Origin of the sequence: Exiguobacterium sp. s189, assembly GCF_018617615.1 — a bacterium.
Taxonomy (GTDB): domain Bacteria; phylum Bacillota; class Bacilli; order Exiguobacteriales; family Exiguobacteriaceae; genus Exiguobacterium; species Exiguobacterium aestuarii_A.
The window spans coordinates 1-115,343 of the sequence record NZ_JACSKM010000002.1; the positions used below are offsets into that span (position 1 = coordinate 1).

General features: G+C 46.1%; 115 protein-coding genes, 1 tRNA gene, 1 pseudogene and 1 other annotated feature (1 of these 118 running past the window's edge). Of the genes and pseudogenes, 32 read left to right on the forward strand and 85 right to left on the reverse strand.

All coding sequences use genetic code 11. The features are described from left to right. Positions 1-858 (forward strand): transposase (locus tag KNO99_RS02780; RefSeq protein ID WP_214745096.1); only part of this gene is annotated, 858 nt, incomplete at its 5' end. On the opposite strand, the gene KNO99_RS02785 is transcribed toward KNO99_RS02780, so the two are convergent. Next, on the reverse strand, positions 840-1,820 hold the full coding sequence (locus KNO99_RS02785; RefSeq protein ID WP_214745098.1) for a Gfo/Idh/MocA family protein: 981 nt from the start codon (positions 1,818-1,820) through the stop codon (positions 840-842). The two genes, KNO99_RS02780 and KNO99_RS02785, sit on opposite strands and share 19 nt — an antisense overlap. Before the next feature lie 172 nt (positions 1,821-1,992). Here KNO99_RS02785 and KNO99_RS02790 point away from each other — a divergent pair, with 172 nt between their 5' ends. After that, positions 1,993-2,712 (forward strand): DUF5694 domain-containing protein, encoded by a 720-nt coding sequence (locus KNO99_RS02790; RefSeq protein WP_214745099.1) that lies wholly within the window; start codon positions 1,993-1,995, stop codon positions 2,710-2,712. Positions 2,713-2,834: 122 nt separating this feature from the next. Here KNO99_RS02790 and KNO99_RS02795 read toward each other — a convergent pair whose 3' ends face one another. The 3 genes from KNO99_RS02795 to KNO99_RS02805 all read right to left on the reverse strand — a co-directional run bounded on the left by KNO99_RS02795 (position 2,835) and on the right by KNO99_RS02805 (position 4,654). Next, entirely contained in the window at positions 2,835-3,494 is a 660-nt protein-coding gene (locus KNO99_RS02795; protein WP_214745101.1) for a hypothetical protein, read from the reverse strand. Positions 3,495-3,500: 6 nt separating this feature from the next. Next, positions 3,501-4,184, reverse strand: coding sequence for a hypothetical protein (locus tag KNO99_RS02800; protein WP_214745103.1), 684 nt, complete (start codon positions 4,182-4,184; stop codon positions 3,501-3,503). A 101-nt stretch (positions 4,185-4,285) separates the two neighbouring features. Continuing rightward, positions 4,286-4,654 carry a PH domain-containing protein gene (locus KNO99_RS02805; protein ID WP_031423744.1) on the reverse strand — a complete coding sequence of 123 codons (369 nt, stop codon included), beginning with the start codon at positions 4,652-4,654 and terminating at the stop codon, positions 4,286-4,288. Between the two features lie 119 nt (positions 4,655-4,773). On the opposite strand from KNO99_RS02805, the gene KNO99_RS02810 reads away from it, so the two are divergent. The 5 genes from KNO99_RS02810 to KNO99_RS02830 all read left to right on the forward strand — a co-directional run bounded on the left by KNO99_RS02810 (position 4,774) and on the right by KNO99_RS02830 (position 7,573). Beyond that, positions 4,774-5,979 (forward strand): cation:proton antiporter, encoded by a 1,206-nt coding sequence (locus KNO99_RS02810; protein ID WP_214745105.1) that lies wholly within the window; start codon positions 4,774-4,776, stop codon positions 5,977-5,979. A gap of 99 nt (positions 5,980-6,078) precedes the next feature. Then, the gene (locus KNO99_RS02815; protein ID WP_214745107.1) at positions 6,079-6,375 is read left to right on the forward strand and encodes a hypothetical protein; all 297 of its coding nucleotides are present in this window, start codon (positions 6,079-6,081) and stop codon (positions 6,373-6,375) included. 27 nt (positions 6,376-6,402) lie between these two features. Beyond that, the gene (locus tag KNO99_RS02820; RefSeq protein ID WP_214745109.1) at positions 6,403-6,882 is read left to right on the forward strand and encodes a helix-turn-helix transcriptional regulator; all 480 of its coding nucleotides are present in this window, start codon (positions 6,403-6,405) and stop codon (positions 6,880-6,882) included. Further along, positions 6,866-7,150: a hypothetical protein gene (locus KNO99_RS02825; RefSeq protein ID WP_214745110.1), complete on the forward strand. Its 285-nt coding sequence runs from the start codon at positions 6,866-6,868 to the stop codon at positions 7,148-7,150. Before KNO99_RS02820 ends, KNO99_RS02825 begins: the two co-directional genes overlap by 17 nt. 18 nt (positions 7,151-7,168) lie before the next feature. Further along, positions 7,169-7,573: a nucleoside 2-deoxyribosyltransferase gene (locus KNO99_RS02830; protein ID WP_214745111.1), complete on the forward strand. Its 405-nt coding sequence runs from the start codon at positions 7,169-7,171 to the stop codon at positions 7,571-7,573. Between the two features lie 97 nt (positions 7,574-7,670). Here KNO99_RS02830 and KNO99_RS02835 read toward each other — a convergent pair whose 3' ends face one another. Further along, positions 7,671-9,323: a M3 family metallopeptidase gene (locus KNO99_RS02835; protein ID WP_214745113.1), complete on the reverse strand. Its 1,653-nt coding sequence runs from the start codon at positions 9,321-9,323 to the stop codon at positions 7,671-7,673. A gap of 101 nt (positions 9,324-9,424) precedes the next feature. Further along, positions 9,425-9,678: a binding site (T-box leader), on the forward strand. Between the two features lie 58 nt (positions 9,679-9,736). On the opposite strand from KNO99_RS02835, the gene KNO99_RS02840 reads away from it, so the two are divergent. Next, entirely contained in the window at positions 9,737-10,969 is a 1,233-nt protein-coding gene (locus tag KNO99_RS02840; RefSeq protein WP_371743032.1) for an MFS transporter, read from the forward strand. Between the two features lies 1 nt (position 10,970). Here KNO99_RS02840 and KNO99_RS02845 read toward each other — a convergent pair whose 3' ends face one another. Genes KNO99_RS02845 through KNO99_RS02855 form a run of 3 tightly spaced genes read right to left on the reverse strand, consistent with a single transcriptional unit; the run spans position 10,971 to position 12,804 of the window. Beyond that, positions 10,971-11,888, reverse strand: coding sequence for an alpha/beta fold hydrolase (locus KNO99_RS02845; protein WP_214745117.1), 918 nt, complete (start codon positions 11,886-11,888; stop codon positions 10,971-10,973). Continuing rightward, a complete protein-coding gene (locus tag KNO99_RS02850) occupies positions 11,885-12,271 on the reverse strand; it encodes an NUDIX hydrolase (RefSeq protein WP_214745119.1) in 387 nt (128 codons plus the stop codon). Before KNO99_RS02850 ends, KNO99_RS02845 begins: the two co-directional genes overlap by 4 nt. Then, positions 12,268-12,804, reverse strand: coding sequence for a Rossmann-fold NAD(P)-binding domain-containing protein (locus KNO99_RS02855; RefSeq protein ID WP_214745121.1), 537 nt, complete (start codon positions 12,802-12,804; stop codon positions 12,268-12,270). Before KNO99_RS02855 ends, KNO99_RS02850 begins: the two co-directional genes overlap by 4 nt. A 218-nt stretch (positions 12,805-13,022) precedes the next feature. On the opposite strand from KNO99_RS02855, the gene KNO99_RS02860 reads away from it, so the two are divergent. Continuing rightward, positions 13,023-13,838: a GGDEF domain-containing protein gene (locus KNO99_RS02860; protein WP_214745123.1), complete on the forward strand. Its 816-nt coding sequence runs from the start codon at positions 13,023-13,025 to the stop codon at positions 13,836-13,838. Between the two features lie 14 nt (positions 13,839-13,852). Here KNO99_RS02860 and KNO99_RS02865 read toward each other — a convergent pair whose 3' ends face one another. The 7 genes from KNO99_RS02865 to KNO99_RS02895 all read right to left on the reverse strand — a co-directional run bounded on the left by KNO99_RS02865 (position 13,853) and on the right by KNO99_RS02895 (position 19,621). After that, positions 13,853-14,542 (reverse strand): VOC family protein, encoded by a 690-nt coding sequence (locus KNO99_RS02865; RefSeq protein WP_214745125.1) that lies wholly within the window; start codon positions 14,540-14,542, stop codon positions 13,853-13,855. A gap of 41 nt (positions 14,543-14,583) precedes the next feature. Further along, positions 14,584-15,327, reverse strand: coding sequence for a hypothetical protein (locus KNO99_RS02870; protein ID WP_214745127.1), 744 nt, complete (start codon positions 15,325-15,327; stop codon positions 14,584-14,586). Between the two features lie 14 nt (positions 15,328-15,341). Further along, a complete protein-coding gene (locus tag KNO99_RS02875; protein WP_214745129.1) occupies positions 15,342-15,869 on the reverse strand; it encodes a DUF2199 domain-containing protein in 528 nt (175 codons plus the stop codon). Positions 15,870-15,943: 74 nt separating this feature from the next. Further along, positions 15,944-16,582: a hypothetical protein gene (locus tag KNO99_RS02880; RefSeq protein ID WP_214745131.1), complete on the reverse strand. Its 639-nt coding sequence runs from the start codon at positions 16,580-16,582 to the stop codon at positions 15,944-15,946. A 124-nt stretch (positions 16,583-16,706) separates the two neighbouring features. Beyond that, positions 16,707-17,618, reverse strand: coding sequence for an NAD(P)-dependent alcohol dehydrogenase (locus KNO99_RS02885; RefSeq protein ID WP_214745133.1), 912 nt, complete (start codon positions 17,616-17,618; stop codon positions 16,707-16,709). Between the two features lie 99 nt (positions 17,619-17,717). After that, positions 17,718-18,761, reverse strand: coding sequence for an ABC transporter permease (locus tag KNO99_RS02890; RefSeq protein WP_214745135.1), 1,044 nt, complete (start codon positions 18,759-18,761; stop codon positions 17,718-17,720). Further along, positions 18,761-19,621: an ABC transporter permease subunit gene (locus KNO99_RS02895; protein WP_214745137.1), complete on the reverse strand. Its 861-nt coding sequence runs from the start codon at positions 19,619-19,621 to the stop codon at positions 18,761-18,763. Before KNO99_RS02895 ends, KNO99_RS02890 begins: the two co-directional genes overlap by 1 nt. Before the next feature lie 210 nt (positions 19,622-19,831). Between KNO99_RS02895 and KNO99_RS02900 the strand changes: the two genes are divergently transcribed. Beyond that, positions 19,832-20,134 carry a hypothetical protein gene (locus KNO99_RS02900; protein ID WP_214745139.1) on the forward strand — a complete coding sequence of 101 codons (303 nt, stop codon included), beginning with the start codon at positions 19,832-19,834 and terminating at the stop codon, positions 20,132-20,134. A 286-nt stretch (positions 20,135-20,420) separates the two neighbouring features. Here KNO99_RS02900 and KNO99_RS02905 read toward each other — a convergent pair whose 3' ends face one another. The 7 genes from KNO99_RS02905 to KNO99_RS02935 form a co-directional block, all read right to left on the reverse strand. After that, complete coding sequence (locus KNO99_RS02905) at positions 20,421-20,846, reverse strand: hypothetical protein (protein ID WP_214745141.1); 426 nt, start codon at positions 20,844-20,846, stop codon at positions 20,421-20,423. A gap of 53 nt (positions 20,847-20,899) precedes the next feature. Next, a complete protein-coding gene (locus KNO99_RS02910) occupies positions 20,900-21,760 on the reverse strand; it encodes an aldo/keto reductase (protein WP_214745143.1) in 861 nt (286 codons plus the stop codon). Then, the gene (locus tag KNO99_RS02915) at positions 21,753-22,157 is read right to left on the reverse strand and encodes a MerR family transcriptional regulator (protein ID WP_214745145.1); all 405 of its coding nucleotides are present in this window, start codon (positions 22,155-22,157) and stop codon (positions 21,753-21,755) included. Before KNO99_RS02915 ends, KNO99_RS02910 begins: the two co-directional genes overlap by 8 nt. Before the next feature lies 1 nt (position 22,158). Next, the gene (locus KNO99_RS15470; RefSeq protein WP_214745147.1) at positions 22,159-22,893 is read right to left on the reverse strand and encodes a carboxymuconolactone decarboxylase family protein; all 735 of its coding nucleotides are present in this window, start codon (positions 22,891-22,893) and stop codon (positions 22,159-22,161) included. Between the two features lie 107 nt (positions 22,894-23,000). After that, on the reverse strand, positions 23,001-23,765 hold the full coding sequence (locus KNO99_RS02925) for a DUF817 domain-containing protein (protein WP_214745149.1): 765 nt from the start codon (positions 23,763-23,765) through the stop codon (positions 23,001-23,003). Between the two features lie 9 nt (positions 23,766-23,774). Further along, positions 23,775-24,635, reverse strand: a complete 861-nt coding sequence (locus KNO99_RS02930; RefSeq protein ID WP_214745151.1) for a metal-dependent hydrolase — start codon at positions 24,633-24,635, stop codon at positions 23,775-23,777. A 200-nt stretch (positions 24,636-24,835) separates the two neighbouring features. Further along, entirely contained in the window at positions 24,836-25,843 is a 1,008-nt protein-coding gene (locus KNO99_RS02935; RefSeq protein ID WP_214745153.1) for a helix-turn-helix transcriptional regulator, read from the reverse strand. A 116-nt stretch (positions 25,844-25,959) separates the two neighbouring features. Between KNO99_RS02935 and KNO99_RS02940 the strand changes: the two genes are divergently transcribed. Continuing rightward, positions 25,960-26,805, forward strand: a complete 846-nt coding sequence (locus KNO99_RS02940) for an alpha/beta fold hydrolase (RefSeq protein WP_214745155.1) — start codon at positions 25,960-25,962, stop codon at positions 26,803-26,805. Between the two features lie 23 nt (positions 26,806-26,828). Here the strand turns inward: KNO99_RS02940 and KNO99_RS02945 are convergent, their stop codons facing one another. The 7 genes from KNO99_RS02945 to KNO99_RS02975 all read right to left on the reverse strand — a co-directional run bounded on the left by KNO99_RS02945 (position 26,829) and on the right by KNO99_RS02975 (position 33,722). Further along, complete coding sequence (locus KNO99_RS02945) at positions 26,829-27,242, reverse strand: YhfM domain-containing protein (RefSeq protein ID WP_214745157.1); 414 nt, start codon at positions 27,240-27,242, stop codon at positions 26,829-26,831. 98 nt (positions 27,243-27,340) lie between these two features. Further along, the gene (locus tag KNO99_RS02950) at positions 27,341-28,759 is read right to left on the reverse strand and encodes a glycoside hydrolase family 32 protein (RefSeq protein WP_214745159.1); all 1,419 of its coding nucleotides are present in this window, start codon (positions 28,757-28,759) and stop codon (positions 27,341-27,343) included. A 19-nt stretch (positions 28,760-28,778) separates the two neighbouring features. Further along, entirely contained in the window at positions 28,779-30,209 is a 1,431-nt protein-coding gene (locus KNO99_RS02955; RefSeq protein WP_214745161.1) for a sucrose-specific PTS transporter subunit IIBC, read from the reverse strand. A gap of 2 nt (positions 30,210-30,211) precedes the next feature. Next, positions 30,212-31,150 carry a carbohydrate kinase family protein gene (locus tag KNO99_RS02960; RefSeq protein WP_214745163.1) on the reverse strand — a complete coding sequence of 313 codons (939 nt, stop codon included), beginning with the start codon at positions 31,148-31,150 and terminating at the stop codon, positions 30,212-30,214. A 107-nt stretch (positions 31,151-31,257) separates the two neighbouring features. Beyond that, positions 31,258-32,247 (reverse strand): LacI family DNA-binding transcriptional regulator, encoded by a 990-nt coding sequence (locus KNO99_RS02965; protein ID WP_214745164.1) that lies wholly within the window; start codon positions 32,245-32,247, stop codon positions 31,258-31,260. 47 nt (positions 32,248-32,294) lie between these two features. After that, complete coding sequence (locus KNO99_RS02970; protein ID WP_214745166.1) at positions 32,295-32,771, reverse strand: N-acetyltransferase; 477 nt, start codon at positions 32,769-32,771, stop codon at positions 32,295-32,297. An 87-nt stretch (positions 32,772-32,858) separates the two neighbouring features. Further along, entirely contained in the window at positions 32,859-33,722 is an 864-nt protein-coding gene (locus KNO99_RS02975) for a cation diffusion facilitator family transporter (RefSeq protein ID WP_214745168.1), read from the reverse strand. Between the two features lie 180 nt (positions 33,723-33,902). Between KNO99_RS02975 and KNO99_RS02980 the strand changes: the two genes are divergently transcribed. From KNO99_RS02980 to KNO99_RS03005, 6 genes are all read left to right on the forward strand, one after another. Continuing rightward, complete coding sequence (locus tag KNO99_RS02980) at positions 33,903-34,214, forward strand: hypothetical protein (RefSeq protein ID WP_026826028.1); 312 nt, start codon at positions 33,903-33,905, stop codon at positions 34,212-34,214. A gap of 40 nt (positions 34,215-34,254) precedes the next feature. Further along, complete coding sequence (locus KNO99_RS02985; protein WP_214745170.1) at positions 34,255-35,046, forward strand: class I SAM-dependent methyltransferase; 792 nt, start codon at positions 34,255-34,257, stop codon at positions 35,044-35,046. A gap of 138 nt (positions 35,047-35,184) precedes the next feature. Continuing rightward, the gene (locus KNO99_RS02990) at positions 35,185-37,578 is read left to right on the forward strand and encodes an immune inhibitor A domain-containing protein (protein ID WP_214745172.1); all 2,394 of its coding nucleotides are present in this window, start codon (positions 35,185-35,187) and stop codon (positions 37,576-37,578) included. A 106-nt stretch (positions 37,579-37,684) separates the two neighbouring features. Next, positions 37,685-37,755, forward strand: a tRNA-Thr gene (locus KNO99_RS02995). A gap of 155 nt (positions 37,756-37,910) precedes the next feature. Then, complete coding sequence (locus KNO99_RS03000) at positions 37,911-38,468, forward strand: hypothetical protein (protein WP_214745174.1); 558 nt, start codon at positions 37,911-37,913, stop codon at positions 38,466-38,468. 122 nt (positions 38,469-38,590) lie between these two features. After that, complete coding sequence (locus KNO99_RS03005) at positions 38,591-39,286, forward strand: queuosine precursor transporter (RefSeq protein WP_074034510.1); 696 nt, start codon at positions 38,591-38,593, stop codon at positions 39,284-39,286. A 38-nt stretch (positions 39,287-39,324) separates the two neighbouring features. Here KNO99_RS03005 and KNO99_RS03010 read toward each other — a convergent pair whose 3' ends face one another. Beyond that, positions 39,325-39,573: a hypothetical protein gene (locus KNO99_RS03010; protein WP_214692196.1), complete on the reverse strand. Its 249-nt coding sequence runs from the start codon at positions 39,571-39,573 to the stop codon at positions 39,325-39,327. Positions 39,574-39,720: 147 nt separating this feature from the next. Between KNO99_RS03010 and KNO99_RS03015 the strand changes: the two genes are divergently transcribed. From KNO99_RS03015 to KNO99_RS03025, 3 genes are all read left to right on the forward strand, one after another. Then, positions 39,721-40,077 (forward strand): PilZ domain-containing protein, encoded by a 357-nt coding sequence (locus KNO99_RS03015; protein WP_214745176.1) that lies wholly within the window; start codon positions 39,721-39,723, stop codon positions 40,075-40,077. A gap of 88 nt (positions 40,078-40,165) precedes the next feature. Continuing rightward, positions 40,166-40,807: a hypothetical protein gene (locus KNO99_RS03020; RefSeq protein WP_214745178.1), complete on the forward strand. Its 642-nt coding sequence runs from the start codon at positions 40,166-40,168 to the stop codon at positions 40,805-40,807. A gap of 66 nt (positions 40,808-40,873) precedes the next feature. After that, positions 40,874-41,146: a hypothetical protein gene (locus KNO99_RS03025; RefSeq protein WP_214745180.1), complete on the forward strand. Its 273-nt coding sequence runs from the start codon at positions 40,874-40,876 to the stop codon at positions 41,144-41,146. A gap of 64 nt (positions 41,147-41,210) precedes the next feature. On the opposite strand, the gene KNO99_RS15405 is transcribed toward KNO99_RS03025, so the two are convergent. Further along, positions 41,211-41,339, reverse strand: coding sequence for a hypothetical protein (locus KNO99_RS15405; protein ID WP_256441151.1), 129 nt, complete (start codon positions 41,337-41,339; stop codon positions 41,211-41,213). 60 nt (positions 41,340-41,399) lie between these two features. Then, positions 41,400-44,063 (reverse strand): cation-transporting P-type ATPase, encoded by a 2,664-nt coding sequence (locus tag KNO99_RS03030; protein WP_214745182.1) that lies wholly within the window; start codon positions 44,061-44,063, stop codon positions 41,400-41,402. A gap of 264 nt (positions 44,064-44,327) precedes the next feature. Here KNO99_RS03030 and KNO99_RS03035 point away from each other — a divergent pair, with 264 nt between their 5' ends. Next, positions 44,328-45,362, forward strand: coding sequence for a PTS sugar transporter subunit IIC (locus KNO99_RS03035; RefSeq protein WP_214745183.1), 1,035 nt, complete (start codon positions 44,328-44,330; stop codon positions 45,360-45,362). A 47-nt stretch (positions 45,363-45,409) separates the two neighbouring features. Here the strand turns inward: KNO99_RS03035 and KNO99_RS03040 are convergent, their stop codons facing one another. The 4 genes from KNO99_RS03040 to KNO99_RS03055 form a co-directional block, all read right to left on the reverse strand. After that, positions 45,410-46,450, reverse strand: coding sequence for a lipid II:glycine glycyltransferase FemX (locus KNO99_RS03040; RefSeq protein ID WP_214745185.1), 1,041 nt, complete (start codon positions 46,448-46,450; stop codon positions 45,410-45,412). Between the two features lie 215 nt (positions 46,451-46,665). After that, positions 46,666-47,661: a Gfo/Idh/MocA family oxidoreductase gene (locus KNO99_RS03045; RefSeq protein WP_214745186.1), complete on the reverse strand. Its 996-nt coding sequence runs from the start codon at positions 47,659-47,661 to the stop codon at positions 46,666-46,668. Between the two features lie 55 nt (positions 47,662-47,716). Next, positions 47,717-48,205: a GNAT family N-acetyltransferase gene (locus KNO99_RS03050; RefSeq protein WP_214745189.1), complete on the reverse strand. Its 489-nt coding sequence runs from the start codon at positions 48,203-48,205 to the stop codon at positions 47,717-47,719. Positions 48,206-48,279: 74 nt separating this feature from the next. Then, positions 48,280-48,714 carry an OsmC family protein gene (locus KNO99_RS03055; protein ID WP_214745191.1) on the reverse strand — a complete coding sequence of 145 codons (435 nt, stop codon included), beginning with the start codon at positions 48,712-48,714 and terminating at the stop codon, positions 48,280-48,282. An 86-nt stretch (positions 48,715-48,800) separates the two neighbouring features. Here KNO99_RS03055 and cls point away from each other — a divergent pair, with 86 nt between their 5' ends. Then, a complete protein-coding gene (cls, locus tag KNO99_RS03060) occupies positions 48,801-50,264 on the forward strand; it encodes a cardiolipin synthase (protein WP_371743034.1) in 1,464 nt (487 codons plus the stop codon). A 39-nt stretch (positions 50,265-50,303) separates the two neighbouring features. Here cls and KNO99_RS03065 read toward each other — a convergent pair whose 3' ends face one another. Then, positions 50,304-52,277 (reverse strand): methyl-accepting chemotaxis protein, encoded by a 1,974-nt coding sequence (locus KNO99_RS03065; RefSeq protein WP_214745195.1) that lies wholly within the window; start codon positions 52,275-52,277, stop codon positions 50,304-50,306. A 239-nt stretch (positions 52,278-52,516) separates the two neighbouring features. Here KNO99_RS03065 and KNO99_RS03070 point away from each other — a divergent pair, with 239 nt between their 5' ends. Next, positions 52,517-53,152, forward strand: a complete 636-nt coding sequence (locus KNO99_RS03070; protein WP_214745197.1) for a peroxiredoxin-like family protein — start codon at positions 52,517-52,519, stop codon at positions 53,150-53,152. Between the two features lie 59 nt (positions 53,153-53,211). Here the strand turns inward: KNO99_RS03070 and KNO99_RS03075 are convergent, their stop codons facing one another. From KNO99_RS03075 to adhE, 10 genes are all read right to left on the reverse strand, one after another. Then, entirely contained in the window at positions 53,212-53,739 is a 528-nt protein-coding gene (locus KNO99_RS03075; protein WP_214745199.1) for a GNAT family N-acetyltransferase, read from the reverse strand. Positions 53,740-53,798: 59 nt separating this feature from the next. Then, a complete protein-coding gene (locus tag KNO99_RS03080; protein ID WP_214745200.1) occupies positions 53,799-54,446 on the reverse strand; it encodes an alpha/beta family hydrolase in 648 nt (215 codons plus the stop codon). Positions 54,447-54,455: 9 nt separating this feature from the next. Further along, positions 54,456-55,196, reverse strand: a complete 741-nt coding sequence (pyrH, locus tag KNO99_RS03085) for a UMP kinase (RefSeq protein ID WP_214745202.1) — start codon at positions 55,194-55,196, stop codon at positions 54,456-54,458. 82 nt (positions 55,197-55,278) lie between these two features. Beyond that, complete coding sequence (locus KNO99_RS03090; protein ID WP_214745204.1) at positions 55,279-55,938, reverse strand: tetratricopeptide repeat protein; 660 nt, start codon at positions 55,936-55,938, stop codon at positions 55,279-55,281. Between the two features lie 281 nt (positions 55,939-56,219). Next, entirely contained in the window at positions 56,220-56,741 is a 522-nt protein-coding gene (locus KNO99_RS03095) for a GNAT family N-acetyltransferase (protein ID WP_214692154.1), read from the reverse strand. Between the two features lie 141 nt (positions 56,742-56,882). After that, positions 56,883-58,790, reverse strand: coding sequence for a PTS fructose transporter subunit IIABC (locus KNO99_RS03100; RefSeq protein WP_214745205.1), 1,908 nt, complete (start codon positions 58,788-58,790; stop codon positions 56,883-56,885). After that, positions 58,787-59,716, reverse strand: coding sequence for a 1-phosphofructokinase (gene pfkB, locus KNO99_RS03105; RefSeq protein WP_214745207.1), 930 nt, complete (start codon positions 59,714-59,716; stop codon positions 58,787-58,789). Before pfkB ends, KNO99_RS03100 begins: the two co-directional genes overlap by 4 nt. Then, the gene (locus tag KNO99_RS03110) at positions 59,713-60,456 is read right to left on the reverse strand and encodes a DeoR/GlpR family DNA-binding transcription regulator (RefSeq protein ID WP_214745209.1); all 744 of its coding nucleotides are present in this window, start codon (positions 60,454-60,456) and stop codon (positions 59,713-59,715) included. The genes pfkB and KNO99_RS03110 overlap by 4 nt, the downstream gene beginning before the upstream one ends. A 135-nt stretch (positions 60,457-60,591) precedes the next feature. After that, complete coding sequence (locus tag KNO99_RS03115; protein WP_214745211.1) at positions 60,592-61,506, reverse strand: alpha/beta hydrolase; 915 nt, start codon at positions 61,504-61,506, stop codon at positions 60,592-60,594. Between the two features lie 141 nt (positions 61,507-61,647). Continuing rightward, positions 61,648-64,239, reverse strand: coding sequence for a bifunctional acetaldehyde-CoA/alcohol dehydrogenase (gene adhE / locus KNO99_RS03120; protein WP_214745213.1), 2,592 nt, complete (start codon positions 64,237-64,239; stop codon positions 61,648-61,650). 389 nt (positions 64,240-64,628) lie between these two features. Here adhE and KNO99_RS03125 point away from each other — a divergent pair, with 389 nt between their 5' ends. The 3 genes from KNO99_RS03125 (at position 64,629) to KNO99_RS03135 (ending at position 67,331) form a co-directional block, all read left to right on the forward strand. Further along, a complete protein-coding gene (locus KNO99_RS03125; protein WP_214745215.1) occupies positions 64,629-65,075 on the forward strand; it encodes a MarR family winged helix-turn-helix transcriptional regulator in 447 nt (148 codons plus the stop codon). A gap of 80 nt (positions 65,076-65,155) precedes the next feature. Then, the gene (locus KNO99_RS03130; protein ID WP_074034528.1) at positions 65,156-65,869 is read left to right on the forward strand and encodes a YebC/PmpR family DNA-binding transcriptional regulator; all 714 of its coding nucleotides are present in this window, start codon (positions 65,156-65,158) and stop codon (positions 65,867-65,869) included. Between the two features lie 142 nt (positions 65,870-66,011). Continuing rightward, positions 66,012-67,331, forward strand: a complete 1,320-nt coding sequence (locus tag KNO99_RS03135; RefSeq protein ID WP_214745217.1) for a Na+/H+ antiporter family protein — start codon at positions 66,012-66,014, stop codon at positions 67,329-67,331. Between the two features lie 138 nt (positions 67,332-67,469). Here the strand turns inward: KNO99_RS03135 and KNO99_RS03140 are convergent, their stop codons facing one another. The 6 genes from KNO99_RS03140 to KNO99_RS03165 all read right to left on the reverse strand — a co-directional run bounded on the left by KNO99_RS03140 (position 67,470) and on the right by KNO99_RS03165 (position 77,027). Beyond that, positions 67,470-68,921, reverse strand: a complete 1,452-nt coding sequence (locus tag KNO99_RS03140; RefSeq protein ID WP_214745219.1) for a glutamate synthase subunit beta — start codon at positions 68,919-68,921, stop codon at positions 67,470-67,472. Next, a complete protein-coding gene (gltB, locus tag KNO99_RS03145; protein WP_214745220.1) occupies positions 68,918-73,357 on the reverse strand; it encodes a glutamate synthase large subunit in 4,440 nt (1,479 codons plus the stop codon). The genes KNO99_RS03140 and gltB overlap by 4 nt, the downstream gene beginning before the upstream one ends. A gap of 255 nt (positions 73,358-73,612) precedes the next feature. Then, positions 73,613-74,365, reverse strand: a complete 753-nt coding sequence (locus tag KNO99_RS03150) for a tryptophan-rich sensory protein (RefSeq protein WP_214745222.1) — start codon at positions 74,363-74,365, stop codon at positions 73,613-73,615. Positions 74,366-74,481: 116 nt separating this feature from the next. Next, positions 74,482-75,294, reverse strand: coding sequence for an aldo/keto reductase (locus KNO99_RS03155; protein ID WP_214692119.1), 813 nt, complete (start codon positions 75,292-75,294; stop codon positions 74,482-74,484). Positions 75,295-75,359: 65 nt separating this feature from the next. Continuing rightward, positions 75,360-76,154 (reverse strand): ABC transporter permease subunit, encoded by a 795-nt coding sequence (locus KNO99_RS03160; RefSeq protein ID WP_214745225.1) that lies wholly within the window; start codon positions 76,152-76,154, stop codon positions 75,360-75,362. After that, a complete protein-coding gene (locus tag KNO99_RS03165) occupies positions 76,155-77,027 on the reverse strand; it encodes an ABC transporter ATP-binding protein (RefSeq protein ID WP_214745227.1) in 873 nt (290 codons plus the stop codon). A gap of 121 nt (positions 77,028-77,148) precedes the next feature. On the opposite strand from KNO99_RS03165, the gene KNO99_RS03170 reads away from it, so the two are divergent. Continuing rightward, positions 77,149-77,712, forward strand: a complete 564-nt coding sequence (locus KNO99_RS03170; RefSeq protein WP_214745229.1) for a TetR/AcrR family transcriptional regulator — start codon at positions 77,149-77,151, stop codon at positions 77,710-77,712. Between the two features lie 36 nt (positions 77,713-77,748). Here the strand turns inward: KNO99_RS03170 and KNO99_RS03175 are convergent, their stop codons facing one another. From KNO99_RS03175 to KNO99_RS03185, 3 genes are all read right to left on the reverse strand, one after another. Next, positions 77,749-78,858 carry an NAD(P)/FAD-dependent oxidoreductase gene (locus KNO99_RS03175; RefSeq protein WP_214745652.1) on the reverse strand — a complete coding sequence of 370 codons (1,110 nt, stop codon included), beginning with the start codon at positions 78,856-78,858 and terminating at the stop codon, positions 77,749-77,751. Between the two features lie 78 nt (positions 78,859-78,936). Further along, entirely contained in the window at positions 78,937-79,671 is a 735-nt protein-coding gene (locus KNO99_RS03180; RefSeq protein WP_214692109.1) for a Bax inhibitor-1/YccA family protein, read from the reverse strand. 26 nt (positions 79,672-79,697) lie between these two features. Beyond that, on the reverse strand, positions 79,698-80,222 hold the full coding sequence (locus KNO99_RS03185) for a type 1 glutamine amidotransferase domain-containing protein (RefSeq protein WP_026826070.1): 525 nt from the start codon (positions 80,220-80,222) through the stop codon (positions 79,698-79,700). A 163-nt stretch (positions 80,223-80,385) separates the two neighbouring features. Here KNO99_RS03185 and KNO99_RS03190 point away from each other — a divergent pair, with 163 nt between their 5' ends. Together KNO99_RS03190 and KNO99_RS03195 are read left to right on the forward strand one after the other, a co-directional pair. Continuing rightward, the gene (locus KNO99_RS03190; protein WP_214745231.1) at positions 80,386-81,180 is read left to right on the forward strand and encodes a thymidylate synthase; all 795 of its coding nucleotides are present in this window, start codon (positions 80,386-80,388) and stop codon (positions 81,178-81,180) included. Further along, positions 81,177-81,665: a dihydrofolate reductase gene (locus KNO99_RS03195; protein ID WP_214745233.1), complete on the forward strand. Its 489-nt coding sequence runs from the start codon at positions 81,177-81,179 to the stop codon at positions 81,663-81,665. The genes KNO99_RS03190 and KNO99_RS03195 overlap by 4 nt, the downstream gene beginning before the upstream one ends. Positions 81,666-81,679: 14 nt before the next feature. Here KNO99_RS03195 and KNO99_RS03200 read toward each other — a convergent pair whose 3' ends face one another. The 6 genes from KNO99_RS03200 to KNO99_RS03225 all read right to left on the reverse strand — a co-directional run bounded on the left by KNO99_RS03200 (position 81,680) and on the right by KNO99_RS03225 (position 88,126). Further along, positions 81,680-83,170: a GGDEF domain-containing protein gene (locus tag KNO99_RS03200; protein ID WP_214745235.1), complete on the reverse strand. Its 1,491-nt coding sequence runs from the start codon at positions 83,168-83,170 to the stop codon at positions 81,680-81,682. 168 nt (positions 83,171-83,338) lie between these two features. After that, complete coding sequence (fumC, locus tag KNO99_RS03205; RefSeq protein WP_214745237.1) at positions 83,339-84,742, reverse strand: class II fumarate hydratase; 1,404 nt, start codon at positions 84,740-84,742, stop codon at positions 83,339-83,341. 103 nt (positions 84,743-84,845) lie between these two features. Further along, complete coding sequence (locus KNO99_RS03210) at positions 84,846-85,238, reverse strand: reverse transcriptase-like protein (RefSeq protein ID WP_214745239.1); 393 nt, start codon at positions 85,236-85,238, stop codon at positions 84,846-84,848. Beyond that, the gene (locus tag KNO99_RS03215) at positions 85,219-86,001 is read right to left on the reverse strand and encodes a 5'-3' exonuclease (RefSeq protein WP_214745241.1); all 783 of its coding nucleotides are present in this window, start codon (positions 85,999-86,001) and stop codon (positions 85,219-85,221) included. Before KNO99_RS03215 ends, KNO99_RS03210 begins: the two co-directional genes overlap by 20 nt. Further along, positions 85,982-86,932, reverse strand: coding sequence for a CobW family GTP-binding protein (locus KNO99_RS03220; RefSeq protein ID WP_214745243.1), 951 nt, complete (start codon positions 86,930-86,932; stop codon positions 85,982-85,984). Before KNO99_RS03220 ends, KNO99_RS03215 begins: the two co-directional genes overlap by 20 nt. Before the next feature lie 15 nt (positions 86,933-86,947). Further along, positions 86,948-88,126: an HD domain-containing protein gene (locus tag KNO99_RS03225; protein WP_214745245.1), complete on the reverse strand. Its 1,179-nt coding sequence runs from the start codon at positions 88,124-88,126 to the stop codon at positions 86,948-86,950. 155 nt (positions 88,127-88,281) lie between these two features. On the opposite strand from KNO99_RS03225, the gene KNO99_RS03230 reads away from it, so the two are divergent. Next, positions 88,282-88,794 carry a hypothetical protein gene (locus tag KNO99_RS03230; RefSeq protein WP_214745247.1) on the forward strand — a complete coding sequence of 171 codons (513 nt, stop codon included), beginning with the start codon at positions 88,282-88,284 and terminating at the stop codon, positions 88,792-88,794. Positions 88,795-88,832: 38 nt separating this feature from the next. Here KNO99_RS03230 and hfq read toward each other — a convergent pair whose 3' ends face one another. The 8 genes and pseudogenes from hfq to KNO99_RS03270 form a co-directional block, all read right to left on the reverse strand. Continuing rightward, complete coding sequence (gene hfq, locus KNO99_RS03235; RefSeq protein ID WP_012726185.1) at positions 88,833-89,081, reverse strand: RNA chaperone Hfq; 249 nt, start codon at positions 89,079-89,081, stop codon at positions 88,833-88,835. A 27-nt stretch (positions 89,082-89,108) separates the two neighbouring features. Further along, on the reverse strand, positions 89,109-90,044 hold the full coding sequence (miaA, locus tag KNO99_RS03240; protein WP_214745249.1) for a tRNA (adenosine(37)-N6)-dimethylallyltransferase MiaA: 936 nt from the start codon (positions 90,042-90,044) through the stop codon (positions 89,109-89,111). 263 nt (positions 90,045-90,307) lie between these two features. Continuing rightward, positions 90,308-90,721 (reverse strand): SMI1/KNR4 family protein, encoded by a 414-nt coding sequence (locus KNO99_RS03245; protein ID WP_371743035.1) that lies wholly within the window; start codon positions 90,719-90,721, stop codon positions 90,308-90,310. Between the two features lie 641 nt (positions 90,722-91,362). Next, entirely contained in the window at positions 91,363-91,959 is a 597-nt protein-coding gene (locus KNO99_RS03250) for an AmiS/UreI family transporter (protein WP_251130937.1), read from the reverse strand. A gap of 104 nt (positions 91,960-92,063) precedes the next feature. Beyond that, positions 92,064-92,924, reverse strand: a pseudogene (locus tag KNO99_RS03255) (PPK2 family polyphosphate kinase). 101 nt (positions 92,925-93,025) lie between these two features. Then, the gene (locus tag KNO99_RS03260) at positions 93,026-94,555 is read right to left on the reverse strand and encodes a M4 family metallopeptidase (RefSeq protein WP_214745252.1); all 1,530 of its coding nucleotides are present in this window, start codon (positions 94,553-94,555) and stop codon (positions 93,026-93,028) included. Positions 94,556-94,730: 175 nt separating this feature from the next. Further along, complete coding sequence (locus KNO99_RS03265) at positions 94,731-95,729, reverse strand: ABC transporter permease (protein WP_214745254.1); 999 nt, start codon at positions 95,727-95,729, stop codon at positions 94,731-94,733. Next, positions 95,722-96,642 (reverse strand): ABC transporter ATP-binding protein, encoded by a 921-nt coding sequence (locus KNO99_RS03270; protein WP_214692074.1) that lies wholly within the window; start codon positions 96,640-96,642, stop codon positions 95,722-95,724. Before KNO99_RS03270 ends, KNO99_RS03265 begins: the two co-directional genes overlap by 8 nt. Before the next feature lie 118 nt (positions 96,643-96,760). Between KNO99_RS03270 and KNO99_RS03275 the strand changes: the two genes are divergently transcribed. Beyond that, entirely contained in the window at positions 96,761-97,510 is a 750-nt protein-coding gene (locus tag KNO99_RS03275; RefSeq protein ID WP_214745256.1) for a GDSL-type esterase/lipase family protein, read from the forward strand. A gap of 32 nt (positions 97,511-97,542) precedes the next feature. Here the strand turns inward: KNO99_RS03275 and KNO99_RS03280 are convergent, their stop codons facing one another. Next, positions 97,543-98,214: a GNAT family N-acetyltransferase gene (locus tag KNO99_RS03280; protein ID WP_214745258.1), complete on the reverse strand. Its 672-nt coding sequence runs from the start codon at positions 98,212-98,214 to the stop codon at positions 97,543-97,545. After that, on the reverse strand, positions 98,201-99,331 hold the full coding sequence (locus KNO99_RS03285) for a mandelate racemase/muconate lactonizing enzyme family protein (RefSeq protein WP_214745259.1): 1,131 nt from the start codon (positions 99,329-99,331) through the stop codon (positions 98,201-98,203). Before KNO99_RS03285 ends, KNO99_RS03280 begins: the two co-directional genes overlap by 14 nt. An 80-nt stretch (positions 99,332-99,411) precedes the next feature. Here KNO99_RS03285 and KNO99_RS03290 point away from each other — a divergent pair, with 80 nt between their 5' ends. Continuing rightward, the gene (locus KNO99_RS03290) at positions 99,412-100,611 is read left to right on the forward strand and encodes a hypothetical protein (protein WP_214745262.1); all 1,200 of its coding nucleotides are present in this window, start codon (positions 99,412-99,414) and stop codon (positions 100,609-100,611) included. Between the two features lie 15 nt (positions 100,612-100,626). On the opposite strand, the gene nhaC is transcribed toward KNO99_RS03290, so the two are convergent. The 13 genes from nhaC to KNO99_RS03355 form a co-directional block, all read right to left on the reverse strand. Beyond that, positions 100,627-102,054: a Na+/H+ antiporter NhaC gene (gene nhaC / locus KNO99_RS03295; RefSeq protein ID WP_214745263.1), complete on the reverse strand. Its 1,428-nt coding sequence runs from the start codon at positions 102,052-102,054 to the stop codon at positions 100,627-100,629. A gap of 135 nt (positions 102,055-102,189) precedes the next feature. Continuing rightward, positions 102,190-103,278 (reverse strand): amidohydrolase, encoded by a 1,089-nt coding sequence (locus KNO99_RS03300; RefSeq protein WP_214745265.1) that lies wholly within the window; start codon positions 103,276-103,278, stop codon positions 102,190-102,192. Positions 103,279-103,294: 16 nt separating this feature from the next. Further along, positions 103,295-103,639, reverse strand: a complete 345-nt coding sequence (locus tag KNO99_RS03305) for a DoxX family protein (protein WP_214745267.1) — start codon at positions 103,637-103,639, stop codon at positions 103,295-103,297. 56 nt (positions 103,640-103,695) lie between these two features. Continuing rightward, positions 103,696-104,961 carry a S1C family serine protease gene (locus tag KNO99_RS03310; RefSeq protein WP_214745269.1) on the reverse strand — a complete coding sequence of 422 codons (1,266 nt, stop codon included), beginning with the start codon at positions 104,959-104,961 and terminating at the stop codon, positions 103,696-103,698. A 111-nt stretch (positions 104,962-105,072) separates the two neighbouring features. Continuing rightward, the gene (locus KNO99_RS03315) at positions 105,073-105,891 is read right to left on the reverse strand and encodes a fumarylacetoacetate hydrolase family protein (RefSeq protein ID WP_214745271.1); all 819 of its coding nucleotides are present in this window, start codon (positions 105,889-105,891) and stop codon (positions 105,073-105,075) included. 54 nt (positions 105,892-105,945) lie between these two features. Continuing rightward, positions 105,946-106,401, reverse strand: coding sequence for an anaerobic ribonucleoside-triphosphate reductase activating protein (gene nrdG / locus KNO99_RS03320; protein WP_214745658.1), 456 nt, complete (start codon positions 106,399-106,401; stop codon positions 105,946-105,948). Further along, complete coding sequence (locus tag KNO99_RS03325; protein ID WP_214745273.1) at positions 106,379-108,229, reverse strand: anaerobic ribonucleoside triphosphate reductase; 1,851 nt, start codon at positions 108,227-108,229, stop codon at positions 106,379-106,381. The genes nrdG and KNO99_RS03325 overlap by 23 nt, the downstream gene beginning before the upstream one ends. Positions 108,230-108,420: 191 nt before the next feature. Next, entirely contained in the window at positions 108,421-109,251 is an 831-nt protein-coding gene (locus KNO99_RS03330; RefSeq protein ID WP_074035310.1) for a formate/nitrite transporter family protein, read from the reverse strand. 212 nt (positions 109,252-109,463) lie between these two features. Then, positions 109,464-110,114, reverse strand: a complete 651-nt coding sequence (locus KNO99_RS03335) for a 50S ribosomal protein L25/general stress protein Ctc (protein WP_214745275.1) — start codon at positions 110,112-110,114, stop codon at positions 109,464-109,466. Positions 110,115-110,279: 165 nt separating this feature from the next. After that, positions 110,280-112,097, reverse strand: a complete 1,818-nt coding sequence (gene mutL / locus KNO99_RS03340; RefSeq protein ID WP_214745277.1) for a DNA mismatch repair endonuclease MutL — start codon at positions 112,095-112,097, stop codon at positions 110,280-110,282. Positions 112,098-112,101: 4 nt separating this feature from the next. Further along, positions 112,102-114,630, reverse strand: coding sequence for a DNA mismatch repair protein MutS (gene mutS / locus KNO99_RS03345; RefSeq protein ID WP_214745279.1), 2,529 nt, complete (start codon positions 114,628-114,630; stop codon positions 112,102-112,104). A 53-nt stretch (positions 114,631-114,683) separates the two neighbouring features. Continuing rightward, a complete protein-coding gene (locus KNO99_RS03350; RefSeq protein WP_012726155.1) occupies positions 114,684-115,115 on the reverse strand; it encodes a YlbF/YmcA family competence regulator in 432 nt (143 codons plus the stop codon). A 58-nt stretch (positions 115,116-115,173) separates the two neighbouring features. Beyond that, positions 115,174-115,343, reverse strand: partial view of a GNAT family N-acetyltransferase gene (locus tag KNO99_RS03355; protein WP_214745281.1) — the 3' portion only. 289 nt of this gene lie beyond the right edge of the window; the window shows 170 of its 459 coding nt (coding positions 290-459); its start codon lies off the right edge, out of view; it ends in the stop codon at positions 115,174-115,176.

Here is a 115,343-nt window from a genome sequence, read left to right on the forward strand (position 1 = left end):
CGTGACCAGAAGCCGGAAGGCTTTTTCTGGCTGGCGCATCGGACGGTCGACGCCAAGCACAATTTCATCGTCGATGTACACGTCACACCTGGGAACGTCTCAGACAGCACCGTCTATCTCAATCGGCTCGACCATGTCCTCGAACGTTTCCATTTCCCGCTCGAGGCGGTCGCACTCGATGCAGGCTACTTCACGACCGGGATCGCGAAGGCGCTCGTCGAACGGGGCATCTTCGGGGTCATCGCCCGGAGGCGTTTCGGTGGGAAGAAGGGGATGTTCCGCAAGACCCGGTACACGTACCTGCCCGAGGAAGATGCGTATCTCTGTCCGGCGCGACAGCGCCTCACCTATCAGACGACGGACCGCCACGGCTATCACCATTACGTCTCCGACCCCTCCATCTGTCAGAACTGCCCTCTCCTCGAGAAGTGCACGTCCAGCCGGACGCACCGAAGGGACATCACCCGCCACGTCGATGAACATTACCGCGAGCAGGTGAACGAGAACCGACTGTCTGCGTCTGGGAAATCCCTCTACCGACTGCGGCCGCAGACCGTCGAGCGCTCGTTCGCCGATGGGAAAGAACTCCATGGGCTCCGTTTCACCTTCTACAGGGGGACCGCGAAGGTCCAACGCGCCAATCTGGTGGCAGCCACCGCACAAAACATGAAGAAGCTGGCCAACCTGTTGGCCAGAAAGGACCGTCTACATAACATTTCTTCAATCTTATGTCGGGCAGAACGCCTCAAGCTCGTTGAACATAAAAAAAGACGAACCAAATCGCCATATGCGATTTGGTTCGTCAACAGCCTGAGCCCATCCGAGCGGATGGGCTTTTATCATGTGTCCGCCGGGTAATGAACACCAACTTGTTTTCGCACCGTTGTCATCACAGCAGCTAGACCTATCATATCTGTCCTTGAATGTGCAACCACCTCTGAATTTTCAGCTTCGATTGCTCGCACGAATGCTTTGATCTCATAGGACATCGGAGCGTTCTGTGATTTTGATATGATTTCTGACGTGCCATCCCGTAACTCTAGACGGACATCATCGCACGTCGCGATATCGTCGATGATGATGCGTCCCTTTTCTCCAATGATCTCAGAGGGAGTCGATGTCGCATGGATTTTTGAGTGCATGACAACTACATCAAGGTCGTCATAAGAGAGAAGGACCGTACCACTCCCGTCCACTCCAGATTCTAACGTAACGCCGCTCGCCTGAATCTCATTCGGCTGACCAAACAGTTTTAAGGCAGGTCCGAGGAGATAGACACCGAGATCCATCAACGAGCCGTTCGAAAAATCAGGATTGAACGTGTTCGGATTCTCCCCTTGTTTATACAGGTCGTATCGTGAAGAATACTGTGATTTATTGAAGACGGCTCGACGCACTGGCGCGATTTGCTCCATCGCCTCTTGAATCCGTTCGAGGTTCGGCATGAACAAGTTTCGAAGTGCTTCAAGTAAGACGACCTCGTTCTCCTTCGCGACTTCAATCATGCGAGTGACTTCTTGAACGTTCGAGGCGAGTGGTTTTTCACAGAGGACGTGCTTCCCATGCTGCATGAACAAGATGCTCTGTTCAGCGTGAAGTGAGTTCGGGCTCGCAATATAGATGGCATCGATGACATCACTCTGAGCCATCTCTTCAAGTGACGTGAACGTATGCACGATGGAGTGATTTTCTGCGTATTCTTTAACACGTGATTCCGTGCGCGAGTAAAGTGCCGTCACTTCAACATAATCCAACTGATTGATCGTCTCAATAAACCAGTCTGTGATGAAGTTTGTACCAATGATGCCGAAACGAATCATGTGAATTCCTCATTTCTATGTAGATTTTTAACAAGTTTATTAACTAGGTTGAACTCGAAGGTTCATGAGAAATTTTGACTTGGTTCTTTTAAAATCAAGTAACAAAATATGAAACCTAGAAGAAGTATAAGCGTAGTTAACACTATACATCAAATTGATTAGGAGAATTGCTATGAATAAAACAGATATATTGCTCGTTGGCACAACACATCTAAACATGCCAAACAATGGTGATTTTTTTATGCCAAAAATGCCAGATGTTTTAAGCGAAAAACGTCAGTTAGAAATTAAACAATTCGTGAATCAATTAGCAAAATTTGAGCCTACTAAAGTATGTGTAGAAATGAATACTTCAAAGAAAGAATACATAAATGAGCATTTTCAACGTATCATTCAACAGCCGGAATTAACAACCGCTAACGAACACGAACAAATTGCATTCCGACTTGCACAACAATCTAATCTAGATTTCGTATATCCAATCGATTGGAATGAGGATGAGGGATTCAGTTTAGAAACCATTATTCAAGATGAGAAGCGAGAAATGGAGGAAATATTATCATCCCAACAAGATGTCATGAATCATATCGAAAAAATATTTAAGAGTCGTACGATTTCTGACTATTATAAAGAAATTAATCACCCTACAATTACATTATCTATGCATCGCGCCTATTTAGAGATTGCATCTCTTGAAGTGTCTGGTACTAGGTGGGTATCACACTACTGGTATTTTCGTAACTTAATGATTTTTAAGGAATTGATGTCACTAAGGGAATCAAATGATCGGATCTTTGTACTTTATGGTTTAGGACATATCCATCTGTTAAAGCAATTCTTGAGTGAGAGCGGATTGTTTTCTGTCCATGAATTAAATACATATTTAATATGATTTCGGTATGTGAAATAATATTAAATAACATTTTCGACCTTTAATTTTGTGACTAAATCCACTGACTCTCAATACGATAAAGAATTCAATGGATTGCCCATTTAATTTACTTAATATCTTCATTAACTTTCGACTAGTTCAGCACGCTTTCTATCCTCGAATGGCCAGCGATACACCTGCTCGTCTTTCATGACATAAGCAACACCGTCTTCAATCATCAATGACGAGCAGTCAAGGAGATGCCGGGGCATCGGATATGAGTCAATCCGTCCGTTCATATGGACATGGACGAGACGAGCATCGATTGAAGAGATGACCCACACCCCCTTCTTAGACGCGTACATCACGTCACAATCATGAAGAACTGGAGCCTTTCTGAATTCTTGATTATAGCGAAAACGTACGGTTCCCTCCTTTGAGAAACAAACGAGTGCCTCGGTAGAGATCCCATCTCCAAAGATGCCCTCGTCCCCATATCCGATCCAAATTCCAGTATCATTCATTACAACAGCTGCAATCGCGTTTCCTGCATGAAAGGAATACTTGATCTGTCCATGCGTATCCAGCACCCACGCATTGATTGGTTCTCCTTCTAACGTAAACGCCCAAATGAACAAGTGATTCTCGTCGATGATTCGAATACCCGAGACATATTCATGCCGTTTAAGGTCTATGACCAGCTCATCCCAATTAATATAGAATCGATGATTGGACTTTACCAAACGAGCGGAGCCCATTGACTTCTGCATATCGAAATCAACCATCTCTATTTCATCGTTCATACACAATCATCCCTTATCATCTTCCAATCGCATGAACTGTAACGCCTCTCGAAACTGTCTAGATTCTTCATCAGTCACTCCTTCATCCACATATCTCGATTTCCAATAAGGAGAGAGGTCCACCTCTTCAACACCGATCCGTTTGAACCAGTCCAAAACGGTCTCATTCGATTGATGCTTTAATGAAACCGGTAAATCCAAGTTGAACTGGATGAGCGCATTCCGAATCGCGCTATCGGTCCATTGAATCTCTTTGGATTCTACAAACTCTTTTGCTTTAGTCTTTCTACGTCTTCGTTTTAAGGCGTCACTCGAGAAATCAATGGTCGAGACGACACGATTTCTTCTTCGCATCGCGATGATCAGTAGAATCATTAAAACAATCAATCCTCCAATAAGGAACCATAACCAGTATGAACTCCCTGACTCCGTCACCGTCCCATCTGCTCCGAACGTGTAATCTAGAAAGTCGATATTCAAGAACTGTAATTCATCGTCCTCTCTCATCTTGCGTGACTTCCCTTCATAAAAACCGCTGCTCTCACCATCCTCTCCAGAAAAAAGGAGCACAATCCCTCCCTCCGTAGGGTCGTGAAACCATTCCCAAAACAGACGAACCAGATGGATCAATCCAGTCACCAACATCAAACCGCCGAGCATGATCATCAATAATCGGGTTGTAAATCGCATCGTAACCTCCGTCACACATTATGTCCTATCGTATCATGCAAGATTAAGGATTGTCAGAAAAATCCAAATAAAAGGACCGAAAGATTTTTCGGTCCACTGTATTACAAAATTGCTTCCGCGAGCAGACGGTCGAACTTACGCACATCCACTTTTTTATTTAGATTGATTTTGATTGTTCCGGCGCGCGTGAACAGTTGGACTTCTGAGTTCAAGTCGAACATGCGTCCCGCGTTCTCCGTCGAATACATATTGATCGAGTCGTACGGAAGTGAGTAGACTTCAATCTTCTTCCCCGTGAGCCCTTGCGCGTCACGGACAATCAGGCGTTTGTTCGTGAAGACAGCGACGTCACGCACCGTCTTGTAAGCAGCGACGGCCCGCTCCCCATCGATGAATGACTCCGTGATATCACTTGGCACCTCACACTCTGAATAAAATGTCCACGACAAATCGCCAATCGGGTTTCCCATATCGATTCCTCCCTATATGAAATGAATGTATTATCCCCTATATTCCACAATTCTCGTTTGATTAGACCTTGAATGGGAAGATAGTGTATAGCACGTTGATTGTAGAGGAGGACGTCGTTATGATCGCGCAACAGGTGATCACATTACTACTCATTGGTTATTTCATTTATTTGATTGATTCCAAACGCAATTACTTCCCTGTTCCGGTCATCTTGGTCTTGATTGGGATTGGTCTCTCGTATATCGCCTTTTTTGATTCAGTGTTCATCTCAAAAGATATGATTTTCGAGGTGTTCCTGCCTGCACTTCTCTTTACATCTGCCTATCAGTTCAAATACAAAGATTTGAAGGACAATATCGGGATCATTACTATATTGAGTACGATCGGTCTTGTCTTGACCGCTATCTTGATGGGATATGGGACGTTTTGGATCAGTGAGTTCTTTACCCCGCTCAGCCTGACCGCCTCTTTTTTATTGGCGTCCATCTTGATTCCGACCGACCCCGTGTCCGTGACCGCGATTTTAAAGCGGAGTAAAGGTGAGAAGCGGATTGCGGATGTTGTCGAAGGTGAATCGATGGTGAACGATGGAACGAGTGTTGTCATCTTCACCATCTTTCTCAGTATGTTCGCGACGGGAGAACGATTCTCCACGCTCAGCTTTTTAACTGATTTTTTAATTGTGTCTGCCGGAGGAATCGGCATCGGTTTCATTTCTGGATTTTTACTTAAGAAATTGATGATTGTCAGTTATAAGAAGCATGAGCTCGTCATGTTGACGATCGTGACTGCATATGGTGCCTTCTATCTCGCCGATGCGCTAGAAGTGTCTGGTGTACTCGCAACGGTGACAGCGGGGATGATGTTGTCTCACGAACTCGGAACAAAAGAGGATTGTGAAACTGTCCAACGTCATCTAGATGGTTTTTGGGACATCGTCATTCCGATATTGCTCGCTCTCTTGTTCTTATTGATTGGAATCGAAGCGACCAGCTATTTATCTGTATCTCTCTGGACGTTCGCCGTTCTTTTATTCTTACTTTCAATCGTGACCCGGTTCATCGTCGTCGGCGGCCTCGTCTATTCGGTCCCCGTCTGGCGTAAGGAATTTAAAGACGATTTAACGGCGACTTCCTTACTCACGTGGTCGGGAATCAAAGGAACGATGTCGATTGCCCTCGTCCTCTGGCTAGAAGCAGAGAATATCGACGGGTCGAACGAGATGATATCCCTCGCGTTCGCCGTCATTTTACTCTCCCTGATCTTACAAAGCATCGGTGTTTACCCACTGACGACATACTTAACGAATAAACATGACAAATGACGGAACCCTTCCTCAGAGAAGGGTTTTTTAGATTCTTAAATTGACTTTGTCTACTTTTAGTGTAAAATTACACTTGTTATATATTAGGAGGTGATTATGTTGGAAAACGCGACAACGCCATCCGCTGCCATTTCTACTGGAGTGGTGACGGTTGTACTTGCTCTTGTTGCAACGTACCTTACTCCATCGTTCTTAAAAGTCGGAATCATCTGGGATCTTGTTGCTTTCTTAGTCATCGGCATTGCGACATTCAGTTTTACATATCACTTTTATCAATCGAAACGATTCACATATTGGCAATACATTTCCTGCTATATCGTCGTCTGCCTGCTCTTATTCACCGTGTTTCTCGGCATCTCTTGGATCCTGATTTTCATTAGCTCGGCGTCACTTTGAGTTGTACGAACAGAAAGGAAAAACCATATGCAAAAATCTGAATTTATTGGACAGGTCTCTCGAAAAATGAAATTGATTCGTATTGAATCCCAGCATTCACAGGATGAGATGGCGAATTTACTTGGTATATCCAAAAAAACACTCATTCAAATCGAGAAGGAGCGAAATGAAGCGAGTTGGTCGACCGTAGTGACGGTATGCGCCTTGTTCAATGAGAGTGAGATCCTCATCCATTTAATCGGTGATGACCCGGTCGAGTTCGTCAAACTGATTGCGACCGCGAACACATATGAACCGAAAGAAAAGACGCTCGGCGGACGTGTCTTTTGGCACGCAATCGAGGCAGGTCCCCACTTCATTCTTCAGCAAAATATCATCAGCGGACATTATCGTATCATCGACCTCGATCATGTGAGGTGGTACAGCACGTTTGATGCAGAAGATGCCGAACAGGTAAGGTCGAAGTTGGAACATCAGCGTGAGGTTTCAGATGACACGAAAGCATAAAGATTTGGTGATGGCTTTCAGTCTAATCGTCATAACAATCGTCTACTTTTGGCAGATGCCAAACATCGCGTATGACTACATTTGGTTAGTTGGCACAATCATTTTACTCGTCCTCTCGTCTATATCGATCACGCGCTTGATTCAATCATACGTTCCACTTTCTTTGATAAAATTCGTCCTGATTAGCGTGATTTTTTTCCTTGTACTCTGTTGTCTGTTGATCACCATGTTTTATGTCGTAGCGCTTTACCAGATGAATCACTTATAACGAATTGGAGGGTTTCCTATGAGATTTTATGTCGGTTCAAGTTTTGCGAATATCGAAGAAGTACGGTTCATCCGTGATCAGCTGATTGCGCTCGGTCACACGCATACGTATGACTGGACACAAAACGAACGTGCCGCTTCGATTGATGCATTACGCTCAATTGGTGAAGAAGAAGTCGCTGGAATTCAATCAGCGGACTTCGTCGTCATCCTGTTGCCTGGAGGCAAAGGCGCACACGTCGAACTCGGGATTGCACTCGGGACGAACAAACCCGTTTTCCTTTACGATTTGGGTGATCAAATGATGAATATGGAGGAGACGAGCACGTTTTATCATGTGGATGCGGTACAACGCTTGGAGGGACCGTTCAACGACGTTCCTCGACAAATTCAACATCAATTGAAGTCCTCTAATCACGCTTGAGCCGATGCCCTTTATTCTCGGCGGAGTGCAGCCTACCTAGTCCATGTAATACTTACTCAGCTTTGTTCAATTAATGTTTATTTAGTTTGTACTTCAATTAATCAATCATACCTAATTGCATCACCAAATGTTGAATCTCAGCACTTAAAAAATCAGTCAACTCGACCAATTCTTCCTTAGATGGAAACAAAGATACGCCTGCTACTCGATAAGTTTCAGGGACAGAAGCAGTACCACCTAAAGCTAGTGCGTTCTTATACTTTTTCAGAGTGTTGACTGGATGTTGCTTATACTGCATATACATGCGAAGTGCAGCAATCTGAGCGAGCGCATATTCTATGTAATAGAATGGTGTTTCAAAAAGATGAATGACACGCAGCCACTGTTTACCCTTTACATCTCTCACATCGTTCCAATCAATCAAATCAGTATCATATTGATCAACCAAGCATTTGAAGATATCATCAAATGAATCTATATTCTTTTCTAAATCATAGAGATTGTGTTGAAACTGATCCACGATGAAAACAGTTGGCAAAAATTCGATAATCAATCGAAAATGTTCTAGTTTAGCTTGAATGAAAGCTCGTTCATCTGAAAAGATAGTTGTCCAATGGTCCATCGAAAATAGCTCTAGTGACATGGCTGCGAATTCGCCGACTTCAAACGAAATGGTTTGCGCTTCGAAAAATAGGTGTTGCTGTGAGAGATCATGGTGGATGGCGTGACCCATTTCATGCAATAACACAACGTAGTCATCAAATCCGCCGAAACGGTTCATAAAAATGAAAGATGATTTTGAGTCGGGTAAAGATTCACAAAATCCACCTTCAGCTTTATTCGATCGAGGTGATAAATCGAGATGGCCCTTCGCACACATGTCCCTAAACAGTTTTTCAAAGTAGGGATCGACTTCATTCAAGATTCGTTCCGTTCCACCGATTAAATCATTCGACGAAACGGATAGATCGTGATGATCCGAAAATGGAGAAATGAATGAATCCCATGGCGAAAGTTTCGATTTCTTCAATCCCTTTGTCTGTAGCTTCTGGAACGAGCGACGAAGTGGCTCAAAATGTTTACTCACTTGATTCGCAAATCGCATACAATCCTCGGCATCATAATCTAGACGACCTAGCTTCATGAAGGCTAGGTCACGGTAACTCTTATCATTTAAGCGTTGCGCCTGCTGTTCCCGATTTTGAATAAGACTTTCCAAGCAATCAGTAATGTCATCCTCTTTTGAGACATACGCTTTATACATATGCGTAAAAGCTTGTTTACGGATGGATTCATCAGCATCGTATAGGTCTCCTTGAAGTTCCGCAATCGATCTAGAATCATCTATCGGATCAGTCAATTGACCAATTGTTTGCAAATACCTCTGTATGAGTTGATCCTCTTCAATCAATAAATCAACATTCTCTTCATGATAAAGACTCATCCGATTTCGCATTAGGCGAGTGACATGGTGTTCATCCTCAATATACTGTAAGGCAATTCGTGAAACATGTCTTTTCAGCTCATTGAGTTCAGGTTTTATAATGGTTAGAACATGATGTTGTCTTTGATTTGCTTCATCGCTATTGATGTCTCGCTGAACGTCAATATAGCTCTTTGTGACATATTCATCATATTTTCCAATCAATGCTGAATATTTCGATATGAATCCATCTAACTGATCAGAATCAATTTTATGAATAGTCGCAAGTACTTGGTTCGTCTCTTTTATTTCTTTATAGTCGATCAACACTGCACCTCGATTCCTAGTTAATTTTCTATATTATGGTTATAACCAAAATTATTGTTCCTTATATTTTCACAATATGCTATCCTTACGAAAATGATCTGACAAACGCGATGAAGAGAACAGTACATCAATGAATCTTTCGTAGAGAGCTCCGTCTGGTGAAAAGGAGTAAAGAACGTTGGTCGAAACAAACCTCTGAGCAGCGCCATGGAACTCCCCCCGAGGGATATGGCGACGGGCACTCCCGTTATAGAGTTGAGGTATAGTCCGACTCGTTCGGCAGTACCGAATAAGGTTCGTGCGGTGACGTGCGGACGAACAGGGGTGGCACCACGATGAGAATCTCGTCCCCAAGAATTCGTTCTTGGGGGTGGGATTTTTTTGCGTTCCGAAAGTGATCAAAAATTGAAGGAGTGATTGACTTGAACTCGTTTCGAAAAACCTCTGCGCTGCTTCTCGTCAGTGTCGGAATCTCAAACCTCGGTGCCTGGGTATACTTCATTGCACTCAACCTGATTGTCCTAGAAATGACTGGTTCGCCATTTGCTGTCTCAGTTCTCTATGTGTTAGTTCCGCTCGCCTCGCTCATCTCGAATCTTTGGTCAGGTAGCCTGATTGACCGAGTCGATACGAGGCGACTGATGATGTTATTGGATGGTTTACGAGCGTTCCTCGTATTCAGCTTAGGCTGGATTGATTCACTGTGGCTCATCTACGGAATTGTCTTTCTCCTCAATGTAATGAGCTCGCTATTCGAATCATCGAGTCTGGTCTACATGACGCAACTCGTACCTGCCTCGAATCGACAAAAGTTCAATGCGATGAAGAACTTTGTGCAGTCATCCGGATTTATTTTAGGTCCAACAATTGCCGGACTACTCTTCCTAGTTGGGAGTTCAACAACTGCAATTTTCGTGAATGCGTTCGCACTCGTTGTCTCGGTCGGAATGTTGTCGAGCCTTCCGTCCCATCATCGAACGAATGTATCTATTGAACCCTTCTCCGTCCGATTAATTATCGAAGATTGGAAAGTCGTCATCCGATTTGCATCGAATGCTAAATACGTGACGCTCATCTATGGATTGTTCTGTGTCATGACCATCTTCATGTCTGGGCTCGATTCCTTGGAGGCGTCATTCGCGACCCAAGTCCTTCACTTGTCTGAGAGCCGATATGGATTTCTCGTCAGTATCGCTGGGATTGGAATTATCGTTGGGTCACTCATCAATTCAAGATGGAGTCACCGTTTATCCTTATCGTTTTGTATTGGATTCGGGGCAATCATGACACCAGTCGGCTATCTCCTGTTCGCAGGCTCTTCTTCGTTCACGATGGCTTCCATCGGATTTTTTATTCTGACGTTCGCGCTTGCGTTCGCCAATACCGGATTTTTGTCATTCTATCAATACCATGTTCCTGTGGAAATCATGGGCCGGTTCTCTGGTGTCATCAATGTGGCAGAGTCGCTATTCGTCATCCTGCTCACATTCGGGATTGGACTCCTTGCCGAAATGGTCGGGATTCGCCCAGTCTATCTCGCATTCTCGATTGTCTTCTTCCTCGTTGGTTGTTACACCATATATGTCATTCGCGACCGCTCGAAACGGGAGTATTTCATACACAATCAAATTGAAGAAGCGTCTTAAGTCATGAGCCGGTCGTTTTTATGCGACCGGCTTGTTCGATTCGATGTATGGCTTCGATGATTGTGTCTGGTCGCTGTAAGTGAATTTGATGACCAGTTTTTTCTGCGATGATGAGTTCGGATTGATTTGATAATCTTAACTGTTGATAGATGAGTTCGTGCCATGTCTCTTCTAACAAGCGAATTTCTGCCTCAGGAGAACCTCCATTTATTCCTTCCTGAATCATCGCTTCATGGTCTCGGCCGATGACAATTAACGGAATCGATGAAAATGTGCCCATCTTTTTGATGATAGAGGCATCGTCGCGCCAGAATGATTCTTCTTCCAACATCGTTTTGTATAGCGTAGGTGATTGATAAAAGTTTCTGAGACGGTCAATTGCATCTGATGAGAGGTTTTTCTGTTCGTCTGACCACTCAGGCTGATGGATTTTCTTTAGTTCTTCTTTTGAAAGGATTGCATAGGAGTGACACATCGTTCTCCAATCTCCATCTGAATATTGACGATCCATTTCAGGCGTCTCCAACTTATCTAATAAAGTAAGATCATGGGAAGTGGAATCGACTAGTACGACCCCGCTTACTTTATTCGGAAAAACTTTGGCCATATGTTGTGCACACAAACCTCCGTACGAATGACCGACTAATATGATTGGTTGATATAGCTGAAGGGCATCCAACAATTTAACACATTCCAAAATGTGTGATGCTGTTCGACTCGAACGATTGTTCATCTCACTCTCACCATAACCTGAACGATGATAAAGCAATACTTGATAGGACTCGCTTAATTGTTCAGAAAGAGAAACCCACTCTTCGAATGAACCTCCCATTCCTGTCATCACCACGATGAGGCGTTCCCCGGAACCGAATAATCGATATTCCATGTCATATCCATTGACTTCAATCACTCTATTCATACACTCCACCGTTTAATCAGCTCAAGATCCTCCGGAAATGTATGGTTCAACCGTTCTAATTCATGAATTGAACACCATTTGACTTCATCGATGTCCGAGTCGATGATTGCGGTCGACACTCGCTCCTCACACGTTGCCAAGAAATAATGCGTCTCGACTTGATCATTTGAAAGGATGGCTCGTTTGATATGTAATAGTCGATTCACAGAAATGCGATATCCCGTTTCTTCGAACACTTCACGCAGGCAACACTGTTCAGGAGTTTCCCCTTCTTCTAAACCACCTGATGGCAAACTCCATTGTTGTATGTCGCGGTTTTTCACAAGAAGGATTTTCTTTTCTTCATTGATGCATAAGGCAGCCGAACCAATCCATTTTTTCATCCATTCATACCTCCCTTTTTAACAAGTTGACCAATTAATTGATAATCGAATGAGTGCTCAATCGCGTCAATCACACCGTGCACAATTTCCTCATGCGTCAACCAGCGAAAGTTCTCACCATCCTGCTTCGCACCTAATTGAACTTGTCGGTACGTTTGTTGTTCGTTTATACATAAAGCCCTTTTCTCCTGTTCGGAGTTCGCCTGGTTCCCTAAAATATGTAGAACATCTGCATGTGAGGAATGATTCAAGATGATTTGCATCGCCTTCCCGGAGTCCCGGTGTACCCATGCGATGATTTGTTTGAATGGTCCGTACCACTTGATCGATTCTTGTAGCCCTTTTGATAAATCCTGTTCGCTACGATAATCAAGTAGTAGTGAATGACACGTTTCAGGGTTTCGTCGAACGACTTTTGCCATTCTTTCCGGGTCTCGCCCGATGACAGTGACAAGATGTTCGCTTGCCAAACAAGATGTGACTTCAGCTAACATTCCGGTACCACCGACAATTAAAATATGTTTCTGGTTCATATCATCACCTCATTTCCATTATACACCAATCAATGAACTCTCTTTCTGTAAAGAAGTGTTTTGAAACATTGGCGTATTTTCAAAAATATCCCGTTATTCAATTAAAGAATCACTTATAATGAATCAAGTGTACGAATCGGTTTGAATCATCACTATTTCGGAAAATGGATAATAGTGTTACTATTACAATTTATTTCTTTTGGGAAGGGGGAGATGAGATGCGACATTGGTCTGCCACGTCACTTCAACTGATTGCGCTCATCGTTGGCTCATTGATCGTCAGTACTCTATTGTCTTCTGTTCTGATGATGAACAATCTACCGGTCTGGTGGATGATTTGTATCCCTGTCCTCTTTCTTTCAACGCTACTCATACACCGAGCCTCTGGAGTTCTGATCGCGTTAGGGTTCGGCGCTTACTTTTTAATCATGATGTCCGGCTATACGTATCCCGTCCTTAAGCAATTCATTATTCTTTTGTTGTTAGCGATGTTGACGAGTCTTGCTTACTTGCTTCAAGTCGGTCTTTTTCGCTCTCAATTTGCTTTGAGCGTCGCAGAAGCGAGAGTCAGTCAATTAATTGCTGTCGATCCTGAGACAGGGTTTGATAATCGTAATCGATTCTTCATGGACCTTGAAGCAGAGCGGGATCGATTGATCCGAAACGGTGGAACGTTCGTCGTCACATTCGTCACATTACCTCTCCTAAATGATTTCGAAAAACGTTATGGACAATCCGAATATGAATGGTTTTTAGATTATTTCAGCGACGAATTACATGAAGCGACACGACGGACCGATAAAAAATATCGGGTCGCCTCAGATACGTTTGCCATCCTCTTTCCTCAAACCACACTCGTAAAGGCACAAATCGTTCATGAACGCATCAAACCACTGTTACAAGGATACTCTCGTCTAGATGGCGAACCACTTACTATTGATTGTTTAGATAAATCATTTGAAGTGACCTTAGAGAATTCATTTATGAGTTTGGATGAGATTCGGATGTACTTGAGTGAAGACGAAAAAAAATGAGTTCAGGAATGAACTCATTTTTTATTCAAATAGATGTTCAGTTTATGATTCTCATCGATTTCAATGACATATTGTCGATTGATGGTCATTTGAATAGGACTCGGGATCGACAGCTTTGGTGAAAACAGCCACACACGACCTTCTGGCACCAATAAAATGTATGTATCGCTATTCGGTGCGCCTAAAAAATTCAGATGACGTTCATCGATTGGGTTGCCGTCTCGGCGGTGGATCTCGATGTTCGCAAGTTCTTGTGCGACATGAAGCGGGTCTACTGCAGTCAAGCTCATCTCGCCGATTCCAAGAAAGTCATCAGTAGAAAATACCTCTGCATCACTTTCTGGGTTAATCGAATGTCGAGCAATCAATTCGACGACATTCTCGTCCGCATCGTAAAAATAAAGTGACGAGGCATCAATCCCTTCGAAGTAAATCTCATCCTCCCCATCTTCAATCAAAAGTAGAACACGTGATTTAATCCATTCTTTCGCTTCTTTGAATCGATTGGACGGGATATTAATGGCGAAATGATACTGTCGCTCTTGAATGGTCGCTGCCTCTTGAAACACCAGCGCATCTTCACCTAGATTGATTCGAAAACTCGTCGAGTCTTCTTCAATGACTGATAATCCAAGCTTTCCCGTATAAAAACGTTTCATTTCGTCAAGCCGATTCGTGTACAGTGTAGTTTCTGTGATTCTCATGAAATCCCTCCTCGCCTTCCTCATCACTATTCTTGATTCCTTCACTTGATCATTCGCTTGTACGTTTTGTATTCTCGCCAACTCATATTCACCCCTAACAGCTCGTTACAAACGTCCCTCTGCCAAGTGTGTGGGTTGAAGCCCATCACTGGCTTTGACGTTTCACCTGAATCGTCGAAAGTCAAAGCCAGTTGAACAAGTCCCTTCTCTATATAAAATTTGGCCAACCTCGGATTGTGTCGCATGAAATATCCTCCTAAAGAAAAGTAGGGCTGAACTGCCCGCGGACATCTCTCAATGGCCTTGACCAGATACTCTCGCTCCATATGTCTTAGCGATTTTGACATGCTTAGACAAATCAATGCAGAAACCTCAGCTGATGCTTCCTCAATCAATCGATTAGCCACTTCCATGACTTCCTCGTCCAATTCAAAATCATTCCAACCCATATCATATAACGCTAAAGCCAAATAGAATGGTTTATCTGGATGGTATGAAAAGGCTGTTCGGCAAAACGCATTCACTCGATCATAATCTTCAATCCGATCCATCCGTTCGTAACCGATAAGCAAATCCCAACGATATGAATCGGTCGGGTCAAGCATCACATGGTCGATCAACAGCTGCTCGATGTCCGGAGTGTCGCGCATGAAGTGTTCAAGTTCATTGAATTGTTTGTCGTGAACAAGTACCTCTATTCGCTCCGACATGGTCTGCTGAATGGAAGTGAGCGCTTGATTTCCTGAATACAAATCGAAAATCAAAGATGACTTCAACTCACTCACTCAGTTAACCTCCTTTATTCATCACGTTCAACGAGTCGGAAAATGTCATCTACCCTCGACCTCGTGATGCCATTGCGCTGTTCGATCGCAAGAGGATGATTCGTCGGTTCGAGTTCAATCAACGGACGTAATCCGACTCCACGCATATGGACGTTTGTCTTCAGATTGATTGTATTTGGGTAAATCGGCAATTCCATCGATAACCAGCCAAACATCGGGTCGAGATCAACACGAGCGGGCTCATCCCATAAATCGATGACTTTAAAAAAATTATCCGCACTGAGTGACACCCAGACGTTCCAGATGAAGGGGTCTTCTTCCCCAACGATTGGAATCTCGAGACATCCGTAAATGAAGAAGTGGGCTTCATCGAGGACACATACATCATCTGTCAATACGACACGTTTTTTCATCTCACGTGTTGTCATTCCATTTAGAACTGTTGGCATCCTTGATCCAAAACCACCTTCACTTTCTGTACTCCTGCCACATTTTGAGCAAGTACAATTTTTGTTATGTTTTCGTTTGAATGGGTATCTCATACATTCTCTCTTTCTATTTTCAAGTTAAAAATTCGGTATGTGAAATAACAAAATGCTAATAAGATTATAATAAGTTAGACAATCACTACACCCTTTAATTCAGTATCTAACACTCTCGTTCGCGTATCATTTTTCGATAGAAACACTTCTTCACCCTTTTCATCATAGCAATACGCGATTGGTATCGATACACCACAATTTCGATACGACCCATCCGCGTGACTCGTTCCGATGATCATCGCTTTACGTTCCATCGCAATCTTTCTCGCTTCTTCGGACCACTCCATGAATTGTTCTTCACTAAACATCCCGACCCCGATTGGATTGAATATGATTGATAGATGCCCGTGATTCTTTAGTCCCTCTACACCCATAAAAATCTCCCTGCAAAGTAAATATCCGTATTCCTCCGCTCCATCTATGACACTTGATGGCATGAACAAGTACTCATTTTCAGGTGTTTTCGGTCGCGTTAACAGCGTTTCACCTTTCTTATTTACAATGAGAACCCGATCTTTATTCGTATCATCCCGATAACCCAAGACAATTGCCGTCTTGAATGCACTAGCTAACTGACGAACCATATCTAATTCTGTATATGTACAATATCCCTCTGGGTAGAGAATCAAGTCCACTTTAGGGTTCGACTCAATCTCTAGCTTCAGTTGCTCGAGATTTCGTTCCATCTTTGGTTGTCCAATTAATACATTCATTATTAGTCCCCCGCTCCATTGACTACATCTAGTATTCATATGTATGTGAGATGATCGTATGCACCTCACCATAAAGCACGAATTCAATCCCTCTTCATCATACCATCGATCATCTGACTTATTCCTATTTGACTGTCACAATCACATTCCCAATCTTCTTTCCTTGATCGACGTATCGGTGTGCCTCGACAATCTCATCTAGTGAATAAACCGAATCAATGACGGGTTGTAGCTCTCCTGCTTCAAACAATTCGTTCAAGAACATCAAATCCTCTTTTCGTTCGCTCGCCGGTCCCTGTCCCGCGACGGAACTGAACACACCATTCTTTGCCACGTGCGTTTTTGCTAGTCGTTTATCAATTTTCCCCGAAGCGTCAAAAACGGCATCATACGTACCCAATTCGCGGTCGTAGCCTTCTTTCGAATAATCGACGACCACATCTGCCCCAAGTCGCTTCACGAGCTCGATGTTCCGCTCATGGCAAACTGCTGTGACATGTACGCCGAAATGTTTTGCAATCTGTACGGCAGTGGAGCCGACTGCACCTGAGCCACCATAAATCAAAACATTTGTCGCCCGTTCGATGTTTGCTTTCCGTAAAAAGTGTAACGAGGTCGTCCCTCCGAACGGAAGTGCCGCCGCCTCGATAAAGCTGGCATGCGCGGGCATCTGAACCACACATTTCGATTCGTTCACGCATGCAAATTCCGCATATCCACCAAATCTCATTCCCGCGAGCGCATAGACGTTCTCCCCTACTTGAAAGCTCTTTACACCACTACCGACCTCTACCACTACACCTGCCAACACGACTCCAAGAATCGGTTGTCTTGGCGCATTAAACCCCATAACTATCCGCATCGGTAGTTTTCCGAGTGCAGGAACGTCCAGCGCGCGAAGTCGTCGATCTCCGGAGTGAACGGCCGATGCATGTACTTGAATCAGTAGCTCATTGCTTTTAGGTTTCGGTCGGTCTACTTCTTGAATGACGAACACTTCTGGTCCCCCATACGTCGTACAAATCGCAGCTTTCACGTTGATTCACTCCTTTTTTGGCTAGTCATCTCATACTGTTATATACGTTCCCGCAATCACGAAGGTTCAGTCGATTTAGCATAGAAAAACCAGATGACATCATACGATATCATCCGGTTCATTCTTTAATGATACACTCGCATTGACAAGAGAAAACGGATAGTCGAGCGACGCGGCTGCTGCTTCTGATTGTGCGATGTTTATTTCGGTCACCACCGGTTCTTGACGTCTGAGCTTAAATGCTCGCTCAAGACGGCTTGTCAACAAGTTGAAAATAAAGATGAGCGCAGCAAGTGACATGGCCGGGACGAGAAATAGATGATTCGTCATCCATGTCATCGCGGTGAACTGTCTGAAATAATACCCGAACATCGAAGACCATTCATAGACGGTCGGCATGATCCCTTCATGTAACATGACCGTTCCTCCGAAGAATATCCCGAACAGTGAGAGATGAATGAGCAACATGAGCGTCTGGACAAACTGTTGCATGAAGACGATCACGAGGGTTGGGACGAGATGCGGGAAAAGGTGCAATCTCACACGATGCCAGACACTGCCACCAAGCGTCTGAGCCACGATCATGAACTCTTGTTGAAGCAATTGTCGAATCTCTGTGATGAGGTATAACGTGACGGCCGGCAATCCGAGAACGACTAAGACGATTAGTTCAATCTTGACTCGATCCCATAATGGAGGCACCTGTGTCGAATCATAGAAGGTCAGTGTTCCTACCAACATCATCAATGCAATCAATGAAATCGGCAGAATCAAAAAGCCGTCCAATAGCGTTTTAAAGAATTGATTTAAGCGAGTTCCCCTGAAAGCAAGGGGAATGCCAATCAATAATCCGATGACCATCCGTCCGAATGCGACGAGCGCACAGATGCCAACTGTCCACTTAAAGCCTTCCACGAGCATCTGGAATAAATCATATCCAGCATTGTCTGTCCCGAGCCATTGATATTTCGACGGCTCTAACGGTGGTATTCCGATGAGTCTCCCTTCATCAGAGTAGAGCATAAGGGTTTGATCTACGTTCCCGTCACGAAACACGGTATTTCCAAAACTCATCAACAATAGCCCCGCTACGATGACAAAGCAGAAGATAAAAATTGGGTCACGCATTAATACTCGACGCATCAAATCCCTCCTTTCCATGCATTCGGAATAATCCATTCAATAAATAGGTCTAACAGAAAAATCGGGATATAGATGACGAATAAGATGACCAGTAAGATTTCCATCTGAGGGTTATAGACGGCGAATCGGAATAACCCTTGAACGTTAAATAGATATTCGACAATCAGAAGTGTCGATAAGATGGTAATGATGTTCGAACGGAAAAAGAGGTAAAACCGATAGATGATATTCGGCAACAAGTGTTTCCAAAACAACCCTCTCGGTCGAATCCCTTTCGCTTGCGCGAGCTCGAGATACGGAATGGCCTCTTGTTCATGGATATGAATCGTCAGCCATTTGATAAAGAAGAATAACGTCGTAAGCGTCAAGGTGACGATCGGGAGAAACCGAATGTACTCTGCGAATCCTCCTGCCACTTCAATGCGATCGAATCCCGTCGACTTATGGATTGTAATCGCAAGAAATTGAGAAAAAATTAACCAAAATAAATCCGGTACCATCTCGAGCGTCTGACTCGTTTGGTGCAAGACGGTACGAACTCGTCTCCCGCTCCGGTAATAGAAGTACGCATACATTAATCCTAGCGAGGTCGATACCGCAAGTGCCGTCGTAAAAATGATGACCGACTCTTTGACGAGGGGTTCAAGTGCCGGCAAGAGTGGTAAGTAACGTTGCGCGGTGATGTTGTAATATGTAATGTCCTCTAATTTCTGTAATTGATCCATCTGTTGTTGAATCCCGTTCCAATAATTCGTCAGACTAAAATCCGTCTGAACGACGAGCGTTGGTAGTGCACTGATTGCAATCAAGATGAAAAATGCGAAAATCAGATGAACTGATTTTCGAGCAATATACGTCATAGTTCGATCTCCTTTTGAATGCCAATCTCTCAATCAAAAGTGTGAAAGGATGTCCGTTTGATTGTTCATTTTCTAAAGGGAATAATATCCAAAGACACTTTCTATTGATTCTAGCATATTTATTATGTGAATAAAAACAATTTTCAGAAATCATTATGGATAATGATGTATGTTATTATGAATCTGTAGAAATATTTAGGAGGTTGAAGCATGTGGATTATTTTTGGATTAGCGGCCATTGGGGCGACTCTCATCAATTTGACCGTATTTATGATGGAGAAGGATTACAGACTACCGATGGCGATTGCGCTGTCCTTGACTGCTCTCACGTTATGTGCCGAATATAGCCTAATCAATATGTGGGTCGAAGCAGAGGACTGGGCTGCCTTAAAGGATGTGGTGCCAGGAATGTCACGCGCATTGTGGTTCTTGACGATTGCGGCAATCTTTTTAAATATTCTTCCAATCTTTTTAGAGAGAAAGCGAACACGTATGATGGAATCGAAAAAGTAAATAAGCATAAATGGAGCGTGACTATGGAAAATAAATTATTTGCGACTTTAGCTAATCCTTTTGGAATTTTCATTTTTGCAGTGATCTCGCTGTCACTTATATACCAGGCTGGTCTCCGTCTATTGTCGTCTCAGTACATCTTGTTTGTAACCAATTTGATTGGTGGCCTGGCTTTTATCATTATGATGTTACTTTTAGGGCGTACATATAAAAAAATGGACAAGAAAACGTGTTCGAAGCTATGAATTTAGCTTTGAACACGTTTTTGTTTGACCATGTCATACAATCAATCATCTGAATGGGTTGAGTATAATAACTCACCGTCAAGTGAGCGCAACTCATAATCGATTCCTGATTGCATCTGCTTCGTCATCGTCGCGCGACATGAAAATAGTTGTCCCGGACCATACGCAACATCCGGAATTTCCTTGAAGCCGTATGCCCGCTCGCCGAACCATAACGTCACGTTCGACGAACCCTTCGAGGACTGATCATTCACGACATAACATTCTCCTGTCTCGACGATGTAATTCGTCGTCATACGGTCGTGCGTCTCCATCCCGGCCATTCCAAGTATAGCAACTGATGCGAAAACAGCGAGAAGGACTTTTCCTAATTTCACACGATTGCGTGTCTTCCACCACTCTCTCCAGTAGATGACAAGTGATCCTAAACACAATAATCCAATGAACCAAGTAAGCACAATTTCCAACAACCCAATCACCTCACATTACAATACGTAACAAAGGAAGCGATGGATTCACTTTATTTTAACTTGCCACCAAAGACAGGCATGACACGAGCTTCTCCGTAGTCCTTGATTTTCTCAACATGCTTTAACGTCTCCATATCTTCATCTGAGATCGTAAAATCGAGCTTCTGATTTGATTGGAGGTGTTCGTACGTCTGCGTTTTCGGAAGCGGCAAAAGACCTAACTGTAAATCGTATCTTATGCACAACTGTGCAACAGACACGTCATATCGTTTCGCCATTTCAATCAATTCTTCGTTGTCGAGAACGACGCCGTGCGCAATCGGAGAATACGCTTCGACAAGAATTCCTTTGTCTTGCGCGTATTGAATCAACTCAAATGGCGTGTTGCTGATATGTGCTAGCACTTGGTTGACCATCGGTTGAATCGTCCCATGTTCGAACAAGTTTTCTAAGTCTGTTTCAATAAAGTTCGAAACACCGATTGCCCGGAGTTTCCCTGTTTCATATGCATCTTCTAATGCACGCCATGCCTCTACATTCCCTTCAAAGAATCGATCTTCCTCGCCAAATTCCATCCACGGTTGCGGACTATGAATGAGCATCAAATCGATATAGTCGGTACCCATTTTTTGAAGTGATTCATCAACTGCCTGTTTCGCCTCTTCGTATGTCTTAATCTCCGCTGCGAGTTTTGTTGTCAGGAATAGTTCTTCCCGCGCAATACCGCTTTCTCGAACGCCACGTCCGACCCCTTCTTCATTTTGATAAGCCTGTGCCGTATCGATATGGCGATAACCGAGATCAATCGCCTGCTTCACGACTTCAACCACTTTGTCGTTATCAATCATCCACGTCCCGAGACCTAACTTTGGAATTTTGACCCCATTCGCTAGTGTATAGTTTTCATTCATGTACGCTCTCTCCTTTTTTGCTTAGTAAATGTTCAGATTGAAATGCAAGCATGTTTTCTTCATAACCATCTATTTTTTCATCAAGTTTCGCTAATGTCTCTTGCATGACTTTAATCTTTCCAGCCAGTTCCTGGCGTTGGTCAATCAAAATTTCTTTTCGTGTTGAGATACTATCCGTTCCCTCTTGGAACAGTGACACGTATTCAATCAAACTTTCGACTGACACGCCCGCATCTCGCATGCATTTGATAAAGGATACCCAGTTCAAATCAATATCGCTGTAGTCTCGATAACCACTTTCATTTCTCGAGACTGGCGGAATCAATCCGATTCGCTCATAATATCGCAGTGTATCTGTCGTCAAATCGAACTGTTCAGCCGCTTGTTTTATATTCATGTCAACCTCCTGAATCTAATCCCTCATATATCGATTCATCGACCGGTTCAAACCATTTCGCCTGTCCAAACGTAATCGCAACATGTTCAAACCATTGGTCACGTTTTGCACCATGCCAATGTTTGATTCCTTCTTTTGTCAGAATGACGTCACCTTTCGAAAGTGATTTCGCTTCTTTTCCATCTTCTTGATACCAACCTTCGCCACCAGTCACAATCAGCAACTGATAACCATTTTCGTGAATGTGCCAATGGTTTCTTGCAGCTGGCTCGAACGTCACATTCGCCATGCTCACGCCCATTTCTTGGTCAAACAGTAGTGGGTTCAAGTAGCTGTTCCCTGTAAAGAACTCCCCGTAAAGATTCGGGTCGCCTGTTTCAAACAATATTCCGAGCGGAGCATCTGCAGCTGCATCGTCGTTTGCGAAAATTTCTTTCGCCATCCCAAATGTGCTCCATGCCTTTGGCCAACCTACATAGAATGCGAGATGCGTGATGACTTCCGCAATTTCTGTCCGAGTGATCCCGTTCTCTTTTGCACGATTCAAGTGCACACCTAGTTGTTCAAATGCTCCAGTTGCCATAAGCGCGGAAATTGTAATCAAACTGCGATCCCTAGCGGACAGTTCATCCGTCCGACTCCAAATTTGACCGAAAAGTACATCGTCATTCACTTTAGCGAAAGCAGGTGCGAATTGCCCGAGTTGATCGTATCCTGCCGTTACTTTCTTACTCATCTGTTTCCCTCCTTAAACTATCGTCAAGCGACTTACAATAAAAGCGTACACCTTGAAGTTCACTTCAACGCAAGGAGAAAAAATAAAAAAACTCGACACACGTCGAGTTAAGTCGTTTCATACTCCAGCTTTCGCTTTTGCCAAGCGACAAGTAGGATGCTGATGATGACGAGTAGGAACCAAGAGGATAGTTTCCCTAAATCAACGATGGCCCAACCGTTCAACTGGTCCGGATACGCCCAGCCGTTGTAAAAGGTCACAATATTTTCAGCAAGCCAGATGAAGCAGGCAATCAAGAAGAATGAAAGCACGACCGGCATCTTGAATCGCCGATCATCGAGTTTGTACGAGACAACCGAGCGGCCAAACGCCAAGAAGATGAGTGCGATCAATAGCCATCGCAGATCTAGCCAAACATGGTGCCAGAAGAAGTTGAAATAAATCGCAATGCCTAGTCCGAAAGCGATGATTGGGTTTGGCATCTTCGTGAACTGTAAATCGAGACGACGCCACGCTTGAACGACATAACTTCCGACGCTCGCATACATAAAGCCCGCATAGAGCGGGACGCCCCATACTTTTGTGAACGCCTCATCCGGATAGCTCCATGACCCCATCTGCACTTTGAATAGCTCAAGTCCAAGACCGATGACGTGGAACCAGCTGATGACTTTCACTTCTTCGATTGTTTCAAGTCCCGTTTTTACAAGAATCACTTGGACGAACAGACACCAGATGAGTAAGACGTCATATCGCGGGAGCGGTAACTCCACAAATTTCGTGACGGCAAGTGCACCAAAGATGGCAACTGGGAAAATACAGCTGAGAGCTTGTTCATAAGCGAAAATAAAGAGATAGCGGATGCGTCCCATCGATTCGTCCTACCTTTCTATATATTCGTATAAGAAAGAAGACTCTCCGTCATAAAAACGTGGGTCAAAGACGCCGAGTCGTTCTTCATTTGCCACGATGACAACAAACGGTGACCATTTCGTCAATGTGAGTGCCTCTTGATTCGCTTCAAACAATGGCTCAAGACTCGTCTTTTCGGCACTCGTCAATTCGTATTGCAAGGTTGCCTCTTGATAAATGGAATCTTTAAAGAGCGATACGTTCTCCTCAGTCTTCGTAATGACGGTGAACTGAGTCGGGATGAACGAAGCGGAGAGCGCCACTTCATCATGCTCGTCCGCGTATACCTGATACAAATAAGCTCCTTGCGCACTTTGAATGGCGACATATAGGACGAGGGCAGACCATGTATACCGATACGTTTTATAGCGGACCTCTTGTTTACGCGCGACAAGCCAGGCGACCAAGAAGATGCCCCAATAGACAAAATCTACGATCGGGATTACACCGAATGTGATCCTCACGTCCGAGATCGGTTCGAAGTAGCCCGTCCCCCACGCATTGAACAAGTCAGATGTGTTGTGTATGAATACAGACAACAAAGCCCACCAAAAATAACGGATGTCCGTCACTCGAAAGAGAAGACGGACGAGTATGTAGATGAGCAGTGCAAAGAGCGGGACGAGAAAGATGGAGTGTGTGATGCCGCGGTGCCACATCTGATACATTCCTTCCGTGTCCCATAGTCTTGAAATCACATCACTGTCCGGGATTTGACTCCCGACGAGCGTCGTGACGAACAAGGCTCGTTTTTCATGTTGTTGTAAATCACGTTTATCGGCTGCACCATATAGTGTTAGACCGAATAACGTATGTGTAATCGTATCCACGTTCTACCTCCATAGCGAAAGAGACATCTCCCATTCAAGGATGATGTCTCTTCATGTTAGTTCTCTTTATCCATTTTCATGGCGCGTCTTGCGACGATCGTTACGAAAATGACAGCGACAATCGGAATGATCAATGGCATCCAATTCAACATCCGCCTGTCCCCCTTCATTAAGTGTCGCAAGCAGTATAGCACATCTGATTACTCGATGGATGAATGAATGCTTGTATCCTCATAAGTATTCGCCATTTTCTTAATCGTTGCCTTCATATGGTCGCGGAGCGTGAGTGGTTCAACAACTTCTACTTGTGCCCCTAAAGAGAGCAACCAGTAAATGAATCCGTCAGACACGGCCGCATCAAAACGAATGAGGAAACGTACTTCATGTTCAGACACAGAGACGTCTTCTCCTAACTTATCGAAGATGACCGGGAGAACGCGCTCATCGACCGACAAGACGATTTGCTCATCTAAGCCGTTGTACATATTGAAGGACTTTTGGTAATAGTCATCTGGAAGATGGTGTTTCGGACGAATGGTGCCGTCTTCTACAATCTCGGAGTTGACGATTCGGTCGACCCGATAGTTCCGAACCTCTCCAATCGATTCGTCGATGCCAATCAAGTAATACTGTTCGTGATTCCAATGCAAGTCGATTGGATTGATGACATACCGCTCTCCATCACGACGGAGCGGGAATGTCCGCTTCGTCACGTCGAATCCGATGACATCCGTATATTGGAACGAGATGGCTTTCCGTTCATGAATCGCTCTCTGAATGCGGTCGATATGGTACGGAATCTGTCCGTGTTTTTTCTTCGGTGTCTTAATGATCGATTGTAACGTCTGCGCCTCAGGATTGCTCGTCAGCATTTGAAGCTTTTCAACGATCTCTTCGGTCACGTCTTCTGAGATGAATTTGGCTGCGACGATGGCATCGACCATCATTCGAAGTTCGTGAATCTCGAACAAACGAGCAGAGTGCCAATATTTTTTGGCGAGACCATTCTTCTCCAATTCATCCTGCACTTCAAACCCCGAATTATTCAGTGCTTGGATATCGTCTTTCACCGATTTTTTTGCTAACTTAGAAGTATCTCCAATTGTTGACAAGTATTCGAGCAAATCTTCTAGTGTTTTAGGATTTGCTTCGTCCGTGTAACGTTCGAAGAAACGTCGAACTTCAAGTAACCGCTCTCGGTTATTCACGGTTCTATCCCCTTTCATTTCTATATCTATAATATGTATAAACAGACATTATCATTTTATTTCCACGAAATAAAGGTATTTTCCATTACAAACTGTTTAAGGAGGCGCCATCTGAAGTGAAATATTACGCACACGTCGACGGCTCAAAAATTGAATATATAGACCGTGGTCACGGTCCTGTGATCGTACTGATTCATGGGACCCAGTCATCAAGTTTAGAACCATACCATGTGGACCAGCTCGTTTTGTCCGGTTTTCGGGTCATAGTCCCATCTAGACCCGGATATGGAGAAACACCGTACTCTTTTTCAGCATCTCCTCAACTCTTTGCATCCCGACTCGCTCACTTGATGCAAATGCTAGAAATTGATCAATATCATGTTTACGGCATCTCTGCCGGAGGACCGACCGCGATTGAACTCGCTTCCCAAAACCAACGTGTAAGAAGCTTGACACTCGCTGCCGCTGTGACGAGTGTCGTCGATTTTCCGTATCGGGACACAGTCAGCAGAAATATTGTCCAACCCGCATTCATCGCACTTCAATACATCATGAAACAATTCATTGCTCGTGCCATTCAAAAACATCCGTTCGAAGCGACGGCACGCATGATTCAATCGACGAGTGTGTTGGCACTCGAGACGATTCGGGAAGAGGTGTCTCCTTATGACATCTTCCTCCTCAAACGTGTCGCCAATCAAATGGCGTTTGGTCTAGGGGCACAGTTCGACTTGAAACAGCGTGTGTCGAGCGAGGTGTTGCTCGGTGTGTCGTGCCCGACCTATATCATTCACTCGAAAAATGACAAAGCCGTGCCGGTTCGCCACGCCCATTATGCGAAACGTTTGATTCCCCATGCTCAGCTAACGATCCTTAACAGCCCGGGACACCTCATTTGGGTCGGACGGCAAGCGAGAAAATCAGAACGACAAATCGAACGGTTCATTCGTTTCAACTCATAAGCATCTCAAAGAGAGGTGCTTTTTTACGTATTTACTCCGAGGACATCAATCAAGCGATTCGTCGTATGTTCTGGTAACTTCCAAATAACGTCCGTTCGTTCGAGTTTCGCGATCACACTAGGACGGTTCGGTTGACCGAGCCAAAGCTGATAGCGTTCCTGTTCTCCACCCTTATAGTGCAACATCAGATCAAAATCGGGAGCCACTTCAATCTCAATGCCTTCGATTTCTTCTGAACTTCGTAACATTTCCGCGAACACCCGCACCTGGCTCAATTCATGAAACTCTAACGCTACTTCTGAATTGAATGTTCCGCGCTCTGATGACTCCGCCACCATCACGTGTTCCATTTCTTCTCTCTCGAGTTCTTCTGTATCGATTTTATAAGCCATCGTTATTTTACGAATCTCACCTGCCCAACGAATCCATTTATCCATCACTCTAACCTCCCGTCTCGTTTTATATACGTTTGTTTTGTGAAACGGTTTCAACATTTGGAAAATAAAAAAGCCGAGCAAACGCTCAGCTTTTACACTCATTCATACTTCCAACCAACTAATGTTGCATCCGCTCCGACGTAGCGAATCCGTTTCTCGTCGTCACTTGGGAAGACGCGAAGCGTTGCCACTGCGTCACCGTCATTGACGAAACATTCAACACTTGAGGAATCGACGAACAGATGAAGGGACGTGACCTCAATCACTTTTGTCCGAGTCGTCCCGAACTCGGTCGCGAACGGTTCACCCGCGTTTGTCCGATCGATGGTCAATTCGCGTGTATCTTTCTCGTACCGAATCACAAGCGACTCTTCTTCTGTCTTCAATAGTTCAAGCTCGAAGTCTTCTCCGGACGTCGACAATTTCAATTCATAACGTTCGGGCGAAATCATTTCGATATGCGTACCTGATTCGTCTGCGAACTGATTAGTTTGAAGTTGCTTCATTTCAGGGACTGGTCGTTGTTTTAATACGCCATCTTCAAGCGAGAGTTCTCGAGGAAGCGTCAACGCATGGGCCCAACCGTAGCGGTCCGTCGGATATTCAATCTCCGGTAAGCCCATCCAGCCGACTAGAATACGACGACCATCATGCTCCGTCGTTTGTGGAGCGTAAAAGTCGAAACCGAAGTCGAGCTCTTCAAATGATTCGTGCGTGAAGACGAGCGTTTCTAAATCAAGAGTACCTGTGACGTATCCGGATTGATAGATGTTGTGGTAGCGATGACCATCAGGCTCAATCCCTTGCGGAGAAAAAATGAGGACATGCTTTCCATTCAGTTCAAACACGTCTGGACATTCCCACATGTAACCGAACCGTTCAAGCTCGGTCTTCACTTCACCTAAAAACGTCCATTCATTCAAATCAGTCGAACGATATAAGACGACACATCCTGTCTCATCCGTTCGCTGTGCACCGACAATCGCATAATACAATCCATCTTCTTCCCATACTTTCGGATCACGGAAATGTTCCGTGTAGCCTGCTGGAACACTCGGGATTGCCACGTTACGACGCTCAATTACCCCGTCACGTAAGACACCGATAATTTGCGAGGCGTGACGCGTCCAATCGTCGGTACGATGATTTCCGGTGTACATCACGTGAAGGGTGTCATCAACGACGAATCCACTTCCCGAATAGGCACCATGAGAATCTTCCATCGTTTCAGGGACTAACGCCACCCCGCGGTCCGTCCAATTGACGAGATCAGTTGAACTGACATGATACCAATGTTTGAGACCGTGAACTGGCCCGAGCGGGAACCACTGATAGAATAGATGGTACTCTCCATCGTAATATGCGAAGCCGTTCGGGTCATTGAGGAGGCCCGTAGGCGGCTGGATATGGTATCCAAACCGCCACGGGGATGCGGCCGTCTTTGTACGGAGCACCTCCATCTCGAGGGCGCTCACGTCACGGAGTGAACGATAACGTTCGGCCTTCGTCCAATTCATAGTGTCACTTCCTTTTTCGTTACGCGGCTTGTTTGACCGCTTCTTTTTTTGCTTGTCGCTTCGCGAGGATGAATGTCAATCCGAACGTCACGGCGAATGCGATCGCCATACCGATGATATACGAGATGATTGAACCAGGTGCGATTGAAATGATTCCTGGTAACCCAGCAGCACCGAGCGCTACTGCCAATACGTCGTTTCCAACGATGAAAGCTGACGCAACAGCTGAACCGACGATGGCTGCGATGAACGGATAACGTAGTTTTAAGTTGACCCCGAACATGGCAGGCTCTGTGATTCCAAGTAATGCTGAGATCCCTGATGCTGATGCGACACCTTTCATCTTCTTATCAGCAGTCAAGAAGAAGACAGCGAGTGTAGCCGCCCCTTGTGCGACGTTCGACATCGCAGCGATTGGGAAGATGAACGATCCGCCAGTTTCGGCGATATCCGCAAGAAGCTGTGTTTCAATCGCGATGAAGCTATGGTGCATACCTGTAATAACGATTGGGGCGTAAAGAAGACCCATGATCAAACCACCGACGAATCCGAGTGAATCATACGTCCATACCAACCCATCAATGATCAAGTTCCCTGCTTCACGAGTGATCGGTCCGACGAAAGCGAACGTGATGAACGCTGTGAAGAGGAGTGAGAGTAACGGCGTAAGCAAGATATCAAGTGATGCCGGCATGATTTTTCGAATGTTGATTTCAAGCTTCGATAAAATATACGTCGAGACGAGAACTGGTAAGACTTGTCCTTGGTATCCTAACTTCTCAATCTCGAGACCGAAGATGTTCCAAACCGGAATCTCTTCAACAGTTGCCTGTGCATATGCGTTGATCAAGTCCGGGTGAACCATGATCATCCCGAGCGCTGCACCCAGATACGGGTTACCCCCGAACCGCTTGGCTGCGGAGAAACCTATGAGTACAGGTAGGAAGACGAAGGCGGCGTTTGCAAACGTATTGATCATTGCTGCGAGGTCTGCCATGCCTGGATACTGGTCAATCAATGAACGTCCTTCAAAGAACAAATCCGGTGCCGTCAATAAGTTGTTGATCCCCATCAAGAGACCGCCGGCGACGATGGCCGGGATGATTGGAACGAAGATATCCGATAACATTTTGACGAACTGTTGGAGCGGGTTCATCTTTTTCGCTCCGGCTGACTTCACGTCTGTCGTTGACATGTCTCCAAGACCTGTCAATTGTGAAAATTCAGCATAAATCTTGTTGACCGTACCCTGCCCGATGATGATTTGGTATTGTCCTCCCGTTGAGAACGTTCCCTTAACCACATCAAGTTGTTCGAGTGCTTTCTCATCGACCTTTGACTCATCGTTCAATACGAGACGAAGGCGTGTCGCACAGTGGGCGGCTGCCGCAACGTTTTCTTTCCCGCCAATCGCTTCTAATATCGATGCTGCTTCTTTTTTGTAATCCATCTTCATTTCCCTCCTAACGTTTCATTCACAAGTTGTCGTGATGGAATTGCTGGAATTGCGCCATAAGCTGTACATGTTAATGCACCCGTTACGTTTGCATATTCGATGTCGGAACGTAAGCGCTCCGGGTCAAATCCGAGCGTCGCCAATCGATACAAATAAGCACCGACAAACGCATCTCCCGCTCCTGTCGAATCGACACTGTCGATTGAGATTGAAGGAACGATTTCATGATGCGTGTTTGTCGCAATCAACGTCCCACGAGACCCTAATGTGATCGCAACCTGTTTTGCACCTAATTGAATTAGTGCTTGAACAGCGTCTTCAAGTTGCTCTTTACCGGTCAACAAGTGCGCTTCTTCTTCACTCAATTTAATGAAGTCGGATTCTGCGATGAAATGTCTCGCATCTTGTTTGAACTGCTCAAGGTCCGTGATCAACGCATCTCGATAGTTCGGGTCAAATGAGATGAACAAGCCATCCCGTTTTGCAAATTGCAATAATTTGAAGTACGCATCTTTTAGTTTTCCGTCTAGTAATGCTGTCGCAGAACCGAAATGAATGAGATCACCTTTTTGAATCAATGACAAATCGATGGATTCAAACGCATAATCTCCGTCACTTCCGCGTCGGAACGTGAAGTCCCGCTCTCCGTCCTCTTGAATCGACACAAAAGCGAATGTCGTATCTCCCGATTCAACAAGGTTGTCTGTACTGACTCCGTTGTCGGTCAACGTCTGTTTCAGGAAAAGACCGAACGGGTCATTCCCGACTTGTCCGAGAAAACTCGACTGTCCACCATGCTTACTGACGACTGCCGCCACATTTGCAGGTGCGCCACCTGCTTTTTTGACGAACGTCGTTCCGTTTACGAGGTCGCTCGAGGCATCCTCGCATACCCAGTCAATCAACAATTCGCCGATACAATGTACGGTGTTCATATCGTCCACCTCCAAAAATCTTATAAGTTCTTTACACGATTGGTACCGGTTCCAATTTAGAATAAAAAATGTTGCGGAACCGGTTCCGCAACACAAATGTAATCGATTTAATTCAACTTGTCAACGCTTTCGCGCACTTTTAATTCGAAAATTGTGAACGTTTTCATTGGGACGTCGTTTCCTTGTAAAAGTTGAAGCATCATATCAGCCGACTTAGCCCCAGTTCGCCGATATGGAAGATGGACGGTCGTAATCGATGGATGTAAGACTTCCGTGAAATCATAGCCCCCAAAGCCACTGACAGAGATGTCATTCGGAACAGAAATCCCTTGATTCGCCAGTCCCTTCAATACACCAAGGGCAATATTGTCCGTTGCACAAATAATGAGTGAGGTCGAGCCAATTTCTTTCGCCAACCGTTCTCCAATCGGAATGGCATCCTCGATTTTAAAGGTTGTCTGAACGACTGTGACGCGTGCATCCGCCTCATGAAGCGCCTTCAAAAAACCATCACGTCGATCTTGCCCGACTGCGATATCTGCTTCCGAAACACCGACATAGACGACGTCTCGATGACCCCATTTCGTGAACTCACTACCGAGGGCGTATGCGGCTTCATAATCCGGATAGACGAGACTGTGCACGTTGTCGTGCTGTTGACCAATCAGCAACACCGGGATTTGAATCGCCTCTATCGCTTCGAGGTGACGGTCGGTGACAGTCGTCCCGAGCCAAATGATGCCGGCGACCTTTTGTTTGGCGAGGTTGTATAATTGTTCAATCTCTCGTTCCGTCTGTTGTGCCGTGTTGACGACAAGCATCTGATAGCCTCGTTCTGTCAATCGTTCATCAATTCCCATCATTGTACGCGAGGCAGCGTAAGAATCGAGTCGCGGAACGATGACCCCAATCATCTTCGTCTGCTTTGACTTAAGACTTTGGGCGAATTGATTCGGTTCATAATTGGTTTCCCGAATGACCCGGTCGAGCTTCTCTCTCGTCGCCTTCCCTACCGACCCACCGTTCAAATAGCGGGAGACTGTACTCTTTGCGACCCCTGCGAGTTCGGCGATATCTTTAATGGTGACCTGCTTCATCCTTACCCCTCCATATGAAAAAAGCTGACGTGCGAGACGCCGTCAGCTTAATGGTTTACTACATATCGTTTCTTGAAATTTAAATAATATAGACCGTTCCGCTTTTCAAATCCGTTTTGAACGAGCACTTGATGCATCTCTTGTTGATGTGGACTCGTCGGTGGAATCCCGGCCCGGACTGTTTGTTCCTCCATCAATTTTGAGTCCAATAATGCGAGACGCAAACCTTCCGTCGCATATCCCTTATTTTTGTATGCATCGAACACCATCAGGTCAAGCTGGTATACTCGGGCAAGCTTGAGTAACAAGACTTTACCGACAAGTTTGTCATCGACCATCAAGTCATAATAGAAGTCTTCTCCGTAACTATGCTCTTCTGCGTGATAAAGTTGCTCCGACCCCATTTCTTCGAAGATCCCTTTCAACTCTTCAGCAGAAACGCCATATGAGTTTTCTCCATATTTCTGAAAATGTTCATATTCGATCTCATCAATTTGGCGAATAGGTTGACGCACGATGTTCATCCCGTGCCCTCCTTAACTAGTAGTTCAATATCTGTCTGCGCTTATTATAAACGAATCCAATCATGAAGCGCAAAAGATAACCGAACGTCAAATTGGTTCAATATGAATATGCACCGAATCGACCGCATGTTGTTCATCTAGTTTTTGTTCAATCTCGTCACATAGTTCGTGGGCTGCATCGACCGTTAAATCGCCGTCAACTGCAATCGTCACATCGAGCATTACGTGATTTCCTAAATGACGCCCTTTAATTTCCCGAACTTCTTTCACACGCTCAAATTGTTCAATCGTTTCCTCATATGTCTCGACAAGGTGTGGAGGGAATCCGTCAGAAAGTTGATGGGTGGCATCTAAAAAGATTTGAATCGCTGTCCGGACAATCATACCGGCAATAATGATTGCTAAGACCGTGTCCATCCAAGGGAGTTGGAAATAAGCGAATAGCACACCAAGTGTGGCTCCGACTGAAATCATCGCATCGGCCAAATTGTCTTTCGCCGCAGCTTTAAGTGCCAATGACTTTGTCTTCTTCGCGAGGTTCAAGTTGAAGCGATACACCCCGAACATGACGAGCGCACTGGCGAATGCGACGACCGCTGCCAACGGGTTCGGTTCTGCATATTCTCCCCCGATTAAATTCGACAGACTATTAAAGAAGACGAAAATACCGACCGCAATCATAATCAATGAAGCGATGAGAGCGGAGATTGTCTCCATCTTCGCGTGACCATATTTATGCTCGGCATCCCGTGGTAACGCCGCAACCCGAATTCCAATATAGACGGCGACCGACGCGATAATATCCGTCGTATTGTTGAATCCATCGGCTAAAACCGCCTCAGATTCATATAAGTATCCGAAGAACACTTTTAATATAGATAAGATCAAATATGCCGTGATCGACACAATCGCTCCCTTGAGCGCTTTTGGTGGATGATTTGTAGTCTCCATCCGCCCACCTCCTTATTAGCTCAGTTAGTATAGCAGGTGAACTTCGTGTGGGGATAGAGAAACAATGTTTCTTACAGCCAAAATAAATGGAATATATTCCCGGTAGTTTCGTTTAACAAATTTTATGGTAAAGTAAACAGGAAGAGACCTTAGGGTTAAACCGCAAAAGAGGTGAAACAGATGTTTACAGAACGAGATGGAATCAAATTGCGTTTGGAACAAATTGACAGATTACTAGTGGATTTGAATCGTGAAGCAAAACAATTGATGGCGCGCCTTCGTGAGTTAGATGCGTCTGGAGAAAATCCGCACGAAGTATCCTTGAAACCTGAAGAACGTGATACGTTGAAATCGTCAATCGACGAAACACTAGAAGCACTTCAAAGCCGTTCAAAACGTCCGGTGAACGTGAACGACGAGAAGAAGAAAGAACTTGCTTCTCACAAAGCACTAATTGACGAACTGTCAGATTTACTCAGTAAGAAAAAATGAGACGCGAGTGCGTCTCATTTTTTATGAAGGAGCCCGTCCCATGTATATCGTAACCACTTGTTTACGTCCGACAGACGAAGTATTGTATCGAGCGCAAAAACATGCCACCACATACAATATGAAATTTGTCGAGCGACGCAAACATTCAATTGAAGAATTGAAAAAGCGGCATCACCAAGATGTACTTGTCTTTGACAAGCGACGTGTTGAGTTCACACCCCTGCAAAGTAAAGAGCCATTCTTTTTTCACCCTTCTAGTTCGGTCTTTCGGGTGAAGCAACTCAGTCGTGGCGGAACAGACCCACTCATTGACGCATTACAAGCAAAACCTGGTGATCGTATATTAGACTGTACGCTCGGACTCGGATCGGACAGTATCGTCATGAGCCATGCCGTCGCTTCAACCGGTAAAGTAATCGGTCTTGAGAGCCAATTCATAACGGCACAGCTCGTCCGAGAAGGCATGTCCGTTTGGGTCGAAAAAGATGAGCAGGTGAATGAGGCGATGCGCCGCATTGAGGTCGTTCATACGAATTCTCTCGAATATTTGAAAACATGTGCGGAAAATTCGTTCGACTGTGTTTACTTTGATCCGATGTTCGAAAAAACAATTTCAGAATCGGTTCATCTGAACCCACTTCGCTCAATCGCCGACACCTCCCCACTCTCAAAAGAGTTGATGGTTGAAGCAAATCGAGTAGCTAAGAAACGAATTGTCTTAAAGGCTCATTTTGAGAGCGATGCCTTCAAACACTATGGTTTTACTCAGGTAAAGCGAAAAACATCGAAGTTCCATTATGGATATATCGACCTGGAGTCTAAGACTATTTAGTACATATTGACTAAATAGGTCTTTAGACTCTTTTTTAGGTTATTATTTTCTGAATATTGACATTAATCAGACACAAACGGTACATTTACAACAAGCTCACACATTTTCCCATTATTTTTTTACAGGAGGTTCATACAAATGAAAAAACGTTCCATCCGTCGAACGACACTCGCGGCTCTCATGACATCTGCCATGACAGTCAGCATCGTTCCGGCTGCTGGTGCTGCACCGCTATCGGTTGCACCATCTGTGCCGACAACGAGCGAGCTTGCTCCGTTCGACCACAACATCATCGACGAGGATCGTCTCGCGAAAGCACTCGAGAAGCGTGGCGTCATCAAAAAAGGATTGTCAGCATCCGAGCGCATGAAGGCGGTCGACGCGTATATCGCGAAAAAACAAGGTGAAGCGAAAGATCCACATAAGCACGATGACGAATTGAATGAGAAGGCTTCAAAAGCAAAAGAGAAGATACATACTCAATTCGAAAAAGAAACTGAACGAATTCTCGACAAAGCGAAAAAAGGTCAAGCGAACTACCGTAAAGGAAAGCCGAACGGTCAAGTGAAGGTTTCTCCGGCACAACAATCGGCATATAACGGGTCGGTTCGTGAAGACAAAGTCCTCGTCCTTCTCGTCGAGTATAGCGACTTCAAACACAATAACATTATTCAAGAAGCAGGCTATATGTATAGTGACAACTTCAGCAAAGAGCACTATGAGAACTATATGTTTGGTGACCAACCATTTGAACTCTTCAACGGAGAAAAGGTTCAAACGTTCAAACAATACTACGAAGAACAATCAGGTGGAAGTTACACGGTCGACGGAGAAGTTTCTGAATGGTTAACCGTACCAGGAACTGCGAAAGACTATGGTGCAGACAAAGGCGATGGTGGTCATGATAACGTCGGTCCTGGTCCGCGACAACTTGTTAAAGATGCATTGAACGCTGCTGTCGCATCAGGAATCAATCTTGCCGAGCACGACCAATACGATCTTTATGACTTGGATGGAGACGGTGACTTCAATGAGCCAGACGGACTCGTCGACCACTTGATGATCATCCACGCTGGTACTGGTCAAGAAGCTGGTGGTGGTGCACTCGGTGACGATGCAGTATGGTCACACCGTTGGGTCCTTAACGGCGTTTATCCGGTAGCAAACACAGAAGCTGCAGTTCCTTACTGGGGCGGTAAAATGGCGGCGTACGATTACACGATTCAACCAGAAGACGGCGCAGTCGGCGTCTTCGCACACGAATTTGGACATGACCTCGGTCTTCCAGATGAGTACGATACGCAGTACACAGGTCAAGGTGAGCCAGTACAATCATGGTCAATCATGAGTGGCGGTAGCTGGGCTGGTAAAGTCGCTGGTACAGAGCCAACAAGCTTCTCACCACAAAACAAAGAGTACTTCCAAAAAATCATGGGTGGTAACTGGGCGAACATCACAGAAGTCGACCTTGAAGATATCAACTCACAAGGTTTTGTCTCACAACTCGACCAATCTGTGACGAAGTCAAACAACCCAGGAATTATCAAAGTCAACCTTCCTGATAAGAAGATTAAAGGAATCGAACCAGCTTATGGCGAGCGCTACTACTACTCGACAAAAGGTGACGACATCCATACGGAAATGGCTACACCTAGCGTGAAACTTGGTGCGGACGGTGTCCTCACATTCGATTCATTCTATGAAGTCGAATCAGATTACGACTACTTGTATGTGAAAGCCGTCAGCGGCGGTAAAGAAGTTGTCCTCGATGTGTTCGGTGACGACGTCAACGGTGCAAACGAAGCTGGATACCCTGCTGAGACGACGAACGGTGCATGGGTCAACAAATCTTATGACCTCTCACAATTCGCTGGACAAGATGTACAGATCGTATTCGAATACGTGACAGATGGCGGCGTCGCAATGAAAGGCTTCGCGGTCGACAACTTGTCAATCCAATCAGAATCAGCAACACTCTTCGCAGACGATGCGGAAGGTGCTGAAGCCGTCACACTTGATGGATTTGTCAACTCAGACGGATACGATTCAAAACCGCATTACTACTACCTCGAATGGCGTAACCATGCCGGGTCGGATATGGGTCTTCTCAACGGCCGTGGCGTGAAATACAACACTGGTCTTGTCGTGTGGTACGGTGATGACTCGTACACAGACAACTGGGTCGGTGTCCACCCTGGTGAAGGCTTCCTCGGTGTCGTCGACTCTCACCCAGAGGCGCTCATCGGAAACTTGAACGGGAAAGAGACAGTTGCAGGTAGCACGCGTTACCAAATCGCTGATGCTGCATTCAGTCTCGATAAGACACTCGCTTGGTACATCGATTCACCAAGTCGTGGTGTGTATGACTACAAAGCACAAGCTGGCGTGAAGCAGTTCAATGATGCGAATTCGTACATCAACTCACTCATCCCAGATGCAGGGCGTAAACTTCCGCAATACGGGCTCGTCATTGACGTTGTCGGTGAAGCGAAAGACAACTCTGCAGGTGCTGTTTGGATCCGCACAAAATAAGGATGAACCATTTGACCTCCAGTCTTCTAACAAAGAAGATTGGAGGTCTTATTATTCTGAAAAAGCTTGAAAAATGGAAGGAACGTGTGTAACATAGTGGTGTAACGCCTCTGTAGGTTAGTGGCAGACCTCAGCAATGGTAATGCTGCAGCACGAGTTCGATTCTCGTCGGAGGCATCAAAAACACCGCTCAACGAAGCGGTTCAGAGCACTTCCTGTTTATGACAGGAGGTGCTTTTTTATACTTATCAATCTAATATCGTTTTGATGAACATTCTGACGACAATCAATGGTACAATTTGGATTACCATATCATTTACAGGAGGGTTTCGATGAAACGAGCACTTGGGATAGGCACAGTCGTAATTTTTTTGGCAGCTTGTTCGCCTAGTTCTGATCAGGACTCAAAACCTGAACCAGTTACAGAAAACACCACAAAAACATCAGAAGAAACCGTCGAAGAATTCACTCTATTTTTCAAAGGCGAACCAACTCAAAAAGAAATTGATATTTTCTGGGGATATTTACGATCCGAAAGTAGCGATGTGCTCGCTGCATTCGCCGAGGGATCAGAAAGTCTTTGGGCTTGCCAAAACACTTGCGAGAAACCTGACTCGACTGAATCCATTAACCTACAAAATAGTTTGGATCAAACCTTTACTAACATCGAAGAATTGCGAGTGGGTCTTGAACACTTAAAAGAATTTGATATCGACCATATTCAACATGTTGAAATCGATTCCGTTCTTCGGTCATTAACCTATTCGCAGGACGTGATCAATCACTTCAAAGAAACGAAGCACCAATTGACATGGAGAGAACAAGCAGACATGCTCGGCAGTGCACGTGGTATTGTAAAAGGTTTGAACATCGAACTGAGCGGTGTCTGATTCCGTTCGTGTCACATGGATCATAGATCAGCCTGAGTGTACCTCACCTTGACATCATTTCCGTTCCTCTATAAACTTGAAAAGTTGAAATCATTGAATAGTTAGAGGAAGGAGCATGATTCATGCTAAACGAATGGTTATGGATTCCTTCTGCCATACTTACACTCGGTCTTCTCGTCCTCAGTTACAAATTGTTCGGACGGGTGGGATTATATGCTTGGATTGCGATGGCTTCGGTTGTCGCAAATATTCAAGTCACACAACAGATTGTAATTGGCGGATACATTTTTACGCTCGGTAACATCGTCTACGGTTCGCTTTATTTAGCGACTGATATTTTGAACGAAAAACACGGACGAGCTGCGGCTCGAAAAGGGGTATGGCTCGGGTTCTTCATTTTGATCGTTTCGACGGTACTCATGCAGTATGCCCTCTTGTATGAACCGTTCGAAGAAGCGCTCTTCATGCACGAAAGTTTTGAGGCACTCTTCTCGATGCTTCCGTTGATCACACTTGGTAGCCTTGCTGCTTACCTCGTCTCTCAATTGTTTGACGTCTTCGTCTACTCGAAGATTCGCGCCAAAACGGGCGAGAAAAAACTTTGGCTCAGAACGACAGGTTCGACTGTGCTCTCACAGTTAATTGATACGTTCACTTTCTGTATCATCGCTTTCTGGGGAATGGATTGGGACATCTGGTGGAATATCTTCATTACGACGTACGTTGCGAAATTCGTGATTGCTTGGATGGCAACACCATTCATGTACTATGCAAAACGTACGAATCCACAAGATGAAACCGAACAAGACGCTGCATAAAATAAGCCGTAACTTCACTGTCGAAGTTACGGCTTTTCTTATGGTCGTTCAATCTGGATACGCACAGCATACGGACGGGCTTCTTCAATCGACGCCGATTCTCGACAGACGGTGATCGCCTTAAACGCATCAATGGCGACCGCTTCGATCGTTTGATCGTTCGTTTCGACTTCAAGAATGGTATAAGCGGGTAAGCGCTCGAGTTTAACCCACTCCCCGTTACGTTTTTTTTCGTAGATGACTGGTGTTTGAATCGAGTAACGTCGGAGTAAATCATGTACATTCATCTGATCTCCTCCCTATTCAAATCGTACACCTATTATAGAAAGCGTTTTCACATTTGTAAAGCGAGCTTATCTAAAAATTATACTTATTTCTACTTCATTTCGAATTGTAAATGTCCGATATAGGGAGTAGAGAAATGGGGTGAATTGATGCGTTATCGCAGACAGGAAACTTTTCGCTATATTCTACCGAATCCCCGTACGATCCCTTATCGACTCGTTTGGGAAGAGAAGGAACTTTATGATGGAGAAGGACTTCTTCTGAATGTGAGCTCACACGGACTGAAATTACGATCCGATTATCTTTTTCCACTATCCGATGATTTGCAGGTTCACTTCGTCCTTGATCTCGTTCCGACTCTTCAACCTATTGAGTTGATTGGACATGTCAGACATCGCAGTCAATTAGGTTCATTATACGATTATGGTATTTTGCTTGATGCCAAAATGGACGAAACGCAACAACTTGTCACGATGATTAAAATGTATGCACGTGAAAATAAATGAGAACATGCGCTATCGCATCTTCTCATTTTTTCGTGTTTCCAAAAGAGGGTATACTACTATTATGACTATCATTGGGTGAGGTGTTCGTATGACGAGAAAATTTTTATTGATTCCATGGGGTGTGGCCATTGCTTTAGCTATTTTTGGTCCGAACGTACCGTTTGACGGGCGATTCTTACTTGATTTCGTGACCTATAATACGGATGCTTACGAAGGCTATTCTCTTTCCTTATTCAGTATTCTAGGTGTATTTCCATTAGCCATGTTCCCGCTGCTTTGGTCAGAAGTGAACCAATTGAAGCCAAATCCGCTGTTTGCGGCAATCAGTAGTTTCTTCGTAGGAGGCTTCTTACTCGCCCCCTATTTGGCTTTCGCGAGACAATCTCCTTATCCAACTCCCGTTAAACCGCTTCCGACACGCATCCTTGGCGTCGTATTGTTGCTGGTGACAATCGGATTGTTTATCGCCGCCGCAAATACAGGGAATGTAGCAGAATATTGGTCGTATGTGGAGAACAACCAGTTCGTCCGAACGATGACCGTCGATTTCTTTTTATTGGCATTTATTCAGATTACGTTAATGAATCGTGATGCGAAACGGTATAAGATGAGCCTTTGGCCTCTTCCATACATTCCGCTCTTCGGCTTGATCTTCTGGCTCATGATCCGGCATCAAAAACCGTTTAACGAGGCACCGCCAAAACGTGAGCGAGTCGAGATGAAACATTGATATCCCGTTTTGTCTCATGAACCGTTATACTAGTTATTAGTTTTTATTATCAAAGGAGATTATCGCATGCGCTATTTTCAAGTCACCTCTTATGTGACTGTTAAGAATGAAGAACTCGTGTTGAATGAATATGTAAAAGTGCCGAATCAAAAAGTAGATCAATTTTTAAAAGAGACGCTAGAGCTTGATCTGTATGACGATCGAGTATCGTTACGTGAATGTGTTGTCGCAAAAGGAAAATGGGAATGCCCCGTCGGTGACTTTGTCATCACAGAGCATACGGATGAGAAGAAATTCAACCGTCTTCAAAATAGCCGTTCCTCAAAGACAAAAAAGTAACCTCGACACGAAAAACCTCCTCGTCTAATCAACGAGGAGGTTTTATTTTTACAAGGTAGTTTGTTTATTCATCCGATTCTTCATCGGGATCTGGATCAGGGTGTTGGGTCGGAGCCGGTTTTTGTGCCGGGTTTGATTCATCATCCGGAATTGGATCTGGATGTACCCCTGGTTGTGATTCGTCTCGTTTCATCGTATCCCTCCTTCATCGTTACTCCATTTGTTTATCCGTTTTGTTTATAGATGAAACGTATCAGTGTATATTTTGATTCCCGATCACTCGTCTTGAGATGGCTTTTTCAATCTCTACGATGATAAATACGACGGCTCCAAATGCCACTGGATAAATCCAATCTTCCCACGTAAGTGGAGCGGTCCCGAATAGCGTATGCATGAACGGAACATACGTGATGAACAATTGTAGGGCGATGAGCAGTCCAGATACGAGGAACGCGATTTTATTGTCGAAGAAACGACGATTGAACGCCGGAACCAACTCAGTGCGACAGTTATATAAGTGGAACAACTGTGCCATGACAATCGCATTTAAAGTAATGGTCTGTAATTTCTCGGTCGAGTAATCGAAATCTCCAAGCATGTAGTTGATCCATAAACTACCTCCCCCGATTAATATCGACACGAACGTGACACGGAAGATGTAATAGCGACTGAGAAGTGGTACGTTCGCCGGTCGTGGAGGACGCTTCATCGTACTCTCTTCAAGTGGTTCAAAGGCAATCGCCAATGAAAGCGTAATCGCGACGACCATGTTGACCCATAAGATTTGAACTGGGCTGAGTGGAGCTGCTGCCCCGAGTAAAATACTCATCGCAACGAGTAACGCCTGTCCACCGTTCGTAGGGAGTAGGAAGAGAATCGTTTTCTTCAAGTTGTCATAGACACGTCGACCTTCACGGACGGCGTTATAGATGGTTTTGAAGTTATCATCGACAAGAACCATTTGAGAGGCTTCTTTTGCGACTTCCGTCCCTTTGATCCCCATTGCGACCCCGATATCGGCACGTTTTAAGGCTGGCGCATCGTTCACACCGTCTCCGGTCATCGAGGTGATCAATCCATTCTCTTGTAACCCTTTCACGAGACGAAGTTTATCGTTCGGACTCGTTCGGGCGAATACGTCATTATGAACCGACGCTTCTTTGATTTCTTCATCAGACATGTCTGTCAGCTCTCGACCCTCGAGCGCCCCTTCCACTTCCATACCGAGTTCTTTTGCGATGGCGACAGCCGTATCCTTATGGTCACCCGTGATCATTTTAATTCGGATTCCAGCATCGCGACACGCGGCGACTGCGTCAATCGCCTCTTGACGTGGCGGATCGACGATACCAAACAAACCGAGGAAAGTCAGACCATCTTCAACATCCTCATGATCAATCGATTGTTTTGAACTGTCGACACGTTTTAATCCAGCACCAAGGACTCGCTGACCGCGGTCGGCAATCTCTTTTCGTTTTTCATCCCAATATTCTTGTTTGAATCCGTCTGTTGTCGCCATATCAAATAAGCGATCCGGAGCCCCTTTCACGAAGATCATGCGCTCGTCTTTATACTCAACGAGCGTCGCCATGTATTTATACTCTGAGTCAAATGGGATTTTAGAGATGACTTTAAGACGCTCAATCGGGCGCTCCGCTTTCTCAGCGACAGTTAATAAACACGCCTCGGTCGGGTCCCCATTGATGATCCAATTCCCATCTTCTTCGTTCAATTGTGCATCGTTACACGTCTTCCCAACAGTCAATAGATCAATCATTGACTCATCGTCATCCAAGTCAAACGGTTGACCGTTCAATTCTAAGTCTCCGTTTGGTGCATACCCGCTCCCTGACACCTCAATGTCATGTTTCGCCGTCACGATTTGTTTGACAGTCATCTCATTTTTCGTCAACGTTCCGGTCTTATCAGTACAGATGACCGAGACTGCACCTAACGTTTCAACAGACGGCAGACTTCGCACAATTGCTTTTTGTTCAGCCATATTCCGGACCCCGAGCGCCAAGATAATGGAGATGACAGCTGGTAATCCTTCCGGAATGGCCGCGACTGCTAGACCAATCGTCGTTAACATGAGTTCGACTGGTTCATAATCTCGTAAGAAATAACCGAATGCATAAATAATGACAGAGATAATTAGGATAGCGATGGAGACCGTCTGTCCAAACTTTGTCGTCTGACGAATCAGTGGCGTCTTCACGGTTTGTACTTCTGAAATCGACGCATTAATTTGACCAAGTTCCGTACCTTCTCCGATTGCCGTCACAATGGCTTTCGCACTTCCCGTCGCCACACTCGTTCCTGAATAGACCATGTTCTTTCGATCTGCGAGCACGGCCTCTTCTTTAACGACGTCTGGTTTTTTCTCGACCGTTGTGGCCTCACCGGTCAATGCGGATTCTTCCACTTTAAATTTTTCTGCTTGAATGACCCTTGCGTCAGCCGGTACTTTGTCGCCTGCAGCGAGAACGAGTATGTCACCGACGACGAGATCACTTGAATCAATCTCGAATTGTTTACTATCGCGAATGACGGTCGCTTTCGTCTCTAACAACTTTTTGATTCCTTCTAATGCTTCTTCCGCTTTATTCTCTTGAAGATAACCGACAACCCCGATGACCGTCACAACCAAGACGATGACAATCGTATCGATATATTCGCCAAGAAAACCGGTGACAACTGCCGCTCCTAAAAGGACGTAAACGAGAATATCATTGAACTGTCTTAAAAATTTTATGATTTCAGGTGTCTTCTCCTTCTCAGGTAGAACGTTCTTTCCGAACTCCTCCTGCCGATTGGTGACCGTTTGCTTCGAGAGACCAGATTCTACATCAGTCTCCACATGGGACTGAACCTCGTCTACTTCGAGCGCATGCCATTCCCTGTTTTCGTTCTGCATGTTCTTTCCTCCTCGACCAATACTTTATGAAAACATCTATCCCCTATCTGTTCCCAATCTGATGCGGCTCGACACGTCCAAACTTGTATAATTGATGTCATTTTTCAAAGAAAACGCTCCCATGATTTTTTGTTTCTTCATGTAAACGGTATCATGAATCAATTTTGATTTTTCTGATGAAAATGGCTTTACAGAAGCCTTTCAATCATTGAATATAGAAGAAATTATGAATGAATACAGATAGATAGAAAGAAGGAAGAGTTTATGGTCATTATTCAAGGAATTGCACTTTTACTGCTCATCCTCGCCTTGTTCACACTTTTCAGTTACAAGGCGCCATTCGGAATGAAAGCGATGGGCGCATTGGCAGGTGCGGCAATCGCAAGCTTTCTCGTCGAAGCATTCAACGCTTATGCCATCGGCGGATTACTGCCTCTCCCTTTATATGAAGAAGTCGGGCAGGCAGCCGGTTCATTATCTGGTCCTGCTGCCGCGGCACTCGTTGCCATCGCACTCGGAATCAACCCCGTCTATAGCTTAATGATTGGATTATCCGTGTCTGGTTTCGGGATCCTTCCTGGATTTTTCGCAGGATACATCTTGGCTCTGGCTGGCACACGAATCAATCGCTATCTCCCGACGGGTGTCGATATGATTTTCTACGTGATTGTGATGGCACCGCTCGCACGTCTCGTCGCTACTGGCGTGGACCCACTAGTCTCAAATACACTTGCACAAATCGGTGCAGTCATTGAACTCGCAGCGACACAAAACCCGGTCGTCATGGGGCTCGTTCTCGGAGGAATCGTCACGGTCGTATCGACGTCACCTCTCAGCTCCATGGCTTTGACAGCGATGCTTGGATTGACCGGTGTACCGATGGCGATTGCCGCTCTCGCGTTGACCGCATCCATCTCGATGAACTACCTGTTGTTCCGTCAATTGAAAATCGGTACGAAGAAAGATCAACTTTCTGTAGCCATTGAACCGTTGACACAGGCCGACCTCATCTCGGCGAATCCAATCCCAATCTACAGTGTAAACTTTGTAGGAGGCGCAATCGCAGGATTAATTGTAGCGATGACCGGTATGATCAATGATGCCCCCGGGTCGGCTGCGGGTATTCCTGGTCTACTCGTCATGTATGGTTTCAACGACTGGCAGACCGTCACACTGACAGCTGTTGTTTTATTCATCCTTGGAATCGGATTCGGATTGATTGGAAGTCGACTCTTTAAAAACTTCCCGATTGTCCGGCATACCGAAAAGGTTGAATCGACAGAAGAAGATGCCGCATAAAAAAATCGATGCACGCTCGAACGGTTTGTTCAGCGGCATCGATTTTTTTATTTTGCTTTCGGGAGTGCGGCCTCTATTCTGACAGGAGTGCGATAGATTGGAAAATAATCAGACAATCCATACCGTTGAATATGCTTTGCATTTAATTGCTGATAAACCTGTTCGTTGAATACAAATTGACCAATGTAGTAAGGGAGCGGTTCATCTCCGGAAAAGCTCAATTTAAAGTCATAGAGTGCATCTTGACCGGCAGCCCCTCCTCCGAGATGCAGATGAAGTTTACCCTTTTCACCCGCACGACGAATCATTTCACTGAAGAGGAAATGGTTGGGACGGAGAGGTAAGTATTCCTTAAGAGACCCTCCAAGGTGATAATTGGCTCCCTCATCTCCGTACAATATCAGAACTCCTGCAATCACGGTGTTTTCAAACACAGCAAATAGAAATTCCGCTTCAAAGGATTCGCTCGTCAGTAACTGAGTGAAATAAGACTCAGGATAATAGTAGTCTTCAATCGCATCCCGACGATTCATGGTCGCCTCATAAAGATGCATAAATGTGTGAATGTCAGAGGCGTCACCACGCACGACAGTCAACTGTTCACGGATGGCTCGTTTCACGTTTCGCTTCGTCATTTTATGGAATCGCTCAGTCAAGTATTCATACGGTTCATCTAGTTGGACATGGACGGTCTGTCGTACTGGAATTGTTCTCCCGAATGTTTCCATAATGATCTCATCAATTCTTAATGGATGATAACGAATCGTTTCGGTCACCGTTTTCTCGTTCTCCTTGCGTTTAATGAAATGTTGCCTTGCGACTTTCACTTCATCATCTGTGAACTTCCCAACACGAAACGGACCACCATATCCATAAGCTGTCACAAGGTCATCATATTTTTCATTGATTCGGCGACGGATATATGGATATACAAGCATCCCTTTTGACGTGACGGCGAGAAACAGCTCTGGTGAGTCGTTCGATTCACAGTTCACTTTGACATAATCGAAATGATCATACGCATCGCATGTTGTTAGATCCAACCATTTTTCCCATTCCATTTGGTCTTTGATGATTTTGAATTCCATCATCTCATCCCCTTTTCAGTAAGTGATTTCCATAACCACTTTTCCCATTAAAGGATGAGCACACCAGTGAAGAATTTAACTTTTTGTTGTTAACAATCAATATCCGTTTAAAGTAATTCATGAAATAAATATCGTTATTTCTTTTTACGTTTTTGTTCAAAAAAAGAACGAACTCGCACTTAGGCGAATTCGTTCTTATAGAAGTCTTAAGGACATCAATCTACTGAAATCACTTGACCCGTCTCGGACGATTGTCGAGCGAGTTCGATCATTTGCGTCGTGAGTGTCGCATCCTTCAATGAAACGACAGGTTGTCGTGTCTGATCACTTTCGGCTAACTGATGATAATACATCAAATAGTCACCTTTCTCGACTTGAATCGTTTCAACCTCATCTGTCGACAAGATCCCAGTCTCTAACACGTCACTCGCCAACTTTCCATGCTTCAGTGCCTCTTCCTGAGGATCGAGCCCGAACTTCACGAAGCTACCTTTCGTACCATGGACTTCGAATCGGGGAGTTTCGCCAGCGATGAATGGATTCGAGCGAAGATACACTCGCTTCTCTCCATAATAGAATGTCACATAGAATCCGTCGTCAGACTGTCCACCATCGCGTTGAATCATCACATCCGCTTGAATCTTGTCAGGTTTTCCGAACAAGGCGAGCGTCTGATCGATGAGATGACTTCCTAAGTCAAACAAAATCCCTGATCCCGGACCTGCATTTTCACGCCAACGGTCACGTACATTCGGTCGGAAACGATCAAATCGCGATTCGATCACTTTCCAATCCCCTAATACATTTGAGTCGAGCAATGACTTGATGGTTAAAAAATCACCGTCATAACGACGGTTCTGATAGACGTTGACGATGCCTGCTGACTTCGCTTCCAGTTCCATCAACTCGGATCCTTCTGCCGTTGTCAGGAATGCGGGTTTTTCAACCAACACATCTTTTCCCGCCTTGAGACAGGCAACAATCATCTCTTTATGTAAATGCGATGGTGTCGTGATGACATACAAAGAAGCATCTGTTTGAAGCGCCTCGTCTAATGTCGCATACACCTTGGCATCTGGTAATTCAGTCTTTACTTCATCCGGACGGGATGACACGACCCCGCTCACTTCAAAAGTGTCAATCGCCTTTAAAAACGGCAGATGGAACGTATTCGCCGAAAAGCCGAACCCGACCAAAATGGTTTTAATCATGAAAACTCCTCCTTTTCGCTCTTATCATTGTATCAAAAAAAGGGTCCAAAGACCCTTATGCACTCATGCTCTCATCTAATCTGTATTCGAACGTATTGTACCCGTTTCGTGAATCGACAAAGACGAAACCAAAACGAGGATAATAACTATTTAGAAATTCATTGTCAGCGACACAATCTAGACGGATTGGTTCATCATCATCGGCTTCCTCTAGCACGTGCTCCATGAGCTGCTGACCGACGCCACGACCTTTTAGCTTTTCGCTGACGACGATTCGATGGATATATTGTCCACGCTCACTGTCGTCCCACAAGTTGTCATCCCAGTCGTCCGGGGGTAACAAAGCGATTGAAGCTAAAATTTGTTGGTCATCTTCAAAGACATATACACTGCCTTCTGCAATGTCAGTGCGCACACGCTCTACGAGGTCCTGTTCCAAATATTCGGTCCATTGGTCGCTTCCTTGTTCATTTAGCGCTACGGCTCGTTGTTCGATTAGGTTCGCGATGTTGTTGGCATCGCGCTTCGTCGCGAGTCGAATCATAACGTCCTCCTTTAGTTATACAGTATTTGAAATACAAATATAACGGAGAACAGATTGCCTTTCAACCATCTTGCTCACTGTTGAAGTTCGAACGGCGTGACCTCGCTATCGTTCAATTGATAGCTAAAAGATAAAGTCGCGTTGAGACTATGCGAAACAGAACAATAGCGTTCAACGGATAGTTCAATCGCACGTCGCACTCGCTCTTCCGACATGTCGCCTTTCAGAATATACAAGATGTGAATGGCTGTAAAGCGTTTCGGATGATCGATTGCCCGAACCCCATCAATCTTCATTTCGAACGATTCTAACGGTTGACGCATCTTATGCAAAATGGAGACGATATCGATCCCCGTGCAAGATGCGGTGGCGTGAAGTAACATCTCAGTCGGACGAGGTCCCGTGTCGAGACCGCCTACGTCCTCGGACGCATCAAGTGTCACCGTGTGCCCCGATGGCGTATGCGTCTCAAACGCCATGCCTTGCTTCCATACGACTTCCATGTTCATTGTCTTCTCCCCCCTATTTCATTTGATAGCAACCTATTCCCGCATTTGATGTATGATTAAGCTACAAATCGATTTTTAAGGGGTGTATGTTGTTGGATTGGTCCATTATTTTCAGTTGGGGGCTATATATCGTCCTCGGGTTAAACTTATTGTTCGCACTCGCCGTCATTTTTGCCGAAAGACGTGACGTTGGCGCGACTTGGGCCTGGTTGCTCGTCCTATTTTTCTTGCCGGTGCTCGGGTTTATCATTTACCTTTTCCTCGGGCGACAACTCAAAAAGGATAACTTTTATAATTTGAGTGTGGAAGAACGCTCTTTTCATGCGCTACAAGTAGAAGCACAGCTCGAACAGATCCACACACGTCAGACGCAACTTGCGCAGCCACTGTTCGAAAAGTATGACCAACTGCTTCAAATGAACTTGCGCTCTTCAAAATCATTGATTAGTGTACATAACCGTTCCCTCATCTTACATGACGGCGAACAAAAGTTTAAGGCGTTGATGGATGACATCCGCTCCGCTGAAACCGAAATCAATATCCAGTACTATATCATCCAGCGTGATGCTCTCGGACAAGCACTCTTAAAGGAATTGATTGAACGAGCGAAAGCGGGTGTCAAAGTCCGACTCCTTTACGACGCGGTCGGTTCTAGAAGTCTTAGAAACTCTGACTTTAAAGAATTAATTGCGAACGATGGGGAAGTACGCGTCTTCTTCCCACCGACACTTGGGATGATCAATTTTAAGTTGAACAACCGCAACCACCGAAAAGTCGTCATCATCGATGGGAAGGTCGGGTATGTCGGTGGCTTTAATGTCGGGACCGAATATCTCGGACTCGTTGAGAAGTTCGGATATTGGCGCGATACCCATTTACGCGTCGAAGGAGACGTCGTCTACAATCTCCAGCACCGCTTCATCCTGGACTGGAATTACTCAGGTCACCGCAAGCATGACCCGGAGAATACGTTCTGCTTCGCGAGACATGAGATTAAAGACAATTCGCCAATGCAAATCGTCACGAGCGGTCCAAACTCGGATACCGAACATTTAAAAAATATGATGATTAAAATGATCATGTCAGCGAAACGACGGGTCGTCATCCAAACCCCTTATTTCATACCCGACACGAGTTTTATGGATGCATGTAAGATGGCACTTCATTCTGGCGTTCAGATGGACATCATGATCCCAGGAAAACCGGACCACCCGTTCGTCATGTGGGCATCGCTCTCCTTCCTTGGAGAGTTGCTCGATTATGGGGCAAACGTCTATCTGTATGATGAAGGCTTCCTCCACGCGAAGACGCTTGTCGTCGATGATGAGATTGCGACGGTCGGAACGACGAATTTGGATGCCCGAAGTTTCCGTCTCAACTTTGAAGTGAACGCAGTCATTTACGACGAACGCGTCGCCCTCGAACTTGTTTCTTTATTTGAAACAGACACGGCGGTCAGTCGCAGGTATACGATGGAAGACTATGAAAAGCGGAAATGGACAGTACGTGCTCGGGAGGGTGTCTCACGACTCCTCAGCCCGATTTTATAACGAAAGAAGCAGAGCTCGGCGCTCTGCTTCTTTTTCATTTTATAGTTTGAATCGTGAGACGAGGTCTTGTAGTTCTTCTGCCATCGTCGCGAGTGCCTTCGCCGATTGTGACACTTCTTCAATCGATTTCAACTGGTCGTCTGTCGTCGCTGCGACTTGTTTGGAGACACTTGAGTTCTCGTCGGCGATGTCAGCAATTTGGGATGCGGTCGCCGCTACTTCTTGGACGTTTGCCGCAATCTCCTCGACTGTTGCCGTCACATCTTCGATTCGCGGTGTCATCGCGACCGTGCGTTCTTTGATTTTCTCAAATCGGTCTGCTGTCATTTCTGAAGAAATGAGACCGGCTTTCGTATGAGTGGATACTTCTTGCATCAAGTAAACGGATTGCTCCGTCTCCTGTTTGATGCGGTCAATCAATGCCGCAATTTGTTTCGTCGACTGTTGGGACTGTTCCGCAAGCTTTCGGACCTCACTCGCCACGACGGCGAACCCTTTCCCATTCTCACCGGCACGTGCCGCTTCAATCGCTGCGTTTAAAGCGAGCAGGTTCGTCTGTTCTGCAATCCCGTTGATGACTGAGACGATTTCCCCGATCTCACTTGAACGATGTGCCAACGATTGGATGACACCTTCAAACGTGACGACCGATGCATCGATTGCCTGCATCTGTTTAACGTTCTCTCGCACGGTCGTTGATCCATCTTCTGCTTCATTTGACGTCTCTCGTGATAGTTCAGACACGTCCATCGAGCTCTCTGAGATGCGCATGATTCCAGATGTGATGGCCTGGAGTGACATCGCGTTGTCATCGAGCTGACGTTTTGAACCATCGGCACTGACCGCCATCTGGTCGACCGCACGAGCAATTTGTTCTGAAGAAGCGGAATTATGTGCGGAGTTCGCCATCAATTCCTGCGAAGATGCTGCGACTTGACTAATTGAATCGTCTAGACGAAGTAATACCATTCGCAGTGAGGCACTCATCTCATTGAAACTCTCTGAAACACGACCGATCTCATCGTTCGATAAGACGCTGATTGGTTCAGTCAAATCGCCGGACTTGATCCGTTCTGCCCCCTCGGTTAATAAGCGTAGAGGGCGCAAAATCGACCGAAGAACGAAATATAGAAGAATAGCCGCCACACCGAACATACCGATAATGACGAACACGGTCGTCCAAAGGATGCCGACAGTCTCGTCTTGAATTTCGCCATCGTATAGGGTCCCTGTGATTTTCCACCCTGTGAGCGGGTTCGTCACGAACGCTTTTTCGACACCCTCTCCTTTCTCTTCAGCGGACAGGATTCCCTCATCTGTTGCAAAGACAGATTCCATCGATGACTCTTCTGATTTCTCTCCGACAGCAATCGATGGATGAATGACGACTTGTTGGGCCTCATCGAAGATGGCCACATATCCTTCTTCACCGATTTGAATATTCTTTGCGACTTCTGCAATATCATTCACGTCCACATCAACCGCCACGACCCCGCGACCATCTGCCGTCTTTTTAGAGACCGTGATCATCATTTTTTGAGAAGTGGCATCTACGTATGGATTCGTGATGGCGACGTCTTGACCACTCGCTTCTGCCGCCTCATACCAAGGACGAGTCCGTGGATCGTACCCTTCCGGCAATTCTTGCTCAGGATAGATCGTCATCGTACCTTCCGCTGAGGCAAAATAAATATTTGTCACTTTAGGGTGTGTGTCTAAGTATTCCGTGAACTTTTCTGCTAACGCTTGATTGTCTTCACCTTCTTCATAGATGGATGCATCAATCCGATTGGAGAAGAATGAAATGTCCGTCTGAATCGGAGCAATCAAATTCGTCACTTCATTATTCATCCGGTCTACCCCCGAATTGACAGACTGGATCATTTGTGACTCGATTTTTTGTTTCGCCTGTGTATAAGCGACGACTCCGATCAATGTTGCTGGAATGAGTAGTAATAGGACTGATAAGACAATTAATTTTTGTTTGATGCTGATGGTACGTTTCTGTCTCATAAAACATCTCCTTACCCCGAATAGAATGTTCAAGAAGCATCGGTATGGATACCGAATCCTCCTTAGGTTACTTACAATATCGGTTAGGAAAAATAGATGTTAATCATTGATTGAATTATTCGAAAATTATTTTTCGGAAGCTGAAATGGAGTTTCACTTTATTCAGAACATAACGACAAATCATTATATTCGTAATCTAAAATGTATTCAGTTAACATATCGGAAAAGGGGGTAAAAACATGAATACATTATTGGAAGAAATCAAAGCGTATAAAGATCAATTCAAGCAAAAAGCGCCAGCCGAAAAACAACGTTTGATGGCGCAGGCGACACAAGAATTGAAAGAATCAGGGGTGGCTACCGGTTTAGCAGTTGGGGATCAAGCTCCGCTGTTTGAATTGCCTCATGCGGATGGGACAGAAGTCGGTTTGAAAACACTCCTTGAAAAAGGACCTGTCATCGTCACGTTTTATCGCGGTGGATGGTGCCCATACTGTAACCTCGAACTCCGAGCGTATCAGCGAGAATTGGCACAAATTGAGGAAAAGGGTGCGACGCTCGTGGCAATCAGCCCGGAGACTCCTGATTACTCACTATCTACGAAAGAGAAGAATGAGCTTGATTTTTACGTGTTAAGCGACGTGGATAATCAAGTCGCACGCCAATTTGACCTTGTCTTTGATATGCCGGATTATTTGATTGAGATTTATGAGGCATCTGGTCTTCACGTCGATGCACATAACGGCAATGAGGACTGGCAACTTCCGAAGCCAGCGACGTTCATCATCCAAGCGGATGGTACGATTTCATTCAGTGATGTGCCCGCTGACTATACAGAACGAGTCGACCCGAAAACGGTCGTTGAAAAACTATAAATGAAAAAGGAGGTGACGTGTGTCATCTCCTTTTCTGTAACCCATTCGATTAATCGTCTTCATTTATAAAATTCCTCATGTAGTATTCCATACACCATGCTATCGGTCCATTCATTCTTATTCCAATAGTCCTTCAAGAAATGAGCTTCTTTTCTCATTCCGATTCGCTCGCATAATTTTTGGGAAGCGACATTCCTTGCATCAAGATTGGCTTGTATTCGATGTAGGTTGAACTCATGGAACAATTTTTCAAGTAATCCCTTAACTGCTTCAGTCGCATACCCTTTTCCTGAATGTGAATCAGAAAAACAATACCCGATTTCTACCGTTTCTTTCATTCCCGTATACCAGACCGCGAGATCTCCAATCACTTCACCTTGATGTACGACCGCTAAATTTAACGTACCTGTCTCGGTAAGAGTAGAATTCGTTAGTTTTTTAGCAAATGCTTCGTTCATGTTTTCAGAGGTCCATGGCTCATGTAAGAGATATCTACACACGTCAGCATTTTTATAGATGTTGAATGTGGCAGGCAGATCATTCTTTCTGAATGTTCTGATTTCCAAACGTTCAGTGGTAAATTCCAAATCGATTCCCCCTTGTAGATGGTGATGAGTATCCTATGAACACTCACCACCTTACAACTTTATGATGCAATGATAAATTGCTCAACGCGCTTGAGAAGTGTTTCAAGTAACCGGAGTGACCGGTATGTCTCTCCTGTGTACTCGAGACTATGATTCATCTCCTCGACAATCTCGAGTTCGGTCAAGCCCAGTTGTTCAAGATACTTCATTCTCTCATCTATATAATGTTGGTCCGCTGTTCCCATAAGCACGAGCTGTTTACCTTTATGGGACAGGATTGCTTCGTATATGTCGTCTTGTTTCAACAACGGTGTCAACCAAACCAGTTTGGCATCATGAAACACGTTTCGGGTACGCTCACTTGCCATCGCCATCGTACCGAGCGATTTCCCGACGATTATGTATTCATTAATAGAATGGAATTGTAGCACTTGGTCGATGACGAGACGAACATCGTCAACAATCGCCACTGATACATCGACTGAATCATACCGCTCATCCCGATAATTGTAGTTGATTTCAAGAACGTTCAATCCATTCTCTAAACAAAGTGCTGTCGTGTATCGAAACATCGGGGAATCATTCGTATATCCGTATCCGGGCAACAACATCACGAGCGTGTCGGATGACGAATCAGGTTGCAGGAACGAATACGAGACAGGTATTCCGTTTGTCCCAACGACTTGACCATCTGTTACTTCATGCATATCGTCCCCTCATTTCTGCAAAAGTTGCGTGTCATGGTGATGAATCATCGTTCCAATGGTCTCTCCTTGAAGAATTCGATGAATGGCGTTCCGTTCCTTGAAGTCAAACAAGTGAATCGGCAAACCGTGGTCTCTTGCGAGAAGTAATGCCGATTGATCCATCACTTTCAAATCATGAGCGATGACATCGTTATAGTGTAGGGTTTCGTATTGACGCGCCTCCGAATCCAACCGAGGGTCTCGGTCAAATACGCCGGAGACACCGTTCTTGGCCACGAACAAGGCGTCGCATCCCACTTCGATGGCACGCTGAACAGCCGGGTAGTCTGAAGAGACGAACGGTTGACCGTTACCGCCTGCGAAAATGACGACATACCCTTTTTTCAAATGATTGATGGCCCGAAGTTGAATGTATGGCTCAGCAACGCTTGGCATTGGAATCGACGTCATGACGCGTACTTCTCGATTGGCATCACGTTTCAAGATACCACGCAGCATCAATGAGTTCATGACTGTCCCGAGCGTCCCGATGCTGTCAGCTTCCACTCGATTGATGCCCCACGCTTCTGCTTGATTCCCTCGGAAGAGATTTCCCCCGCCGACCATGGCACACACTTCAACCCCGCTATTTGCGAGTGACAATATTTCTTCTGCAATCAGGCTGAGGCTCATTTCATCAAAATTATCCGGTCCATCACCAGCTAGATCGGCTCCACTTAACTTGATACAGATTTTTCGGTGTTGCATCATTCCCCAACCCTTCATTTGGAATTTTTTGTTCAATTCAGTATAGAAGAGTTTATATAATGGAACAACACTATTTTTAATTGATTCATAAGGACATTTCTTTATATTCCTTGTAAAACTCATCGAACATATAAAGTCCACCGATTTCTTCATCAATAAACGAATATAGAGAAATTTCATAGTCTGGGAGTGATGCTTCATTGAAACACTCTTTTACTCTGAGCAAGCCTTCTCTTACATACTGCTTTCCCTTTTCAATACTCTCGTTTGAGATATAGTACCGTCCAAGACAAAGATAGTAACGAGGAAATTCTGGGTACTCCGCTATCGCCTTTAATAGATACGATTCATACTGTTCTGGATGTTTGATTTCATATAGATTGGCCATTGAATAGTAAAGGATCCCTTTTGATTTAGCATCCATTTTATTCAGCATCGACTTGATCTCTTCAATTTTTGTTTCGTCTAAATCTGGATAGACGAAAGTTGATTCAAGATATACGCCGAGGGCGAAGAAAATCGAATGATCCGGAAACTTATCAAATGCTTCGAATAAGTGTTTGGAGGCATTTTCAAAGTCTTCTTCCGGCGTATCCATTTCAGCACTAATGAGAGTCGTCCAGGCGATGAATTCGTCTGGGTATTCTTGGACTAATTCTCTGGCGGCACGGATTGCAAGGAACAGTTTCTTTGGCGATTGTGCCATAGTTTGTATCTTTTGGATTTCTTGATCAAATTTTTTCATTTTCTCTGCCCCTAAAAAAAGAAATTTTCACTACTACCCCCTAATTTAACTAAGTGATTTGAATACCATTTTGTCACCACACATGAAGTAGCAATATGAATTCCCCACCCAATTATAACTAGATGCATAGTACTATGATTTATTGAACATAGAAGATGAAACGGTGAATTTATTTCATATATGTTTATGATTGTAGCTCAAAAACAGAATGAATCGCTATAGATAAAAAAGCTCCAATCGGCACAAAAAAAGACCGTAGAACATTCCTACAGTCACTAAGCTTAGGCACCCATAATCGAATCATGACGGGTCGTTTCCCAACCGTACGCCACTTCACGGAGTAACAATTCACCAAATTCCCGATCCTTTTGGTCGATGACCTGCCCTTGTTTCCGCTCATAAAATGTGCGGAATGGGTTCATCTCAAGCGCCCAAATCAAAAGTCCCGCCTCGCACATCGATTGGACGGCATGTTCAAGGAGAGCGGACCCGATTCCGTTCCCTTGATGATTTTCCAAAATATAAATGGCATACACTTCGTTCGTATGGTCTGGATACTCACCCGTACGCTCTTCTCCGTAAAGGACGAAGCCCACAATCTCATCATCCACGATCGCCACAAAGCCGGCGACTTCCTGCCGACGAAGCGCTGTCCGCAATCGTTCTGCCCATTCGATGGAACCGGACGAAACTTTCAATAAATACTCAGTCGGTACGATCCCCCGATAGGTCGTACGCCATCCGTTCACACGCACTCTCGCAATCCCATACACATCATCTGGTTTGGCGACTCGAATGTCCAATGTGACCCCCTCCTAACCCGAATCTTTACAAATAGTTTACCACAAATCCCCAACTTGCAATCCGAGATTATGTGAATTTTCATCGTTCTTCTACCATAAAAAAAGAGCCGCCACCTCTACTAAGGCAACGACTCTCTCGGTTTATGCGACTTCTTTTGATTGCACTGGTGCAGATGTCGTCAGCGGCTTCTTCAAGAATGAAAGGAGCAATGCACCGACGAGGGCACCTGTCAAGATGGCAACGGCATAGAGTCCCATACTCATCGCGACATTTCCAGCACCTTCAAGAAGTGGGAAGACGAAAATTCCACCATGCGGGGCCGGTAATTGAATCGCGAAGAATGCTGACAATCCACCTGCGATTGCAGAACCGAGGATGGCAGATGGTAGGACGCGAATCGGGTCCGCAGCAGCGAACGGAATGGCCGCTTCGGTGATGAATGAAGCTCCCATGATGTAAGCAGTCTTACCAGCTTCACGCTCTTGTTTCGAGAATTTCTGACGAGCAAATACGGTTGATGCAAGTGCGACAAGGATTGGTGGTACCATTCCACCAGCCATGACGGCTGCCATGACTTCTTGGTTTCCTGCTGTGAGAGCTGCCGTACCGAACACGTATGCTGTCTTGTTGATTGGACCACCCATATCGACTGCCATCATTCCTCCGACGATGACACCGAGAAGGATCGCATTCGCGCCACTCATGCTGTTCAACGTATCCATCAACCATGTCATAAGTGCTGCAATCGGTTCATTGACGACAAGCAACATAATCATACCTGAGATAAACGATCCGAGTAACGGATACAAAAGAACTGGCTTGATTCCTTCAAGCGAAGCAGGCAATTTCGCGAGTGCCTTTTTCAAGAAGAGGACAACGTAACCTGCCAAGAAACCGGCAATGAGACCACCGAGGAATCCGGCGTTCCCTTGGCTTGCGAGTACCCCTGCGACGAGACCTGGTGCGAGACCTGGTCGATCGGCAATCGACATCGCGATGAAACCTGCAAGAATCGGAACGAGGAAGCCGAATGCAGCTCCACCGATTGTCATCAACTGTGCTGCGAATTCATTGTAAGATGGATCATCCGGGTTAGCAGAGTTGATGCCCCAGAAGAAACTGATTGCAATCAAGAGACCACCTGCGACGACGAGTGGGAGCATCGCAGATACACCGCTCATCAAGTGCTTATAGACACCTGTGCGTTGTTCTTTCGGTGCACCAGACGTTTTGGAAGCTTCGTATACCGGCGCATCTTGATTGACGGCACGATTGATGAGTTCTTCCGGTTTCCGGATCCCTTGTGCGACCGGTACTTCGATGACGCGTTTTCCAGCGAAGCGATCCATTTCCACGGCTTTATCCGCTGCGACGATGATGGCTGTCGCACGATCAATGTCTGCCCGTGTAAGCTCGTTCTTCACTCCAGTAGAACCGTTCGTTTCGACTTTAATATCGACACCCATCGCTTCCGCTTTTTGTTTCAAGCTGTCCGCCGCCATATACGTATGGGCGATTCCTGTCGGACAAGCCGTGACCGCCAAAATGAAAGGTGCATCTTCATTCGTCGGTTTGACGACTTCTGGCTTCTCTTCAGCCGCTTCCTTCTCCTCGATGGCACGGATGACATCGCTTTCAGAAGTCGCTGCATAGAGGCGCTCTTGGAATGCTGGGTCCATCAAGTAGACCGATAATTTAGAGAGCGTTTCAAGGTGTTCGTTATTCGCGTTCTCCCCTGCCGCAATCATGAAGAAGAGGCGGCTTGGTTGACCGTCCAACGCTTCGTAATCGACTCCTTCTGAGCGTCCGAAGGCGATTGCTGGTGTTTTGACAGCACTCGTTTTCGCGTGAGGGATGGCAATCCCTTCTCCGAGTCCAGTCGTGCTCTCGCTTTCACGTTTTAAGATGGCGTCACGATATCCATCGCGGTCAGATAGTTTGCCGGCACGGTCGAGGACATCGACGAGTTCTTCGATGACCTCACGCTTAGAGCTAGCACGAAGATTCAATTGAATCGTATCGCGTTGAAGCAAGTCCGTGATTTTCATGTTGTTTCCTCCATTCGTTTAAGTGGTGTGAGTTGTACTTGATCAATCAATCGATCAATATCTTCTTTTGAACAAAGACCAAACGTATATGCGGACGCACTACCTGTTGTGACAGCGTAGCGGAACGCCTCCTGTTCGCCTTTTTCTTTGACGTTAGCGACAAATCCGGCAACAAGTGAGTCTCCGGCACCGACTGAGTTGACGAGTTTACCGACCGGTGTGTTCGCCGTGACCGCGCCGTCCTTATTAACGAGTAGCGCTCCATCCCCTGCAAATGAAATGATGACGTTTTTCGCGCCACGTTCGACGAGCTGCTCCGCATAAGGAAGAGCGTCCTCAAACGTCTCGATTTCTGTGTCGAACAATTCGCCTAACTCGTGATGGTTCGGTTTAATCATCAACGGTTCGAGCGAAAGGACTTCAAGCATGGCGTCTTTCGTCGTATCGACGACGAAGTCGGCACCTTTTTCGCGAATCGATTCAGCGATCGTCCGGTACAATGAGTCCGGTAAATTGCTTGGGATACTTCCCGCAAGAACGACGATGTCACCTTCCTCGACTTGGTCGAACTTCGCTTTCAATTGTTCGAGTTCACCATCCGTGATGTTCGGTCCGCTCGCGTTCAATTCGGTCTCTTCTTTTGCACGAATCTTGACGTTGATTCGGGTATTTCCGTTCACTTCAACAAAATCCGTGTGCACACCATGGTCGACGAGCGACTTTTTGATGAAATCACCTGTCGTTCCACCGATAAAGCCAAGCGCTTTCGTTTCTTTTTCATATTCTCGAAGCACGATCGAAACGTTGATCCCTTTTCCACCTGCACGTTCGGTCGTTTCTTCGATTCGGTTCACTTCTCCTAAATTTACTTCTGGTAATGTCACATAGTAATCAATAGAAGGGTTGAGTGTTAACGTGTAAATCATTTCGCATTCACCACCTTTGTTATTGTTTGGATGGAACTCATTGATGCATCGCTTGATGTGATCAATTGCGCAGCGTCTAACGTCGCGACTCGGCTGAACGTTCGTTTCCCGATTTTCGATGCGTCCGCGAGCACGTATGACGTCTGTGCCAATTCAATTGCCGTCTTTTTGACAAGCGCTTCTTCTGGGTCCGGTGTCGTGTAGCCTGCATCAAGGTCGATTCCGTTCATTCCGAGGAAAGCGAGGTCAACTCGATAATTCATCATGCTCTCACGTGCATTGTATCCGACGAGCGCTTGAGTCGACCGTTTCAATTCTCCGCCTATCACAAACGTCTTAATATCAAGATCAAATAATTCATTCGCTATCGGTAGACTATTCGTGACGACGACAATGTTCTTTCCTTCTAAAAACGGTACCATCGCTTGAGTCGTTGTCCCGGCATCTAAATAGATCGACATCCCGTCTTCAATGAACGTTGCGGCCTTCCGTGCAATCGCAACTTTTTCATCGACGAAACGATCTCGTTTCTCTTCAAATGTCGGTTCTTCGTCAGGAGTCGCGATGAGTGTCGCTCCCCCGTGCACCCTTGCCAGATATCCTTCCGCTTCGAGGTCCGTCAAATCACGACGAATCGTCGACTCGGATGAATTCGTCAAATCAACCAACTCTTTCAATTTGACGACTTTCTGCTCAGATAAGCGTTGTAATATCAACTGATGTCGTTGTTTCGTTAACATCTTGTTCCCTCCATACGTCTAATATAAAGCGTTTTCATTATAAAAACAACTAAAATCATTCAAAAACATTCAGATACATTCAATATGTCACAATTATAACATAAAAAACGGTCATAAAATGACCGTTTTTTATGTTTATGACTGTTTTCTTAACCATTCCACCACTTCTTGCACGAGTTTTGGATGAATTGGATCATCAATCGCCTCGCGGTATTCTTTATGAAGCGTCAGAAGAGAATGCGGTGAATCTCGCTTCACGAGTAGGTGATTCATGTCATCGATGATAGAGGACGTAACCTCCCCTTTTGTCCGAATCATATGGACGTGCTCCGGTGGGACTTGTACGTCACGTCCCCCTGTAATCGCAAGGACCGGAACGGTGACATGTTCTAATCGCTCCCGTACGTCATACGAGGCATGTTCGCGAATCCATTTTGCGTTCACGACTTGTCCTCTGTATTTAAAAGCGGAGACGTTCGTGCGTAAAGACCGCTCGAGCAAGTCATCCTGCCGCTGTCTTACCTTTTTCGCCACCCCTGTCACCCGGTAAAACATGCCTTTTAATCCTTTGACACGTTCGACGTCCTTTGCTAAGGCGTCTGCCTGATATAAAAACATCTGTTTCGATGACTCATGGAACCCTGACAATAAAATGAGTCCATCGGATTTCGTCTCCAATTGTACAGCTGGCGCAAGGACTGCCCCTTCACTATGACCGAGTATATAGAGATGATTCACATCTGCGAGTTGTCGAATCGTCCGCACGACTAGAATCGCATCGTTAATCAAATCATGTAACCCGACCTTATTGAAGTCACCATCCGACTTCCCGATTCCTTGTTTGTCATACCGAAAGACGTTATAGCCATGATCGTATAGCGCCTCAGCTAATTTTCCGTACGTATTAAAGCCGACGCCACCCATATTCCCGTCACGGTCACTTGGTCCGCTTCCGCTCAACATGACAATGGTCGCCCGAGGCTCCTCATGCGAAAGAAAAGTCCCTGCAATCGTTCCATATGCTGTCGTAATCGTCATCTCTTGTTTCATCGTATCGCCTCCACTTCTATCATACCCGAAACGAACGACCAAAAAAATATGTCGTCGCCTGTGCCGTTTCTTAACTAACCTTTTATCTACTCAAAAAAAGTGCCCGCTCTCTCGAACGGGCACCTAGATTGATTTGATTTCTTATACGCCTTCGTATGCTGCGTACATGATTTCTTTCAACTCTTCAACGAGCGGCATTTTCGGGTTTGCCGTCGTACATTGGTCTTCGAATGCGTCGACTGCCATTTTGTCAATTTTCGCATCGAGTTCTGCTTTCTTGATGCCTTGTGCTTTGAACGAGAGTTTGATGTTCAAACGTTGACCGAGCTCGATGATCGCTTGGACGAGTGACTCCACACCTTCTGCTGTCGTACTTGCCGGGAGGCCGAGGTAACGTGCGATTTCTGCGTAACGCTCGTCAGCGATGAATGACTCATATTTCGGGAACGCCGCAAGTTTTGATGGGCGTGTCGCGTTGTAACGGATGACGTGTGGCATAAGGATTGCGTTCGTACGACCGTGTGGTACGTGGAACTCCCCACCGATTTTGTGAGCGATCGAGTGGTTGATTCCAAGGAACGCGTTCGCGAACGCCATACCAGCCATCGTTGATGCGTTGTGCACTTTCTGACGTGCTTCCGCATCGCTACCGTTTTCATACGCTTTTGGTAGGTAGTCGAAAATCATCTTGATGGCGCGGAGGCAAAGGCCGTCCGTGTAATCATTCGCCATGACTGAAACGTATGCTTCGATCGCGTGCGTCATGACGTCCATTCCTGTGTCAGCCGTAATCGATGCTGGCACGGTCATGACGAACTCAGGGTCGACGATTGCAACGTCTGGTGTGATCGCATAGTCGGCAATCGGATATTTCACGTTACGTTTTTTGTCTGTGATGACGGTGAACGGTGTCACTTCAGAACCTGTACCAGAAGTTGTCGGGATTGCGATAAACATTGATTTGTTACCGAGCGTCGGGAACTTGTACGTCCGTTTGCGAATATCCATGAATTTCTGACGAAGGTTTGAGAACTTCTCTTCTGGACGTTCGTAGAAGAGCCACATTCCTTTCGCAGCATCCATCGGTGATCCACCACCGAGTGCGATAATCATGTCTGGTTGGAAGTGACGCATCGCTTCGGCACCGTTCATGACCGTTTCGACAGATGGGTCTGGTTCGACTTGGTCAAAGATGCGGTACTCAACACCTGCAGGCAAGTTTTTAATGACTTTGTCAGCAAATCCGAGTTTGACCATCATTTCATCCGTGACGATCATCGCCCGTTTTTTCGTTGTGAGTGATTGAAGGTATTGCACCGAGTTTTTCTCGAAGTAGATTTTTTCAGGTACTTTGAACCATTGCATATTCACGCGACGTCTCGCCACCTTTTTCACGTTGAGTAGATGTTTCGCCGTCACGTTTTCTGAGACGGAGTTTTTACCGTATGACCCACAGCCGAGCGTGAGGGATGGTGTCATTTCGTTATAAAGGTCACCGATTCCACCGTGTGCTGAAGGTGAGTTGACGATGATACGGCAAGCTTTCATGCGAAGACCGAAGTCAAGGATGGCATCGTCATCTGTTGAGTGGATGACCGCTGTGTGACCGAGACCACCGATTTCGAGCATTTTTTCAGCGATCGCGAATCCTTCTTCACGTGACTGTACTTTATAAGCACCGAGAACCGGGCTCAACTTTTCATGAGAAAGAAGTTCAGTTGCGCCGACCGTTTCAAGTTCAGCAATCAAGATTTTTGTATCAGCCGGTACTTTGAGACCTGCTTTTTCAGCGATCCACGCTGCTGGCTTCCCGACGATTTCTGGGTTGACCGCACATGTGTCCGTGCGAATGACAAGTGTTTCGAGTTTCGCTTTTTCTTCAGGTGAGCAGAAGTAGCAACCGAGTGCCGTCATTTCTGCTTTCACTTCTTCGTAAACTTCTTGGTCGACGATGATTGCTTGTTCAGACGCACAAATCATACCGTTGTCGAACGTTTTTGAAAGGATGACGTCCGAGATGGCACGTTTCACTTTCGCAGTCTTATCGATATAAGCCGGTACGTTACCAGGTCCGACACCGAGTGCTGGTTTACCAGTCGAATAAGCTGATTTGACCATTGCCGCCCCACCTGTCGCAAGAACCATCGCCACACCTGGGTGGTTCATGAGTGCTTTTGTTGCGTCGAGCGACGGGACTTCAACCCATTGAATCAAGTTTTCAGGAGCACCTGCCGCTACCGCTGCGTCACGAAGAACACGTGCCGCTTCACTTGAACACTGTTGAGCGGATGGATGGAACGCGAAGATGATTGGGTTACGTGTCTTGATGGCGATGATTGCTTTGAACATCGTTGTCGATGTTGGGTTCGTGACCGGTGTGACCCCAGCGACGACACCGACTGGTTCTGCGATGTATGTGATTCCGTTTTGAACGTCGTCTTCAAGAACGCCAACTGTTTTTTCTCCACGGAGTGAGTTGTAAATATATTCTGTCGCGAAGATGTTTTTGATCATCTTGTCTTCAAAGACACCGCGGCCAGTTTCTGTATGTGCTAATTTCGCAAGTGCGACGTGTTGCTCAAGACCAGCGAGCGCCATCGCTTGTACGATTTCATCGATTTTCTCTTGGTCGAACGTCATCAACGTATCGAGTGCGGCATGTGCACCCGCTACGAGCGTATCTACCATTTGTTCTGCCGTAGTTTCCACTTTTGCTTTCTCTTTGACTGCCATGTTAGGTTCCTCCTCATAATTGAGAGCTTTTAATGAACATATTGACTTGATGGAAGACACAATGTGATGACTGCTTTCAAGAGATTGTGCTTTCCTTCACATTCATAGAATACAATGTTTTTCGGAGTTTGCGGGTGACAACAATGTGAACTCTTTCACAATATTTTTTTGTCATTTGTTGATAGCCCTTGATTTTTAACTGTGTCCTCAGTAAAATCGAATACGTTTTCATGAAAACAAGTAATTCCGTTTATGTAAACGCTTACATCAATTGTGTCGAATCTACTTCTACTATGATGTATGAATCATCACATCAACCCGTTTTTAGGTTCAACTGCACCTAACTCGTGTATAATGAAAATAGAACCTAACTAGGAAGTGAATCTACTATGCCGAAACAAGATGCTGCGGACCAGTTCGTCAAACTGATCCCTTTAATTCGTCGTAAACTGCTACGTCGATCTGATTTCCCACAAATTCCGAACTTGAACTTCTCTCATTTCCATCTGTTGATGTTGATTGAGGACGAGGGGGCTGTCACAAATGGACGAATTAGTGAAACACTCTCCATCGCGCCGCCCAATGTTACCCCGCTCATCACGAAACTGTTAAATGAAGGATATATTACACGCGTACCGGATGAACGGGACCGCCGTGTCATTTGGAACCAGTTGACAGAGAAAGGTGAGCGTATTTTACTCGAACGGAGAGACTCGTTCCGGAGGCTTTTTGAGGAGCGTCTCGCCTTTTTAAACGAGGATGAAACCGACAGCCTCATTGACAGTTTGAAGACGCTCACCGAGATTGTTGAGAAGATGGATAAGGGCGACGAGTAAAACTTTTCTCGTCAATTCACGCAACTTCTTATATAATCTGTAATGAATCTACGTACAAATGGAAAGAGAGATGACATGTAATGGGTCGTAAATGGAACAACATTAAAGAGAAGAAGGCGTCAAAAGACGCGAACACGAGTCGCGTCTATGCGAAGTTCGGTCGCGAGATCTATGTGGCCGCCCGCCAAGGGGAACCTGATCCTGAGTTGAACCAATCATTAAAATTCGTTGTGGAGCGTGCGAAAACGTATAACGTGCCCCGTGCGATTATCGATCGCGCCATCGATAAAGCAAAAGGTGGCGACGAAGAAAACTTCGATGAGCTTCGCTATGAAGGATTCGGACCGAATGGTTCGATGGTCATCGTCGATACGTTGACGAATAACGTGAACCGTACAGCATCTGAAGTACGTGCCGCTTTCGGTAAAAACGGAGGAAACATGGGTGTCAGCGGTTCGGTCGCCTACATGTTTGATGCGACAGCCGTCATCGGTGTCAATCAAATGTCGGCAGACGATGTCCTTGAACTCATGATGGAACACGACCTTGACGTTCGTGACGTCATCGAAGAAGATGAGACGGTCATCGTCTATGCCGAGCCAGAAGCGTTCCATGCCGTTCAGACTGCATTCAAGTCTGCCGGGGTTGAAGAGTTCGCCGTCGCCGAGTTGACGATGCTTCCACAAAACGAAGTGTCGCTCGATGACGATTCGAAAGAACAGTTTGAAAAATTAATCGATGTGCTCGAAGACTTGGAAGATGTTCGCCAAGTGTATCACAACGTCGATCTGTAACACGTAAGCGATAACTTTCACGAGTTATCGCTTTTTTCATAATCGATTTGACAAGGGTCACATCATATGTTAAATTTCAAAAAGTCTTTATCATATTAAAGTGATACCAAGAGAAAGAAATTGTGAAAGGTGTTGGATGGATATGAACGCAGTATTACTTGCAGTCATCGTCTTATTTGCACTCGCCATCAGTCGTGTGCACATTGTATTGTCCTTAATATTAGCTGCGCTTGTCGGAGGGCTTGTTGGAGGGCTCGGATTTAACGATACGTTGACCGCCTTCAGCGAAGGTCTCGGCGGTGGAGCGAGCATCGCCCTTAGCTATGCGCTCCTTGGGGCATTCGCCGTCGGATTGTCGAAGACGGGTCTACCGGATGTCTTAGCTGAAAAGCTGATTTCGATGTCAGGTCGTGACGTGTCAGGAAAACGCGTGATGTACGTCAAAGCGTTCTTGTTGTCGCTTCTCTTATTGTTGTCCATCAGCTCACAAAACGTGCTTCCGATTCACATCGCCTTTATCCCGATCGTGATTCCGCCGTTACTCGTCTTATTCAATGAGTTGAAGTTAGATCGCCGTCTCGTCGCAACCATCTTGACGTTCGGTCTCGTGACACCGTATATGTTGCTACCTGTCGGGTTCGGTGGGATTTACTTGAACGAGATTTTGATTGCAAACGTTGAAGCGAACGGCTTAGCTGTCGGAGACGTCAATATCATCTCGATCATGGGAATTCCGGCATTAGGAATGGTCGTCGGATTGATTGCCGCGTTCATTCACTACCGGAAACCGCGTTCGTACGAAACGATCGCACTCGGACCGTCTGACTATGAAGTTCGTCAAATGAGTGGCTTCAAGATGATCATGACGCTTGCCGTCGTTCTCATCGTCCTCATCGTTCAATTGCAGACAGAGTCGATGATCGCTTCAGCGGTGACTGGACTAATTTTACTCTCGATTTTCCGCCTCATCCCTTGGTCAGAGGCCGATGACATCTTCACGAGCGGGATGCGCATGATGGCATTCATCGGTTTTGTCATGATTGCCGCAAGTGGATTTGCTGCCGTCATTCGTGAAACAGGTGCCATCGAGCCACTCGTCAATGGTGCGAGCGATTTGATGGGCGATTCTAAAATGATCGCAGCTCTTGTCATGTTACTCGTCGGACTCGTCATCACACTTGGAATCGGTTCGAGTTTTTCGACTGTTCCAATCATTGCTGCCATCTTCGTACCGCTTTGTGTACAGTATGGCTTCTCTGTCGAAGCGACGATTGCCATCATCGGGACTGCAGGTGCTCTTGGTGACGCCGGGAGTCCTGCGAGTGACTCGACCCTCGGACCTACGAGTGGATTGAACGCTGACGGTCAACACGATCACCTTCGTGAAACGGTTTGGCCAACGTTCTTACACTACAACATTCCACTCATCATCTTCGGGGTGATTGCCGCGATGGTGCTTTAATCATTTTTTCCGTCGTGAATAAATGGTTCCTAATAAAATCAGGATGAGAATAAACCAGATTCCCGTATACATGAGGATTTCGGTGAACATAAAACTCCTCCTAAACAAAAGATAAGGAGCGACAGTTGTCGCTCCTTTTTATGATGAGGTTTTTAAAACGGTCTTGCAAGTATCGAGATACGCATCGACCACTTCTGCCACCTCTCGTCCTTCTCGAATTGCCCATACAATCAGGCTTTGCCCCCGCTTCGCATCCCCAGCGACAAAGACGTTATCCGTTGCCGTATGGAAATCTTTCGTCTTCTCGACGCCGATTTTCCGCAACTCGTGCTCTGGTCGTTCAAATCCAATGGCGACGAGGATGAGGTCCGCCGGGTACGTCTCCATCGAATCTTCCTCTACGAAGAAAGTCGCCTGACCATCCGGGTTGACGACTTTCGTCATCCGTTCCGTTTCAATCCCTGTGACACGTCCTTCTTTCGTGACGATTTGATTGGACCGAATCAAATATGTTCTCGGGTCTTTCTCATAGACCGCGAGTGATTCAGCGTACGCATAATCGGTCGTAAGCGTGTCAGGTTGAAGTGGCCAAGGTTTCTCTGGAGCACGGAGCAACCCTTTTGACGGGTGCTTCCCAAATTGAACGACTGATTTTGCACCTTGACGGATTGCCGTCGCCACGCAGTCCGCTCCTGTATCTCCTCCTCCGATGACGATGACATCTTTGTCTTTGGCGTCATAATCAGAGGTAAGCGGAGATCCTTTTCGTTCATGCATGGATGCCGTCAAATAATCCATCGCCATTTCAACGCCAGCGGCATCATCTCCGTCAATCCCGAGCGTGCGCTGTTTTTGAGCTCCGGTCGCCAAGATGACCGCATCGTATTCGTTCCGAAGCGATTCGACCGTTACATCCTTACCAACCTCGACGTTCGTCCGGATGACAATCCCCTCTTGTTCGAGTAACCGAACGCGACGTCTTACGACATCTTTATCGAGTTTCATGTTTGGGATTCCATACATGAGCAGTCCTCCCGCTTCATCCGACTTCTCGATGATGGTGACCGAATGACCCAATTGATTTAATTGATCAGCGGCGGCTAGACCAGCAGGACCACTTCCGATGATGGCGACCGTCATCCCGGTTCTTCGATGAACCGGTCTCGGTTTCACCCAACCTTCTTCAAATGCCCGGTCAATGATCGTTCGCTCGATGGATTTGATGGCAACCGGATCTTCACTGATCCCGAGTGTACACGATCCTTCACAAGGTGCCGGACAAACCCTTCCCGTGAACTCCGGGAAGTTGTTCGTCTCCATCAATCGATGGTACGCACCCATCCAGTCTGCTTTCGTGACAAGCTTGTTCCACTCTGGAATATAGTTGTGAATCGGGCATCCAATCGTCTCCTGACCAATCAAATCACCGACGTGACAGAACGGTGTGCCGCAATCCATACAGCGCGCGGCTTGTTGTTGAACGGATTGATCATCCATACGAGACGCATATTCATCATAATCCCTCACCCGCTCTTCGACGTGACGTTCTGGCAGCGTCGTTCGCGAGATCTTTAAAAAGTTATGTTTCATACGGTACCTCCTTCTGTCACGACACGGAACAATTCAAGTGCTCGGTCGGCCTCACTCAATTCAGGACGATTTGCCTCAATTTGACGCATCACGTCTAAGACGTTCGCATAGTCTCTTGGAACGACTTTCACAAACTGTGAACGTACTTGTTCAAATGACTCTAAAATCGTCCGTGCTTTGACGCTATCTGTGTGGAATTGGTGCGCTTCAAGAAGCGCATAAATTTGTTCGATATCTTCATCGTCCAACTCCCGTACGACGGACACAAGCTCCTCATTGACGAGTTGTTCATAGGCTTGCGCTCCGTAAATATAAGCTGTACCACCGGACATACCGGCCGCAAAATTTCGTCCAATCTGTCCAAGTACAAGTACAGTTCCACCGGTCATATATTCACACCCGTGATCCCCGACTCCTTCGACGACTGTCGTCGCACCAGAGTTACGAACGGCGAACCGCTCACCGACATGTCCGTTGAAGAACGCCTGACCGCTCGTCGCTCCGTACAAGCAGACGTTACCGGCAATCATTTGTTCACTTTCATCAAACGGCGCATGCTTTTCAGCAATCAATGCCAGTTTCCCTCCGCTCAAGCCTTTGCCGATATAATCGTTCGCATCGCCAATGACAGAGATAGTGATTCCGTTCGGTAAAAATGCCCCCAGACTTTGTCCGGCAGATCCACTAAGGCGAAGCGAAATCGTATCGTCCGGTAAACCGACCTGACCATGAACTTTCGTCACTTCAAAACCTAACTGTGTTCCGACCGCTCGATCGGTGTTTCGGATGCGACCTACGAAGAACGTCGGTTGGCCAGAAGTGATGGAACGTGATACAGCCGGGATGAGTTTACGATGATCGTATGAACGGTATGCCGGATGAGTGAGTTCTTCTCGTTCCGGCAACGGTGTCGGCATCGAAATCATTGGAGACAAATCTAGACGTCGCGCTTTCGGATGATTCGTCTTCCACACGCTTTCTTCGAGTAGATCCGTTCGACCGACCACTTCGTCGAGTGATGTCACACCGAGTGACGCCAAGATTTCCCGCACTTCTTCAGCCAAGAACGTCATCAAGTTGACGACATGCTCTGGTTTCCCCATAAATTTCTGACGAAGTACCGGGTCTTGGGTCGCCACACCGACCGGACAAGTATCTAAATGACATGCGCGCATCATGATACATCCGAGAACGACGAGCGGTGCTGTCGCAAACGCAAACTCTTCGGCACCGAAGATGGCTGCCATGACGATATCGCGACCCGTCATAAGCTTCCCGTCCGTCTCGAGCGTGACTCTTCCCCGGAGTCCATTCAATGCGAGCGTTTGATGTGTCTCTAGAAGACCGAGTTCCCACGGAAGACCTGTATGCTTAATTGATGTCTTCGGAGAAGCACCGGTTCCACCGTCGTATCCGCTAATGACAATCGTATCCGCGTTCGCTTTCGCCACGCCTGCTGCAATCGTCCCAACCCCTGATTTTGAAACGAGTTTGACACTGATTTTCGCGTTCGGGTTCACATGTTTTAAGTCAAAAATAAGTTGTGCCAAATCCTCAATCGAATAAATATCATGATGCGGAGGCGGCGAGATGAGTCCAACGCCAGGAACCGATCCCCGGACTTCGGCGACCCATGGATACACCTTGTTCCCTGGAAGTTGTCCACCTTCCCCTGGTTTTGCCCCTTGTGCCATCTTGATTTGAATCTCATCGGCATGATATAGATATTCCGCCGTCACGCCGAAACGGCCACTCGCTACTTGTTTGATGCGGCTGATGCGCTCGTTCCCGAATTCATCCGGGACAAAGCGAGCACGGTCTTCCCCACCTTCGCCTGAGTTACTTTTCGCACCGATTTGGTTCATCGCAATAGCGAGCGTCTCGTGTGCTTCTTTTGACAAGGATCCAAATGACATCGCCCCCGTCTTAAAGCGGCGTACGATTGACGTGATCGGTTCTACCTCATCAATCGGCACCGGACGTTGTTCCTTAAACGCGAACAACTGACGGATAAATTGTCCCGACGACTCATGCGACTTCACGTAGGCATCGTAATATTTTCGCTCATTCTCACGGCAGGCGCGTTGCAACAAGTGAATCGTCTTCGGATTGAACGCATGCTCCTCTCCGTCTGCACGCCATTGGAAGTCACTTCCCGCTTCGAGCGGGCGGTTTGTCTCATATGCGTCTTTGTGGAGTGATTTTGCCTCGTCTTCTAATTCAACGAATCCGATTCCTGATAGCTGAGACGTCGTTCCTCGGAAATACGTTTCAATCAAATCACGGTCTAATCCGACCGCTTCGAAGATTTGAGCCCCACGATAACTTTGAATCGTCGAGATTCCCATTTTCGACATGATTTTGACGATGCCTTCAACGACAGCTTTTTGATAGGAACGAATTGCCGCTTCAAATGAATGAGTGATTTGTTCATGTTCGACCAAGTGTTGAATCGTTGCATAGGCAACGTAAGGGTAGACCGCATCGGCTCCATAACCAATCAAAGTCGCAGCCTGATGCACTTCTCGCACTTCACCACTTTCACAAATCACACTACAATTCGATCTCAAGTTCTCACGAATCAAATGTTGGTGAACGGCACTGAGCACGAGGAGCGCCGGCATCGCAGCCCGATCACGTGACATATAACGGTCAGATAGGACAATGACGTTCGCACCATTTCGTGCAATTTCGCTGACGTGTTGCAAAAGGGCTTCAAGCGACGCCTCTAAATCATTTGTAAACGTCGTATCGACGCGAGCGAGTTTGAGTCGCTCACCAATTTGATCGAGTGTCGAACCATCGATGATTGGATGATCCAGCCACACACGTTTCGCATGACCACGGCCGGTATGGACCGGATCACCTTGCGGACCAATCCAAGTGAACGTCGCTGTGACAATTTTCTCCCGTAAGGCATCAATTGGCGGGTTCGTCACTTGCGCGAAGTGTTGTTTAAAGTAATGGAAGAGCGACCGAGGACGGGTAGAGAGAACTGCGATTGGTTGATCATGCCCCATCGACCCAATCGGATCTTTCTCGTCGTTGATCAATGGAATCATATACTGTTCGATATCCTCTTTTGTATACCCGAACGCGCGTTGCACACGATCGAGTTCTGAGACGTCTTGTTCCTGAACACCTCTATCTTCCACTTTCATCATTTGTTTGAGCCATTTATGATACGGCTCCGATTTTGCAATCGTCTCCTTGATTTCCTGATCGGGAATCAAACGTTTCTCAATCAAGTCGATCAAGAGCAATTGTCCAGGTCGTAGGCGCTGTTTTGATTTGACGTTCTCGGCATCGACAGGGATGACTCCTGTCTCTGATGACAGGATCAATTCTCCGTCTAATGTTTCGACGTAACGCATCGGGCGCAACCCGTTCCGGTCTAAAATTGCACCGATTTGTCGCCCATCGGTAAATACGACGCCCGTTGGACCATCCCACGGTTCCATGATGGATGAGTGATATTGGTAGAAGTCACGTTTGAACGGTTCCATCTTACCTTCAACAAACGGTTCGGGAATTAACATCATCGCTGTATGCGCAATCGATCGACCGGTGCGTGTGAAGAACTCGAAGGCATTATCGAGCATCGACGAGTCACTGCCGTCCTCTTGGAGAACTGGGAACAAATGATTCACATCCTCAAACAAATCGGTCGATGTGACCCCTTCGCGCGCTCGCATCGCATCGATATTGCCTCGTAACGTGTTGATTTCTCCATTATGGACAATCATCCGGTTTGGGTGTGCACGTTCCCATGAAGGAAACGTATTTGTTGAGAAGCGAGAGTGAACGATCCCGAACGTGCTCTTATAATGAGGTGATTGCAAGTCCAAATAAAAGGCATCAATTTGAACTGGCGTCAGCATTCCTTTATATACAATCGTTCTCGTCGACAGGCTCGCAATATATAAGTTTAGCGATTCAACTTTTTCAATCTTTCGTCGGAGTTCATAGAACACACGTTCATTCGCATCTTCATCGAGAAACGGACAAGAGATGAACCACTGATAAATGACCGGTTGCGTCACGCGTGCATGTTCCCCGATTTGCGTTGCGTCCACGGGTACTTCTCGCCACTCGATGGTCGAACAGTCTAATTCATCTGCCATGCGTTCCATCAAATTTATTTTTTCCTTTAGCCGATCGTCTGATGGCTGAAAAAAAACCATTCCGACAGCGTAACGACCAGGTGACGGAAGGTTCATCGTTTGCGTGAAAAGTTCATGTGGGATTTCGGTCATAATACCCGCACCATCACCGGCATCGATGACACCTTGCCCTCCTCGGTGCTCTAATTTACACAGCATCGAGAGTGATTTACGGACAATCTCATGTTTTTTTAGTCCGTTTAAATTGACGTATAATCCAATCCCGCACGCGTCTTTCTCAAATCTTGAGTCATACAGTCCAACTCGACTCATATCATCGACCCCTTTCACTCACAGTTTCGTAATTAACATTCTGTTCTAAATATTCTGAAAAATCAAGTATACTGTATGTATTTTTGCATAATAGGAATTGAATTTGTTATCATTGAAAGCGCATACATGACTGATATCAATAGGTTTTATTGTTTTAGTTATGTTAGATAAAGAATAAATATCCATGAATATTATTTATTTATAGGTTCTCAAGAACTCAAAAAAAGGATATCTGTTAAGATATCCTTTTCTAACTTAATGTTCTACTGTTTTACGTGGATGATGTAGAAACGATTTCGGACGCTTCCACAAGATCAAACCGATATATCCAATCGCGAGCAGTGCGAGCGCACTGACGATGACGACATACAGTGTCCCCTCTTCGATTCTTGCAAAAATACCGATATAGGCCCAGACGAATACGAGTGGATAGATGAAATCGTGATGCCACCACATAAAGAGTAGGGCTAATACAACACCGACCATCAGCATGAGAGATGTCCATGCAAGTTCATCAAGACCTAATAAAGAAGTGATCTGTTCTGTCTTCATCACGACGAACGTATTGACAATCGTTGCGACCGACACCCAACCGATATAGATCGAGAACGGGAAACGATCGAGCCAACTTGTAGATGTGCGGAATGCAATATAGTATAGCCAGCATAGAGACGCTAAGAATGCCACCATGATTACGAGCGAGAGTACGAACCACTCATTCGTAAATGCGAGAAGCCACAATCCGTTCAACACACATGAAATCAGGAATCCTGCTTTCATACGTTCGGCCTGTCGATTGGCCGTCGTCCCTTTTTTCAATTGTAAAACTAACCAGACAAGTAATGCGACATAGATGACGCCCCAAATGGAGAAGGCGTAACCCGCCGGTTTAAAGTAGAGGTCAATTTGGTCTGAAACCGCGGCATTATCCCCGCTCGCAAAATAATTGATGACGACGGTCGCTAGAAAAGCGACCCAGTTGACAATTGGCCATTTTGATAAGTCCATAAGCACGATCTTCTGAATGAAGATCAAACACCTCCTTTTAGCAACATAATAATCATTACCCGCATCCATGTGACTCTACACGTAGAAAGGGGCTCGCAAATGCGAGCCCCAAGTCATTAAAAGTCGATTTCGTCCGGATCTGGTCCAAGACGTTCACCTGTCGCCACCTGGTCGATTTTTGCCAAATCGTCCGCGTCGAGTGAAAAATCGAATACGTCGAAGTTTTCACGGATTCGGTGCGGTGTCACCGACTTCGGCAATGCGACATGACCTGACTCGAGGTGCCAACGAAGCACGACTTGTGCAGGCGTTTTTCCATGCTTCTCCGCAATTTCTGAGAAGGCATCGATCTCTAAAAACTTCCCTTGCATAAGAGGACTCCACGCCTCAATTTGAATGCCTTCATCCTGGCAATAGTCCAACAAATCCGGTTGTGGAAGCTGTGGATGAAGTTCTACCTGATTGATGAGCGGTGCCATCAGTCCTTCTTCTTTTAACGTCTCAAGATGATGTTCTTTGAAGTTGGATACACCGATTGCTTTAATCTTTCCGGCTTCATATAGTTCAATCAGGTCTTTCCAAGCATCGACGAAACCATCAACTGGCCAGTGAAGCAGACAAAGGTCTAAATAGTCTGTCTCGAGGCGTTTTAATGAGTCTTCAAACGCTTCTTTCGTCTTCCCTTCACGAATATCATCATTCCAAATTTTCGATGTAATGAATAGGTCTGAACGGTCGACTCCCGAGACTTTAATCCCTTTTGCGACACCTTCTTCGTTTTTATAAATGGCAGCCGTGTCGATATGGCGATAGCCAGTCTTGAGTGCCTCGACGACAGCAGCTGGTGCCTCTGTCTCATTGTCGACTTGCCATACCCCAAACCCAATCATTGGAATCTCTACTTTGTTTCGTAACGTAGCATATAACATTTCATTCATCCCCTTTTCTTTCTAACGAGCTGATTGTATCATACCCGACAATTTATTTCGGAAAACTAAATCGTTAAATCTTTTCGGGTAAAGCGGATGAATGAGAGTACTGAAAAGACGATTAACAAACCGATTAACCAAATAAAGTGAACACCACCGAACTCTTCACGCATGATGGCCGGAGCATCGAAGAGAGAAAAGAAAGAGATGTTCCCTAACCATTCGAACTGCTCGCTTACTCCGTTGATGATATTCACCATCAAGAAGAACGTGAAGATTCCGCCGGTCACCACGTAAGATTTACTACTGTCATCAAACAGACTGGCCAGCATATAGGCAACGACCCCTAATACGAGAAGCATGAGCGCTCCGTTCAATTGAAGCATCCATAAAACCGCATAGTCGATTTGTAAATCGAATAATACATCTGCCGCCATGAGACTGAAGCCATTTAACCCGACAAACAAGCCAACTGCAATGATCAGGATGACGAACGTAGACCATACATATGTGACACGAGAAATCGGAGCTGCCATATACAGCATGATTTCACCTGAATCGATCGGTTTAGCAAGAAGTTTCGAGGCGAACGTCAACGCAAACAACACGGCAAGTACATAAAAAATCAATCCATAGTAGTTACTCGACAATAAATTGAGCAGATTATCCATCGCCATCGTCGCATCGATTTGAAACACTTCGAGCAACTCAGGCGGTAGCGACTCTAATTTCGCCTCAATCAGTCCCGTTTCCTGAATGGATGGGAATATAGCGGCCAAAAAGAAGAGATAGACACTTGTCCCGACCGAATAACCGAGAATCCAACTGCGATTCTGTTTAAACATTGAGCGTATTAACATTTATGTCGCCTCCCCGTAGTACTGCATAAACAAGTGTTCGAGTTCGTCAGCGCCACTCTCCAATGAACGAATCTCATAGTCGGCAAGCGTTCGAATCAAGTTGTTCAAGTCTTCTGGCGACGTGATGGCGACTTCTACATGTAGTCCATCTCGTGTTCCAGTCGTTTCGGTGAATCGGATTGCCTCTGCCTCGGAAGAAAACTCAATTTGATATCGTTTTACACTGTGTTGTCTTAGTTCTTCCATATCTTCCTCAATAATGATGCGCCCGTCTTTAATCAACGCGGCTCGATCACACGTCCGTTCCATCTCAGGAAAATGGTGAGAGCTCATCAGAATCGCCTTACCTGCTTCTTTTTCTTCGATTAGCCAATCAATCAGACGTTCCTGCATGAGCGGATCGAGTCCGCTCGTCGGCTCGTCCAGAATATAGACGGGTGCCTCTTTCATGAAGCACGTGATGATGGCGAGCTTTTGTTTCATCCCTTTAGACATCTTCCGAACTTTCGTCGACTCATCGAACGCGAATCGCTCCCGAAGTCGTCGCTCTCGTGCAGGATCCGTTTTATGCAAATGCCGTGTCAATCGAATGATTTCTTCTCCGGTCATATGTTGTGGATAATTGATTTCTCCAGGCAAATAACCGACATTTCGTTTGACCTGCTCGGTTTCGCTCCAGCAGTCGAACCCGTTAATGGTCGCCTTCCCTTCGCTCGGTTTCAACAGACCCATTAGATGACGAATCGTCGTCGATTTCCCAGCACCGTTCGGTCCGATGAATCCAAAAATCGTACCGGGTAACACATCGAGTGACACATCAAAAATACCGTGGGTTGCATCGAATCGTTTTGTCAATCGTTCAATCCGAATCATCACAAACCCTCCCTTTTTGAAATATGAAATTAATATGATTACAAAACTAGTATATCACGTTCTTTTTTGAAATGGAAATGGTATATTTATTACAAAACTATAGAAAGGAGCGCTCCGACCAATGGACGGATTCGCAAAACGCACCGAGGAAAAAAGACAGGCCATCTTACGTGCCGCATATGACTTGATGACGGAGAAACAATCTCGGTTTACCGTGAGTGAACTCGCCAAGCAAGCTCATGTATCCCCCGTCTCAATCTATAATTACTTCGGCTCGAAAGAACAAGTCATCATTGAAGTGTTACAACAGATGACGGAAGAACAAATGAGCTGGATTGATGAACAAATCGAGTCGAACGCTCCGTTTGATAAGTTACTCGTCGATATTTTGAAACGAAAAATCAAAACGGCCGTTCTTTTTGATGAGACCATCACCACGATGATTCAACAGGATCCAAACTGGGAGCAGTTGGCGTCCCGTGGCTATGCATCTTTCGCCCGTTTGATCGAATACGGGAAACAAGAAGGGGCGATTGACGCCACATTATCGACCACATCCTATTTACGCTATGTTCAATTGATGCAACAGGCCATCCTGTCCGACCCGCATTTTTCAATCGGGGACATGAAAGAGACGATGGAAGACTATTTTCATTTCTTTTTGAACGGGGTCATTAAACGCTAAAAAGGTGACTGTCTATAAAGAGACAGCCACCTTTTCTTATGCTTTGAATATAAAGTCTTCAATCGGATAGAGTGAAAGGTCCACTTCACATTCACCCGTCAGGACGAGGTCACTTAACACTTTTCCGATGAACGGACCGACCGTCAAACCGGATGACCCTAGACCGTTAGCCACAAGCAATTGATTCGCCCCCGGTACTCTCCCGAGTACAGGAATCGAGTTCGGTGTGACCGGACGGAAACCGACTTTCGTTTCGATGAGTTCTGCTTCCGAAAGTCCTGGTGCTGATTCAAGCCCTTTCGTCAGCACTTCGTGGACACCAATCGCCGTCGGTCGAACATCGAACGCTTTACCTTTCTCATGGGTCGAGCCGATGACGACCTTCCCGTCTTCAAATCCAAGTAAATAACGTCGCCTTGGCGGCATGACGACCGGCCAATCCGACGCATCGGTATCTTTTAACTGGACGTGAACGAGTTGCGCCTTTTCTCCGTCGACGCGAACCGTATATCCGAGAGGCTGTAACAGCTCCGGAAGCCACGCCCCAGTCGCAAGGATGATTTCATCCGCTTCATATCGAACTCCGTCACACTCGACGCCAATCGCGTCCCCATCGGTCAACCGTGCCGAACCGTATACAAATTTCACACCACGTTTCATAGCGACTCGTTCAAGTGCTGCACGGAATTTCCCACCATCCACACGTGCGCCACCTTTGACTAGAAGCGCATTATATTCATCTGATAGTGGAGGGAAAAGACGTTGTGCCTCTTCTGCTGTCAATCGTTCTAAGTCACCGATTTCTGGTGCTTCTTCGCGGCGAATCATCGTCCGCTCCATCATTTGATCAAGTTTAGACTCTTCATGGAGGGCAAGTGTCCCGACACGTTTGTATCCGGTGTCTGTCTCCCCTTCAGTTTCCAACTCGTTCACGACATGCGGATAATAGTGTGCACCACCTTTAGCGAGTGCGTACCATGCTTTGTTACGCCGCTGGGCAATCCAAGGACAGACAATTCCCGCTGCCGCATCGGTCGCCCGTCCTTCTTCCTTACGGTCGATGACCGTCACGTCAGCTTTTCCAGCTAAATGATAGGCTGTGGAGACACCAACGATGCCCGACCCAATAATCACAATTTTCTTCATCATGTACCTGCCTTTTTAGACAGATGAACACATCCTTTCGTGAAAAAATCATCGACCCGAAGGATCGATGATTGATTGTTATTCTCTCATCGCTAGACGATACAGTAAGTCTAGCAATTCAATATACAACCAGACGAGCGTGACGATTAAACCAAACGCCGCCACCCACTCTAATTGTTTTGGTGCCCGCTCTTCGACTTGACGTGCGATGAAATCGAAGTCTAAGACGAGTGCGAGCGAAGCGACGATGACAATGACAAATTGAACACCGATGGCAAGTGGGCTTGAACCTGTCATAAACGCCAATCCTGAACCGAATAGGCTCATGACGAGTTGAACAAGATACAATAACATGACCGTAAACATAGCAGCCATGACCCCTGCTCTGAATTTTTGCGTCACTTTGACAAGACCTGTCGTGTAGACGAACCACATCGCAAACGCAACGACGAACGTCGTCATGACGGCACGGCCGACAATACCAGGGACCATCGCTTCAAAGAAGTATGAAATTGAACCGACGAAGACACCCTCGACAATTCCGTATAGCGGCGCAACGACTGGTGCCGTATTCGGCTTGAACGTGATAAGTAACGCAAAGATGAAACCGAGGATGAGTGACCCGATCATGAGCGGGAACAAGAGACCTTCCCCGATTGTAGGAACGACGAGCCACGTCGTTCCGGCTGCCGCTGTGACGAGAAGAAGCAAGGTAAACACTTTTGACCATGTTCCTGCTTTCGTCATCGGCTCAGCACTGTAAGCTGTAGACTGCATTGATTTACGAAGTAGTGGATTCGATTTTAAGTTCAACGTTGTATAGCTCCTTTATGGTTCAATTACTGTTTTGCGAACACGTCGATAAACGCACGCATGTAGTCTGGTAGATCGGGTGGTCGACGACTTGAGACGATGTGTCCATCGACGACAACAGGTTCGTCATGCCAAATAGCACCTGCATTTTCCATGTCGTCCTTGATTCCTGGTGTACTCGTGACATTCACCCCATCCAAAATATTCGCTGAAATCAAGACCCAACCAGCATGGCAAATTTGACCGATTGGTCGTTTTTGTTCATCCATATAACGAACGAAGCCTTTCACCGAATCAAAGCGGCGCAATAAGTCAGGCGACCAGCCACCTGGTACGAGAATCGCATCAAACGATGTGATATCCACATCATCGAATGATACGTCCGACTTCGCTGGCACACCATACTTCCCGATGTAGGCATGGTCTGCCTTTTCTCCGGCTAAAATGACATGCGCACCTTCTTCACGAAGACGGTGTACAGGATACCAAAGTTCTAGATCCTCGAAGTCATTACTGACAAGTTGAAGGACTTTCTTTCCTTGTAGTTTCATCAAACCCCTCCTTTTGTTCATTCCCCATTATACCCGAAACAGAGGTTCGCGAAAACGAAGAATCGTTGTTGTTTTTTCAGGATATGGATGGAATACGCTCCTAGATACTATATCTTGTGTTATCCTTTAGTCATCGAAGATTTAAAAGGAGGTTCATCACCTTATGAAGCAATATCATGATTTATGTCGACATATTCTCGAAAACGGAGTAGTGAAAGAAGACCGTACCGGCACAGGGACGACCAGCGTTTTCGGCTATCAAATGCGATTCAATTTACAAGAAGGCTTCCCCCTCATCACGACGAAAAAGCTACATACTCGTTCGATTATCCATGAACTTCTTTGGTTCATCTCGGGGGAGACGAACATTCGTTATCTACAAGAGAATGGAGTGCGGATTTGGAACGAATGGGCAGATGAAGAAGGAAACCTCGGCCCGGTGTACGGCTCACAGTGGCGCTCATTCCCACGTCCAGACGGATCGTCCGTCGATCAACTGGCTCAAGTGATTGAACAAATCAAAACGAATCCTGATTCAAGACGGTTGATCGTCTCCGCATGGAATCCTGGGCAGCTCGATGAGATGGCCCTTCCGCCGTGTCATTTACTTTTCCAATTCTATGTCGCTGATGGGAAGCTCTCTTGCCAGTTATATCAACGAAGCGCCGACACATTCTTAGGTGTTCCATTCAACATCGCATCGTATGCACTTTTGACACATATGGTCGCTCATGTAACCGGCCTAGAAGTTGGCGATTTCGTCCACACCCTTGGAGATGCTCATATTTATCATAACCATCTCGAGCAAGTGGAACTTCAACTGTCGCGTGACCCTCGTCCGTTACCACAACTTAAGATTGTTCGTGAAGTACCTTCAATTGAATCATTCCGTTTTGAGGACTTTGAGATTCTCGGATATGACCCACATCCACATATTAAAGGAGAAGTGAGCGTATGATTTCGCATGTGGTCGCATACGGACTCAATCGGGAAATCGGGAAAGACAATGATTTATTGTGGCGACTGCCGGATGATTTAAAACACTTTAAATCTGTCACGTCTGGTGGCACCGTCGTCATGGGAAGAAAAACGTTCGAATCGATTGGAAAGGCATTGCCGAACCGACGGAATATCGTCGTGACGTCCGATTCAACTTTTAAAGCAGATCACATTGAAGTGTGGCATGATTTAGAACGTCTCGTCGCAGAAAGTCAAAACGAGGAATGGTTTGTCATTGGCGGTGCGACGCTATATGAACAGACTATGTCGATGACGAGTCGAATTTATGCCACCGAAGTAAAATCCACGTTCGAAGCAGACACGTATTACCCTGAACGGAGCGGTTCATGGACGATCCAAAGTCAGACAGATCATCCGCAAGATGAAAGACATGCGTATGCCTTTTCGTTCATACAATATGAAAAAGCAGACATCGATCATTAATCGATGTCTGCTTTTTAGTCAGGTAGTTTTTCTAACCACTGTTCAATTTTTTTCGTGATGACTTCATCTTGATTATCATCAGCGTAGTCGTCATAAATCGCTTCTAGTTCGGAGGCTGTACGCTTCGAAACCGCAAGGATATGACAATATTTACCACGCTGTTCTTTCACAGCAGATAGTGTCCCTCTCGCTTCATGGACTCGGGTATCGTCTAAGACGAACATTTCGATGTTGTCGTTACAAGAATACGCTTCGTATGGACGATACACGACCTCATAGCGACGATGCTCTTTGGGCAAGCGGTTTGCAAGCGAAGTGTACGTGTTCTCGGACATCGTCACGTAAGCAATCCGTTTTTCCTCACGAACCGCCGACGTGTATCGGACGACCCGATTTCGACCATCACGTTTTGCCTTATAGAGTGCCTCATCCGCGTAAGCACACCATTCGCCAAGCGTATATCCTGTCTGACAGACACGGGTATATCCAATTGATACGGTCACTTGATGCTCGTACGGGAACTCCATCTCTTCAATCCGGGTACGGACGCGCTCCAACACCGATTCGACGATTGCTCGGTCCGATACGTTCAAGAGAATTAAAAACTCTTCTCCTCCATAGCGGATAAGTTCATCACTCGATCGAATCGCATGTCGAATTTCTTCGGAGACACGATGGAGAACGTCATCCCCATAAGAGTGACCGAACGTGTCGTTCAATTGCTTGAAATGATCGATATCGAGGAGCGCAACAGCAAAGCTCTCACCTGAGCGCTCTAACCTTGAGATGAAGCGCGTAAATGTCGCTTTTAAATACTTCCGGTTGAACGCACCGGTCAGTTCATCGACAAGTAATGCCTTTGAAACTAAACGAGACTTTTCAATATGTAGACCAAGACGGACTAACCGTTCCTCCATCGGTACCCATGATTCCCAATAGTCATCGAATCCATAGGAATAAGCAGCAAGACGATAATGCTCATTCGTTCCGATGACGATGAGCGGAACGTAAAGTTTTCTCATCTTGCTCACAAACGATTGGATGTCACGTTCTTTAAACTGTGGCCATAGTTCAACGTCCATGATGATGGCTTTCGGAACGTCCTCATAGTCATATTCGACCGCTTCTTCGAGTGTTTGCAAGAATACAGGACGTGCTCCAAGCTTCTCAACACGCGATTTATACCGACTAAATGTCGAAAAACTCGCAGAAAGAATCAAAACGAGATCCTCGTCTTCTTGTTCGATTCCTAGAACGGTATGGATGTATCGTTTCACCGGTGAGATTAATGTCATTGCCTCTGCTTGGGTAAGGACGCTAGGCAACTCCTTCGCATCAGACTCGACACGACTAAATATTTCTAACAGATGCATAAAGCGTCGCTGTCTAACCTCTTTCTTCACCCAATCAAGTAGAAACTCGATATCGGATTTAGGAATTTGTCTAGATTCTGATATTTTCTTTAAAATCATATGTATACGCTCAGTGAGTTGACCTTGCTCCATCTTCGTCCCCCCTATGTTCGTACTCCCCGAATTCTCTTATGTATCGATTATGCGACTTCTACAGATAAAATACAACTATTTCCTTATTTATTTTCTATTGTTTTACATATACCTAGTGCTTAAGCCCTAAAATAGACATAGAAAAAGCGGTCTTGCGACCGCTTTATGTTATTTTTTCACTTTTAGGTTCGGTGATGTCATCTCTTCAGGACGAATCCATTGATCAAATTGCTCTTCTGTCAATAATCCCGTTTCTAATGCCGCCTCTTTTAAAGAAGTACCATTTTTGTGTGCCAGTTTTGCGATTTTCGCAGCATTTTCATATCCGATATGTGGGTTGAGCGCTGTGACGAGCATGAGCGATTGTTCCACGTTTCGAGAAATCACATCTTGATTCGGCTCAATCCCGATCGCACAGTGATCGTTGAATGAGTGCAGGCTGTCCGTTAAGAGACGACAAGTCTGCAAGAAGTTATACATGATGACCGGTTTGAAGACGTTTAGTTCAAAGTTCCCTTGGCTCGCTCCGAAACCAATCGTCGCGTCGTTACCAAGAACTTGAGCGGCAACCATCGTGAGCGCTTCACTTTGTGTCGGGTTAACTTTCCCTGGCATGATTGAACTTCCTGGCTCATTTTCAGGAATCGTAATTTCGCCGATCCCCGCACGTGGACCCGATGCCAACCACCGTACATCGTTCGCAATCTTCATTGCATCCATCGCTAACGCTTTTAAAGCACCATGTGTAAAGACGAGTTGGTCGTGACTTGTAAGCGCGTGGAATTTGTTTACGGCCGTGACAAATGGTTTACCTGTCTCTTCAGAAATCTTTTTCGCCACGACTTCCCCAAATTCAGGATGGGCGTTGATTCCGGTACCGACAGCTGTTCCTCCGAGAGCAAGCTCTGTCAATGGTTCAATCGTCCGCTCAATCATTTGTTTTGAGAGTTCGAGCATCCGCACCCAGCCGCTGATTTCCTGACCGAGCGTGACCGGTGTCGCATCTTGAAGATGTGTGCGTCCGATTTTGACGATATCCATATACGCTTCCGCTTTTTGCGAAAGAGTTTGGTGAAGGGCATCGATTGCCGGCAAGACGTCATCTTGCACGGAAAGGATGGCCGCAATGTGCATAGCTGTCGGATACGTGTCATTCGAGCTCTGCGATTTGTTGACATCATCATTCGGATGAATCCAAATCGATTGCTCACGCGCATGCAATTTGATATTCGCAATGTTCGCGATCACTTCGTTGACGTTCATGTTTGATTGGGTACCCGATCCCGTTTGCCAGACGACGAGTGGAAATTCAGCGTCGTACTTTCCTTCTAAAATCTCATCGGCTACTTCCGCAATGATTTCAGCTTTCTCTTCTTCCAGTACTCCAAGTTCAGCGTTGGCGAGAGCCGCCCCTTTTTTCAAGATTGCGAAGGCACGTATAATCTCAAGCGGCATCTTTTCTGCACCGATTTTAAAGTTCTCAAGACTACGTTGCGTTTGTGCTCCCCATTTTGCATCAGCCGGGACTTTGATTTCCCCCATCGTGTCCCGTTCGATTCGATAATCCTTCATGCTAAATTCCCCCTCTATAGTTGACTACGCTTTCATTTTAGCGAAAAACCATCTAAAAAGAAACGACTCAATCCAAAAAGCGACCAAGAATGATCTTAGTCGCTTACTTCGTTCCGTTTAATGCTTCACGTGCAATGACATCTGCACGATTTTCTGCACGAGGAATCCATTTGATAAAGACGTTCGGTAAATCATCATACGCAATCAACGCTTTGAGAAAGAGGGGTTTGGCCGAGGAATCTTTCATGAACCGTTGCTCCAACGCACGAACAATCACTTCCGCATCGGAGTAGAGCATGAATGACGTCTCTCCTTGCATCGTATGCGCCATTTCAAGTGCATAGGCACAAGCCGCTAATTCTGCATGGACACTGGACAAACCTTGCGTTTGACGCTTGAACGTCGAGACCGTACCGTCTGATGACTTAATCCAGACACCAAGCCCGTTCTCTACGGTTGTCTGATTTGTTGCTGCGTCAAAATAAATGTGAACCAAATCGATACGCCTCCCAGTCCGTATTAATCGGCGCATGGATATCAATTTGTGACAGACGTTTAGATAAGAGCGCAATCTCTTCATGCCCGTCTAATTTTTTTGCAAACTTCTGATGTGGTGCCTCGAGCGTTGCATTTTGAACGTGCGTGTAGAGCGTTTCGACCGTATCGTAATGTTGAATCAAGATGGTTGCCGTTTTTGGCCCGATGCCACGAACGCCAGGGATATTATCCGAAGAATCACCTTGTAATGCTTTCACGTCGACAAACTGATATGGTTTCACCCCATACATCGCTTCAAACGAACTCTCATTGACGAGTTGTTCTTCACCTTTTTTCGGCATGATTTGAAACACGTTTGGTGACAATAATTGTAGTAAGTCACGGTCAGATGAATAAAGATATGATTCTCCTGGGAACGCTGAAGCCACAGCTCCCATCAAGTCGTCCGCCTCATATCCGGTCAATTCTGATTGTAGAATCCCTCGCTCGTCCAAAGCCGCTCTCAACTTGACATAGTCTTCGAAGAGCGGTTCCGGCAATCCGTTACGCGTCGCTTTATATTCAGGATAAAGGGCATAACGATGCGTCGTTTCTCTCGTCCCGTCCCAAAAGAAAGCGATGTGAGAAAAGTCCGTCGTCCAGGCATCGACTTTTCGAAGCAACCCTTTCACCGTCACATCCGGGTCGAGTGCTCTTCTCCGCTCCGTTGCAAAATAATAACGTGATAATAAGTTAAATCCATCAACGAGAATGAGTTTCATCCTGCTCCACCTCACATGCTTTTAATCCTCGTGCCAATGCATCGGCATCTAGTTCTTTTCCAATCCAGACAAATACTGAACGGTTTCCTTCATGTACCTCGTTCGCAAACGTCGCGCCCATGAGTTGATTCGTTGCTTGAATGACGAATTTTCGATTCTCATCTTTGAGACGAACGATTGCTTTCATTCGATAGATTGAATCCTCATAATGCATCAGTACCTCACGAACATATCGCGTCACACGTTCACGAGAGAGCGGACGATCTGCATTCAACGTGATGGCCCGAAGCGAAGAAACAGATTCGGTCGCTTCTGTGAGACGACTCAATTGTTCTTCATCGACTCGCGACAGTTGGAACGTGTTTTCAAGAAGGTCAAATTCCCCTTCAGTCTGGACCGTTTCCACCACACGAACGGTTGGATTGATTTGAGAGATCCGTGCTCGGGCATGTTTCAACTCCTCGCTCGAGACTAAATCTGTTTTGTTTAATAAAATCATGTCTGCATACGCGATTTGATGAATGCCTTCTTTGAACAAGTCGCGATCCATTTGACTAGCATCGACGACAGTCAAGATGGCGTTCATTTTAAAATGTTGACGTAAGTACTCGTCATAATAAATCGTCTGGATGATTGGGGCTGGGTCGGCAACACCGGTCGTCTCGATGATGATTCGGTCAAACGTCTCATTCTTTGCCACGAGTTGATAAAATGTCTTACTCAAATCATTTTGAATCGAACAACAAATACAACCATTCGATAGTTCGATTTGCTCCTGGTCCATTTTTACAATCAACTGTTCATCAATATTGACCGCCCCGAGTTCATTGACAATCAAACAAATCTTCTCATCTGTCGCAGCGAGTAGACGGTTCATATACGTCGTCTTTCCTGCTCCTAAAAATCCGGTCACTAACTGAACGGGAATCATAGTACCACCCTTTTCTTACAAATCTTCGTGCGCACGAGCCCATTTTTCATAGCGTGCGTCTAATAAATCAATCAAGTGAAGCATCCACGCTTCTGTCGTCATTGGTAATACACTCGAACCCCACTCACGTTTCCCATGATGCGATAAAATCATATGCCAAATACGGTGATGGACATCAATTGGCAGACGGACATCTGCACGACGCAGCGTTTCTTCGAATAGAAGTCCACCATACGGCATATGCCCGATCAACGTTCCTAGCGGATTGATGGAGATCCCTGTCGTCTCACTCGTTCCTTCGACAGGCGATAGTTTTTCAAAACGGTTAGGGCTCGATAAAAGGTGACTGTATTCATATATTTTTCCGATGTCATGGAAGAGGATTCCTAGCGCAAGCTCATCCCAATTGAGTGGTTCCTTCCGCTCTGCCATTGCTTCACATGCCGCATATAATGATTCGAACGTACCTTTATAGGCTTGTTCGATTTTAACACCGTTCATCGTATTCCAAAGGTCGACTTTATGCAACTGCTCGGCTTCTTTGATCACACGGAACACCATTGCCAAATAATCGTCCTGCTCCTGAATTCGATATCCGAGACGCAACATGCAGGCGGTATGCTTCAGCAATCCTCCTGCGTAATTGTGATGGTGATAAAGAGCTGCAGGCGAAAGTACAAAGTCATCCCAGACGAAATCAAGGAGTCCGTATGCAATCTGTTGATAGGTCGGTGACAACGTATTGATTAAACTGAACAACTCATCTGCAAACTGCTCCATCGTCTCATCACCCGGTAACCCTGGGAGTAAAGAAGTCGCCTCATCTTTTGAAATCGGTTGGACACGATCGATTGTAATCGACTTAGCACCGTCCGGTTTTGGATAGACATCGATTTTCCCGGACAATTCGATAACACCCGATTCATAGATCGGAAGTAGTTCACTCTCATTTCCACGTAGCCAATGCTTCGCACGCATCATCCCGCTCGCCGTCGTGACACTTAACTGTAGCCATTTCGCCCCGCTTTTCCCTTCTCTCACTTCGACCGTACTAACGAGCGCTTTCGTCTGAACAGGAGCCCCGTCTGGCAACTGATCTAACCGCTCTTTCGATTTTTCAATATGTGGTATCTGAAATCTTTCACGATTCATCGATAAACCTGTGACCGAATCAATCTGTTGATAATAATTCATGAACATTCCCTCCTCGCATCTTCTGACATTGTATCGTGTTTCTACACATTAGGCGAACATACTTTCTAGTAGGGTCATGATTTCACATTCATTATATTGAAAGCGCTTACGATTATTGGTACGATAAAGATAGTTCTACAAAGGGGGAAACGATAATGATTTCATTAATCGATACGTATGAGCGTTTTATCGCCTCGGGGGAAGCGACACGTTATGCACAAGAGCAACAATCCATTGAACATATTCTACAAGCATCGAGTTGTCCGGTAGAGATGAAGGATTTAGAACAGTCACTCACTCACCTTTCTGGTAATCCATATACTAAAGATGAATCACTCGACAAAATCGTCGAACACGAGATGAAAGGCGCCATGGCCGCTCTCGAGCTATCTGGTTACCCACTTCAAACACCACTCGCGAAAGCGGTCATCCTATCTGCTTTCACACGGACGAACCGTCTTAACATTGATAAATTGAAAGAACTGAGCCATGCCGACCTTCTAGTCCGGATCCAATCGGCAGAACGCGCATGGAAACGAACATATACATTGTTACACCGTTCGACGCCGACACAAATTTGTGGCCAAATGGATTCGCTCCTCGGTGGCTGCGCCGTCCAACGCGTCCTAGAGGCAATCAAACAGCCCGGTACGTCAAAAACAGCATAAGAAAAGGAGCGGTCCCCGGGCCGCTCCTTTTCTTATGCTTATCCTTCTGTTACTTCGACTGCATCTGGCTCGTATAACGTGACGTTACGTGCAGGTGAGAATGTTGAGATCGCATGCTTGTAGATCAACTGTTGACGACCTTCTGATTCGACGATGACAGTAAAGTTATCAAATGATTTGATGACACCTCGAATTTGAAACCCGCTCACTAAAAAGACGGTCGTTGGCACCATTTCTTTTCGGAGTTGATTCAAAAAATGGTCTTGGATGTTGTAGCTCGCTTTCATGCTGGATTCCCCCTAGTCTTTATCTCTTTAAAATAATCGGAATTTTCGAAAAAACCCCTCTACATCATCATAAATATTTTTATATGATAGTTCAAATGATTTTCGCCCCATATCCACCCAAATTCCATCAAATTGATGACGGAACCACGTCAATTGACGCTTTGCGAACTGTCTCGTATGTTGTTTCAACAAGTCTGTCGCACGGTCTTTCGAAATTTTTCCCTCAACATACGGAATGATTTCCTTATACCCGATGGCTCGCATCGCCTGAGTATCTCGATATCCTTTCGCCATCAAGCTCTCTACTTCCTCAACAAGTCCAGCTTCCATCATCGCATCGACCCGTTGATTGATTCGGTCATATAGAAGTTCCCGGTCAGCATGGAGGACGAATAATCGGTAATCATAATGTTCAGACGGCGCGCTATCTGTCGTCTGCGTATCACCTTGCATCGCTACTTCGAGTGCTCGCACGACGCGACGGACGTTATTTGGGTGAATCGTAGCCGCACGTTCGGGATCAAGTTGAACTAATCTTTGATGCAACGCCTCACGCCCTTCGACTTCTGCCAACCGTTCGAGATCAGCCCGCAACGCCTCGTCCACAGGTCGTTCCACAAATTCATAGTCATATAAAATCGAACGAATGTACAAACCTGTTCCTCCGACGATAATCGGTAGTTTGCCACGGGCATAAATATCATCAATGGCAGCACGAGCCAACTGTTGAAAAGCTGCGACACTCATTGCGTCATCCGGGTCACAAATATCAATCAAATGGTGCGGGATTCCTTCGGCTTCTTCTTTCGTTACTTTTGCTGAACCAATGTCCATGCCCCGGTAAACTTGAACCGAGTCACCTGAGACAATCTCGCCGTCGAACGCTTTCGCGAGTTCAATACCCGTCTTTGTTTTCCCGACAGCAGTTGGTCCGACGATGACGACGACAGGTGTTTTTTTCATACTTCTCACTCCTCAATTAAAAACCCGTCTCCTCATGAGACGGGCCATCAAATTCTTCTTTTTATTCTATCATCAAATACGACGGCAAACAGCATCCAACCACATAAAAGTAATCCGAGTAATAACACGAGTCCATCACTCATCTGCTTTCGCCTCCTTTAGCATCCTCATTCCCACTTTTCACATTTTAGACACAAAATAAATGAGAAAAAAGCACACTCGTGAAGAGTGTGCCAACTAAGATATATGAGCAACCTACTAATTTAACCTGATCTTCTGAACCAATCCCAAAAATGGGCACCTTGCGCGACGATTAAATAGTCGAACCAATGTGTATAATCCATGGGAAGTTTTTCAATGTCATCTTCATAAGTCAAAAATTCTCCGACCCATATGTAATTTTCATGTTCGTTGACGACCTCACAAACAATCCATTCTCCATCCATACCAGCGCCGACGGGGATAAACTGCTCAGGACATTCCCATATCTCTCGATACTCGTTGATTTCTTCCACACTAAACAGTTGAATCCCTCCACCGTATGTCGGATGGACGAATAGCTGTGCGCCGTTATGTAAAGTTAAAAAATCAATCATTTGAGATGGTGAACGATGCGGTAATCTAGCCAAATCGTCCTTAGTAGCAGGTGGCTGAAACGTAAACAGTTCTGTTTCCACATAGCCTTCTTCCCGCTGCACTTCTAATCGATTATGAATTAATCTTTTTTTAGTGCTTCTAATGCAATCATTATATTCACACCAATCATTTAGTTTATTGGGCTACGAGTAGTTTCAAGAATTAAATTAACTTTTTTCCCCATTTATCATAAGATGTATTTAATAAAATATACTAACTAGAGGTGTTATTTACAAGTGAAGAACAAAAGAATTTATAGTTTGATTATTTTCATAACAATTGTTGTAGCATCGTTAATCATCTATGTTACGTACGAAAAAACAATTAGAGAAGAATTTTTGATTTCCACTCTAGAGAACTACTCACAAGTCGAGAGTCAAGATTACAAGATTGCCTCATCATCCGTGACGAAGTTTGGTTACATATATGAATTAGAATTCCTAGATGAACCTCACATAAAGTATGGATTCTACGTCAAAGAGACAAAAGAAAATCAATACTATTTATTGTATTACTCATATGGCGTGGATGGAAACTACAATAGAAATGCAAAAAGAGATCAATTATTCAGTCAAACGATTAATAATTTTTTATAGTTGTTTTCGTTTATTAAAAAATGAGATAACCTAGTGAGAACATGCTCACTTAGTTACCTCATTTTTATTTATTGTCATATCTTTATTCAAGCCACTTCTACGGTCTGTTTCGTTCGTTTGACGGAGACGATAAAGTACAGAATCGCTGTTCCGCTCGCTGCCCACCAGATCATGTCATACAATCCATTCATGAGTCCTGCCATCCCAACCATCGCCGGGATGATCAGCGTCAACCACGACAATACGAGAGCAACACGTGCTGTGATCGCCTCATTCGCTCTGCCAAGTCCCATTCCAAAAAAGAAGAGACCCCATAATAGTGACCAGAAGAACCATGTCAACGCACCCATCGGATCGGCTACAGCGATTGCCATCACCCCGTAAAAAGCGGCTGCGATCGAGACGAATAACGAGAACCAGCCGACGCCACGTCCGTCTAGATTCAAAATGAACGTCACACCGACATATAAATATGTGAACGCGAACAAGTAAATGCTCGCGAGGCCGAACTGCTCTTCAGGACTTGCCCCAATCAGTAACCATGTTGCGATAAACGTTTGCAGGATTCCGGTGAACAAACTGAATACACCGGCACTCTTCATATCGACCTTCCCGAGAAGGACAAGACTATTTAAAAATAGCGCGACGCCACCAAATAATAAACTTACGTTACCCACACTCATTACCCCTTTGTACAGATGTCTGACCTCTATTCTACTGTATCACTTTAGCTTGAATTCGCTTTCAGTGCAAGGGGATTTTTAATTGTTCACGAGAACGTCATCCGTTATTCATTTTCAAGTATTTGAATCGCCTCATCGATGCGTTCTTGCTCTTCATCTGAAAAAGTCGGATACTGTGGATTGATTCGCTCGAGGACATCAATCATGACGGAAGAAATGATATAACGGCTATACCATTCGTCATCTGCAGGCAAGATATACCAAGGTGAAACATACGTGGATGTATGCGTAATCATCTCTTCAAATATGTTTTGATAGTCATCCCAATATTGTCGCTCTTCCACATCGCTGAACGAGAACTCCCAGTTTTTCTTCGGGTCTTTTAATCGTTCAAGCAACCGATCACGTTGTTTGTCTTTGGACACATTAAAAAAGAATTTAATCACTTCAAATCCGTTCTCTTTTAAATACAATTCATAATCGTTGATTTGACGATATCGCATCTCCCACACTTTTTCTTGATCCATTTCATCCGGAAGTACCTCGTCTCCTAACAAATCATGGATGCGAGGCGCAATCACTTCTTCATAGTGCGATCGATTCAAAATGCCAACTTGACCTCTTTCCGGTTAAAGATCGTGCATTCGCCACAGATAGTCATGTTTCTTCTCTGTATCGGAAGGTTTTTGGAATGCATTCGTCTTTAACCCTTGAGCATTCAAGTTCGAAAAAATGTAGCTAATCGCCTCGTCTTTCCCTCCTGCATCAAGAGCCTGTAACACGACGACAATCCCGGTCTTGCTCTCGGCGTACAGTCTCCAATGTAACTCTTTTAATCGTTCTACACTGTCCGGAATCAGTTCATCCGTCAAAGTCGAATCATCGGGTTTATTTTTTACATGGGTATAGAAATCACTTAACTGAATTTGCTTGTTCGGTGCAGCCATATATTCTTTTAGATTCATGTTATTTCTCCTTTTCAGTCATCATTCCAATTTGATTTACCCCAAATCGACACAAAAAATCCCTTCCGAAATATTTCGGAAGGGATTTCTCGATTAGACTCTTAGTAGATTCCGACAGCGTCAAACGATTTCGCAGCCGATACTGCTTGTGGGCTAGTCGCACCGTAAAGATCTTTCGCCGATTGAACGACAGCTTGACGAAGGCTTGAGAAGTTAGATGTCGGCGTCAAGTAAACATTGAGCGCGCGGTAGTAGATATCCCCCATCTCCATAACACCGACTCCTTGGACAGATACACCGTAGTGTGATCCGCCGTTACCTAAGAGGTATGCCGCCTTGTTGACGATACCAGAGTTGATGTGAACACCTCCGTTATCTTGCGTACCTGTGTAACGTTTTGAGTAGTGGTCCGGGTCGCCATATGCAGCAGGGTTTGCCATCGAACGAAGACCATCACCCGCAACTCCAGGCGTGTAGATGTCTTCCCCTACCAACCAGTCGAAATCTGTTCCGACACTGTACTCGGCAACTGTACCTAAGATATCCGATACCGCTTCGTTGATCGCCCCAGACTCGTTCTGATAGATCAACCCTGCCGTATACTCTGTGACTGCGTGCGTCAATTCGTGCGCAACAACGTCAAGTGCCCCAGAGAGGTATGTGAATGTCTGACCATCTCCGTCACCATATACCATCTTGCTACCATCCCAGAACGCGTTGTTGTAGCTACGGCTATAGTGAACCGTCGAGTTGAGGGCCGCACCAGCATTATCATAGCTGTTACGTCCATACGTGTTCTTATAGAAGTCATACGTTTTCGTTGCGTTAACGTGTGCCGAAACTGCTGCACGATCGTATGTCGTGTTCAAGACGTTATCGACATCAGCCCAAAGTGAACCTGGAAGGCGTGTACGGTTTCCAGCATCGTACGTATAGATTCCTTTTCCACGTGTCGAATCTTGTAAGTAGTAGTATGAACCGCTCTTCGTTGTTTTGAACGTCTGACTATATCCAAGAACATCGATCCCTGTTCCTGTGTATGTAGTCCCTGTCACACCGTTCGTTGGTTTTGCGTGTGCCAACTGATCGAATTTATTAAGAACTTCTCCTGTACCAGCATCAATGAAGTATGTCCAACGTGACGGCTCTTCGGCATCTAAAATCGTTCCGGTCACTTGATACGCGTAGACCGACTTGTCTCCATTTGGATAGACGATTAATTCCGCTTTAGGTTCGAGTTCGTAAGCACCTTTATGTCCGACAAGCGCCTTGTAGCTTGCGATGGCTTTCTTCTCGCTCAATTTGATTGACTTATGTAGATTCTTTACTGATTTTGCATCATCTACGACTGTTTTCAATTGTCCGTCTTCATCAACGACACCGACAACGACACCCCCGAATACCGGGACACCGTCTACCGTCTGCTGTAACTTGACGACTTTACCAAGTTTGTCTGATTTCGACTCGATCGTTTTGAATTCACCTTTTGACTTCACATACTCTTTGACGATTGTCGTCGGAGCACTTTCAGATGGTTTCGTTAACGTGCCTGACTTCAATTCTGCCGCCCCGACCAATTGTGGTACAAGTAGGACACCTGCGATTAATGATGTAGATACAACTTTTTTCATGTGTTTGCCTCCTTTGTGATGACTCTTACTTTACACAGTTTCCCACAAACAATGTATCCAACTTTTTAATTATTTTGACAATTCTAAATATTGAGTATTTAGAACTAATTAGTTCTTTTTCGTAATCATTTAGCCACTAAAAAAAGTGCCACCCAGGAGGGTAGCACTATAAACATTAATATACATCTTTTTGCGTAAAGTGATAAAACGCGTACGCGAGAGCAGCCATTGACCAAATGAGAATGACGACTAGAGAAAACGGTAAAGTCATCCCTTCAATCGGTGGAGCTTGTCCTTCCAAGTAGGTATGAAGACCGAAGTTGACGTTCACCAAGTACTTCGAGCTATCCCAATTTGATCCAAGCGACGTCAAAAGCGGTCCTGAAATGAGGACGGCCATCATGATTCCGATTCCGGTCGCCGTGTTTTTCACCAGTACCGAAATCATAAGTGAGATTGTACCGACGGCAGCAACGACAAGCCATGAGAGTCCCATTGACATGAGCAAGTATTCCCACATCGGCAACGTATGGACAAAATCGGTTGAGAAAGTTCCAGTCGGTGAAGCTTGGAAACCTGTCAGGATTGGAGCTGTCCAACCGTCCCACCCGAGAACGATCCCGGATATAGCGTAACTGACGACGGCGGTCACAAATATTAAGATTGACGTATACAAAAGTGTCGTCAACCATTTGGCAAGCAAAATTTTATAACGCCTTACGGGTCGGGACAGTAGCGTCTTGATTGTCCCGTCGTTATGCTCCCCACTGACGATATCTGCCATCAAGACGATGATAAAGAGTGGTAGTACGAGCGTCGTCCCTTGCGAGAAGAAGACACGCATAAACGTCGGAGCGCCTGGATAGTTCGGGTTGATGTCATTGTCTAAATAGTATTGGTTCTGTTGGACACGGAACTCTAAAATCTGACGAAACTCGTCTTGGACGTTGGCAGAGGCGAGTCGGTTTTGTGTATCGATGATTTCTTGCTGAAGATCAACACGCCAATCAATCGTCCCTTGTTCTTCACGTTGCTTCTCGATTTGCCGATAGTTCGCGTATGTGAACATCGAGACGAGTACAATCAGGATGATCGAGACGACCATCAACCTGCGTTTTCGATGAATTTTCAATACTTCATTACGTATGAGTCCGAGTAAAGATGGATTAGGCAATGTGATCACCGCCTGTCAATGTAATGAAGAGATCCTCTAACGTTTGTACACGACGTTCGAGTCCGAACACGTCGACATCTCTCTCCATTAGATATCGATTCAATTTTGCTGTTTCCTCAACGTTCATTGAGATTCGAATCGTTCGCTCATCAATCACGTCCGCTTGATCAATCCCTTCATAACCTTGAACGATTGGTAACACTTCAAAACTATTGGCGACATGCAAATCGACCGTCGATGCGAGTTCTTCAATCAAAGCATCGACCGTTCCCACTTTGACAATCTTCCCGCGCGACATGATCGCGACTCGATCCGCTAACAATTCAATCTCGGCCAAGATGTGACTCGACACGAGAACACTCAGCCCAGTTTCTTCGACAAGTCTACGAATGAAAAGTCGTAAATCTCGAATCCCCATCGGATCAAGTCCGTTCGTCGGTTCGTCTAAAATAAGAACGCGTGGATTGTTCAATAATGCCTGTGCGATACCGAGCCGTTGACGCATCCCGAGCGAGTATGTCTTCACTTTATCATCGATGCGAGCAGTCAAATCGACGAGGTCGATCACTTCTTGAATTCGTTTATCGTCCACATCAGGCAACATGCGGGCGAAGGCTTCTAAGTTCTCACGTCCAGACAAAAATTTATACAGCTCTGGATTCTCGACGATGGCTCCAATCTGATTCATCGCTTGAACGAATTGTTTATCGACACGATAGCCACAAATCGAAACATTTCCTTTTGTCGGTTTAATCAAGCCGACGATCATCCGAATCGTCGTCGTTTTCCCGGCACCGTTCGGTCCTAAAAATCCAAACACCTCACCTGGGTTGACTTCTAACGAAATATTATCGATGATCGTCTTTTTCCCTATCACTTTTGTCAGTTGATGTAGCTTTAACGTCGGTTCCATTGTCTCACCTCTTTCTTTATTCTATCGGACAAAATCAAATCTGTCCTATTCGAACATTCACATAGGGCACATCGTCACATTTTTGATATGATGTCTGTATAGAAAGCGAGGTCAGCCCATGAAACATTCGAAATGGTATGCATTTTTAAGTGGCGCCGTACTTTTGACCGGAATCGCCATATATGGTCTTTGGATTGGTTATCAAGATATCGTAAATCCGCCAGAACGAACACTTTCTGTCTCTGAAGACGAACGTCCTGAGCCAGAAGGAGACATCTATGTCGCCCTCGGCGATTCCTTGACTCGCGGTGTCGGCTCGACGTCAGGCGCGGGATATGTACAACCTGTTAGTACAGTACTAGAAGAAGATGGGGTTCGTACACAAAATTTAGCTGTGTCTGGTGCACGTACTGAAGATTTACTTGCTCAACTCGAGCAACCCGAAGTACGTCGAACAATTGAAAACGCACGATATATCACGTTGACCATCGGCGGAAACGATTTGTTCAACCGCGGGGAAAACGTCGACAACTTTGAATCTGTCGATATTCAACAAGTGGTCACGGATGCAAAGACAAATCTTGAAACGATTTTTTCTGAGATTCGCGCGCTGAACGACTCAGCTACGATTGTCTACATCGGCCTATACAACCCGTTTCAAAATGATGAGAATGGACAAGCGTTCAATCAGCTCATCCTCGATTGGAACGCCTCTGCGAAGCAATTAGCGAATGCGCAAAATATCGATGTGATTGACCCGTTCGCCTATATCTCTGATTTATCACGTGATCTCGCGACCGATCAATTCCATCCGAGTGACCGCACGTATGAAAAATTCGCGAATGATGTACTCTTCGTCCTAGAATAATCAAAATCCTCGTCAGCTTGACGAGGATTTTTTTACTTCTCATATCGAACAACCCACTGTTCCCCTTGTTTCATGAGACCAGTCCCGAACCAACCATCTTGGAGTAACTTAACTTGTCTCGCCCGTTCTTCCATTGTAACATCCACCACTTCTGATGTGGGTTGCCATGACCGATGAAGCTCCTTGTAAAAGATATAGCGGAGTTTCCCGCCATACTTTTCTTTCAATGCGCCGATTCGGAGTCCGAGCGTGAACTTGTCTTTCATACTTGGAATATTAAACGGTGCGACCGTCGCACAAACGACATCAAATCGGTTATCCGATTCAACTTGTGACATCAATAGTTTGCCCAAGTGCGTCTGCAACCCATATCCCCGGAAATCTGGGTGGACGTTCGTCACTTCCTGATAAAGGACACGTTCAAGCGAATCCTCCGGCCAGCCGATATCTCGTCCTAAATGTTCATCGTCAATCGGGGGAATCAACATGGCACGGAATGCAATCAGTCGCCCTTCAGACGTTGCCCCAATCAACGTCTGATCCGTCAACAGTTTCGTGAACTCTTCAATCGATAATGATTGATAGTGCTCCGGTTCAGCCAACGCTTGAATCACCGCTTCTTGGATCGACAACAACTCAGGTAAGTCTGACAACGTCAGAACACGCACTTGAAGCGGAAGACCTTTGATCTCACCTTGCCACATGTGAGTCTTCTCCAATCACATATGAATCGATTGTCAGTTCACGCAATAGATCCTCATCGACATCGATGCCGAGACCAGGACGGTCGTTCAATGAGATGATCGGCAAATCATATGTCAAGTTCCCGACATCCTTCCCGAAACGTAACGGTCCTGTCAATTCAACCGTTTTAACAATCTTACTTGAAAAGGCGACATGGAATCCCGCACTCGATGCAATCGACGATTCGACCATCGAGCCGATTTGGCATTCAATCCCTGACATCTCCGCCATATGGACCAACTTTTTCGCCGGATAGATGCCACCGCACTTCATCAGCTTGATGTTCGCTTTATGGGCTGCTTGCATCATCGTCAACCGTCTCATATCGTGAATGTCTTTCAGACCTTCATCGATCATGAGTGGCACCGAGATTTTTTGTTTCACTTCGAGCATGCCTTCAAAATCATCCGCTTTGACCGGTTGTTCGACCCAATCGATTCCGTACGGTTCGAGTAGACGCATAGCTTGGACCGTGTTGGCTGCATTGACCCACCCTTGATTGACGTCGACCCGAATCGGAACACTTGGTCCTACGGATTCTCTCACGGCTTTGACACGTGCCACGTCCGTTTGTACGTCGACCCCGACTTTCATCTTCACGGCCGTATAGCCCTGTTTGATTTGATCAAGAGCCTCTTGTGCCATGTGATCCGGTTCCCCGATACTCAAGACGTGTGTGACCGGGAACGACTCATGGTATCGACCGCCAATCCATTCGTAAATCGGTTGTTTCAGTTTCTTTCCGATCAAATCGTGACAGGCGATATCGAGCGCTGCTTTTGCTGCAGGAACACCTTTTATCGCACGGTCCATCTCATCATGAATCCTCTCCAAATGCATCGGATTTTTCCCGATCAATAAAGGTGCCAATAGATGACGGAGGACACTCACCGTACTTTCAGCTGACTCTCCCGTCACGTGCTCATCCGCTACCGCTTCCCCATATCCAATCAGTCCGCAAGACGTGGTCATTTTGACGATGACAGATGGCATATCGTCATAACGATGATAACTCACGATAAATGGAACTTTTAGTGGGAATCGAACTGAGAAAATTTCAATGCTTTGAATGTTCAATTTCATCACTCCTTTACTTCGTCTACGCTTTCCTCTATATTGTCGTTATATAGTCGTTAAATTGCAAGGGGGATTTTGTAATGTCCATCCATATCGCCGTCGTCGGCTCACCAGCGTTTATTCAACATATTGTAAATGGTTCTTCCTTACCCGATGTCCGGATTGAAGGGTTTCCTTATGATGACCCGCGCGAAGCGAAAGACATCGCCCATCAACTACACTTTTTTGACGGTGTTTTCTTCTCCGGTTCATTTCCGTATACGTACGCGATGGAGAAGGCGAACCTCCCGTATGCTCATCATGTCGTTCAAGACGATGTCGTTTTATTGACTTCACTCTTATATATGACGTTAACGCAACACGTCGAGCTCGAACATCTATCGATTGACCTCGTCGACTCATCACGACTTGCATCGGTGTTAGAGCCATTTCCCACTCGTATTTCGCAATCTCAAGTGAAACAGCTTCATCCAAACATGAATTTCGAGAACTTGATTGCCTTTCATAAACAACTTCAAGAAAACAAGAGGACACGATTCGCTTTGACGAGTGTCGAGCAAGTCCATCGCCGGTTAAGAACCGACGGCTATCGGAGTCAACTCATGATTGAACCGAAAGAGAGGATTCTTCACCATTTTAATGATTTTCTTCAACAGATTCGATTGCAAAAATCAGATCAGTCTCAGTTTGCCATTCTTCAGTATTCGAATTCGAGTGAAGAGACGTTAGCACACGTGTCGGACCAACAATTCTTCGGTGGCAAGTTGCTACAATCGAATGAAGATGGGGTCACAATCTTATCGAATAAAGGCAAAATCGAGACCGCTATTTCAAATGGTGTTGTTTTACCGAATCCTTCATCTATTCTTGTCGGCATCGGATATGGCTCAGACTATCAGCGCGCTCTCGACCATGCACGACTCGCGCTTTATGCAGAAAGTGAACGACAGATGCGCATCGTCGATGATTCGAAGCGACTAATGTTCTCGGATCAACCATCACCCATTCACTATCGCGTCACGCAAACACGTGTCTACGACATGATGAAACAGACCGGTATGAGTCCGACCAATATCGAAAAACTCATCCACTTCTCACGTGATCAACTTGAGTTCACGGCTAAAGAGTTGACCGATTACTTACAAGTCACCCGTCGCACGACAGAGCGACTCATCAAAAAATTGGTTGATGCAAAACTCGTTCATGCGATCGGTGAAGAGATGAGTTACAGTCAAGGTCGTCCGCGCACCGTCTATAAATTTCAATTCCCGGTCGATTGACGACCGGGAATTGTTTTATTGGGCTGCTTGCTTCACAACTGACTCTTCTTGCTGAATGACGGCCATGCGCTCGATTGTGAATCCCGTAAAGGCATACAGAATCGAAATGACCGGTACGATAAAGTTTAAGACGGCGTAAGGCGCGTATTCGAATGCCCCGACCCCGAGCGTACCAAGAATGAATACCCCACACGTATTCCACGGGATGAACACCGATGTCAATGTTCCACCGTCCTCGAGTGCGCGTGATAAGTTTTTCGATTGTAGTCCCATTTTTTCATAGGCGCCTGCAAACATACGTGACGGGACGACAATCGAGATATACTGCTCCGAACAAGTCGCATTTGTCGCAATCCCAGCCAAAATCGTTGAAGCAATCAACGAGCCTGCCGTTTTCGCCAACTTCAAGATTTGATTCATGATCGATTGAAGCATACCTGAATATTCTAAAATTCCACCGAACGTCATCGCAACGATTGTCATGGAGACCGTGTACATCATCGCATCAAGACCGCCTCGGCTGAAGAGGTTATCGACCAATTCATTACCCGTATCAATGACATAGCCACTTTGAAGAGCACCTACGCTGTCTGAAAGTGACCCGCCTTGGATGAACACTTGAGCCAAGAAACCGAGTGCAATCCCGACAACGAGTGCTGGAATCGCAGGTACTTTTTTCGCGACGAGCAAAATGACCGCGAGCGGGACGACGAGTAACCATGGAGAGATGACAAAACTATCTTCAAGAATGTTAAGCGTCTGTGTAATCTCTGACGAGTCCGTCGTCGAATCTGCGAACCGTCTACCAAGCCAAGCGTATACCCCTAGCGCGATGATGAGTCCTGGAATGGTCGTATATAACATGTGTCGAATATGTACGAATAGATTCGTATGAGTCAATCCTGCCGCCAAGTTTGTCGTATCTGACAATGGTGACATTTTGTCCCCGAAATAAGCACCAGAGATGACGGCTCCCGCAACCATCGGAGCTGGTATCCCCATACTCAGTCCGATCCCCATCCCTGCTACACCGATTGTCCCCATCGTCGACCATGAACTCCCAATCGAGAGCGCGACGACCGCACAGATGAGGCAAATGGTTAACAAAAAGTATGCCGGCGAAATGATCTTCAGTCCGAAATAGATCATCGTGGCAACGATTCCCCCACCAATCCAAGCACCGATTGTCAACCCGACCAAAATGATGATGACGACTGCCGGTAAGGCGAGACGAATCCCTTTATACATCATCTCTTCAATCTCTTTCCACTTGAACCCGTGACGCCAGGCGACGAGCGAAGCGACCGCAGTCCCGACGATGAGCGGGATGTGTGGTCCTTGGCCGAGCTTGACGATTGAGATGAGCATGACGACAATCATCACACCAAGTGGTAAGAGCGCCCACCCTAGCTTCATGTCTTGCTTGTTCCCCGTTGTTTCCATCTAACTTCCTCCCCTATAGCGAAAATTCAGAATTGTCGTTATATTGTCGCTAATAACGTTATGATAGCGCTTACACTTATTTGATGCAATAAAAAAATGAGTGGACAGACATCTGTCTATCACACTCATTCTGAATTATATTGCTGCAATTCGGAGTGCATCCGCAAGCAGGCGTGCTCCGTCTTCTAACGCATCACGGTCAAACGTCATATGCGGATGATGAAGTCCTGGACCTAAATCAGCACCGATTCCGATCATCGTCGCATCAAGCGTCGGTTTCTCGACGGTATAGAAATGAAAATCATCGCTACCTGACGTGACAATCCTCTCGACGAGAGCCGACTGACCGAAGCGTTGCTCGATCGCCTGCTTCGCAATCTGACTCGACTGTTCCCCAACGACCGCTCCCGGTGTGAAGTCTTGCCACTCCCACTCCAATGTCACACGATGAAGCTGACCGACATGGAGTAACATGTTTTCGACACGATTTCGTAGTTCGAGCAATTCCTCATTTTGTTGAGCACGGACATCAATCGAGAACGTCGCATTTCCTGGAATGATGTTCATGTTGTCACTCCCGGCGTGTACTTTCGTCAACTTGACGGAGTGTGGCTCAAACGGTGATAAGTAAATGCTTTTGAGCATGTGTTGAATCGTGAAGATGACATCGAGTGCGTTTTGTCCTTGATGCGGTCTTGCGCCGTGCGCGTCATCCCCGATGACCTCTCCCTTTAAGAAGAAGGCAGCGCCATGCTGAATCGCCGCCGCGTATTGACCTTTCTTCAACTCTTCTTGGGGACGTAAATGAATCCCAAACAGTTGCGTCACGTCTTTTAACGCTCCACGCTCAATCATGGCGAGCGACCCGTTCCCTTGCTCTTCGGCAGGTTGGAAGATGAAACGGATCCGCTTCTGTAACGCCTCGTCCTTCAATTGTTCGAGTGCACCGAGTACCATGCTGATGTTCGCGTCGTGCCCGCATGAATGGTTCGCACGAAACGTACCGTCCACTTGTTGCCATAACGCATCGATATCGGCGCGGACTGCAATCACGTCTTCCCCTGATCCAATCTCCGCAATCACTCCGGTCACATCCTCAAACGTCCGATGCGGAATCGACCAGTTCGATAAGATGGATGCAATCGTTCGGGTCGTCTCAACTTCTTTCCAACTGATTTCTGGATGTGCATGAAAATGTTCGAACCATTTCAATACGTTTGTCATATGTATCTCCACACCTTTATATTTTTTTGACACCTTTGATCAAAACCCATTGAAGCGGGAGTCGTCCACATGTAATCCATTTCGGAATGACTTTCCCACCGATTCTAGAAGGTTTGACGGCCATGTTGATATTGGCCGGAAAGACGGCGATAAAGAATGCCGGTAGCATCCGCTTTACGAACGTCGTCCCTTTGTTTAGTAAGAGCATCGCACCGAAGACGACTTCCACGACTCCGCTCAGTTGCACCATCAAGCGGCGGAACGGCCAAGACTTTGGAATAATCGACATGAACGCCTTCTCTCTGACAAAATGTAAAATCCCTGCCCCGAATAATAACACCCCATATAAATTTCGTACCATATTTCATCCTCCTTTTGTATAAGCATAGCAAAAAAGGCGGGCTTATTGCCCACCTTTTACAATGCAGAACCGTTTGCGTTTTGAATCTCGACTTGAACCGTTTTCGTTTTTCCGTCACGGACATATTCGATGTCGACCGTTCCGTCCGTATCTCGAATCAATTCACTACGAAGGTCGATGAATGAGCTGACGTCTTTGTCATTGATTTTCACGATGACGTCACGCGCCTCAAGACCTGCTTTCGCAGCCGAACTGTTTTGCTGCACTTCCACAATGATTGTTCCCGCCGTTACCGATTCAGGTAAATTGATTTGTTCCGTCAAGTAACCTGGAGGGAACTCTGACACATCACGTAGCGATACGCCGAGCGAAGGATGATTGACTTCTCCCGTCTGTTCGATTTGATTGATCAGCGGAAGGGCGATGTCGACCGGGATCGAGAATCCGACTCCCTCGACTTCTGCCGTCGCGATCTTCATCGAGTTGATTCCGACGAGTTGTCCTGCTTCGTTGATTAACGCACCACCCGAGTTACCTGGGTTGATGGCCGCATCCGTTTGAATGACCTCAGCGTTGAAGTCAGCCTGTCCGTTCTCATCCGTATCGACCGGCACGAGACGTGAAGTCGATGAGACGACACCGCGTGTCACGGAGTTCTCGAATTGTCCAAGCGGATTCCCGATGGCGATGACCGTTTGTCCAGGTTTCAATTCGCTCGATTTTCCGATTGAGATAACGGCCGGTACTTTGTCAGCATCCACTTTCAAGACCGCCAAGTCATACGTCGCGTCACTTCCCATGAGCGTCGCTTCCGCTGTCGTTCCGTCATTAAACGTGACCGTCAGCTTGTCTGCCCCGTTGACAACGTGATGGTTCGTCGCGATAAATGCCGAGTCGCCCTCTTTTTTGTAGATGACGCCCGATCCAACGCCAGCCTCGACGGCTTCACTCGAGAAGCCAGTTTGGGCGAAGTTGTTCACGGTCACGACGGCAGGTTGAGCGGTTGCGACGGCATTCGTGACTGAAGAGTCAGACACGTTTGATGACGTCTGGACCGGAGTCCCTTGCGAGGTCACGTTCGTATCACTCACATTCGTTGCGGGTTGGTCGATAAACGGATAAGCGATTGCGCCCGTCAGCAATGCCCCGATGACCCCACCGACAAGTCCTGGGAACATGCGGCTGACGAATGAAGGTTTTGACTGTGTTCGTACTTTTGTTTCTTCTCGGTTGGATGAACCGAGTTCTGTATCTAACCAATCTTTTTGTTGTTCTGATTCATGTAATTGATCGTGTTCATTTGATTGATCGTGACGATCCATAATGATTCATCTCCTCTGTGTTATCTTCTACCCTTACTATAACGAAGAGGAACACTCATTTATAAAATGATAAATGAATTACAAGATTCTTCACATTTTGCGTCATTTCATTCAGACAATCACATTTCTTAGCGTGCCCAGACCTTCAATCGTCACTTCGACGGTGTCTCCCGTTTGAAGATAGGTCGGTGGTGTCATCCCGTGCCCGACTCCGGCTGGCGTTCCTGTCGCGATGATGTCACCCGCTTCAAGCGTCATGCCTTTCGATAACGTACGGATGAGCTCGTCAATCGGGCGAATCATATCGGCCGTCGTTCCGTCTTGGCGCGTCTCCCCGTTGACATTCGTTTTGATTCGGAGAGGGAACTGAAGCTCGTCCGGCGTCACGATGAACGGTCCCATCGGACAGAACGTATCGAACGACTTACCACGAAAGAATTGGACATGTTCTTTTTGCACATCCCGTGCCGTCACATCGTTTAGAATCGTGTATCCGAAAATGTGTTCTTCGACCGCTTCGATGTCTCGTCCCGACTTTCCAATGATGACGGCAAGTTCGCCTTCGTAGTCGAGTTTGTCCGTCAATTCCGGATGGCGCTCGATGACCGCTTCCGGTCCGACGACTGAAGTTGGTGCTTTCGTGAAGATGACGAGTTTCCCCGCTCCCGCTGTATCCATCTCTTTCACGTGTTCTTCGTAGTTCTTGCCGATACAAATCACATTTTTCAATGGACGGTACGGGGCGAGCAGTTTCACGTCCGTCACTCGGTATGAAGGTGCCACGTCTAAATCGATATCCGGTTCGAACTCACGCGCAATCACTTCTAATAAGTTAGTCGTATGTACTTGATTGCTGACATCGTAGACGAAATCGCCCTCGACAATCCCCACTCGTTGCTCTTCTTGCATGTCAAAACTACACCATTTCATCAAAAATCCCCCTTTTTCATCATTATACAAAAAATCGAGACATCTCTGCCTCGATTATACTTTGTTCAAAAAGATGATGCGTTGATTGCTCGATCCCCGAAAGCGAAGTCCCATATCTCGTAGCGACTGCTCAAAGCGACCATCAACGAGCACATCGGCGTAGTCTAAAACGGTTTGAACGGCTCCATCCTGCATCGCTACCAACTGTTCCATCGTATAGCCCGTATACACCCATACATTTTTACCGAGCGACTTACATGCCTTGACGAGTTTTGCTAACTCTGCAGATTGAAGAAACGGTTCTCCGCCTGAGATCGTGACGCCGTCCCAACCACTGAGCTCAATGCGACGCACAATCTCATCCACTTCGAATTCCTCACCGCCAGCTGGATTCCACGAGGAAGGATTGTGACAACCTTTACAGTGGTGAGGACAGCCTGCAGTAAAAATGACCGTCCGAATCCCTGGTCCATCGACGACGGATTCTTCAACGACGGATAGAATGCGCATCATGTTTCACCCTCGCTCGTTCTTCTTCTCGCTTCGCCGTATTCCACCGGTCCATCGTCCCGACCAAATAGCCAGTGATACGACGGATTCGTTCGATTTTCTCATCTTCTCCACAAGTCGGACAAGCCGCGTCAATCAAGCCTTCAAGCCCGCAATTCCCGCAGCGGTCGACGGGATGATTGATGGAACCGTAGCCGATATCATGCTGGCGCATCAAGCGAACAATCGATTCTACCGCTTCCGCGTTATGGGCAAGGGAGCCATCGACCTCGACATAGGAGATGTGTCCCGCGTCACACAACGTGTGATATGGTGCTTCGATCCGGATTTTTTCACGGATGGACACGGTTTGATATACCGGTACGTGGAAAGAATTTGTGTAAAACGCACGATTCGTCACCCCGTCAATCATGCCGAACTCTTCCTGGTCTCGCGTCACAAATTTACCTGACAGTCCTTCTGCCGGTGTCGCAAGCAACGAAAAATTCAAGTCGTACGTTTCGGCTGCCGCACGCATGCGATTGGCCAAGTGCGTGACGATATCGAGACCGAGTCGTTCCGCCTCACGCGACTCGGCATGTGTTCTGCCCGTCAACACCTTCAACGTTTCAGCGAGTCCGATGAATCCGAGGGAGAGCGTTCCTTGTTTCAGCACATTTCGGACCTCATCATGTATATGTAACTGCTCACTTCCACGCCAGACCCCTTGTGTGTAAAGGAAACGAAATTCTTCAGCGCGACGCGTACATTGATACTCGAAGCGCTCGACCAACTGTTCGATGCCGACATCGATATATCGGTTAAGAATACCGTAAAAGTCAGAGAGTGACTCCGAGATCAGTGCCATCTTCACCAAGTTGAGTGTGGAGAAGGATAAATTGCCACGTCCAACCGACGTCTCCTCTCCGTGTCGGTTTCCCATGACCCGAGTGCGACAACCCATATACGCTACTTCAGATTCATGTGTCCCATCATAGTAAGCGGCATTAAACGGGGCATCGATGAAGGAGAAGTTCGGGAAGAGTCGTTTGCCTGTGACGCGACACGCTTCACGAAAAAGATCAACGTTCGGGTCGTCCTCGTTGAAGTTGATGCCTTCCTTTACTTTAAAGATTTGAATGGGAAAAATCGGGGTCTCCCCATTCCCTAATCCCCGTTCCGTGGCACGAAGTAGCTCCCGAATGAGAATGCGTCCCCACTTTGAAGTATCTGTCCCGTAATTGATCGAGACGAACGGGACTTGACCGCCACCTCGTGAATGCATCGAGTTCGCATTATGAATGAACGCCTCACACGCCTGATATGTCGCCGAAATCGTCTCTTCTTCTGCGAGTTGTTCCAATTGTGTCTTGTTCCATTCCACAGGCAATGATTGGAGTTTGCTCAATTGGCGCTCATAGGTCTTCTCGACGTACGGTGCCAAATCGACGTCAAACATCGGGAACGCTTGACCCCCATGCTGCATATTTTGATTCGCTTGAAGGATGATGGACGCGAGCGCCATGGCGGAGCGAATGTCCTTGGGCGAACGGATTGTTCCATGACCCGTATGGAATCCATCTTTTAATAATTGACCGAGTGGTATTTGACAACATGTCGTCGACCCTGTGATGTAATAGTCGGCGTCGTGCACGTATAAATAGTTATCAGTGACGGCCTGTTTTGAGCGCTCCGACATCAAATATGTCTGCGACATTTCTTTCGACACTTCTGATGAGAGTCGTGCTAGTTTCCCAAGTGGGGACTTTCCGTCCACATTCGCATTTTCTTGTACCAAGTCTTGGTCTGGTAAGACGCAGACATCCTCATACAACTGCAGTAATTTCAAAACCCATCACCTCACTATATATGGATTAAAAACATTCACAAACGTTTTTAAAATCCTATATATAGATTATGACACGTATTTTTCTTGATGGTCACGAGTCGATATTGTGACAGTTTACGTGTGAGCATACGACAAAAAAGAGCCTCGTCTTCGGTAAGACAAGGCCCAACGTTATTTGTGACAAACGTCATTTATTTAGCAGCTTTGACGACTTTTAATTCGACTTCTTCCTCTAATTCTTGTGCCTCACGAAGACCTTTTGAGTTTAGCCATGTATAGATCGCTCCCATGAAGAGGGCGCCGCCGATAATGTTACCGAACGTCGCAGGAATCAAGTTGTGGATTGCACCTGCCATGCTGATTGTTTCAGGGTGTGGAACGACAAGCGTCAAGGCGAACAAGACGAAGTTGGCGATAACATGGTCGAATCCTGAAGCGAAGAAGACGGCAACAAGGAAAATCATCGAGAAAATTTGAGCGAATTCATTTTTCATTTGTTTCGGTAAGAAAATGGCGAGACAGACCATCCAGTTACAGAAGATGGCGCGGAAGAAAATTTCGACCGTCGTGTGATGCATTTTCCCCTCGACGACCGAGAACAGCCAGTTGTTCATCCCGAGTTCTTGGATGACGCCAGTCGGTGCAAGTAGTAACGCAAATAGGATTCCCCCGAGTGCGTTCCCGACGAAACAGAGTAACCAAACGAGCATCGTGTCGCTGAGCGTTGTATAGCCGCGAAGTGTCGACGTCGTGAAATACATCGTATTCCCCGTGAACAACTCCGCGCCCCCATAGATGATCATGACGAGCGCAATCCCGAACGAGAAGCCTCCGATGAGTGTCGTGAACGGAGATTCCGCTAAATACATACCGTTGACGACTTTCAATGTGAAGATTGAAGCAAAGCCGATAAAGATCCCGGCTAACATTGCCCGTAAAAAGTATTCCATTGGACGATAATGAATCATTTGCGAGGAAGCCTGTGCTTTTTTCCGTAATGATTCGAGTGCATGGATTTCCATTGATGCCATGTCACAAACCCTTCTTTCTGAGTAATTAAATAGGAAAGTATCAGTTCAAATATGTGAAATCATTAACAATATAAACTGTATAGTCTCTGTTGGCAATCACCTCTAGAAGGAATTGACAGACTGTTCACATCGTAATCGTTTACATATGGCGGATTTGTGACAAAGAAAAAGTACTTCGATTTCTCGAAGCACTTTTTCTACAATTACTCTTTATCCTCAGTCGATTCTTCTGTTTCTTCAGAAGAATCTTCAGAAGCTTCTTCTTCAGTCGAACCTTCCTCTGATTCAGTTTCTTCCTCTTCCTCAGCAACCGGCTCATTCACAGAGGCGATGTGCATATCTGGTTCAGAGACAATCGTGTACGATTTGTCTTCTGGAAGATCCGCTACCGTCACCGAGTCACCGATTTCGAGGTCTGACACGTCGAGTTCAATGCGTTCAGGGATGTTGGCAGGTGTCGCCGCGACCGTCACTTTATAGAGTGACTGGGCGAGATATCCGCCTTCTTTGACGCCTTTCGCATCGCCGACAAGGACGATATCCGCTTCGACTTCTGTCTCTTCATCCATCTTCACAGCCATGAATTCGACGTGCTGATAGAAGTTTGTGAACGGATTTGTTTCTGAACCGTGCACGAGCGTATTGATTTTGTTTCCATCGAAATGGAGTTCAATCAAGGCGTTGTCACCATGGTCTCGAAGAATTTTACGAAGGTCCATCTCGTCAAACACGATTGGTGTGCTGTCTACTTTGTAACCATAAACAACTCCTAACGCTTTTCCTTCGTTACGCAACTTCGTGCGTAGTGATCGTGGGCGTAATTCTCGTTTTGAAACTTGAAGTTTGTTCGTCATTTTCTTTTCCTCCTACATGGATATACATTTCATGTCGACATCTTGAGGGTGAGGCAGTGAAAAAGCCACCTCTCAACCTCGATGCGTTGAGTGACATATGTATAGTTTTCCCAGGAGGACTCGTAAATAAACGTTACATCGTATTAAAACAAGGTAACAAGACGATTACATGACGCGTTTGAACAACTTCTCAAGCTCATACGTGCTCCATTTCACGAGAATCGGTCGGCCGTGCGGACACGTAAACGGAGACGTCGTACGACTCAAATCATCAATCAATTGTCGCATCATCTCCATATTGAGTGGATGATTCGCTTTGATCGATCGTTTACACGCCATGAGGATCGATGCTTCCTCACGATATTTCGCGATGTCAATTGATCGCTGCTGAATGGCCATCTCCACTAGATCACGAATTGTACCCTCTAAGTCATGTTGCGGATACCATGTTGGAATCTCGCGCACGAGGAACGTGTTTCCCCCAAACGGCTCTAACGTGATGCCGGCATCCGCTAGAAGCGGGAGTACTTCTTCGATGGCGAGCGTCTCTTCTTGCGTGAACTCTAACGTCAGCGGAATCAACAGGAGCTGATACTCTTTTTCCGGACGTCCTAACTGCTCATAAAACAACTCATACTTGATGCGTTCCTGGGCAGCATGTTGGTCCATCACATACATCCCGTCTTCCGCTCCACAGACGATATAACTCGAGTGCAGTTGTCCGATGACATCTAATGCTGGAAGACGTTCGGACTGAAGAACGGGTTCCTCGACCTGTTCTGCCTGGAGCATCTCCGGCTCTGGTTCATGAACGAGCGGCGCCGGGTTCCACTGGGAGGGAGACGTGAGCGACTCTTTTCGTTCCCGAGGAATCGGATAGTTCCACTCGATTGTGTCTACTTGTTTAGGTTGCGGTTCCATCGAAAAGTCGAGTTTCGACTGTTCGGACGGTGTCTCTCGCTTTGGTTTTGGCTCTTGTTTCACAGACGGAATGAGACGTTGTTCCCGGAGCGTCAATTGAACGGTCTCTCGAATGAGCTGACATAATTCTTTTTCTTTCGACAAACGCACTTCACGTTTCGTCGGATGGACGTTCACGTCAATCAACATCGGGTCCATCTTCACTTCGAGCACAGCAATCGGATAGCGACCAATCGGTAAGAGCGTATGATAGCCTTCGAGCACGCTTTGGGTCAGCGCAAAATTCTTGATGCTTCGACCGTTTAAGATGAGGGTCACATATTGTTTGTTCGAACGAGTCACTTCCGGGCGCACGAGATGCGCGCTCAGCGTATAGTCGTTCGTCTTACTCGATGCCGTGACGATTTGCGCGGCGACTTGGCGACCATAGATGGCAAGCATGACTTGTTTCAAATCTCCGTTCCCGTTCGTGCGCAGCAGTTCTTTCTCTTCATGAAAGACGGTGAAGCGAATCTCTGGATGGGACAATGCCAAACGGTTCAACGTGTCGGTAATGCTCGCGAGTTCTGTTGCCGATGTCTTCAAATATTTCAGCCGTGCCGGTGTGTTGAAGAAGAGCTGACTGACCGCGATTTCGGTCCCGACATTCGTCGCCGCCGGATTCGTCTCTTTAACGACACCGCCTTCAAGCGTCATCTCAAAGCCGTCTTCATCCGCTCGTTTTGACTTCAACGAGACGTGACTGACCGACGCGATTGAAGCGAGCGCTTCCCCACGGAAACCGAGCGTCCGAATGCGAAACAAGTCGTGCTCGTCTCGAATCTTACTCGTCGCATGTCGTAAGAAGGCTCGGGCTGCGTCTTCCTCATGGAACCCGTGTCCGTTGTCACGCACTTTGATGAGACGGATACCCGCCTCTTGTAAGTCGACGTCCACTTTCGTCGCTCCCGCATCGATCGCATTCTCGACTAATTCTTTGACGACGGAAGCCGGTCGTTCGACGACCTCCCCGGCTGCGATTCGGTTCGCGAGTTGTTCCGGTAACTCTCGAATGATTCCCATCGACTCACCCTTTCTTTGCGGTCTGTTGCAGTTCGTAGAGCGCCTGCATCGCTTCGATTGGATTCATTGCCAATAGATCGAGTTTGAGCAGCTGTTCTCGAACAGCGTCATTCGACTCGAACAATGACAACTGGCTGACTTCTTCCACTTGAGGTGAAGCAGTTTGCTCGTTTAAGACAGGTTTCGTTGCTTCGGATTCGAGTTCTGACAGAATCGTCCGTGCCCGGTCAATCAATGAATCTGGGAGTTCGGCCAATTCCGCCACGTGAATCCCATACGATTTATCCGCACGTCCTGGATGCACTTCATGGAGGAAAACGACACGCCCATCCCGCTCAATCGCCCGGACATGGACGTTCTCAAGTGTCGGAATCGAGTCCTCGAGCACCGTCAGTTCATGATAGTGCGTCGAAAAGAGTGTCTTCGCCCCGATTGACGAAGCAATATACTCAACAATTGCCTGCGCAAGGGCCATCCCATCATACGTCGACGTCCCGCGACCAATCTCATCCAATAGAATCAGACTGTTGCTCGTCGCCTCGGTAACGGCTTGTCGCGTCTCGGTCATCTCGACCATGAACGTCGACTGTCCGCTCACTAAATCGTCCGCCGCACCGATCCGTGTAAAGATACGGTCAAAGAGCGGGAGTTCCGCTGCTTCTGCCGGGACGAATGAACCGATTTGATGGAGGATCGCAATTAACGCAAACTGACGCATATACGTCGATTTACCGGACATGTTCGGTCCAGTGATGAGTAACATTTGTCGTGTGTCGTCAAGCGTCAAGTCATTGGCGACATATTCGCCTCGCGGCAAGACCGTTTCAATGACAGGGTGACGCCCGCGTTCGATTTGTACATGCTTCGCTGTAATTGGACGCACATACTCCCGTTTCTCGGCTACGACGGCAAGGGCGAGGAGAACATCCAACTCACTGAGTGAACGTGCCAATTGCTGAAGTGCCTTCGTATACGTCTTCACTTCTTCGCGAAGTGCGACAAACAAGTCATATTCGAGCGTACAGCTCTTCTCTTCCGCTCCTAAGATGAGCGCTTCCTTCTCTTTTAGCTCTGGTGTAATGTAACGTTCCGCATTCGTCAATGTCTGCTTCCGTTCATAACGCCCTTCTTCGAGCAACTTCGCATTCGCTTTCGTCACTTCCAAGTAGTAACCGAATACGCGGTTATACCCGACCTTCAAAGACTTGATTCCGGTCGCGATACGTTCTTGTTGTTCGAGGTTGGCAATCCACGATTTCCCTTTCGCTTTCGCTTCTAGCAGTTCATCGAGCTCATCTGAATACCCATGACGAATCATCCCGCCTTCTTTCGTCGAGATTGGAGGTGAATCGACGAGGGCAGTCCTGAGATGTTCACTCAATGTCTCGAACGAGTCGAGCTTCTGTTCGATTTGCTGCAAGCGATCCGCTTTCACTGTTTGTAAGAGTGAGCGGACAGAAGGCATCCGCTCGAGCGTGTCGCGAAGTTGGACGAGATCTCGCGCATTCGCCGTCCCATACCCGACCTTCGCGACAAGGCGTTCGATGTCATAGACTCGCTTCAATTCTTCTTGTAGTTGATCGCGCAACATGAAGTCGTCCACTAAGTTCTCGACGGCATCCTGTCGTTCTTTGATGCCTTGTTCTGTATAGAGCGGCTGTTCGAGCCAGCGCTTCAACAAACGACCACCCATTGCCGTCGTCGTCTCATCAAGGAGTGAGAGAAGTGACCCTTTCCGTTCTCCCGAACGAGCGGAACGGAATAGTTCAAGGTTTCGGGCCGTATTGGCGTCGAGCTGCATATGCTGTTCGACCTCATAGGCGACAGCCGGTTGCAAGTGATCGAGCGAACGCTTCTGTGTTTTCGTGAGATAAGCGAACAACAACTCAAATGCCGAGCGCTGCGCCTCATCTTTCGCACCTTGCGCGAGTGGACTCTCCCGCTTGTCCACTTGAATCGAGAGAGGAATGCCGGTTTGTTTTAACAAGTCAGCGAGTCGTTCATCCTCAACAATGACCTCGTTCGGGAGCAATCCTTCGATTTCCCGTAAGACGGCTTCTTCTGACGAGAGTGTCGTCAACCACGATTCCCCCGTCGTAACGTCACCCCTAGCAATTCCAAATCTGCCTGCGACGTCTGAGATGGCGACGAGATATCGGTTCTCTTTTTCGCTAAGTGACGCCATATATGTACCTGGCGTGATCACTTGGATGACTTCCCGCCTCACGAGTCCTTTCGTCGCTTTCGGATCCTCCGTCTGTTCACAGATGGCGACGTTAAAACCTTTTTCGATCAACTGTTCGATGTAGATTGCCGCGGAATGGTGCGGGACGCCGCACATTGGAATCGGATGCTCAGCCTGTTTCCCATTTTTAGAAGTGAGCGTTAGCTCTAACTCTTTCGCGACAATTTGCGCATCTTCAAAAAACAACTCGTAAAAGTCGCCGAGTCGATAGAATAAAAAGGCGTCCGGATAGTCTGCCTTGATGGAGAAATATTGTTTCATCATTGGTGTCTGATGGACTTCTTGCATGTTAATTCACCTCTAGAAAGTACAACAGCTGACCATCGGCCAGCTGTGTCGTTTTAGTATCCGCAGCCACCGCGTGCTTGTTCAGCCGCCATGCCGCTCCCTGTCTTCCCTGCAAGGACGTCTCCGTCCGTCGATTCGATGATGCGATCCGTCACGGAGTTCGCGAGCGTGACCGTCACGTATTGAAGCAAATCGTTCACTTCGACTTGTGTCTCCTGAAACGCTTGAACGACCGGAATCGAGTCGAGTTCTTCCATCGCTTTATCAATCTTTTGCTCGACCTTTGCAAGTGCTTCCGTCTTGCCGTAATGCTTACAGTTGACGGCTTCTTTTTGTAAGAACTTGATTCGTTTAATCAACGTCTGTACGCGGTCACTTCCGTTCACTTTCGCTTCCGCTTCTTTGAAACGCGCCACTTCTGGTGTTTGTGCTAATACGTCTGCCAATTCTCTTGCTTTTGCAATTACTTGTTGATCGGTCACCATTGTAAACCCCTTTATGTCTATGATGTAATCGTGCTCAAAGGCACGTGAATGTTCTTTCTCATTCTAACATGAACGATTCGGAAACGGTACTAGCGGGATTCGTTGATTCTCGTAACATATCGACGTGTGGAATACTATCTTCTTGATACACATCACTTGTCCGTTTGAAGCCAAACGAGGCATAAAAAGGTTCCACATACGTCTGAGCTTGCAGATATAATGTCTCAT

Excerpts from the sequence above, each read along its gene's own strand:
- KNO99_RS02785 (WP_214745098.1), bottom strand. The coding sequence starts at position 1,820 with ATGATTCGTTTCGGCATCATTGGTACAAACTTCATCACAGACTGGTTT.
- KNO99_RS02790 (WP_214745099.1), top strand. The coding sequence starts at position 1,993 with ATGAATAAAACAGATATATTGCTCGTTGGCACAACACATCTAAACATG.
- KNO99_RS02795 (WP_214745101.1), bottom strand. The coding sequence starts at position 3,494 with ATGAACGATGAAATAGAGATGGTTGATTTCGATATGCAGAAGTCAATG.
- KNO99_RS02800 (WP_214745103.1), bottom strand. The coding sequence starts at position 4,184 with ATGCGATTTACAACCCGATTATTGATGATCATGCTCGGCGGTTTGATG.
- KNO99_RS02805 (WP_031423744.1), bottom strand. The coding sequence starts at position 4,654 with ATGGGAAACCCGATTGGCGATTTGTCGTGGACATTTTATTCAGAGTGT.
- KNO99_RS02810 (WP_214745105.1), top strand. The coding sequence starts at position 4,774 with ATGATCGCGCAACAGGTGATCACATTACTACTCATTGGTTATTTCATT.
- KNO99_RS02820 (WP_214745109.1), top strand. The coding sequence starts at position 6,403 with ATGCAAAAATCTGAATTTATTGGACAGGTCTCTCGAAAAATGAAATTG.
- KNO99_RS02825 (WP_214745110.1), top strand. The coding sequence starts at position 6,866 with ATGACACGAAAGCATAAAGATTTGGTGATGGCTTTCAGTCTAATCGTC.
- KNO99_RS02830 (WP_214745111.1), top strand. The coding sequence starts at position 7,169 with ATGAGATTTTATGTCGGTTCAAGTTTTGCGAATATCGAAGAAGTACGG.
- KNO99_RS02845 (WP_214745117.1), bottom strand. The coding sequence starts at position 11,888 with ATGAATAGAGTGATTGAAGTCAATGGATATGACATGGAATATCGATTA.
- KNO99_RS02850 (WP_214745119.1), bottom strand. The coding sequence starts at position 12,271 with ATGAAAAAATGGATTGGTTCGGCTGCCTTATGCATCAATGAAGAAAAG.
- KNO99_RS02855 (WP_214745121.1), bottom strand. The coding sequence starts at position 12,804 with ATGAACCAGAAACATATTTTAATTGTCGGTGGTACCGGAATGTTAGCT.
- KNO99_RS02860 (WP_214745123.1), top strand. The coding sequence starts at position 13,023 with ATGCGACATTGGTCTGCCACGTCACTTCAACTGATTGCGCTCATCGTT.
- KNO99_RS02865 (WP_214745125.1), bottom strand. The coding sequence starts at position 14,542 with ATGAGAATCACAGAAACTACACTGTACACGAATCGGCTTGACGAAATG.
- KNO99_RS02875 (WP_214745129.1), bottom strand. The coding sequence starts at position 15,869 with ATGAGATACCCATTCAAACGAAAACATAACAAAAATTGTACTTGCTCA.
- KNO99_RS02880 (WP_214745131.1), bottom strand. The coding sequence starts at position 16,582 with ATGAATGTATTAATTGGACAACCAAAGATGGAACGAAATCTCGAGCAA.
- KNO99_RS02890 (WP_214745135.1), bottom strand. The coding sequence starts at position 18,761 with ATGCGTCGAGTATTAATGCGTGACCCAATTTTTATCTTCTGCTTTGTC.
- KNO99_RS02895 (WP_214745137.1), bottom strand. The coding sequence starts at position 19,621 with ATGACGTATATTGCTCGAAAATCAGTTCATCTGATTTTCGCATTTTTC.
- KNO99_RS02900 (WP_214745139.1), top strand. The coding sequence starts at position 19,832 with ATGTGGATTATTTTTGGATTAGCGGCCATTGGGGCGACTCTCATCAAT.
- KNO99_RS02910 (WP_214745143.1), bottom strand. The coding sequence starts at position 21,760 with ATGAATGAAAACTATACACTAGCGAATGGGGTCAAAATTCCAAAGTTA.
- KNO99_RS02915 (WP_214745145.1), bottom strand. The coding sequence starts at position 22,157 with ATGAATATAAAACAAGCGGCTGAACAGTTCGATTTGACGACAGATACA.
- KNO99_RS15470 (WP_214745147.1), bottom strand. The coding sequence starts at position 22,893 with ATGAGTAAGAAAGTAACGGCAGGATACGATCAACTCGGGCAATTCGCA.
- KNO99_RS02925 (WP_214745149.1), bottom strand. The coding sequence starts at position 23,765 with ATGGGACGCATCCGCTATCTCTTTATTTTCGCTTATGAACAAGCTCTC.
- KNO99_RS02945 (WP_214745157.1), bottom strand. The coding sequence starts at position 27,242 with ATGGATAAATGGATTCGTTGGGCAGGTGAGATTCGTAAAATAACGATG.
- KNO99_RS02950 (WP_214745159.1), bottom strand. The coding sequence starts at position 28,759 with ATGAATTGGACGAAGGCCGAACGTTATCGTTCACTCCGTGACGTGAGC.
- KNO99_RS02955 (WP_214745161.1), bottom strand. The coding sequence starts at position 30,209 with ATGGATTACAAAAAAGAAGCAGCATCGATATTAGAAGCGATTGGCGGG.
- KNO99_RS02960 (WP_214745163.1), bottom strand. The coding sequence starts at position 31,150 with ATGAACACCGTACATTGTATCGGCGAATTGTTGATTGACTGGGTATGC.
- KNO99_RS02965 (WP_214745164.1), bottom strand. The coding sequence starts at position 32,247 with ATGAAGCAGGTCACCATTAAAGATATCGCCGAACTCGCAGGGGTCGCA.
- KNO99_RS02970 (WP_214745166.1), bottom strand. The coding sequence starts at position 32,771 with ATGAACATCGTGCGTCAACCTATTCGCCAAATTGATGAGATCGAATAT.
- KNO99_RS02975 (WP_214745168.1), bottom strand. The coding sequence starts at position 33,722 with ATGGAGACTACAAATCATCCACCAAAAGCGCTCAAGGGAGCGATTGTG.
- KNO99_RS02980 (WP_026826028.1), top strand. The coding sequence starts at position 33,903 with ATGTTTACAGAACGAGATGGAATCAAATTGCGTTTGGAACAAATTGAC.
- KNO99_RS02985 (WP_214745170.1), top strand. The coding sequence starts at position 34,255 with ATGTATATCGTAACCACTTGTTTACGTCCGACAGACGAAGTATTGTAT.
- KNO99_RS02990 (WP_214745172.1), top strand. The coding sequence starts at position 35,185 with ATGAAAAAACGTTCCATCCGTCGAACGACACTCGCGGCTCTCATGACA.
- KNO99_RS03000 (WP_214745174.1), top strand. The coding sequence starts at position 37,911 with ATGAAACGAGCACTTGGGATAGGCACAGTCGTAATTTTTTTGGCAGCT.
- KNO99_RS03005 (WP_074034510.1), top strand. The coding sequence starts at position 38,591 with ATGCTAAACGAATGGTTATGGATTCCTTCTGCCATACTTACACTCGGT.
- KNO99_RS03010 (WP_214692196.1), bottom strand. The coding sequence starts at position 39,573 with ATGAATGTACATGATTTACTCCGACGTTACTCGATTCAAACACCAGTC.
- KNO99_RS03015 (WP_214745176.1), top strand. The coding sequence starts at position 39,721 with ATGCGTTATCGCAGACAGGAAACTTTTCGCTATATTCTACCGAATCCC.
- KNO99_RS03020 (WP_214745178.1), top strand. The coding sequence starts at position 40,166 with ATGACGAGAAAATTTTTATTGATTCCATGGGGTGTGGCCATTGCTTTA.
- KNO99_RS03025 (WP_214745180.1), top strand. The coding sequence starts at position 40,874 with ATGCGCTATTTTCAAGTCACCTCTTATGTGACTGTTAAGAATGAAGAA.
- KNO99_RS15405 (WP_256441151.1), bottom strand. The coding sequence starts at position 41,339 with ATGAAACGAGACGAATCACAACCAGGGGTACATCCAGATCCAATTCCG.
- KNO99_RS03030 (WP_214745182.1), bottom strand. The coding sequence starts at position 44,063 with ATGCAGAACGAAAACAGGGAATGGCATGCGCTCGAAGTAGACGAGGTT.
- KNO99_RS03035 (WP_214745183.1), top strand. The coding sequence starts at position 44,328 with ATGGTCATTATTCAAGGAATTGCACTTTTACTGCTCATCCTCGCCTTG.
- KNO99_RS03040 (WP_214745185.1), bottom strand. The coding sequence starts at position 46,450 with ATGGAATTCAAAATCATCAAAGACCAAATGGAATGGGAAAAATGGTTG.
- KNO99_RS03045 (WP_214745186.1), bottom strand. The coding sequence starts at position 47,661 with ATGATTAAAACCATTTTGGTCGGGTTCGGCTTTTCGGCGAATACGTTC.
- KNO99_RS03050 (WP_214745189.1), bottom strand. The coding sequence starts at position 48,205 with ATGATTCGACTCGCGACGAAGCGCGATGCCAACAACATCGCGAACCTA.
- KNO99_RS03055 (WP_214745191.1), bottom strand. The coding sequence starts at position 48,714 with ATGAACATGGAAGTCGTATGGAAGCAAGGCATGGCGTTTGAGACGCAT.
- cls (WP_371743034.1), top strand. The coding sequence starts at position 48,801 with ATGTTGTTGGATTGGTCCATTATTTTCAGTTGGGGGCTATATATCGTC.
- KNO99_RS03065 (WP_214745195.1), bottom strand. The coding sequence starts at position 52,277 with ATGAGACAGAAACGTACCATCAGCATCAAACAAAAATTAATTGTCTTA.
- KNO99_RS03070 (WP_214745197.1), top strand. The coding sequence starts at position 52,517 with ATGAATACATTATTGGAAGAAATCAAAGCGTATAAAGATCAATTCAAG.
- KNO99_RS03080 (WP_214745200.1), bottom strand. The coding sequence starts at position 54,446 with ATGCATGAAGTAACAGATGGTCAAGTCGTTGGGACAAACGGAATACCT.
- pyrH (WP_214745202.1), bottom strand. The coding sequence starts at position 55,196 with ATGATGCAACACCGAAAAATCTGTATCAAGTTAAGTGGAGCCGATCTA.
- KNO99_RS03090 (WP_214745204.1), bottom strand. The coding sequence starts at position 55,938 with ATGAAAAAATTTGATCAAGAAATCCAAAAGATACAAACTATGGCACAA.
- KNO99_RS03100 (WP_214745205.1), bottom strand. The coding sequence starts at position 58,790 with ATGAAAATCACGGACTTGCTTCAACGCGATACGATTCAATTGAATCTT.
- pfkB (WP_214745207.1), bottom strand. The coding sequence starts at position 59,716 with ATGATTTACACGTTAACACTCAACCCTTCTATTGATTACTATGTGACA.
- KNO99_RS03110 (WP_214745209.1), bottom strand. The coding sequence starts at position 60,456 with ATGTTAACGAAACAACGACATCAGTTGATATTACAACGCTTATCTGAG.
- KNO99_RS03115 (WP_214745211.1), bottom strand. The coding sequence starts at position 61,506 with ATGAAACAAGAGATGACGATTACGACAGCATATGGAACGATTGCAGGG.
- adhE (WP_214745213.1), bottom strand. The coding sequence starts at position 64,239 with ATGGCAGTCAAAGAGAAAGCAAAAGTGGAAACTACGGCAGAACAAATG.
- KNO99_RS03125 (WP_214745215.1), top strand. The coding sequence starts at position 64,629 with ATGCCGAAACAAGATGCTGCGGACCAGTTCGTCAAACTGATCCCTTTA.
- KNO99_RS03130 (WP_074034528.1), top strand. The coding sequence starts at position 65,156 with ATGGGTCGTAAATGGAACAACATTAAAGAGAAGAAGGCGTCAAAAGAC.
- KNO99_RS03135 (WP_214745217.1), top strand. The coding sequence starts at position 66,012 with ATGAACGCAGTATTACTTGCAGTCATCGTCTTATTTGCACTCGCCATC.
- KNO99_RS03140 (WP_214745219.1), bottom strand. The coding sequence starts at position 68,921 with ATGAAACATAACTTTTTAAAGATCTCGCGAACGACGCTGCCAGAACGT.
- gltB (WP_214745220.1), bottom strand. The coding sequence starts at position 73,357 with ATGAGTCGAGTTGGACTGTATGACTCAAGATTTGAGAAAGACGCGTGC.
- KNO99_RS03150 (WP_214745222.1), bottom strand. The coding sequence starts at position 74,365 with ATGGACTTATCAAAATGGCCAATTGTCAACTGGGTCGCTTTTCTAGCG.
- KNO99_RS03155 (WP_214692119.1), bottom strand. The coding sequence starts at position 75,294 with ATGTTATATGCTACGTTACGAAACAAAGTAGAGATTCCAATGATTGGG.
- KNO99_RS03160 (WP_214745225.1), bottom strand. The coding sequence starts at position 76,154 with ATGTTAATACGCTCAATGTTTAAACAGAATCGCAGTTGGATTCTCGGT.
- KNO99_RS03165 (WP_214745227.1), bottom strand. The coding sequence starts at position 77,027 with ATGATTCGGATTGAACGATTGACAAAACGATTCGATGCAACCCACGGT.
- KNO99_RS03170 (WP_214745229.1), top strand. The coding sequence starts at position 77,149 with ATGGACGGATTCGCAAAACGCACCGAGGAAAAAAGACAGGCCATCTTA.
- KNO99_RS03175 (WP_214745652.1), bottom strand. The coding sequence starts at position 78,858 with ATGAAGAAAATTGTGATTATTGGGTCGGGCATCGTTGGTGTCTCCACA.
- KNO99_RS03185 (WP_026826070.1), bottom strand. The coding sequence starts at position 80,222 with ATGAAACTACAAGGAAAGAAAGTCCTTCAACTTGTCAGTAATGACTTC.
- KNO99_RS03190 (WP_214745231.1), top strand. The coding sequence starts at position 80,386 with ATGAAGCAATATCATGATTTATGTCGACATATTCTCGAAAACGGAGTA.
- KNO99_RS03195 (WP_214745233.1), top strand. The coding sequence starts at position 81,177 with ATGATTTCGCATGTGGTCGCATACGGACTCAATCGGGAAATCGGGAAA.
- KNO99_RS03200 (WP_214745235.1), bottom strand. The coding sequence starts at position 83,170 with ATGGAGCAAGGTCAACTCACTGAGCGTATACATATGATTTTAAAGAAA.
- fumC (WP_214745237.1), bottom strand. The coding sequence starts at position 84,742 with ATGAAGGATTATCGAATCGAACGGGACACGATGGGGGAAATCAAAGTC.
- KNO99_RS03215 (WP_214745241.1), bottom strand. The coding sequence starts at position 86,001 with ATGAAACTCATTCTCGTTGATGGATTTAACTTATTATCACGTTATTAT.
- KNO99_RS03220 (WP_214745243.1), bottom strand. The coding sequence starts at position 86,932 with ATGATTCCCGTTCAGTTAGTGACCGGATTTTTAGGAGCAGGAAAGACG.
- KNO99_RS03225 (WP_214745245.1), bottom strand. The coding sequence starts at position 88,126 with ATGAATTATTATCAACAGATTGATTCGGTCACAGGTTTATCGATGAAT.
- KNO99_RS03230 (WP_214745247.1), top strand. The coding sequence starts at position 88,282 with ATGATTTCATTAATCGATACGTATGAGCGTTTTATCGCCTCGGGGGAA.
- hfq (WP_012726185.1), bottom strand. The coding sequence starts at position 89,081 with ATGAAAGCGAGCTACAACATCCAAGACCATTTTTTGAATCAACTCCGA.
- miaA (WP_214745249.1), bottom strand. The coding sequence starts at position 90,044 with ATGAAAAAAACACCTGTCGTCGTCATCGTCGGACCAACTGCTGTCGGG.
- KNO99_RS03250 (WP_251130937.1), bottom strand. The coding sequence starts at position 91,959 with ATGAGTGTGGGTAACGTAAGTTTATTATTTGGTGGCGTCGCGCTATTT.
- KNO99_RS03260 (WP_214745252.1), bottom strand. The coding sequence starts at position 94,555 with ATGAAAAAAGTTGTATCTACATCATTAATCGCAGGTGTCCTACTTGTA.
- KNO99_RS03270 (WP_214692074.1), bottom strand. The coding sequence starts at position 96,642 with ATGGAACCGACGTTAAAGCTACATCAACTGACAAAAGTGATAGGGAAA.
- KNO99_RS03275 (WP_214745256.1), top strand. The coding sequence starts at position 96,761 with ATGAAACATTCGAAATGGTATGCATTTTTAAGTGGCGCCGTACTTTTG.
- KNO99_RS03280 (WP_214745258.1), bottom strand. The coding sequence starts at position 98,214 with ATGTGGCAAGGTGAGATCAAAGGTCTTCCGCTTCAAGTGCGTGTTCTG.
- KNO99_RS03290 (WP_214745262.1), top strand. The coding sequence starts at position 99,412 with ATGTCCATCCATATCGCCGTCGTCGGCTCACCAGCGTTTATTCAACAT.
- nhaC (WP_214745263.1), bottom strand. The coding sequence starts at position 102,054 with ATGGAAACAACGGGGAACAAGCAAGACATGAAGCTAGGGTGGGCGCTC.
- KNO99_RS03300 (WP_214745265.1), bottom strand. The coding sequence starts at position 103,278 with ATGACAAACGTATTGAAATGGTTCGAACATTTTCATGCACATCCAGAA.
- KNO99_RS03305 (WP_214745267.1), bottom strand. The coding sequence starts at position 103,639 with ATGGTACGAAATTTATATGGGGTGTTATTATTCGGGGCAGGGATTTTA.
- KNO99_RS03310 (WP_214745269.1), bottom strand. The coding sequence starts at position 104,961 with ATGGATCGTCACGATCAATCAAATGAACACGATCAATTACATGAATCA.
- KNO99_RS03315 (WP_214745271.1), bottom strand. The coding sequence starts at position 105,891 with ATGAAATGGTGTAGTTTTGACATGCAAGAAGAGCAACGAGTGGGGATT.
- nrdG (WP_214745658.1), bottom strand. The coding sequence starts at position 106,401 with ATGCGCATTCTATCCGTCGTTGAAGAATCCGTCGTCGATGGACCAGGG.
- KNO99_RS03330 (WP_074035310.1), bottom strand. The coding sequence starts at position 109,251 with ATGGAAATCCATGCACTCGAATCATTACGGAAAAAAGCACAGGCTTCC.
- KNO99_RS03335 (WP_214745275.1), bottom strand. The coding sequence starts at position 110,114 with ATGACGAACAAACTTCAAGTTTCAAAACGAGAATTACGCCCACGATCA.
- mutL (WP_214745277.1), bottom strand. The coding sequence starts at position 112,097 with ATGGGAATCATTCGAGAGTTACCGGAACAACTCGCGAACCGAATCGCA.
- mutS (WP_214745279.1), bottom strand. The coding sequence starts at position 114,630 with ATGCAAGAAGTCCATCAGACACCAATGATGAAACAATATTTCTCCATC.
- KNO99_RS03350 (WP_012726155.1), bottom strand. The coding sequence starts at position 115,115 with ATGGTGACCGATCAACAAGTAATTGCAAAAGCAAGAGAATTGGCAGAC.